Origin of the sequence: Thiorhodospira sibirica ATCC 700588 (genome assembly GCF_000227725.2) — a bacterium.
In the GTDB taxonomy this organism is placed as follows: domain Bacteria; phylum Pseudomonadota; class Gammaproteobacteria; order Ectothiorhodospirales; family Ectothiorhodospiraceae; genus Thiorhodospira; species Thiorhodospira sibirica.
Map to the genome: position 1 here is coordinate 1,098,555 of NZ_MU255056.1, position 87,769 is coordinate 1,186,323.

The 87,769-nt window shown below is 56.5% G+C and carries 80 protein-coding genes, 1 tRNA gene and 5 pseudogenes (1 of these 86 running past the window's edge); 76 read left to right on the forward strand and 10 right to left on the reverse strand.

Features of this window, described 5'->3' with window-relative positions:
- Both THISIDRAFT_RS05245 and THISIDRAFT_RS05250 read left to right on the forward strand, forming a co-directional pair.
- Positions 1-126, forward strand: the end of a protein-coding gene (locus tag THISIDRAFT_RS05245) for a tRNA (cytidine(34)-2'-O)-methyltransferase (protein WP_040851319.1). 351 nt of this gene lie to the left of the window's left edge; 126 of the gene's 477 nt are visible here — the last part of the coding sequence; the start codon falls outside the window, past its left edge; the stop codon is at positions 124-126.
- A 30-nt stretch (positions 127-156) separates the two neighbouring features.
- Positions 157-1,098 carry a prenyltransferase gene (locus tag THISIDRAFT_RS05250; protein ID WP_006786162.1) on the forward strand — a complete coding sequence of 314 codons (942 nt, stop codon included), beginning with the start codon at positions 157-159 and terminating at the stop codon, positions 1,096-1,098.
- Positions 1,099-1,147: 49 nt separating this feature from the next.
- Here THISIDRAFT_RS05250 and THISIDRAFT_RS05255 read toward each other — a convergent pair whose 3' ends face one another.
- Both THISIDRAFT_RS05255 and THISIDRAFT_RS05260 read right to left on the reverse strand, forming a co-directional pair.
- Positions 1,148-1,309: a hypothetical protein gene (locus THISIDRAFT_RS05255; RefSeq protein ID WP_006786161.1), complete on the reverse strand. Its 162-nt coding sequence runs from the start codon at positions 1,307-1,309 to the stop codon at positions 1,148-1,150.
- A 108-nt stretch (positions 1,310-1,417) separates the two neighbouring features.
- The gene (locus THISIDRAFT_RS05260) at positions 1,418-2,875 is read right to left on the reverse strand and encodes an NAD(P)/FAD-dependent oxidoreductase (RefSeq protein ID WP_040851314.1); all 1,458 of its coding nucleotides are present in this window, start codon (positions 2,873-2,875) and stop codon (positions 1,418-1,420) included.
- A 244-nt stretch (positions 2,876-3,119) separates the two neighbouring features.
- On the opposite strand from THISIDRAFT_RS05260, the gene THISIDRAFT_RS05265 reads away from it, so the two are divergent.
- The 38 genes and pseudogenes from THISIDRAFT_RS05265 (at position 3,120) to THISIDRAFT_RS15300 (ending at position 33,923) form a co-directional block, all read left to right on the forward strand.
- Positions 3,120-3,746, forward strand: coding sequence for a YiaD family glycine zipper/OmpA-like lipoprotein (locus THISIDRAFT_RS05265; RefSeq protein ID WP_050984824.1), 627 nt, complete (start codon positions 3,120-3,122; stop codon positions 3,744-3,746).
- Between the two features lie 215 nt (positions 3,747-3,961).
- Positions 3,962-4,459: a flagellar basal body-associated FliL family protein gene (locus THISIDRAFT_RS05270; protein WP_006786158.1), complete on the forward strand. Its 498-nt coding sequence runs from the start codon at positions 3,962-3,964 to the stop codon at positions 4,457-4,459.
- Positions 4,460-4,466: 7 nt separating this feature from the next.
- Positions 4,467-5,447, forward strand: coding sequence for a flagellar motor switch protein FliM (fliM, locus tag THISIDRAFT_RS05275; RefSeq protein ID WP_006786157.1), 981 nt, complete (start codon positions 4,467-4,469; stop codon positions 5,445-5,447).
- Between the two features lie 11 nt (positions 5,448-5,458).
- Positions 5,459-5,923 carry a flagellar motor switch protein FliN gene (fliN, locus tag THISIDRAFT_RS05280; RefSeq protein ID WP_006786156.1) on the forward strand — a complete coding sequence of 155 codons (465 nt, stop codon included), beginning with the start codon at positions 5,459-5,461 and terminating at the stop codon, positions 5,921-5,923.
- Between the two features lie 19 nt (positions 5,924-5,942).
- Positions 5,943-6,368 carry a flagellar biosynthetic protein FliO gene (gene fliO / locus THISIDRAFT_RS05285; RefSeq protein ID WP_006786155.1) on the forward strand — a complete coding sequence of 142 codons (426 nt, stop codon included), beginning with the start codon at positions 5,943-5,945 and terminating at the stop codon, positions 6,366-6,368.
- Positions 6,365-7,120 (forward strand): flagellar type III secretion system pore protein FliP, encoded by a 756-nt coding sequence (fliP, locus tag THISIDRAFT_RS05290; RefSeq protein ID WP_006786154.1) that lies wholly within the window; start codon positions 6,365-6,367, stop codon positions 7,118-7,120. Before fliO ends, fliP begins: the two co-directional genes overlap by 4 nt.
- On the forward strand, positions 7,121-7,390 hold the full coding sequence (gene fliQ, locus THISIDRAFT_RS05295; RefSeq protein WP_006786153.1) for a flagellar biosynthesis protein FliQ: 270 nt from the start codon (positions 7,121-7,123) through the stop codon (positions 7,388-7,390).
- 64 nt (positions 7,391-7,454) lie between these two features.
- Positions 7,455-8,225, forward strand: coding sequence for a flagellar biosynthetic protein FliR (gene fliR / locus THISIDRAFT_RS05300; RefSeq protein ID WP_006786152.1), 771 nt, complete (start codon positions 7,455-7,457; stop codon positions 8,223-8,225).
- A 5-nt stretch (positions 8,226-8,230) separates the two neighbouring features.
- Positions 8,231-9,376 carry a flagellar biosynthesis protein FlhB gene (gene flhB / locus THISIDRAFT_RS05305; protein ID WP_006786151.1) on the forward strand — a complete coding sequence of 382 codons (1,146 nt, stop codon included), beginning with the start codon at positions 8,231-8,233 and terminating at the stop codon, positions 9,374-9,376.
- 13 nt (positions 9,377-9,389) lie between these two features.
- On the forward strand, positions 9,390-11,492 hold the full coding sequence (gene flhA, locus THISIDRAFT_RS05310; RefSeq protein WP_006786150.1) for a flagellar biosynthesis protein FlhA: 2,103 nt from the start codon (positions 9,390-9,392) through the stop codon (positions 11,490-11,492).
- A 45-nt stretch (positions 11,493-11,537) separates the two neighbouring features.
- Positions 11,538-12,956 (forward strand): flagellar biosynthesis GTPase FlhF, encoded by a 1,419-nt coding sequence (gene flhF / locus THISIDRAFT_RS05315; RefSeq protein ID WP_006786149.1) that lies wholly within the window; start codon positions 11,538-11,540, stop codon positions 12,954-12,956.
- A gap of 19 nt (positions 12,957-12,975) precedes the next feature.
- Complete coding sequence (locus THISIDRAFT_RS05320) at positions 12,976-13,830, forward strand: MinD/ParA family protein (RefSeq protein ID WP_006786148.1); 855 nt, start codon at positions 12,976-12,978, stop codon at positions 13,828-13,830.
- Between the two features lies 1 nt (position 13,831).
- On the forward strand, positions 13,832-14,557 hold the full coding sequence (locus tag THISIDRAFT_RS05325; RefSeq protein ID WP_006786147.1) for an RNA polymerase sigma factor FliA: 726 nt from the start codon (positions 13,832-13,834) through the stop codon (positions 14,555-14,557).
- Between the two features lie 357 nt (positions 14,558-14,914).
- Complete coding sequence (cheY, locus tag THISIDRAFT_RS05330) at positions 14,915-15,295, forward strand: chemotaxis response regulator CheY (RefSeq protein ID WP_006786146.1); 381 nt, start codon at positions 14,915-14,917, stop codon at positions 15,293-15,295.
- A gap of 188 nt (positions 15,296-15,483) precedes the next feature.
- Entirely contained in the window at positions 15,484-16,266 is a 783-nt protein-coding gene (locus tag THISIDRAFT_RS05335; protein WP_006786145.1) for a protein phosphatase CheZ, read from the forward strand.
- Between the two features lie 344 nt (positions 16,267-16,610).
- Positions 16,611-18,665, forward strand: a complete 2,055-nt coding sequence (locus tag THISIDRAFT_RS05340) for a chemotaxis protein CheA (protein ID WP_006786144.1) — start codon at positions 16,611-16,613, stop codon at positions 18,663-18,665.
- A 119-nt stretch (positions 18,666-18,784) separates the two neighbouring features.
- Positions 18,785-19,900 carry a protein-glutamate methylesterase/protein-glutamine glutaminase gene (locus THISIDRAFT_RS05345; protein ID WP_006786143.1) on the forward strand — a complete coding sequence of 372 codons (1,116 nt, stop codon included), beginning with the start codon at positions 18,785-18,787 and terminating at the stop codon, positions 19,898-19,900.
- Between the two features lie 2 nt (positions 19,901-19,902).
- A complete protein-coding gene (locus THISIDRAFT_RS05350) occupies positions 19,903-20,643 on the forward strand; it encodes a flagellar motor protein (protein ID WP_006786142.1) in 741 nt (246 codons plus the stop codon).
- Positions 20,644-20,781: 138 nt separating this feature from the next.
- On the forward strand, positions 20,782-21,681 hold the full coding sequence (gene motD, locus THISIDRAFT_RS05355; protein ID WP_006786141.1) for a flagellar motor protein MotD: 900 nt from the start codon (positions 20,782-20,784) through the stop codon (positions 21,679-21,681).
- A complete protein-coding gene (locus THISIDRAFT_RS05360) occupies positions 21,681-22,478 on the forward strand; it encodes a ParA family protein (RefSeq protein ID WP_006786140.1) in 798 nt (265 codons plus the stop codon). The genes motD and THISIDRAFT_RS05360 overlap by 1 nt, the downstream gene beginning before the upstream one ends.
- Positions 22,475-23,191 (forward strand): chemotaxis protein CheW, encoded by a 717-nt coding sequence (locus THISIDRAFT_RS05365; RefSeq protein ID WP_006786139.1) that lies wholly within the window; start codon positions 22,475-22,477, stop codon positions 23,189-23,191. The genes THISIDRAFT_RS05360 and THISIDRAFT_RS05365 overlap by 4 nt, the downstream gene beginning before the upstream one ends.
- Before the next feature lie 150 nt (positions 23,192-23,341).
- Positions 23,342-23,821 (forward strand): chemotaxis protein CheW, encoded by a 480-nt coding sequence (locus THISIDRAFT_RS05370; protein WP_006786137.1) that lies wholly within the window; start codon positions 23,342-23,344, stop codon positions 23,819-23,821.
- 12 nt (positions 23,822-23,833) lie between these two features.
- Positions 23,834-24,085 carry a hypothetical protein gene (locus THISIDRAFT_RS05375; protein ID WP_006786136.1) on the forward strand — a complete coding sequence of 84 codons (252 nt, stop codon included), beginning with the start codon at positions 23,834-23,836 and terminating at the stop codon, positions 24,083-24,085.
- On the forward strand, positions 24,082-24,516 hold the full coding sequence (locus tag THISIDRAFT_RS05380) for a DUF2802 domain-containing protein (RefSeq protein ID WP_246585328.1): 435 nt from the start codon (positions 24,082-24,084) through the stop codon (positions 24,514-24,516). Before THISIDRAFT_RS05375 ends, THISIDRAFT_RS05380 begins: the two co-directional genes overlap by 4 nt.
- A gap of 86 nt (positions 24,517-24,602) precedes the next feature.
- Positions 24,603-25,310, forward strand: a pseudogene (locus THISIDRAFT_RS05385) (IS1 family transposase).
- Positions 25,307-25,732, forward strand: a complete 426-nt coding sequence (locus THISIDRAFT_RS14680) for a transposase (RefSeq protein ID WP_006786133.1) — start codon at positions 25,307-25,309, stop codon at positions 25,730-25,732. The pseudogene THISIDRAFT_RS05385 and the gene THISIDRAFT_RS14680 overlap by 4 nt, the downstream one beginning before the upstream one ends.
- Positions 25,733-25,875: 143 nt before the next feature.
- Positions 25,876-25,926 (forward strand): annotated as a pseudogene (locus tag THISIDRAFT_RS14685) (hypothetical protein); the annotation flags it as partial.
- A 193-nt stretch (positions 25,927-26,119) separates the two neighbouring features.
- Positions 26,120-26,170: pseudogene (locus THISIDRAFT_RS14690) on the forward strand (helix-turn-helix domain-containing protein); the annotation flags it as partial.
- Between the two features lie 10 nt (positions 26,171-26,180).
- Entirely contained in the window at positions 26,181-26,510 is a 330-nt protein-coding gene (locus tag THISIDRAFT_RS14695; protein WP_246585329.1) for a transposase, read from the forward strand.
- Between the two features lie 193 nt (positions 26,511-26,703).
- Positions 26,704-26,916 (forward strand): zinc ribbon domain-containing protein, encoded by a 213-nt coding sequence (locus tag THISIDRAFT_RS14700; RefSeq protein WP_006786131.1) that lies wholly within the window; start codon positions 26,704-26,706, stop codon positions 26,914-26,916.
- A 233-nt stretch (positions 26,917-27,149) separates the two neighbouring features.
- Positions 27,150-27,707 (forward strand): SPOR domain-containing protein, encoded by a 558-nt coding sequence (locus THISIDRAFT_RS05400; RefSeq protein ID WP_006786130.1) that lies wholly within the window; start codon positions 27,150-27,152, stop codon positions 27,705-27,707.
- A gap of 103 nt (positions 27,708-27,810) precedes the next feature.
- A complete protein-coding gene (locus tag THISIDRAFT_RS05405) occupies positions 27,811-28,341 on the forward strand; it encodes a CvpA family protein (protein ID WP_006786129.1) in 531 nt (176 codons plus the stop codon).
- Between the two features lie 10 nt (positions 28,342-28,351).
- A complete protein-coding gene (gene purF / locus THISIDRAFT_RS05410; protein WP_006786128.1) occupies positions 28,352-29,860 on the forward strand; it encodes an amidophosphoribosyltransferase in 1,509 nt (502 codons plus the stop codon).
- A gap of 180 nt (positions 29,861-30,040) precedes the next feature.
- Positions 30,041-30,586: a L,D-transpeptidase gene (locus THISIDRAFT_RS05415; protein ID WP_139063939.1), complete on the forward strand. Its 546-nt coding sequence runs from the start codon at positions 30,041-30,043 to the stop codon at positions 30,584-30,586.
- Between the two features lie 76 nt (positions 30,587-30,662).
- Positions 30,663-31,553, forward strand: a complete 891-nt coding sequence (cysM, locus tag THISIDRAFT_RS05420) for a cysteine synthase CysM (protein WP_006786126.1) — start codon at positions 30,663-30,665, stop codon at positions 31,551-31,553.
- A complete protein-coding gene (locus THISIDRAFT_RS05425; protein WP_006786125.1) occupies positions 31,550-32,323 on the forward strand; it encodes a 3'-5' exonuclease in 774 nt (257 codons plus the stop codon). Before cysM ends, THISIDRAFT_RS05425 begins: the two co-directional genes overlap by 4 nt.
- Positions 32,310-33,638 carry a 23S rRNA (uracil(1939)-C(5))-methyltransferase RlmD gene (gene rlmD, locus THISIDRAFT_RS05430; protein ID WP_006786124.1) on the forward strand — a complete coding sequence of 443 codons (1,329 nt, stop codon included), beginning with the start codon at positions 32,310-32,312 and terminating at the stop codon, positions 33,636-33,638. The genes THISIDRAFT_RS05425 and rlmD overlap by 14 nt, the downstream gene beginning before the upstream one ends.
- Positions 33,639-33,731: 93 nt before the next feature.
- On the forward strand, positions 33,732-33,923 hold the full coding sequence (locus THISIDRAFT_RS15300) for a DUF2442 domain-containing protein (RefSeq protein ID WP_006786123.1): 192 nt from the start codon (positions 33,732-33,734) through the stop codon (positions 33,921-33,923).
- A 92-nt stretch (positions 33,924-34,015) separates the two neighbouring features.
- On the opposite strand, the pseudogene THISIDRAFT_RS05435 reads toward THISIDRAFT_RS15300, so the two are convergent.
- Positions 34,016-34,874: pseudogene (locus THISIDRAFT_RS05435) on the reverse strand (glycosyltransferase family 2 protein).
- Between the two features lie 82 nt (positions 34,875-34,956).
- Here THISIDRAFT_RS05435 and THISIDRAFT_RS05440 point away from each other — a divergent pair.
- The 4 genes from THISIDRAFT_RS05440 (at position 34,957) to THISIDRAFT_RS05455 (ending at position 37,765) form a co-directional block, all read left to right on the forward strand.
- Entirely contained in the window at positions 34,957-35,187 is a 231-nt protein-coding gene (locus THISIDRAFT_RS05440; RefSeq protein WP_139063936.1) for a hypothetical protein, read from the forward strand.
- A gap of 176 nt (positions 35,188-35,363) precedes the next feature.
- Positions 35,364-35,852: a pilin gene (locus THISIDRAFT_RS05445; protein WP_040851308.1), complete on the forward strand. Its 489-nt coding sequence runs from the start codon at positions 35,364-35,366 to the stop codon at positions 35,850-35,852.
- A 248-nt stretch (positions 35,853-36,100) separates the two neighbouring features.
- Positions 36,101-36,286, forward strand: coding sequence for a hypothetical protein (locus tag THISIDRAFT_RS05450; RefSeq protein ID WP_006786119.1), 186 nt, complete (start codon positions 36,101-36,103; stop codon positions 36,284-36,286).
- Between the two features lie 396 nt (positions 36,287-36,682).
- Entirely contained in the window at positions 36,683-37,765 is a 1,083-nt protein-coding gene (locus THISIDRAFT_RS05455; RefSeq protein ID WP_006786118.1) for a tetratricopeptide repeat protein, read from the forward strand.
- 13 nt (positions 37,766-37,778) lie between these two features.
- Here THISIDRAFT_RS05455 and THISIDRAFT_RS05460 read toward each other — a convergent pair.
- Positions 37,779-38,040: pseudogene (locus THISIDRAFT_RS05460) on the reverse strand (transposase); the annotation flags it as partial.
- An 82-nt stretch (positions 38,041-38,122) separates the two neighbouring features.
- Between THISIDRAFT_RS05460 and THISIDRAFT_RS05465 the strand changes: the two are divergent.
- Complete coding sequence (locus tag THISIDRAFT_RS05465) at positions 38,123-38,509, forward strand: hypothetical protein (RefSeq protein ID WP_006786116.1); 387 nt, start codon at positions 38,123-38,125, stop codon at positions 38,507-38,509.
- A 149-nt stretch (positions 38,510-38,658) separates the two neighbouring features.
- Here the strand turns inward: THISIDRAFT_RS05465 and THISIDRAFT_RS05470 are convergent, their stop codons facing one another.
- Entirely contained in the window at positions 38,659-39,219 is a 561-nt protein-coding gene (locus THISIDRAFT_RS05470; protein ID WP_006786115.1) for a hypothetical protein, read from the reverse strand.
- 476 nt (positions 39,220-39,695) lie between these two features.
- Between THISIDRAFT_RS05470 and THISIDRAFT_RS14705 the strand changes: the two genes are divergently transcribed.
- The 15 genes from THISIDRAFT_RS14705 (at position 39,696) to THISIDRAFT_RS05540 (ending at position 57,102) form a co-directional block, all read left to right on the forward strand.
- Positions 39,696-40,532 carry a BRO-N domain-containing protein gene (locus THISIDRAFT_RS14705; protein ID WP_006786114.1) on the forward strand — a complete coding sequence of 279 codons (837 nt, stop codon included), beginning with the start codon at positions 39,696-39,698 and terminating at the stop codon, positions 40,530-40,532.
- Between the two features lie 147 nt (positions 40,533-40,679).
- A complete protein-coding gene (locus tag THISIDRAFT_RS05480) occupies positions 40,680-42,425 on the forward strand; it encodes a chorismate-binding protein (protein ID WP_006786884.1) in 1,746 nt (581 codons plus the stop codon).
- A gap of 78 nt (positions 42,426-42,503) precedes the next feature.
- Positions 42,504-46,280, forward strand: coding sequence for a response regulator (locus tag THISIDRAFT_RS05485; protein WP_006786885.1), 3,777 nt, complete (start codon positions 42,504-42,506; stop codon positions 46,278-46,280).
- A gap of 167 nt (positions 46,281-46,447) precedes the next feature.
- Entirely contained in the window at positions 46,448-47,566 is a 1,119-nt protein-coding gene (locus THISIDRAFT_RS05490; RefSeq protein WP_006786886.1) for a 4Fe-4S dicluster domain-containing protein, read from the forward strand.
- Entirely contained in the window at positions 47,559-48,392 is an 834-nt protein-coding gene (locus THISIDRAFT_RS05495; RefSeq protein ID WP_006786887.1) for an FAD/NAD(P)-binding protein, read from the forward strand. The genes THISIDRAFT_RS05490 and THISIDRAFT_RS05495 overlap by 8 nt, the downstream gene beginning before the upstream one ends.
- Before the next feature lie 57 nt (positions 48,393-48,449).
- Positions 48,450-49,283 (forward strand): NADH-quinone oxidoreductase subunit B family protein, encoded by an 834-nt coding sequence (locus THISIDRAFT_RS05500; RefSeq protein ID WP_006786888.1) that lies wholly within the window; start codon positions 48,450-48,452, stop codon positions 49,281-49,283.
- On the forward strand, positions 49,280-50,575 hold the full coding sequence (locus THISIDRAFT_RS05505) for a Ni/Fe hydrogenase subunit alpha (RefSeq protein WP_006786889.1): 1,296 nt from the start codon (positions 49,280-49,282) through the stop codon (positions 50,573-50,575). The genes THISIDRAFT_RS05500 and THISIDRAFT_RS05505 overlap by 4 nt, the downstream gene beginning before the upstream one ends.
- 142 nt (positions 50,576-50,717) lie before the next feature.
- A complete protein-coding gene (locus THISIDRAFT_RS05510) occupies positions 50,718-51,713 on the forward strand; it encodes a permease (RefSeq protein WP_006786890.1) in 996 nt (331 codons plus the stop codon).
- 25 nt (positions 51,714-51,738) lie between these two features.
- The gene (locus THISIDRAFT_RS05515; protein ID WP_006786891.1) at positions 51,739-51,975 is read left to right on the forward strand and encodes a thioredoxin family protein; all 237 of its coding nucleotides are present in this window, start codon (positions 51,739-51,741) and stop codon (positions 51,973-51,975) included.
- A gap of 230 nt (positions 51,976-52,205) precedes the next feature.
- Entirely contained in the window at positions 52,206-52,595 is a 390-nt protein-coding gene (locus tag THISIDRAFT_RS15160) for an RNA-guided endonuclease InsQ/TnpB family protein (RefSeq protein WP_336245397.1), read from the forward strand.
- Between the two features lie 31 nt (positions 52,596-52,626).
- On the forward strand, positions 52,627-53,001 hold the full coding sequence (locus tag THISIDRAFT_RS15165) for an RNA-guided endonuclease TnpB family protein (protein ID WP_336245398.1): 375 nt from the start codon (positions 52,627-52,629) through the stop codon (positions 52,999-53,001).
- A 204-nt stretch (positions 53,002-53,205) separates the two neighbouring features.
- On the forward strand, positions 53,206-54,741 hold the full coding sequence (gpmI, locus tag THISIDRAFT_RS05525) for a 2,3-bisphosphoglycerate-independent phosphoglycerate mutase (protein ID WP_006786894.1): 1,536 nt from the start codon (positions 53,206-53,208) through the stop codon (positions 54,739-54,741).
- 23 nt (positions 54,742-54,764) lie between these two features.
- On the forward strand, positions 54,765-55,292 hold the full coding sequence (locus tag THISIDRAFT_RS05530) for a DUF192 domain-containing protein (RefSeq protein WP_006786895.1): 528 nt from the start codon (positions 54,765-54,767) through the stop codon (positions 55,290-55,292).
- A complete protein-coding gene (locus THISIDRAFT_RS05535) occupies positions 55,289-56,623 on the forward strand; it encodes a sigma-54-dependent transcriptional regulator (RefSeq protein WP_139063982.1) in 1,335 nt (444 codons plus the stop codon). The genes THISIDRAFT_RS05530 and THISIDRAFT_RS05535 overlap by 4 nt, the downstream gene beginning before the upstream one ends.
- 212 nt (positions 56,624-56,835) lie before the next feature.
- Positions 56,836-57,102 (forward strand): DUF6489 family protein, encoded by a 267-nt coding sequence (locus tag THISIDRAFT_RS05540; RefSeq protein ID WP_006786897.1) that lies wholly within the window; start codon positions 56,836-56,838, stop codon positions 57,100-57,102.
- 110 nt (positions 57,103-57,212) lie between these two features.
- Here the strand turns inward: THISIDRAFT_RS05540 and htpG are convergent, their stop codons facing one another.
- The 3 genes from htpG to THISIDRAFT_RS05555 all read right to left on the reverse strand — a co-directional run bounded on the left by htpG (position 57,213) and on the right by THISIDRAFT_RS05555 (position 62,454).
- Positions 57,213-59,108, reverse strand: coding sequence for a molecular chaperone HtpG (gene htpG / locus THISIDRAFT_RS05545; protein WP_006786898.1), 1,896 nt, complete (start codon positions 59,106-59,108; stop codon positions 57,213-57,215).
- 256 nt (positions 59,109-59,364) lie between these two features.
- Entirely contained in the window at positions 59,365-59,958 is a 594-nt protein-coding gene (locus tag THISIDRAFT_RS05550; RefSeq protein ID WP_006786900.1) for a hypothetical protein, read from the reverse strand.
- 87 nt (positions 59,959-60,045) lie between these two features.
- Positions 60,046-62,454: a penicillin-binding protein 1A gene (locus tag THISIDRAFT_RS05555; protein ID WP_040851810.1), complete on the reverse strand. Its 2,409-nt coding sequence runs from the start codon at positions 62,452-62,454 to the stop codon at positions 60,046-60,048.
- A 354-nt stretch (positions 62,455-62,808) separates the two neighbouring features.
- On the opposite strand from THISIDRAFT_RS05555, the gene THISIDRAFT_RS05560 reads away from it, so the two are divergent.
- The 11 genes from THISIDRAFT_RS05560 (at position 62,809) to ftsX (ending at position 78,565) form a co-directional block, all read left to right on the forward strand.
- Positions 62,809-63,870 (forward strand): pilus assembly protein PilM, encoded by a 1,062-nt coding sequence (locus THISIDRAFT_RS05560; RefSeq protein WP_006786902.1) that lies wholly within the window; start codon positions 62,809-62,811, stop codon positions 63,868-63,870.
- Positions 63,870-64,415 (forward strand): PilN domain-containing protein, encoded by a 546-nt coding sequence (locus tag THISIDRAFT_RS05565; protein ID WP_006786903.1) that lies wholly within the window; start codon positions 63,870-63,872, stop codon positions 64,413-64,415. The genes THISIDRAFT_RS05560 and THISIDRAFT_RS05565 overlap by 1 nt, the downstream gene beginning before the upstream one ends.
- Before the next feature lie 13 nt (positions 64,416-64,428).
- Entirely contained in the window at positions 64,429-65,016 is a 588-nt protein-coding gene (locus tag THISIDRAFT_RS05570; protein ID WP_006786904.1) for a type IV pilus inner membrane component PilO, read from the forward strand.
- Positions 65,017-65,098: 82 nt separating this feature from the next.
- Entirely contained in the window at positions 65,099-65,626 is a 528-nt protein-coding gene (locus THISIDRAFT_RS05575; protein WP_006786905.1) for a pilus assembly protein PilP, read from the forward strand.
- 13 nt (positions 65,627-65,639) lie between these two features.
- A complete protein-coding gene (locus THISIDRAFT_RS05580) occupies positions 65,640-66,347 on the forward strand; it encodes an AMIN domain-containing protein (protein ID WP_006786906.1) in 708 nt (235 codons plus the stop codon).
- Complete coding sequence (locus tag THISIDRAFT_RS05585; RefSeq protein ID WP_006786907.1) at positions 66,338-68,116, forward strand: type IV pilus secretin PilQ; 1,779 nt, start codon at positions 66,338-66,340, stop codon at positions 68,114-68,116. The genes THISIDRAFT_RS05580 and THISIDRAFT_RS05585 overlap by 10 nt, the downstream gene beginning before the upstream one ends.
- Before the next feature lie 78 nt (positions 68,117-68,194).
- Positions 68,195-75,409: an Ig-like domain-containing protein gene (locus THISIDRAFT_RS05590; RefSeq protein WP_006786908.1), complete on the forward strand. Its 7,215-nt coding sequence runs from the start codon at positions 68,195-68,197 to the stop codon at positions 75,407-75,409.
- 188 nt (positions 75,410-75,597) lie between these two features.
- A complete protein-coding gene (locus THISIDRAFT_RS05595) occupies positions 75,598-76,578 on the forward strand; it encodes a DUF2887 domain-containing protein (protein WP_006786909.1) in 981 nt (326 codons plus the stop codon).
- Positions 76,579-76,953: 375 nt separating this feature from the next.
- The gene (locus THISIDRAFT_RS05600) at positions 76,954-77,358 is read left to right on the forward strand and encodes a BRO-N domain-containing protein (protein ID WP_006786910.1); all 405 of its coding nucleotides are present in this window, start codon (positions 76,954-76,956) and stop codon (positions 77,356-77,358) included.
- Between the two features lie 53 nt (positions 77,359-77,411).
- Positions 77,412-77,498, forward strand: a tRNA-Leu gene (locus THISIDRAFT_RS05605).
- An 89-nt stretch (positions 77,499-77,587) separates the two neighbouring features.
- Positions 77,588-78,565 (forward strand): permease-like cell division protein FtsX, encoded by a 978-nt coding sequence (gene ftsX / locus THISIDRAFT_RS05610; RefSeq protein ID WP_006786911.1) that lies wholly within the window; start codon positions 77,588-77,590, stop codon positions 78,563-78,565.
- Between the two features lie 38 nt (positions 78,566-78,603).
- Here ftsX and aceK read toward each other — a convergent pair whose 3' ends face one another.
- Positions 78,604-80,409, reverse strand: coding sequence for a bifunctional isocitrate dehydrogenase kinase/phosphatase (aceK, locus tag THISIDRAFT_RS05615; protein WP_006786912.1), 1,806 nt, complete (start codon positions 80,407-80,409; stop codon positions 78,604-78,606).
- Between the two features lie 236 nt (positions 80,410-80,645).
- On the opposite strand from aceK, the gene aceA reads away from it, so the two are divergent.
- The 4 genes from aceA to rpsT all read left to right on the forward strand — a co-directional run bounded on the left by aceA (position 80,646) and on the right by rpsT (position 85,499).
- Positions 80,646-81,956, forward strand: coding sequence for an isocitrate lyase (aceA, locus tag THISIDRAFT_RS05620; RefSeq protein WP_006786913.1), 1,311 nt, complete (start codon positions 80,646-80,648; stop codon positions 81,954-81,956).
- 89 nt (positions 81,957-82,045) lie between these two features.
- Complete coding sequence (locus THISIDRAFT_RS05625) at positions 82,046-82,357, forward strand: YciI family protein (RefSeq protein ID WP_006786914.1); 312 nt, start codon at positions 82,046-82,048, stop codon at positions 82,355-82,357.
- A gap of 105 nt (positions 82,358-82,462) precedes the next feature.
- The gene (gene acnB, locus THISIDRAFT_RS05630) at positions 82,463-85,069 is read left to right on the forward strand and encodes a bifunctional aconitate hydratase 2/2-methylisocitrate dehydratase (RefSeq protein WP_006786915.1); all 2,607 of its coding nucleotides are present in this window, start codon (positions 82,463-82,465) and stop codon (positions 85,067-85,069) included.
- A 166-nt stretch (positions 85,070-85,235) separates the two neighbouring features.
- Complete coding sequence (gene rpsT, locus THISIDRAFT_RS05635; RefSeq protein ID WP_006786916.1) at positions 85,236-85,499, forward strand: 30S ribosomal protein S20; 264 nt, start codon at positions 85,236-85,238, stop codon at positions 85,497-85,499.
- A gap of 338 nt (positions 85,500-85,837) precedes the next feature.
- Here the strand turns inward: rpsT and blaOXA are convergent, their stop codons facing one another.
- Positions 85,838-86,629: a class D beta-lactamase gene (blaOXA, locus tag THISIDRAFT_RS05640; RefSeq protein ID WP_006786917.1), complete on the reverse strand. Its 792-nt coding sequence runs from the start codon at positions 86,627-86,629 to the stop codon at positions 85,838-85,840.
- A gap of 601 nt (positions 86,630-87,230) precedes the next feature.
- Between blaOXA and THISIDRAFT_RS05645 the strand changes: the two genes are divergently transcribed.
- Positions 87,231-87,769: transposase (locus THISIDRAFT_RS05645; protein WP_221913961.1), on the forward strand; the 539-nt coding region annotated here is incomplete at its 3' end.

Consider the following 87,769-nt stretch of genomic DNA (forward strand, 5'->3'; position numbering starts at 1 on the left):
CAGCGTCTGTGCATCCCGATGCAGGCGCAAAGCCGTAGCCTCAATCTGTCCAATGCCGTGGCGGTGGTGACCTATGAAGCCTGGCGTCAATGCCAGTTTCACGGGGCCGCGCCAGTGGTATCCTAAACCTTCTTGATCCTTGAATCGCAAAAATCCATGTCCATACATCCTGAAACTCCGGCGCCGACGCCGACGCTATCCCCTGATCCCAAATATCGCCTAGGCACCGTGCTGCGGCCTTTTTCTTACAGCGTGGCGCTGGCTGCCTGCGGTCTGGGCGTGTTGTATGCCTTGCAGCAAGGCGCTGGTTCTGTGACCTTGGGTCTGTTGATCGTCTGTGCCGGGGTATTGCTCCAGGCGGGCGTGAATCTGATCAATAATCATGCCGATTTGCCGCTGTTGCAGGGCTTGCCCGCACCAGCAGATGCCCTGGAAAAACAGCGCCGCGAGCGCAATATCGCCGCCATTCGCTGGCATTTTCACCTCGGCATTGGCTGTTTTATGCTGGCGTGGTTGATCGCAGGCTTTTTGATATGGCGTGAGGGGTGGCTTTTGCTGCTGATCTGTGTGGTCGGCTTTCTGGGCGGGTATTTTTATACCGCTGAACCCATTCACTACAAGCGCCGGGGCCTGGGCGTGCTGCTGTCATTTGTGTTTATGGGAGTATTGATGATCGGCGGCTCGGCGCTGGCGATGGGCGCGCCCTGGACCTTGACCCTGCTGTGGCTATCCTTGCCATTTAGCCTGCTGACCGCCTTGCTGTTACTGGCCAATGAATTGCGTGATGTGGAGGATGATCGGCAACACCAGCTACGCACCCTCACGGTGCGTATCGGCGAAACCCATGCCAAGCGGCTGTATATCGCCATCCTCGTGGCCGTGTATCTGAGCACTGTGGGGTTGTGGTGGGCCGGCCTGCTGGTCTGGCCCTGGCTGCTGGCCTTGTCGTTGCCCCTGGTCACCAGCCCGTTGGTGATTTTGCGGCGGGATCTTCAGGCCCGCCAAGCTTTGCCCCCAGCCACCGGTCAGCTATTTATCGTCTTTGCCTTTTTGTTTTTACTCAGCTACAGCGGCGGCTTTTTCATGAGCGCGACTTAAAGCTGCAATATGGAGCGGTATCTTCAAAGAGGCCGCTCCATGGTCTGGCTCAGTGTTTGCGCACCATGCGCAGCATTTTGGCGTTAAGCACCAAAAAGCGAAACAGCTGCCACAGCGGATTGACGCGCAGATGCTTGGTCAGGCGTGTGGGCACAGGGGGATAATAGCTCTGGCTAAAGGGTTTTCTGAGCTGGGGTGTGGGTTCGTTCATCGGCATCTCCGTTAAAAGCCCGACCTTGAAGCGGGCGGGCAGATTGATTTGATTAGCGAACGCAAGATGCGTCCGCCACCCAAGGATAACAGGCCAGCAGGCGGTGCCTTACTCAGGAATCAGTTTCCACAAGGGATAAGCCTTGGCCTTGTAGATGAAGGCAAAGTGCAGCAGATATTTCAGCCAATGCCCGGCCAGGCCAATCTCGCCGCTGGTATAGGCAAGGCTGCGGCCTGAATCGGGATAGGTTTTGAAATCCGGGATGATCGGATAAATGGTCATAGAGGCGGCTGTGCCGTTAATCAGCGAGGCACCTGCCGAGGCAATGCAGGCCGCGCCCATTTTGGCCATGGAGGCGGTGCGGGTGGGCTGGTCAGCCTTGCCATTGATCATATCGACGATGTTGAAGGCGATTTCGCGCGCCATCACGCCACTGGGCATCCCGGTACGCGGCGGGGCGGGAAAGATGGGGGTACCCGAGGGGCTTTTCATCGGGCGGGAAATGGCATGGGGCGGTGCAAAGGCAATGCCGATGGCAAAGATGTTTTTATAGTGAGGGCTTTGGTAGGTCGAGGGCCAGTCCTCTGGCGTCCATTCCTCATAGGGCTTGCCGGAATAATCAGCATCGACTTTCATAAAGCCATTGGGGGCAAACAGCTGCTCGGTGATCTCTTCGCCGCTGCGCGTGAAGGCTTTCAGTCCAACCCCGGCAAAAGGCGGTAGCAGCATCGCAAAATCAAAGTTTTGCGTTTTATGCTCGCCTTCCAGGGTTTCGTAATGCACCGCATTGGCTTCGACTTTGTTGACGTGAGCACGGGTGATCCAAGAGATGCCGCGCTCGGTATACAAAGATTCCGTAAAGACCCGGCTGTGGGTAATATAGCCACCCCGGCGCACATGCATCCCGCCCATGCCAAAATCGCCCAGCTCTTCTTCGTTGGAAATCCAGATAATATCGGCCTTATCCCGCACCTTCTGGCGACGCAGTTCAAATTCCACATTGAAGATGTATTCAAAGGCCGCGCCCTGACAGGTACACAGCCCATGGCCTGTGCCAATCAGCAAGGTCTGGCGCTCACCGCGCTTCATGCGCTCAATGCTTTCCTGCAAACGGGCAGCGGCATCGACGGCATGACCATAGGTACAGACAGACAGGCTGTTGTGTTCCGGGCCTAAGCCTTCGGTGGCCGCAAAATTAAGCTTCGGGCCGGTAGCATTGATCAGATAATCGTAGCTGACGGTATCCTTGATGCCTTTTTTGGTTTCGCTGGTGTATTCAATCACCACATGCGGCTCAGGATTGTCCGCACTGCCCTCCGGGTGGATTTCCAGGGCCTTGGCCTGAACAAAATTTACCCCGGTTTTCTGATACACCGGGGCGAGTTCAAAGGTCACCTGCTCAGGCTTCATCCAGCCAATACCCACCCAGATATTGGAGGGAATCCAGTTCCATTTGGCATTGGGTGAGACCACGATGACCTCATGCTCTTTAGCCAGTTTGGTGCGGGCATGCATGGCAGCAGTATGTCCTGCGATGCCGGCGCCGAGGATGAGAAGTTTTGCCATATTTTGATACCATTGCAAGAGAAAGGCGCTGATTCAGCGGTTTGTGTTATGGTTGAGCGTGCAGATTGACATCCGGTATCGAACCTGTGAAGCGCGTCACCAGCCTGCGCGCTGTCGCCTGACAACCTGACAGGCGTGCGACAGCATCATTCCCGGTTTTTATATCATTAAATAATATCTATAGCAAAATAATTGGAGAAGCACATTGAAATTTTTAACATTCGCCGTCGTTATTGCATTTTGCATGGTGGTTCTGGGCTTAAGCGGCTGTACCACCACCGATCCTTATACCGGTGAGCAGCGCCCAACCAAAACCACGCAAGGGGCCTTGATTGGGGCTGCGGGGGGTGCGGTTTTAGGCAATATTACCGGGCGCCGCGATCGCACCAAGCGGGCCATGATTGGCGCCGGGGTGGGGGCTTTGGCCGGGGCTGCGGTCGGCAATTATATGGATCGCCAGGAAGCTGAGCTGCGCCGGGGACTGCAGGGCACCGGGGTCGAAGTGGATCGCCAGGGAGATCACCTGGTGCTCAACATGCCCAGCAGCATCACCTTCGATGTTAACCGCGATGAAATCCGCCCGGAATTTTACCGGGCCCTGAATTCCGTCGCCGATGTCCTCAGACGCTATGAACAAACCGCCGTTGAGATTGCCGGACACACCGACAGCACCGGCACTGTCGATCATAACGTGCGCCTGTCACAGCGGCGGGCAGACAGCGTGGCGCGTTATCTGGAGGCCCAGGGAATCTCGCGCGTTCGCATGGACACCATTGGCCTCGGCCCACACCGCCCGATTGCCGATAACAGCACAACCCAAGGGCGCGCGATGAATCGGCGGGTAGAAATGACCTTGATTCCCTTGACCTGATCATCTTTGCTTTTGCATACGTGTTTGCTGCAATGGCCGTCAATGTTTTGACGGCCATTGTTTTTGGTGCGCGCGGTATCATGGCATGTGCAACGTGGCGCCCGGCAGTTTCTGCACTACATCATAAGCCATCGCTAAACAGATGATTCGCTTCTTGGTGCATCATGGTATGACCTTTGCTTTAATTTACCGAAAAACAGGAGATGGGTGATTTGATGAATACGCTGACACATAAGACAAGGCCGCACGGGAGCCGCCGACACCGCCAAGGTGGCGCACTCAAGCTCGTGCTGATTGTGCTGGTCGCAGTATTGGTTTCTGGGGGTTTGAGCGGGGGTGTCGCCTGGTATTTCCTGGCGGGGAGTGCGCCTAAGGGGCCTGATCCTTCGTTGCCGCCGCCGACCTTTTATATGGAGCTTGCGCCCTTGACGCAAAATTTCCAGGGACCGGGGCGGATCCGCTTTATTCAGATAGGGCTTGTATTGATGGCACGGGATCAGGCAGACCTTGAGCTGGCGCAAAAACACATGCCGGCGGTTTTAAATAATCTGAATCTGTTGATCGGCAACAAAACCTACGAAGAACTCAATACCCCGGAGGGCAAAGACGTGTTGCGCGAGGAGCTGTTGACCGAAATCGGACGGCTGTTGCGTGAGCGCGCCGGACGCAGCGCCATTGAGGGGATCTATTTCAATTCCTTTGTGATGCAGTAAACACATCATGGCTAATGCAGACCTACTTTCCCAAGACGAAATTGACGCCCTGTTACACGGCGTTGATGGCGGTGATATAGAGACCGAAGACGAGCTGCGTTCGCATGACGGGGTAGCGCGTTCTTTTGATTTTGGCAGCCAGGATCGGATTGTGCGTGGGCGCATGCCCACCCTGGAGATGATTAACGAGCGCTTTGCCCGTTATTCACGCATCAGCTTGTTTAACCTGTTGCGCCGTGCCGTTGAGGTTTCTGTCGGCGGCGTGAAGATTTTAAAATTCAACGAATATGTCCATTCCTTATTCGTGCCGACCAGTCTGAATCTGGTAAAAGTCAAACCCCTGCGCGGCACGGGTCTGTTTGTGCTGGATCCCAAGCTGGTGTTTATTCTGGTGGATAACTTTTTTGGCGGCGACGGGCGCTATCACGCCAAGATTGAGGGACGTGAATTTACCCCCACCGAGCTTCGGGTGGTACAGGTCTTGCTCAATCAAGCCTTCCATGATTTGAAGGAATCCTGGGCGCCGGTGCTGACGCTAGATTTTGAATACATCAATTCTGAGGTCAACCCCCAATTTGCCAATATTGTCAGCCCTACCGAAGTGGTGGTGGTGTCAACCTTTCGCATGGAGCTTGATGGCGGTGGCGGCGACATGCACGTCACCATGCCCTATTCCATGATTGAGCCGATTCGCGAGCAGCTGGATGCCGGGATTCAAAGTGACCGCTTTGATGTGGATGATCGCTGGATCAAGGCATTGCGCGAGGAGGTGAAAGCGGCAGAGGTCGGCGTTTCCTGCGTGTTGACCGATGTCACCATGAGCCTGGAAAAACTGATTGATCTTAGGCCCGGCGATATCATTCCTGTGGATATTCCCGAGGTGGTGACCTTGAAAGCAGAGGACATCCCGATTGTGCGCGGGACATTTGGCATATCCAACGGTTTTAACGCGGTTAAGGTGACCGAGCGTATCAAACGTACTGATTAGGAGTCTGGACTGTGAGTGATGAAGATAAAACGGCTGAGGTAGCCGATGATGATTGGGCGGCCGCCCTGGCAGAGCAAGAGACGAGCGAGGAGCTAGCCCCTGAGCCTGCCACATCCAAAGGCAAAGAAAAGGCGTCAAAGGACGGGGATCATGTCCAGATGGCGCAGTTTGAGTCCATCTCTGCCGAGCCGACGGAGGGCAGTGGCGGGGGCGAAGATATCAATCTGGATGTGATCCTGGATATCCCCGTCACCATTGCGATGGAAATCGGGCGGACCAAATTGCCGATCCGTAATCTTTTGCAGCTTAATCAGGGGTCGGTGGTAGAGTTGGATCGACTCGCCGGGGAACCGCTGGATGTGCTGGTTAACGGGACTTTGATTGCGCACGGTGAGGTGGTGGTGGTTAACGAAAAGTTCGGTATCCGCCTGACCGATGTGATCAGCCCGGCGGAACGTGTGAAGAAATTGAAGTAAGTCCGCAAAGGTGCTCTTGATGCGTCTTTTAATGATTCTCTGTGTCCTGTTGTCGGCCACGGCGCAGGCCACTGAACCGACGGTGCGCACCATTGCACCACCGGAACTCACGGGTGCGTATCTGCTGCAAATCCTGTTCAGTCTGCTGGTAGTTATCGGCGGCATCATTGCCCTGACCTGGTTGATGCGGCGTTTACAGCATCGCTCAGGGAGCGCCGGGCCTTCGCTGCGTGCCTTGGCGAGTCTGAATGTGGGCACCCGCGAGCGCGTGGTCTTGATTGAGATCGGTACGAAACAAATTCTGGTCGGAGTAGCGCCGGGCCGGGTGCAAACCTTACATGTTCTGGATGAATCCATTGATGTTTCAGGCAAAGAAACACACGGCGCGGACACACCATTCGCGCACCGCTTGAAAACAGCATTGAACACACGGAGCAAACCATGAAGTGCAAGGGTTTTCTTTGGCTGGCCGTGATGCTGTTGGCGCTGATTCCGCTGTCGGCAGCGCAGGCCCAGGCAACCTTTCCGATCCTGACGGTGACCCCCGGTGCGGGAGGCAGCGAGGAATATTCAGTCACCCTGCAAGTCCTGATCTTGATGACCATGCTCAGCCTGATTCCGGCGGCATTGATCATGATGACCTCCTTTACCCGCATCATCATTGTGCTGGGGATTTTGCGTCAAGGACTTGGCACCGCCCAAACCCCAAATAATCAAATCCTTGTGGGGCTGGCGTTTTTTCTGACCCTGTTCATCATGCTACCCATTTTTGAACGCATCAATGAAGAAGCAGTGCAGCCCTATATGCAGGAGGAAATCACCTTGCAGGAGGGCTTGAGTCGCGCCAGTGTACCGATGCATCGTTTCATGATTGAGCAGACCCGGGAAACCGATCTGGCGATGTTTGCCCGCATTGGGGGGTATGAAACCTTTGAGAGCCCTGACGATGTGCCTTTCTCGTTGCTGGTGCCGGCGTTTATCACCAGCGAACTCAAAACCGCCTTCCAGATTGGTTTTCTGATTCTGATTCCCTTTCTGATCATTGACCTTGTGGTAGCCAGTGTATTGATGTCGATGGGGATGATGATGTTACCGCCGGTGATGATTGCGCTGCCTTTTAAATTGATGCTGTTTGTGATGATTGATGGCTGGCCATTGTTGATGGGCACCCTGGCCTCAAGCTTTGTGGTGGTGTAAATGACCCCCGAACTGGTGGTGGAGATTTCACGTTCGGCCCTGTGGCTGGTGATTTTGCTGGTGATGCCGCCGTTGCTCACCGCCTTGGTGATCGGGGTGATTATTGCGATGTTACAGGCGGCGACCTCGGTACAGGAAATGACCCTGACCTTTATTCCCAAGCTGCTGGGGATGTTTTTCGCGCTGATGCTGGCAGGGCATTGGATGCTGGGGCTGTTGATTGAATACACCCAGGAGCTGATTGAGAGCATCCCCTTTGTCATTGGTTAACGGGCCTTGTCACCCCGACAAGGCCCGCTTTGCAGGCGGTTTCTGCATTTCCTGGCGTTAAATCATGGAAATTACGGTTGATGTCTTGTTTGGCTGGATCGGCGCGGCTTTGTGGCCGTTTTTGCGCATCAGCGGCATGTTCATTGCCGCGCCTTTATTCGGTGCCGGCAATGTCTCGGTGCGCTTGCGGGTGGTGTTTGCCTTTTGGATTGCGCTGATTGTCGCGCCCCTGTTACCGCCGCCGCCCCCGGTTGACCCCATCAGCCTGTTGGGTCTGGTCATGGCGGCGCGTGAGATTGTCATTGGTCTGGCGATTGGTACCTTGATTCAACTGGTATTTTCTGCGCTTACCATGGCCGGCACCAGCATTGCGCTGTCGATGGGCCTGGGCTTTGCCTCCATGGTCGATCCGCTGGATGGGGTGCAGGTGCCGGTGGTCAGCCAAATCTTTGTCATTTTATCCACCCTGATTTTTTTGGCACTCAATGGCCATTTGATGCTCATTGAGCTGACCGTGGAAAGCTTCACCACCTTGCCGGTGGGCGGCGGTCTGGGGGCGGATGAGCTGTGGGCAGTGGTGAACTGGGGCGGGCGCATGTTCTCGGGCGCCTTGCTGGTGGCCTTGCCGGCGATGATTTCCTTGTTGCTGATTAACCTGGCCCTGGGGATTGTCAACCGCGCCGCCCAGCAGTTCAACGTGCTATCCGTCGGTTTTCCCATCCTCAAGCTGGCGGGCTTTACCATCCTGATTGTCGGTCTGCCGCTGATTGCGGTGCAATTTACCAATCTCTTAGCCGAGGCTTTTACGCTCATCGGCTTCATTTTGCGAGGCTAAGTATCATGGCCGAAGACAATGACAGTTCCCAAGAGAAAAGCGAACAACCCACCCCCAAGCGCCAGGCCGATGCGAAACGCAAAGGTCAGGTGCCGCGCTCGCGTGAACTCAATACGGTCTTGATTTTATTGGTCGGAGCCACCGTGTTATTGGTCTTTGGCGGCTTCATGGCGATGAAGATGGGGGCCTTGGCGACGCGCTTTTTCACCTTTGAGCGCGATCTGGCCTTTGATTCACAGCTGCTGCTGGGGGCCTTGACCGGCGCGATGGGCAGCGCCTTATTGGCGTTGATGCCATTATTTTTTGCAGTGGCGGTGGCGGCGATTTTCGGTCAGGCGGTCACTGGCGGGATTGCCTTTAGCGGTGAGGCGATTGGCCTCAAGCTCGATAAACTGGACCCCATCAAAGGCTTGAAGCGCATTTTTTCCGTGAAGGGCTTGATGGAGCTGTTCAAGGCCCTGGCCAAATTTGCCTTGGTGATTACGGCGGCGATTTTTTTGTTATGGGGCTTATCCGACCGCCTGCTGGGATTGGGCACACAATCGGTGGAAACCGCCCTGGCCCATGTCGGCTGGATTGTGGCCTGGACCTTTTTGATGCTCAGTGCGGCGTTGTTGCTGGTGGCGGCCATTGATGTGCCCTTTCAATTATGGACCCATCAAAAGCAGCTGCGCATGACCAAGCAGCAGGTCAGGGATGAGATGAAAGACACCGAGGGCAAGCCCGAGGTTAAAAGCAAAATCCGCCAGCTGCAATATCAGATGGCTCAGCAGCGCATGATGGGTGCGGTGCCTACCGCCGATGTGGTGGTCACTAATCCGACGCATTTCGCGGTCGCGCTTAAATATGACCAAAAAAAGATGCGCGCCCCCAAGGTGGTGGCGCGTGGGGTTGATCTGGTGGCCTTGCAAATCCGCGAAATTGCTAAGGAAAACAAGGTGCCGTTGTTTGCGGCGCCACCTTTGGCACGAGCTTTGTATTTCAGTACGCAATTGGAGCAAGAAATCCCGGCAGGGCTATATATCGCCGTGGCACGCGTGCTGGCTTACATTTATCAAGTCAAAAATGTGGCGCGTCGTGGGCAGAATGCGGCGGAAAAACCCACCGATCTACCGATCCCGGATGAATTCTTGCGTCCTTCCGTTCAATAACGAGGACTAATTCATGGGTGCGTTAACCAACGCCTTTAATGCCATCGGCCGCTCCGGGCTTGGAACTCCGCTGCTGCTGATGGCCATGCTGAGCATGATGATCATCCCGATGCCACCGATCGGGCTTGACCTGCTGTTTACCTTCAATATTGCGCTGTCGCTGGTGGTGATCCTGGTTGCGATTTACACCCCAAGACCTTTGGATTTTGCGGTTTTTCCGACCATTTTGCTGGTGGCGACCTTGCTGCGCCTGGCGCTGAATGTGGCCTCCACCCGTGTGATTTTGCTGGAAGGACACACAGGAACTGATGCGGCGGGCAATGTGATCAATGCCTTCGGTGATTTTGTGGTCGGCGGTAACTATGCCGTGGGTCTGGTGGTCTTTGCGATTTTGGTCATCATCAACTTTGTGGTGGTGACCAAAGGCGCAGGCCGTGTCTCGGAGGTCAGCGCCCGTTTTACCCTGGATGCCATGCCGGGCAAGCAGATGGCGATTGACGCAGATCTCAATGCCGGTCTTTTGACGCAGGAGCAGGCCCGCGAACGGCGCGAAGAAATTGCCCGCGAAGCCGATTTTTATGGCTCGATGGACGGTGCGAGTAAATTTGTGCGCGGCGATGCCATTGCCGGCATTCTAATCCTGTTTATCAATATCATTGGCGGGCTGATTATCGGCACCATGCAACACAGCATGAGCCTGGGCGATGCGGCCACCAATTATGTGCTGCTGACCATCGGCGATGGTCTGGTGGCGCAGATTCCTTCCTTGTTGTTGTCCTCCGCCACTGCCATCATCGTCACCCGGGTTTCTGCGCGCCAGGATATGGGCGAGCAGGTGTTCAAGCAGATGTTCAGCTCGCCACGCGCACTCTATGTGGCAGCCGGGCTGATTGGTACGCTGGGCCTGGTGCCGGGAATGCCGAATGCTGTGTTTGTCGGTCTGGCCTTATTGATGGCCAGCAGCGCCTATCTGATCAACCAGCAGAAGGCTGCCGAGGTGAAGGCCAGCGTGGATCGTATTGAAACCGAGGCGGCGACCCGACCGCCCGAGGCCAAGGAGCTGGGCTGGGATGATGTGCCGCCGGTGGATCTGATCGGGCTGGAGGTGGGCTATCGCCTGATTCCGCTGGTGGATCGCTCGCAGGGTGGCCAATTGATGGGACGCATCAAAGGGGTCAGACGCAAGCTCTCGCAGGAGCTGGGCTTTTTGATCCAGCCGGTGCATATTCGCGATAACCTTGACCTGGCGCCAAATGCCTACCGTATTTCTTTAATGGGGGTGACGCTGGGTGAAGGGGAGGTATTCCCGGAGCGGGAGATGGCGATCAATCCGGGGCGGGTGTTTGGCCCGCTGGAAGGTACGGCCACCAAAGACCCCACCTTTGGGCTGGAAGCGGTGTGGATTGAGGCCAGTCGCCGCGAAGAGGCGCAAGGTCTGGGTTATACCGTGGTGGATGCCAGCACCGTGGTGGCTACCCATTTATCGCAGTTGCTCAAAGAACACAGTCATGAGCTGCTGGGGCATGAAGAGGTCCAGCATCTGCTGGATACCTTGGCCAAGCAATCGCCCAAGCTGGTGGAAAATCTCTTTCCCAAGCTGCTCTCGCTGGGGGTTATTCTCAAGGTTATGCAAAATCTGCTGGCTGAGCAGGTCTCGATTCGCGATATTCGCACCATCGCCGAGACGCTGGCCGAGCATGGGGCGGGGAGTCAAGATCCTGGCGTTTTGACGGCGGCGGTGCGGGTGGCGTTGTCGCGTTCTATCGTGCAAAACATCATGGGAACCGCGCCAGAGCTGCCTTTGATTGCCATTGACCCGACCTTGGAACAAATCTTGCAAAAATCAGCGCAAGGGGCCGCCGGAGGGGGTCTGGGTATTGAGCCAGGATTGGCTGACCGGTTGCAAAAATCCATCGCAGAGGCCGCACAACGCCAGGAAATGGCCGGCGAGCCGGTGGTGTTGGTGGTTTCACCGGAATTGCGGCCGTGGTTGTCTCGCTGGTTACGCAGTGCCGTGCGCGGTTTGACCGTATTGGCCTACACCGAGATCCCAGACAACAAACGAATTCGTGTAGTGGCTACAGTTGGGCGTCAGGACGCCAGATCTGAAGGCTGATACTGACATCTTAAATTTAATGTCTCGACCGCTGAGAATGCTCTTATGAAAATTAAACGCTATTTTGCTTCTGATATGCGCCAAGCCATCCGCCAGGTTCGTGAATCCCAAGGCCCTGATGCGGTGATTTTATCAAGCCGCAAAGTGGATGGCGGCATCGAGATCATCGCCACCGTGGATTATGATGAGGATCTGGTGGCGGAGATGGCCAGCCAGCGAGCACCCGCCGATGCCCTGCCCAAATCTCGCGCCAGTGTCACCGAGTCAAGTCCGCCAGCGCGGGGACGTGCGCTGACCGATAAGGTGGCCAAAGGGGAAGGCGCACTGGCCCAATTTGAGGCCAAGGCACAGGCTAGCGCCGCGTTAGGGCTTGGGCAGCGGGTGCCCACCGATGCCGAGATTGACGAGGCCTACGAAGATGGTCAGGACATTAACTCGGAGTGGTTTGTGCCGGTGATTTCGCCACCCAAAGCCGCCAAGCCTCGGCCCGAGCGAGTGATCGAATGGACTCAGGATCCAACCTTGATCTCCATGCGCCAAGAGATTGAAACCTTGCGCGGGATGCTGCAGGATCAACTATCCTCACTGGCCTGGCAGGATTTATCACGGCGCGAACCGTGGCGGGTGCATGTCATCAAAAAATTGCGGGAAATGGGGATCGGTGAGGCGCTGTCTGCTGAAATCGGCGAGGCGCTGTCACAACCGCTTGACAATGATCCCCAGCAGCCCTGGGATGAGGCCCTGAGCTTGTTGATCGAGCGCCTGCCTGAATTGAATCAGGACATTTTAGAGCATGAGGGTGTGATTGCCTTGGTAGGCCCCAGCGGGGTCGGCAAAACCACCACCATTGCCAAGCTGGCCGCCCGCGTGGCCTTGCGTCATGGCCGTGAAGCGGTGTCGCTGGTAACCACCGATGCCTATCGCATCGGCGCCTATCGTCAGCTGCAAACCTTTGGCCAGATTCTGGGTGTGCCGGTGCATCTGGCGCAAACCAAACGACAATTGCATGACATCCTGGATGGCATGGACAACAAACGGCTGGTGTTGATTGATACCGCCGGCATCGGCCCGCGTGATGCCCGCTTGGCGGAAGAGTTTTCCACCTTTTCCTCAATCCCAGGGATTCGTTCCCTGTTGGTGTTGGCAGCGAATATGCAGCGTGAATCCCTTGAGGAAACCATGCACGCATACGGTACAATAAAGCTTAGCGGCTGTGTGTTGACCAAACTGGATGAAACCAGCCAGTTAGGCGGTGCGCTTTCGGCGCTCGCACAATTGCGCCTGCCTCTGGCCTATGTCAGTGAAGGGCAGCAAGTGCCGGAAAATTTGGATTTGGCCAATGTGCCACAACTTGTGAACCGCGCAGCGGCGATGCTGCCTGAGCAAAAACAGACGCGGGCCGTCAAGCCCACTGCGCGGGTTCAGATACCTATGGCGAATCACTACTATGTCGCAACTCAATGAAAAGCTATCGGCTGCGCCCATGACGCATGACCTCCATCCTGTCCGTGTGATAGCGGTTTCAAGCGGCAAAGGTGGCGTGGGCAAAACCAACGTCTCGGTTAATCTGGCGGTGGGTTTGTCGCAACTGGGTCGGCGTGTGATGTTGCTCGATGCAGATTTAAGCCTGGCCAATGTGGATGTGTTGCTCGGCCTGCAGCCCAAAGAAAACCTCGCCCATGTGCTTAATGGCCAGCGGGGGCTGGAAGATATTCTGGTCAAGGGGCCCAGTGGTTTGCTGATTGTGCCCTCGGCCTCCGGGGTGGCGCGCATGGCCGATCTTAATGCTGCCGAGCATACCGGCATCATCCGCGCCTTTAGCGAGCTGCGTCATCCGCTTGACACCCTGATTGTCGATACCGCTGCCGGCTTGCACAACAGCGTGATCAGCTTTTGCCGGGCGGCGCAAGACATCTTGGTCGTGGTCTGTGATGAGCCTGCCTCCATCACCGATGCCTATGCCTTGATCAAGGTCTTGTATAAAGATTACGGCATTGTCCGTTTTCGGGTATTGGCGAACCGGACGCACGGCGCCGGCGAAGGGCGTGCCTTGTTTCGCAAACTCACCGCCGTGTGTGATCGCTTCCTTGATGATGTAATATTGGACTATTTTGGTGCGGTACCTGACGATGAATATCTGCGCAAAGCCGTACAACGCCGTCAGGCCGTCACCGAGGCCTTTCCCAGCAGCCCCTCGGCACGGGCTTTTAAAGATTTGGCGCGCAAGGTCAGTGAATGGCCAACTCCATCCGGCGGGGGCGGGGGGATTGAGTTTTTTGTGGAGCGCCTGGTCGGCACAAGCATGAGTGACGGGGGGCGTTTATCCTTTACGGGCTAGCATGTACGCACTACAAGAGCACGATCATCACTGGTTGGTAGAGCAGCACGCCCCTCTGGTCAAGCGGATTGCTTATTATCTGCTGGCCCGCCTTCCTGCCACCGTGCAAGTCGATGATCTGATCCAGTCCGGGATTGTGGGCCTGCTGGATGCCGCACGCCATTACGATCCATCACAGGGTGCCAGCTTTGAAACCTATGCCGGCATCCGCATCCGTGGCGCGATGCTTGACGAGGTGCGCCGTCTGGATTGGACGCCCAAATCGGTCTATCGCAATGCCCGCCGCATCAACGAGGTGGTGCGTGAGATTGAAAACCGCGAAGGACGGGCGGCACGCGCCCAGGAAATCGCCGATGCCCTCGGTGTCAGCCTGGATGAATACTTCACCATGAGCAGTGAGGTCACCACCGGACGCATTTTCAATTTCAGCGATCTGTTTGAACCTGAGAGCGGCGATGGTGAGGACAACTTTGTCGGCAATGAGCTTGATCCCCTAAACGCCAAAACCCGTGCCGATTTCAAAGCCAGCCTGGCGCGTACCATTGCAGGACTGCCCGAGCGTGAGCAATTAGTGCTTTCGTTGTATTATGAAGAAGAACTGAATTTGCGCGAAATCGGCGAGGTGCTGGGGATCAGCGAATCCCGAGTCTGTCAGATTCACTCCCAGGCCCTGCTTCGAGTACGGGCACGCATGTCTGACTGGGTGGCGGACGGTGAGCGCGTTTAGGCGCCATTGATAAACCGGATACCCGCAAAAACGCAGGGCTTTTATCCCTTGATCGTGCGCCAGCCATCTTTTGGCCTTGCAAAATCAGGCCGTCTTCCCGATATTAGCCAGGTGCGTGGCAAATACCTATGCACGGCGACTCAAGGCTTCAGGGCCTAAAGGTCTGGCGGAGTGATTGGCACGCCAGTGGAGCGTTTCCTGACGGTTTGCATTTGAGGTGTGTGGCCCAAAAAAGCCAAACGATTACCCTTAAAGTCGTGTGTGCGGTTATAATTCCCCACCCCATTCATAAAACCCATTTATTTTTAGAACACATTTAAAAGATCGTTTGACCGGGAGATAACTGTGGATAAGGCAATGAAAATTCTCATCGTGGATGATTTTTCCACGATGCGGCGTATTATCAAAAACCTGTTGCGAGACCTTGGCTATAACAACACCTCCGAGGCTGACGATGGCAGCTCGGCGTTGCCCATGTTGCAAAATGGAAATTTTGAGTTTTTGATCACGGACTGGAACATGCCCAACATGCCCGGCATTGAACTGCTCAAAGCCGTGCGCGCCGATGCCCGTCTTAAAGATCTTCCGGTGCTGATGGTGACGGCTGAGGCCAAGCGTGAACAGATCGTTGAGGCGGCGCAAGCCGGGGTCAATGGCTACATCATCAAACCCTTTACGGCAGAAACCCTGAAAGAGAAGATCGAAAAGATCTTTGAACGCTTGCAAACAGCGGACTAGTTCCTTTTCTACCGGGCCGCGAATTTACACTGAATGGGCCATTTGCACAGGGCATACACCGTATGGGTGTATGCCCTGTATGGCTAAAAGAACAGCCCTCTGCAAATTTGCGGATCATTCGCCAATGCTTAGCGAAGGAGAGGCGCTCCCGTCGATATTCAAGGACGTTGCGCCGATACACATATATAATGAATGAAGAGAGCAGCACGAGTCTTGAGTCTGAAATTCAACGGCGTCAGCTTGAGCAAGCCCGCGAACTGGTCAAGCTTATGGAATCCGGCGATGACCTTCAGGCGGGCAAACTGATTGAAGAATTAGGGCGTATGCATGAAAGCCTGCTATTTCAGCAAATTGGCAAGTTGACCCGCGACCTGCACGAGGCGCTCAACGGCTTTCGCATGGACTCCCGTCTCTCTGAAATCACCGAGGAAGAAATCCCTGACGCCAAGGAACGCCTGAATTATGTCGTCGTGATGACCGAGCAGGCCGCCAATCGTACCCTGACGGCCGTGGAAACCGTATTGCCGCTGATCGAATCGCTGACCCAGCAGGCCAGCGAACTTGGCAGTGATTGGCAGCGTTTTCGTCAGCGTGAGCTCTCCGCCGATGACTTTCGCGAACTCAGCCGCAAGCTTGATCTGTTCTTTGAGCAGATGAACCAAAACAGTGAACTGATGCGTCGCAATCTATCCGATGTGTTGATGGCGCAGGATTTTCAGGACCTCACCGGGCAGGTGATTCGCCGGGTGATCAATCTGGTGCAGGATGTGGAGGAAAATCTGGTGGGCTTAGTGCGCATCTCCGGCCAGCGCCTCTCCAATCCCGATGCCAAATTCAAACAAGAGCAAAAAGACACCGCAACCTTAACCACCGGCACTGGCCCGACAGTCCCTGGCACCTCGGATGCCAAGCAAGAGGTGATGACGGCGCAAGATGATGTGGATGATCTGCTCTCAAGCCTTGGTTTTTAAAGGCCATCTGTGGACGAATAATCAACCGGTCAACGCCAAACTAAAAACAGGTTCACTTTTTGCAAGATAATTCCTGTGCGCGGCAGGTTCCATGATAAGCGCCAAGGAACGTCACTAAACGTCAAATCGCTGCGATGAACGGCGTCGATCTTTTGACCAGGGCCGCGTGCAAAGACAAGCTAAACACCCAGCCGTTACGTTGCAGGCCATGAGTGTATCGGGTTGTATTGGCCTTTTGGGTTTGTTGATCCAGCTTCAAGCCTGTATCCCGGTACCGGCATAACGCTGGTTTTAATCGCTGCAACAGGCGGACTGCCACGCTTAACTTTTTAGGAACAGGTCGAATGAGTCTGGATACCGATGACGAAATTTTGCAAGACTTCATGGTCGAGGCCGGTGAGCTGCTTGACCGTCTCAATGAGCAATTGGTGCAATTGGAACGGTCTCCGGATGATAAGGATCTGTTAAATGCCGTATTTCGCAGCTTTCACACCATCAAAGGTGGTGCCGGTTTTTTAAAAATCAACAGCCTTGTGGACATCTGTCACCGGGCTGAAGATGTCTTTAATGTGTTGCGCCAGGGGCAGCGCCGCGTCGACGGCGAGCTGATGGATTCCGTGCTGCAGGTTCTGGACGTGCTTAACGGGATGTTCGATCAGCTGCGTGCCGGGATCGAACCCGACTCCGCCGACCAGACCTTGCTGACCACCCTGGAAAGCTTTACTCATCCCGATACCGGCAAAAGCGAAGCACCACCGCCCCCCCCGCCGGTCGCGCAAAGCGCCGCCCCAATCAGTACGCCGCCGCGTTCGGGGGATATCACCGATGATGAATTTGACGCCTTGCTGGATGCCTTGCAAGGTGGTCAGGGCAATGGCGCGCCCAGTGCATCCGCCACCCCGGCCCCGGATGGTGATATCAACGACGAAGAATTTGAGCTGTTGCTGGATCAGGCCAGCAGCCAACCTCCGGCGGCACCGCCGTCAGCTTCCTCGCCGCCACCACCACCACCCGCGCCCGCCGCAAAATCCTCAGCCGTCGAGCCTGAGCATATCTCTGAGGATGAATTTGATAATCTCCTGGATCAGCTCCACGGTAAAGGCGGCCCCAAAGATGCTGGTGCAGGCGCGTCTCCTGGTGTCGCGGCACCGAAACCTGCCGCCCCGGCGGCAAGTGAACCCAAGGCCGCTGCCGCTCCGGCAGCAGCTCGTGCCGCCCCTGCGCCCCAAGGTGAAACCTCGGTGCGTGTGGACACCAAGCGCCTTGACGACATCATGAATCTGGTCGGTGAACTGGTTCTGGTACGCAACCGCCTGGCCACCTTGCGCTCCAAAATGGGAGATGAGCAGGTCTCCAAGGCCGTCACCAATCTGGATGTGGTCACCGCTGATCTGCAAACTGCCGTCATGAAAACGCGGATGCAGCCGATCAAGAAGGTCTTTGGGCGCTTCCCGCGCGTGGTGCGCGATCTGGCCAGAAGTCTCAACAAGGAAGTCAATCTGGTGTTGCGCGGCGAAGAAACCGATCTGGATAAAAATCTGGTGGAGGCCTTGGCCGATCCGCTGGTGCATCTGGTACGCAATGCGGTCGACCACGGGGTAGAGCCGCCGGATGAGCGCGAGCGCAAAGGCAAGCCCAGGGTTGGCGATGTGATTTTGGCCGCTGAGCAGGAAGGCGATCATATCCTGCTGACGATTACCGACGATGGCAAGGGTATGGATGCCGACGTATTGCGCAGAAAAGCGGTCGAGAAGGGCTTGATGGATGAAGAAGCTGCCTCCCGCATGAGCGATCACGATGCCTTCAATCTGATCTTTATGGCCGGTTTTTCCACCAAGACCGAGATCTCCGATGTCTCCGGACGTGGGGTCGGCATGGATGTGGTCAAAACCCGCATAGCCCAGCTCAACGGCACGGTGGAAGTCACATCAAAGCTGGGCGAAGGCAGCAAGATCTCGATCAAAGTCCCGCTGACCCTGGCGATTCTGCCCACGCTGATGGTGATGCTCGGCGAGCAGCGTTTTGCCCTGCCGCTGGCCAATGTCAGCGAAATCTTTGATCTGGATCTGACCCGCACCAATCGGGTGGATGATCAGGAAGTGGTTATGGTGCGCAATCAGGCCCTGCCCCTTTATTATCTACGCCGCTGGCTGATCCGCAAACCAAGCCCCACGCAAAACGATAATATGGGACATGTGGTGGTGGTCTTTGTGGGTAATCGCCGGGTCGGCTTTGTGGTGGATCAGCTCATTGGACAAGAAGAAGTGGTGATCAAGCCCCTGGGCTCCACCCTGCACGGCTTGCCCGGTTTTGCAGGGGCGACGATTACCGGTGATGGCGGCATTGCCTTGATTCTGGATATCCCCAGCCTGCTGAGAGCTTATACACGCGGGTTTTAGCGCCTTGCTGAAGCAACCGCCGCTAAACCGCGTATCGGCATCTTGGCGCACGGGACGCTCGTTTTTTTGAAAATAACTATTGCGTGTTATGCGCGCTTAACGCTTGCGGAGTATAAACAATGGCAGTACGTGTCCTTGTGGTCGATGATTCCGGTTTTTTTCGCCGGCGTATCGTTGAGCTTTTGAATCTCGACCCGGGCATTGAAGTCATCGGCACAGCGGCTGACGGCAAAGAGGCGGTTGAGCAGGCGATCAAACTCAAGCCTGATGTCATCACCATGGACATCGAAATGCCGGTGATGGATGGCATTACGGCGGTAAAGCGCATCATGGCGGTGCAACCGACCCATATTCTGATGTTTTCCTCGCTGACCTTTGATGGGGCCAAGGCCACCCTGGATGCCCTGGACGCCGGGGCGGTGGATTTTTTGCCCAAACGCTTTGAAGACATCAGCCGCGATCAGGATGAAGCCAAAAGTATGCTGCTGCGCCGGGTCAAGGCCATTGGTCTGGGCCGCAAACGCCCGTTAAGCAAGCCTGCACCGGGCACCCGGGCGCCTGCAGCATCGCCTGTCGCGCCTGCACCCGTGCCGTCCGCAGGAAAAACACCCAGCGCACCCCTTAGCCCAGTGTCGCCGGCAAGCACTGAACGGGGGCCGTTAAAACTGCGCGATTTTAAAGCGGTATTGATCGGCACCTCAACCGGTGGGCCGGTTGCCTTGCAAAACGTCTTGACGCAATTGCCGGAAAACTTTCCCCTGCCGTTGTTGCTGATACAGCACATGCCGGCTACCTTTACACCCGCCTTTGCCGAGCGCCTCAACCAGTTGTGCGCTATCCGCGTCAAAGAGGCGGAAGACGGGGATATCATGCAGCCCGGCCTGGCCTTGCTGGCACCGGGGGGTAAGCAGATGATCGTTGACAAAAAAGGCACGCTGCTCCGGGTGCGGGTACAAGAGAGTCCACCGGAACAAAATTACCGTCCCTGCGTGGACATCACCTTTAAATCAGCTGAGGTCTTAAAGGGGGAAGTTTTGGCAATTATCATGACCGGTATGGGCTCTGATGGTCGCGAGGGAGCCCGCTTGTTAAAATCGCACGGGGCCAAGATATGGGCACAAGACGAGGACAGCTGCGTGGTCTATGGTATGCCGGCGGCTGTGGTGGATGCCGGCCTTGCGGATCGCATCTTACCCCTGGCACACATCGGTAAAACCTTGGCAGGGGGTGTTTGAGCATGGATATTCTAAGTGTAATCGGGCTGGTTTTTGCGCTGGTGGCGATTCTTGGCGGCAGTATCGCCAAGGGCAGTGGTCTGGCGGCGTTGTGGAATCTGGCGGCATTCTTGATTGTGGTCATCGGCACCTTTGCCGCCGGCTTCATTCAGACCCGCCCAAAATTTTTCGCCCATGCCTTGAAGATCTTTCCCTGGGTGTTGGTTGCGCCAAAGATTGACGCCGTGGAAACCATTGAAAAGATTACCAGCTGGAGTCAAATTGCCCGCAAAGAAGGGCTTTTGGGGCTGGAGTCGCTGACCGAACAAGAGCCTGATCTGTTTGCCCGCAAGGGCCTGCAATTGTTGGTCGATGGCACAGAGCCGGAGGCGATTCGCAATATTCTTGAAGTGGAAATGGAAAGCAAGGAGCACTTCGACATCCAGGGTGCCAAAGTCTTTGAGGCGATGGGAATCTATGCGCCCACCTTAGGGATTATCGGCGCGGTGATGGGGCTGATGGCAGTGATGCAAAACCTGGCAGACCCCAGTCAGCTCGGGGCAGGTATTGCAGCGGCCTTTGTGGCCACCATTTACGGGATTGCCTCGGCCAATTTGTTCTTTTTGCCGGTAGGGAATAAGCTAAAGACCATTATTCACGCCCGCACCGAACATCGGCAAATGATTATCGAGGGGATTATCTCCATTGCCGAAGGTGCCAACCCTCGTAATATTGAAACCAAGTTACAGGGCTATCTGCACTGACTCAGCCGCAGTACGGCAAGGCAAGCACTGCCTACTACAAGGATGCAAGAACTTCGACGGCTTTTGTGGTACGCCAGCGGGGTCCTTGTACGGCAGGTTGCGTGACATTGACAGATGGCTTTCTGCAGGTGGATTTTTATGGCTAAGAAAAAAAAATGCGAAGACCATCAGAATCATGAGGCATGGGCCATCCCCTATGCAGACCTCATGACCCTGTTGTTGGCGTTTTTTGTGGTGATGTATGCCATCTCGGTTGTCAACGAAGGCAAATACCGGGTTTTGTCCGATTCACTGGTTACGGCGTTTCGGGCGCCGACGCAAAGTGAGCCGGTACCGATTGGCGAACTGGGGCGGCGCGTGCCCATGTCTACCGACGAACCGGCGATGGTGATTGCCCCTCTGGATGATCAAATCCCCTCGCGGCGTCTGGAAGACATCCTCGGCGATATGGACATCGAAGGCCTTTCGGAAGCGGTGGCCCTGATGTCCGAGATGTCGGATGAAATCGAAGAGGCGATGGCGCCGCTGATTGATGCCGATCTGATCAATATTCACCGCGACCGTTTATGGATTGAGGTGGAAATCAACACCAGTATCCTGTTTGCCAGCGGCAGTGCGACGCTCTCGCCAGAGGCCATCCCTGTGCTGCAAAAATTAGCCGAAATCCTGGCGCGCTTTCCCAACCGCATCCACGTAGAGGGACATACCGATAATGTGCCGATCAGCACCGTGGTGTATCCCTCCAACTGGGAGCTGTCCTCCGGTCGGGCCGCCAGCGTGGTGCATCTGTTTGGGCGCAACGGACTTGATCCAGAACAGATGGCGGCGATTGGCTATGGCGAATTTCGCCCGGTGGCCGATAATGCCACGCCCGAGGGGCGGCGCAAAAACCGCCGGGTCGCGGTGATTATCATGGCGGGTAAACGCCAGCCGACGGATACCGGCCGCCCGGAATTGCTGCGTGAAGATGTTGAAATGATGTTGCGCCGCCCCGCCTCACCGGAAGGGGACGCACAGGGAACAGTAGGGCTGCCTTGATGCGAATATGGGCCATAGCGAACCAAAAAGGTGGTGTTGGCAAAACCACCACGGCGATTACCCTGGGAGCCTTGCTGTCGCTGGAGGGCGAGGATACCCTGCTGGTGGATCTGGATCCGCATGGCTCGCTGACCTCCTATTTTGGTTTTGATCCGGAAAGCGGCGCCGATGGGGTCTATACCCTGTTTCGCCAGATGGCCGCAGGTCAGCGCCCTTCCGCCAAGGAGCTGATCCGCCCGACCTCCTTTGCCCATCTACAGGTGCTCACCGCATCCACGGCGATGGCGACCCTGGATCGTCAGCTCGGCACCCGCGAGGGCATGGGTCTGGTCTTGAAGCGCACACTGCAAAGCCTGTCGGCGGAATATCGCAATGTCATGGTGGACTGTCCGCCGATGCTGGGGGTGTTGATGGTCAATGCACTGGCCGCCTGCAATCGCCTGCTGATTCCGGTACAAACCGAGTTTCTGGCGCTTAAAGGACTGGATCGCATGCTGCACACCCTGAAAATGATCCAGCGCTCGCGCCAGATCCCCATTGATCATCTCATTGTCCCGACCCTGTTTGACCGGCACACCGAGGCCTCTGCACAAAGCCTGCAACGCCTGCACGAACATTATCACGAGAATCTCTGGGATGGCGTCATTCCGGTGGATGCCAAATTCCGCGAAGCCAGCATGGCCGGTTTACCCCTGCCGATGATGTCGGATACCGCACGCGGCATCCAGGCTTATCGGGCTTTGCTGGAATTTTTATTAGACAGTACCAGGAAAACACCGCAAGAGGCGCTTTCGTGAAAGGGCCAAAACCGCAAACGCTGCCAGCGCAAAAACCCGCTACCTCATCGCTGGTACTGGATGAACAGCAGGCGCTGGCCAGTTATCTGGACAGCCTGCTGCAGGAAATCCCGGACTTCGATGCACCGGAGACTGCCTTGGCAAGCCCGGAGCCCGACGTCGCCCTCGCCACCCAGACCGCAGGCGGGGCGGGTAACGATAAAATCGCCCATGAAGGTGAACGTCCCGCCTGGGCACAGGCGCCGTTTCAGTGCTTGCTGTTCAAGGTCGCCGGCCTCAGTCTGGCCGTGCCGTTGGTCAAACTCAATGGCATCATCCCCATGCCCAAGGAAGTGACCCCCATGCCAGGCCATGCAGCCTGGTTTTTGGGCTTGATCCAGCACTATGAACGCAAGGTCAAACTGGTCGATGTAGGCCCCATTGTGCTCCCCGATGGCTATGAGCGCTCACCGACTGAGCCAACGCATGTGATCCTGATTGATAATTACATCTGGGGCATGGCCTGCGAAGGCATCACCGAAACCATCACCCTGCGCCCCGAAGATGTCCGCTGGCGCAGCACACGCGGCGCCCGCGCCTGGCTTGCCGGGACGGTGATCAAACACATGTGTGCCATTTTAGACATCGACTCCCTGGCGGCAAGCCTGCACAAGGGGGACTGGCAAATCGAACAGAATGCCGTAAAATCGCGCCGAGCTAAAGCCCGCTCTTAAGGTCTGGGTGGCCTGTTTTAACAACGCCATCCGGCCCAGCGCATCGCTTTGCCCGCCGGGTTTTTCCTGAGGCAACGGATAAAACACCGGTTTCACGCGCTGAGATGATCGCGCATACATACAGACATTGATACGCACGAGGAGATATTTATGGCCAAAGAGGTTCAGGCAACCAACCGGGGGCCCGTGGCGCGTTATGTCAGTTTTCGCTTAGAAGACGAGACCTACGCCATTAATGTCATGGGAGTGCAAGAAGTCTTGCGCGTGGCAGAAATTGCCCCGGTACCCGGTGCCCCGGATTATGTGCTGGGGATCATCAACCTGCGCGGTAACGTCGTCACCGTCATCGACGCCCGCCGCCGTATGGGCTTGTCGGACAAAGAACCCGATGATGCCTCGCGCATCGTCATTATTGAGGCCAACCATCAAGAGATTGGCATCCTCGTTGATAGTGTTGCCGAAGTGATTGAGCTGGCCGCTTCCGAGATCGAACCGGCACCTAATGTCGGCAATGACGAAAGTTCACGCTATATTCACGGCGTGGCCAGTCGCGATGGGGAACTGACCATTGTGGTGGATCTCAATCGACTTTTGACCGATGAGGAATGGTCGGAAGTCGCTACCGTCTGAAAGGATACGCTGATGCCCGTCGATCTGGACCCCATAGCACCGGTAAATCCCATCAAACCGGGTAGCCGGGTACGCGAAGAAGGTGATCCCTCGCGGCGCTTTCCCGACCAGCTGCCCGAGCTGCAGCGCCGCGAAGAACAGCAAAAGGACTCAAAAAACGCACCAGAGCGCGACCAAACTGACCGCGCAGACGAAGAGCAGTCAGAGCCTGCACAAAAAAAACCCAAAGATCCGGGATCATCACTGATTGATGAGTATGTATGATGGGCATTGAAATCTTCCTCATCATCGGCGTACTGACCCTGATACTCCTGGTCATCGTCAGCCTGGCCTTCGTCCTGATCAAGCGCCTGGAACAACGCCTGGATGGTATGAAAAAACGGCTCAGCGAACAGGAAACCTCCGTATTATCCCTGCGCGGTGCGGTCAGCGCATTATACGATGACGCCCAGCAGGTCACCCGGCGCCAAAACCGCATCGAACAACAGCTACGCCAAATTGGCGACCAGCAAGAACAGCTGCTACTGCGAGACCCGGATACCGGCCCCTACCGCCAGGCCATGCACCTGGCCAAAAAAGGCGCCAGCGTCGAAGATCTGGTCACCACCTGCGGCCTCAATCGCGGCGAAGCAGAACTGCTGCTCTCGTTATACCGCACCAAAACCACCCCCCCAAACGACGCCGCTGAAGAATAAAGTCATTCAAATGCTGGTAGTCCTGTAAATGGTAGTGCTGGATATGGTAAAATGTAGAGGTGATGGGTTCTAAAGCGTAAAAAACCATGCAGTGTCCTTCGTGTCATTCAGAGAAGGTGATTAAAAATGGCCGTATCCATAACCAAACGCCGAAATTCGCGTGCAAGGCGTGTGGTCGGCAATTTATCGAGAATCCCCAGCATCGACTCAGTGAGGATAAAAAAGCGCTGATTGATAAACGCTTATTGGAAAGCATTCGACGTGCCGGTATCGCTCGGGTCGTTGGGATTTGACAGCGTTGGCTACAACAGCGATGTGAACCAAAGTTATCAAGAGATACCGCGACAGGTACAGGTAAAAAACCAAAGGGAAGCGTGTGATCTCATGTGACGCGCTGTGGTCTTTTGTGGGAAACCAGCATCATAAACCCTGGGGTTGGTAAGCGATCGATCAGGATACGGGCGAAAGGGTCGGCGTGTGTGTCGAGGATCGAAGTCGGCCAGGGGCCAAAGGGCTTTGGGAGTCCTTGCTCGCGGTTATCGTCAATGTAGTGTGTGTTACACCGATTTTTGGGAGGCCTATCTGGGGTATTGCCCACACAACGCCATCGTGCCGTGGGCAAGGAATCCGGCAAAACCTCTAAAATTAAACGCTTCAATGCGATATTAAGGCAACGCGTGTCTCGTTTAGTTAGAAAAGCCCTCTCGTTTTCAAAGAACCTCGAAAACCACATTGGAGCTATCTGGTATTTCGTTCACCATTATAACCAAACCTTGCCTGTCACCGCTGAATGACCATTCACTATTTCTGCAGGACTACCAAATTGCAGACCCGAATCAAACTGCGGCAACGCTTACGCTTTACCGGGAAGACCAAGCAAGCTACGATAAGCCAGTGTGCCGGAAAGTTTTATGCGTCTATCCTGGTCGAGACTGAGGACTACAACCCGCATGCGCCTGAGCAGGCGTCGGTTGGTGTTGATTTCGGTGCTCGTGCGTTGGCGACCCTAAGCAACGGCGAAGTCAACCCCGCCAATCAGAAACTCAAGAAAAATGTGAAGGCTTTAACGCGTCGGCAACGGAAGTTATCGCGCAAGGTGAAAGGTAGCCACCGGCAAGCGAAAGCCCAGCTCAAGGTAGCCAAGCTGCAGGCCCGCATCAGCTACCAACGCCAAGCGGTTCTAGGTGTAAGCTCCATGAGCTGTCGGATACGCTGACGCGCACCTATCAGGTCATCACGATTTGAAAACCTGAATGTCACAGAAATGGTCAAAAATCGTCGGCGCGCGCGGTATCAGATGCCGGCTTTGGTGAGTTGAGACGGCAGATTGAATACAAGACCGCGTTTCGCGGTGTGACCGTGGTCGTCGCGGATCGGTTCTTCCCGTCCTCGAAGAATTGCCACACCTGCGGGAAAATCCATGACATGCCGCTGAACGCGCGGCAAATAATCTGCGACTGCAGTCATATCATCAGTTTGCGCGGGAAACCCCGGCCGCAAGGCCAAGGAGGGATAGCGCGGCGTGCGAAGCAAGCCTCCTGCTCCCGCGCTCCTTTCTATGTTGAGGTTTTACACAGTGCGCTATCGCGTGTAATGTATGGATATGGACATCAAACGCGCCTACCGCTTCCGGTTCTATCCAACGCCCGCGCAGGAACAAACCCTTGCCCGGACGTTCGGTTGTGTGCGTTTTCGCTTACAACCACATGCTGCGGCTGCGTACGGATGCGTGGTTCAAGGACCAAAAGCGCGTCGGCTATCACGAGACCTCCGCACGACTGACCGAGTTGAAGAAGACGCCAGAACATGCGTGGCTCAACGAAGTCAGCAGCGTCCCGGTACAGCAGGCGTTACGCCATTTGCAAACGGCGTTCGCCAACTTTTTTGCCAAGCGTGCCGGGTATCCCGCGTTCAAGCGCAAGGACGGCTCGCAGTCAGCGGAATACACGACGAGCGCCTTCAAAGACGTGGCGGCACCTTCCAGGTGCCGCTGAAAACCAAGCGAACGCAAGATGCGTCCGCCACGTGCGCTCAACCCGGTTGATCAACGAAAAGCAAGTGATCGCCGTCGAGACGCTGGCCGTGAGCCACCTGCAGAAGAACCGCTGTCTGGCGAAGTCCATCAGTGATGCAGGCTAGTCGGAGTTTGTCCGGCAGTTAACGTACAAGGCGCAATGGTGTGGGCGAATGCTGGTGGGTATCGACCGCTGGTATCCGTCGAGCAAACGCTGTTCTGAGTGTGGACACACCGTAGCGAAAATGCCGCTGTCTGTCCGAGATTGGGTCTGCCCGGAATGCGGCAGTCTCCACGACCGCGATGTGAATGCAGCGCGCAATGTGTTAACCGCCGGGCTGGCGGGGTTAGTCTGTGGAGAGAACGTAAGTCCCGTGTTGCTGTAAAGCGGCATCGGCTGATCTCGTTGAAACAGAAAGTCCTGATCGTGAGGTTAGGAATCCCCGTCCTTCCTGCCTGCCGCGACGCACGCGGCGCAGGCAGGTAGGGCGGGGAGGATGTCAAGAGCGGTTTTTATGCAGCACATCGTGGGGCTGTGCCAGCAGGCGATGATAGGCTCTAAGGTCACGCCTTGCTGTCACGCCCTTGTTGACTTTTAATCGACCCTTTTATAGGCATCGTGGAAACGGATCTGAAAAAACGCTTGATCGGTGCAGCCATCTTGATCGCCTTGGCGGTTATTTTTGTGCCGATGGTGCTCGACGGTGCGGGGTATGAAGCGCGGCTCACTGAGGCGCCGCGCATACCGCCGCCTCCGGTATTGCCGCGTCCGGCGCTTCCCCCACCGGATTTGCAGATGATACCGCCCCCCGAAGAACCCGCTGTTCGCATCAATCAAAGAGAATCCCTACCTCCTTCGCTGGCGGGCATCCCGCCAGCATCCACCCCCGCCCCGGCCCCTGCGCCGGTGGCGCCACAGACTGATCTAAACCCCCGCCCGTTGAGCGGGTGGGCGGTACAAGTCCACAGTTTCGGTCAGGAAGGCACGGCCTTGAGTGAAAAACAGCGCTTGCAGGCCCTGGGGCTTGCGGTGTTTGTCGAGCCCTTTGCCCGTGATGGACGGCAGTTTTTTCGGGTCAAGGTGGGCCCCTTTACCGAACGCAGTGAGGCGCATACCCTCCAACAACGGCTGCGCAATGAACACAATCTGGATGGTATTTTAGTCAGCTATCCCTGAAAATAGTGTGTATCGCGTTTGGCATGGCGGCGGGAATGGTTTTAGCCTGCCTCGTGTCGTGCTGCCTCTAGCCTCTTTTTAACCTACCCTGGTCGCTTACGCTATGATTTGGATCGATATTATTATTTTAGCCATCATCATGATCTCTACCCTGATCGGCATGTTTCGGGGCTTTGTCAGTGAGGCCTTGTCTCTGGCCACCTGGATTTTGGCGGTGTGGATCGGGATTGCCTATGCCGCGACGCTGTCGCACAGCATTTTGCCGGAGGCGATTACCGAGCCGAATCTGCGCGTGGGGATTGCCTTTGCGATTTTATTTGTCAGCACGCTGATTATCGGCGGGGTGATCAATCTGCTGGCCTCGATGCTGGTGAAAAAAACCGGCCTAAGCGGGACCAATATGAGCATCGGACTGGTATTTGGTCTGGGGCGCGGGGTGTTGATCATTGCGGCAGCAATCTTGCTGGCGGGTCTGACCACCTTGCCGGAGCAGGCCTTTTGGCAAGAGAGTATCATTTTACCAAAGATGGAGCCGGTGGCTTTGTGGCTGCGTGATTTGTTGCCCCAGGACTTAGCGAGCCATTTTCGCCTTGAGGGGATTTCCTCCCAAGGTATGCGTTCTCCCAACCCGTGAGTAACTGACTATGTGCGGAATCGTTGGCATTGTTGGCCATAGCCCTGTGAATCAGGCCCTGTATGACGCCTTGCTGGTATTGCAGCATCGTGGCCAGGATGCCGCCGGTATCGTCACCTGCGATGCGGAGGGGCGTTTGCATCTGTGCAAGGATAATGGCTTGGTGCGCGATGTGTTCAGCGCCCGGCATATGCATAATCTGCTGGGTACCATGGGGATTGGCCATGTACGCTACCCCACCGCCGGCAGTGCCTCCTCTGCCGAGGCGCAACCCTTTTATGTGAATTCCCCGTTTGGGATTACCCTGGGCCATAACGGCAATCTGACCAATGCCGCCGAACTCAAGCGCGAGCTATTTTTGCAGGATCGCCGTCATATCAATACCGATTCGGACTCCGAGATCCTGCTCAATATTCTCGCTCAGGAGCTGTTGGGACAGCAGGGGCTGGAACTGGGGCCCGCCTCGGTATTTCGGGCGGTAGAGGGGGTGCATCGACGCTGCCGGGGAGCCTATGCGGTGGTGGCGATGTTTGCCGGGCAGGGGATGCTGGCCTTTCGTGATCCCATCGGCATTCGTCCGGTGGTATTCGGGCAGCGTATGAGCGCGCAGGGGATGGAATATATGGTGGCCTCGGAGAGCGTGGCACTCAATACCCTGGGCTTTGAGCTGGTGCGCGATCTGGAACCCGGCGAGGCGATTTATATTGAGGCGGATGGCACCCTGCATACCCAAATCTGTGCGCACAGTCCACAATTTGCACCGTGCATCTTTGAATATGTGTATTTCGCCCGTCCCGATTCAGTGATTGATAATGTCTTTGTGCATCGGGCGCGGATGCGCATGGGCAAGCGCCTGGGGCAAAAAATTCGCCGCTGCTGGCCTGAGCATGATATTGATGTGATCATCCCCATCCCGGATACCGGGCGCACGGTGGCGCTGGAAATGGCGCATGAGCTGGGGATCAAATACCGCGAGGGCTTTATCAAAAACCGCTATATCGGGCGCACCTTCATCATGCCCGGCCAAACCCAGCGGCGTAAGTCAGTCCGCCAAAAACTCAACAGCATTCACCTGGAATTCAAGGGCAAAAACGTGCTGCTGGTGGATGATTCCATTGTACGCGGCACCACCTCACGCGAAATCGTCTCCATGGCGCGTGAATCCGGTGCGCGCAAGGTGTATTTTGCCTCCGCCGCGCCGCCGGTGCGCTATCCCAATATTTATGGCATTGACATGCCCGCCGCCGATGAGCTGATTGCGCACAACCGCGATGAGGCACAAGTCTGTACGGCGCTGGGTGCAGATCGCCTGATTTATCAGGATCTGGAGGATTTGATCGAGTCGGTGCGCAAGGGCAATCCACGCCTGAAAACGCTGGACTGCTCGGTCTTCACCGGCGAGTATGTCAGCGAAGTGCAGGGGGAGTATTTTCACATGCTGCGCCAGAAACGTAACGATCAGGCCAAGCAGGATCAGCTGCGCCCCTCGGCGACGCTGGATCTGCACAACCATGCCTGAGTTATCTCCTGTCTTCGCGTGAAAGGTTTGAGTCTTGCGGTCATCGTGTGCCTGACGATGCTGTTTCCCATCACATGCGCGCTGGCGCAATCGCAACGCTGGGGCATCTGGCCAGACCTGTTTTTTGATGAATATCTTTCGGATGAACACATGGTAATTGACGACACTGAAAGGGCACAGATGCAAGCCTGGCGTGAGCAGCTTAAAGCCGTGCTGGCGCAGCATTTTCCCCAGGAGCCGCTATCGCCTTTGGTGGTGGTGCGCATTGAGGAGCAGCGCCTGTATCTGTTTCCGACGGCAGAGGATGAAGAACTGCGTATCTTTCCCATTTCCACCTCGCGCCACGGCATCGGCAGTGAGGAAGGCAGCTACAAGACGCCGCAGGGGGTACATCGTATCCGCCAGAAAATCGGTGCCGGGCAGCCCAAAGGGGCGATTTTTCGCGCCCGCATCCCCACCGGTGAGATTGCCAGACTGGTTACAGAACCCGAACGCACCCCCCGCGATAACATCACCAGCCGCATTCTTTGGCTGGAGGGTCTGGAAGAGGGGGTTAATCGCGGTCCGGGGATTGACTCCTTTGCCCGCTATATCTACATCCACGGCACCGATGAAGAAGGCTTGATCGGAACGCCGGCCTCGGATGGCTGTGTGCGCATGAGAAATCAAGACGTAATCTGGCTGTATGAGCAACTGCCACAGGGCACACTGGTGATCATTCAGTGAGCGCCGCCAAAATTGCCATCGCCAGGCGACCCGCGATACCTGGACCGCCTAGAGAGCTTACACCTAGAGGTTTTTTATGTCATTTCCTAGCATTGAACAGTGTGTCGGCAATACCCCGCTGGTACAGTTGCAACGCCTGACCGATCCGCAGCGCAATACCTTGCTGGTTAAATTGGAAGGCAATAATCCCGCCGGTTCGGTCAAGGATCGGGCCGCGCTGTCGATGATTCAGGGCGCGGAGGCGCGGGGCGAGATTGCGCCGGGAGACACCCTGATTGAGGCGACCAGCGGCAATACCGGCATCGCCTTGGCCATGGCCGCCGCCATCAAAGGCTATCATCTGATGCTGATCATGCCGGAGAATATGAGCCTTGAGCGGCGCGCCACCATGAAAGCCTTTGGCGCAGAGATTGTGCCGGTGACGGCGGCACAGGGCATGGAAGGGGCGCGTGATCTGGCCCAGCAACTCCAGGCAAAAGGCCGGGGCAAGGTACTGGATCAATTTGCCAATGCCGATAACCCACGGGCGCATTTCACCGGCACCGGTCCGGAAATCTGGCGCGATACCCACGGGCAGGTGAGCCACTTTGTCAGCGCGATGGGCACCACCGGAACCATCATGGGCACCTCGCAATACCTCAAACAACAAAATCCGGCCATTCAGATCATCGGCGTACAACCGCAGGAAGGCGCCAGCATTCCGGGGATTCGCCGCTGGCCCGAGGCCTATTTACCCAGAATTTTTGACCCCAGCGCTGTTGATCAGCTGCTGGAAGTGTCCCAACCCTTGGCCGAGCTGACCATGCAGCGCCTGGCGCAGGAAGAAGGCATCTTTTGCGGCGTCTCTTCTGGCGGTGCGGTGGCCTGTGCCCTGCAGCTTTGCGAGCACCTCGAAGGCGCGGTGATCGTCACCATTGTCTGTGATCGCGGTGATCGCTACATCTCTACGGGTGTGTTCCCGGCATGAATCCGGTCATGATTTTTGACATCGAAACCGTGCCAGATACCCAGGCCGGACGCACCCTGCATGAAGGGCTGGCGGATATGGATGACCAAGCCGTTGCCGCCGCGCTGGGACATCTGCGCCGCCAGCAAAACGGGACGGATTTTCTCCCTTTGCATCTGCATCGGGTGGTCGCCATCTCGGTGGTTCTGGCAACCCACGATACTCTCAAGGTCTGGTCTTTGGGGGATCTGGATGCAGATGAGGCGGAGTTACTCAGTCGCTTTTTTGCCGGCATCGAGCGCTATCACCCCACCCTGGTGAGCTGGAACGGCAGCGGCTTTGATTTACCCGTGCTGCATTATCGCGGCCTCCTGCACGGGATCAGCGCGCCGGATTATTGGGAAATCGGCGACCAGGCGCGGGAATTTCGCTATAACAACTACCTTGGGCGTTATCACTGGCGACATATCGACCTGATGGACGTACTCGCCGGGTATCAACCCCGCGCCAATGCCCCGCTGACGCAGATCGCCACCATGCTGGGCTTTCCCGGCAAGATGGGCATGAGCGGCGATAAGGTCTGGGAAGCCTGGCAACGCGGTGACCTGGAAGGCATCCGCAACTACTGCGAAACCGACGTACTCAATACCTATCTGGTGTATCTGCGCTTTGAGCGTTTCCGTGGCCGCTTGGATGCGACCGCTCTGCAGGCGGAACAACAGCGCCTGCGCGAGATGCTCAGCCAGTCTCCCAAACCACATCTGCAAGCCTTTCTCCATGCCTGGCCATAAATTTTCTTCCGCTGCCCCGCAGACTTTCACCGTCGAACGCCTCAGCGCAGAAGGGTGTGGTGTGGCACGAATCGAAGGCAAGGCGGTGTTCATCGAAGGCGCCCTGCCCGGTGAACAGGTCAGCGCCCGCTATGTCCGCGGTCAACGGCGTTATGATGAGGCGCAACTGATCGAGGTGCTCAGTCCAAGCCCCGCACGGGTTACACCGCCCTGTCCGCATTTTAGCCATTGCGGCGGCTGTGCCTTGCAGCACCTCGCCCCCGATGCACAAATTCAGGCCAAAGCGCAGATCATGCGCGAACAGCTCGCGCATATCGGTGGGCTTGCTCCGGCGCAGCATCTGCCCCCGATCACCACTGCGCACACCCTGGGCTATCGACGCAAGGCCCGTTTAAGCGTGAAATATGTAGCCCCCAAAGGCGGCGTGCTGGTGGGTTTTAGGGAACGGCGGGGCCATTATCTGGCCGATTTGCAACACTGCCCGATATTGCATCCCCGCGTGGGCGAACGCCTCAACGTGCTCAAAGACCGCCTCACCACGCTGAAAAAACGCGACCGCATCCCGCAAATTGAACTCGCCGTCGGTGATGATGACCGCCCGGCGCTGATTTTTCGTACCCTGGATGTGCTGGGGGAAGCAGACCGGGAAACCTTGATCGCCCTGGGCAAAGACTGCGCGATGGACATCTGGCTACAACCCAAAGGCCCTGACAGCGCCGCTCCCTTATGGCCCACCGAGGACGCAGGTTTGTACTATGCCCATCCGGAATTTGCCGTCACTGTGCGCTTCACGCCGCTGGACTTTATCCAGGTCAACGCCGCCGTCAATCGCCTGATGGTGGCCCAAGCCATCGCCTTGCTAGCGCTTGAGCCACACCATAAGGTGCTGGATTTATATTGCGGCCTGGGTAACTTCACCCTGCCGCTGGCCAGACACAGCGCCGAGGTGGTCGGCGTAGAAGGGGAGGCCAGCATGGTCGAACGCGCCCGCGCCAATGCGCAGGCCAATGGGATTCATAATGTGCGTTACTACACCGCCGATCTCAGCCAGGCACAGGCAGATGCCCCGTGGTCTGGCGAACGTTTTGACCGGGTATTGCTGGACCCGCCGCGAGCCGGGGCAGCAGCCATCTTAGCAAACATCGCCGCCACCCAGGCCGAACGCATCGTCTATGTCTCCTGCAACCCCGCCACCCTCGCCCGCGACGCCGCCCAACTGGTTACCCAACACGGCTATCACCTGGAAGCCGCCGGGGCCATCGACATGTTCCCCCACACCGCCCACGCCGAATCCATCGCCGTGTTTAGCCGCTAAATACGCCGCAGGGAGCGCGCAGCTAAAGCTCCGCATTGTCGTTGTATTCTTCCTTTAAGCCGAAAGAATTAAGAGCTTACACCTAGACATGGTATGGTTGGTTTGGCCGGTAAGGCAGTGCATTTTGATGAGCGGTATTTACAGGTTGATCTAGAGGACGGTCGGCGTATTTCCACACCGTTACATTGGTATCCGCCGTTGGAGCAGACGTCTGTGAAGACACTGCGTGATTATCATTTGAATATTGCGGCGATGTTGGAATTTCCGCTAAGCCGCGTTGCGTAGAGGTTGCCGCCGGGAGTGCGGGGGAATTCGGCAGGCGGCATCGTTTCTTCCGGTATATTCAGCGTGGACACGCCAGCGTTTTAAACATCCGCTCAACGGCTGTCTTTATACATCAATTGAGTAATCTGCTCGGAAACCAAGCCAATCAAAAAAACCGTCACCGCAGCGCTCAGCAAAAAGATGGTAGCCAAGGATAGCCGACCAAAGCTGAGATAGGTGTAGGCATAATACCCGATAGCCAGCAAGCCATGCGCCAGCGCAACGGGCAAAAACAGCTTAAGCGGTGAGTATAAGGTGCCGATTTTAAAAATAATCAGCAGGAAACGCACCCCCGTCTTTGAACAGGTGGATATGGCTTTTGCCGATGCGCCTGGCCGCTTTAATGGGGATATACGTCACCGGGTAGCCCGCCCGGAAAAAGGCCATCGTAATCGTGGTGGGATAGGAAAAGCCATTCGGCAACAGATACAAAAACTCGCGGAACTTATCGGCACGCACCGCCCGCAAGCCGGAGGTCAAATCCTGAATTCTTTGCCCGGTCATGTAGCTGGCCAGGCGATTATAAAAGCCATTGGCAATGCGGCGCCCGAAACTGGCTTGTGAAGCCCGGTCCCGCGCCCCGACCACCATATCATAACCCGCGTTGAGCGTATCCAGCAGACGGGGAATATCCGCCGGATCATGCTGCCCATCGGCATCCATAAACACAATCACCTCGCCAGACGCCGCGCGCGCCCCGGTCTTAATCGCGGCCCCGTTACCCATGCTGTACGGATGCGAAACCACCTGCGCCCCCGCCGCCTGGGCTTGGGTTGCGGTATCATCGCTCGAGCCATCGTTCACGACAATCACCTGGGCATCAGGCCGCGTCTGCAAAATACGGCGCACCACCTCGGCAATACATAATCCTTCATTCTTGGCAGGCAAAACAACGCTGATGGGTATAGGCATAATCGACGCATCGGTGACATAAGGATTCCCTAACTGTACTACAACGCGTAACGGCGCGCATTAACGTGGCGGCATCTTCCAGATGCCGCATAAAAACCAGCGAACGCAAGATGCGTCCGCCACACCGTGGCGGCATCATCTTGATGCCGCAAAAAGAAAGCGACGGCTGGAAGCCGCCGCCACGGGTGGCGGCATCATCTTGATGCCGCAAAAGAAAGCGACGGCTGGAAGCCGCCGCCACGGTGGCATGGCTAAACAATGCCGACTAAATAAGTCGGCATTGGGCAAGCGTGACAACGCACGAAGCAAGTAGGACGCATTTTGTGAGGGATAGGTAAACGGTGCTTGATAATCAAACGCTTGGGATTAAATACCCACATTGGCGCGGTGTATGCATGGACATTTGCACCCCTGGGATTGCGCAGCATCAGCTGCGCTTTAGACGTCTGGTTTCCAGGCTTTTTTCAATCGTTTATGGAGTGTCCAATAATGAAAAGACAGTTACAACAAGGCTTTACTTTGATCGAACTGATGATCGTTATTGCGATCATTGGTATTTTGGCGGCGATTGCTTTGCCAGCTTATCAGGATTATACAATTAGGGCAAAGATGTCCGAAGTTGTTCTAGCGGCAAGTTCATGCCGTACAACGATCTCTGAGCTTTCTCAAACTGGACTTGCTGCGGCTCCTGCCGCAAATGGTTTCGGTTGCGGTGAGGATGACACTGGTCCCGTCTCTCAGTACGTTCAAACGATTCAAACTACTGCAGACGGAGTCATCCAAGTTGTGCCTCGTAATATTGACGGCGCTGTTGATGGTGAAGTTGTTGAGCTGCGTCCGTATACCAATGCAGATGCAACAGTTGCTGCAGTTGGCGCTGATTTTGTGCGCGGTACGGCCCAGCCTATTCGTGCATGGCTTTGCGGACCAACGGGTGCTCTCGAAGCCAAATATTTACCGGGTACTTGCCGCGACTAATTAGCAGCTAAATGGGAATGGAATTGTGGGGACAGTATACTTAATTCCCCTGACTGATCCTGCCTCGGAGTTCCGGGGAGTTCCGGGGACATATACTTAATTCCCCTGACTGATCCTGCCTGACCACAGGCACCCACCATCCAGCCCCCGAGGTTAGCGCCTCGGGGGCTTTTTTCTGTGGTAGGCAACCACCACCCAGCCCCGCCATCGCCTCCCCAAACCCCCGGCAGATCGACTAGACTTGCCGCATGGCCACCGACACCCCCGATCCATCCAACCCGGAGACATCCACCAACGCCTCCCCGCGCCAATGGCACCGGGTCTTCGGCCTGGCGCTGGTCGATCTGTTCGCCGATGCCCCATGGGTGGTGGAACTGGAGCTGGAACTGGCCCTGAAAAGCCAACTGCTCGATGTCGCCATCATCGAAACTTAACAACCACCGGCTGAAAGCCGGTGGGTTAAAGTAACGGACTGAAAGTCCGGATACGCGTCGACTAAACGACGCGTCCTAGCTGACACCGTGCCAAATCAAGGGACATCTGAAAACCACCGACGCCCAACAATGTTTTTTCAACACGGTACCTTCTCTGCTCAATGTCCTGTAACCCAGCGATGATCTGAAGCCCTGGCATTTTTAGCTGGTTTCGCTTCAACATGCGTCTATTTCTAATCACAGAAGGACTGTTTTGGAACCCTACTCTTTCACCACAGGCTTATACGCACTTTATCTGCGGGCCAGAAGGCTTGAGATGAAATCTGCCCGCCTGAAAGGCGGGGGTTTAAACCTTAAGTATGGAAATTAAAGGAATCTTTCTCGGTCACCCCCCACATGGATCGTCTCCCGGCTCCCAATGGTTGGCTTGATCCGCCTTTCACCCTCGCTGCTTTTGTCATTTGGGGTGGTTTGGTTGCTTGCATGTTTTGGCTGCGTAAAAAAATGCCAGTCCTGGCATTCGGGCTCATGTTTTTTCTCGCTGGGCATTTGCTCGAATCAACTTTCCTTAATTTAGAGCTGTATTTTGCTCATCGAAACTATGTACCGGCATTCGGACTGTACTTCGCGCTGGTTTATAGCCTCACTCAAATCCCCAAACAATATATTAAACTTGCGTGGGTTGGCTTTACAGGTTATTTGGTACTGTTTGCATTCGTATTGTATCAAGTCACATCGGGATGGAGTAACCTTTATACCGCATCACATTTTTGGTTTGAAAAAAACCCCTATTCTGAACGTGCCACGCAGTTATTAGCCAACCAACTCATTGCAAACGGGGATTTTATCGGGGCGCGGCGTATCTTTGATAAAGCCGCCGAGCGCAGTCCATCGGTTGCCATGTTGCAGATTCAACGCACGCAATTTTGCAGGGAGCAAGAAGCTGAGTTTCCTGACTTACTCAAGGAAACAGAGGAAAAGCTCAGAGTCGCTGCTTACCATCAATTCGCCGCCATCGAGCTTTTCAAAATTAGCCATCAATACAACCCCGAAACATCTGCAAATTCAACATGCCCACCGCGCGACTATGATGCATTCGCTCGTTTGGTGCAAGCATTGCTGGATAACCCGCTTTATGCCGAAAATGACTTCACCCATGGCTACCTGATCGCGACGCTTGGCTTGATTGCCGTTCACCGTGACGACGATCTTGAGCGCGGCGCCGACTTATTTGAACAGGCATTCGCGATTTATCCCGCCCAGGATTTCGCGACCTATGGGGCTTTCATGATGGGGAACCTGGGTCAATTTGAAAGAGCCTATGCGTTTCTTGACAGCGCGCGCGAACTCGCGCCAAAGCAGCCATTTAAACGCATCGAGCGTTTGCGGCATTATGATGAGGTGCAAACGGTTATTGAAGCGGCGCAAGCAATGAGCGAGCAATCAGAAACACCCGTTGACACATTGCAGATGCCATAAGGTAACCTGATTATTAATATAGCTCAGCCCGTTTAAGGAGGTGATGCGGCATGGGGGTTTGCGCACCGCCGCCTTACCCAGCTGAGGAAACATCGCAGCAAGATCGAAGCGGCGATTGAAGCGATAGCAGAACTCGCCGAGGTAGCGCGGCAGATGCTTGCCGCTGATGTGATGATAGGAACCCCGCAGGCTGTTTTTTTGACGTTGCCCAGCACGGTGTTGAGCCACTGAAACTCAGGAATCTCCAGGCTGTGGTGGCCGCCACCGGTGACGATGGGTAGTGCTCGAATTCGGCACTGACGAGCGCACGGCGATGGAGGGAACCTTGTTCGGTGAGCCGCACCCGCGCTTGCCCCCGTGGTGCTCGCCGCACAGATTGCCGAGGATCCGTGGATTGCCTGGTTGCAGGCGCAGCAGGTGTTGGCACAGGTGGTCTATGATGACCCGGCAAGCCCGCAGCGCCCGGAGATTGAGGATACCTCAGATCGCAACTGGACACCGGAGATGCAACGCGCCTGGCCGCCTTTCATCATGGGTGTGAGTGAATTGTGGTTAGGCCTGATTGCTGAGTATCAGCAAGACCCTGAACTGCCCAAGGATGCCCTGGCACGCTATCAGGCCTTGAGTGATACGCTGGATCAGCTCTGGCGGCATCAAGGCGGCCATGCCTTGATCCATCACTTAAGCGCTATATTTGCTTATCGTGAGGTCGACATCATCCGCCGCGAAACCTTCCGCTTCTAACCCGCAAATTCAAGGAAGGGTGGCGCGTAGCCCCTGGGACCGCGTAGCACCAGCTACGCATCGAGGCCGCAGGCCTCGCGGGGGTTTATTAAAGCGTATTAAATGCGGAGCTTAAGCTCCACGCCCCCAGGGACGGCAAGCACGATGTTTTATTGAGGCGGCAAAAAAGTTTCGATGATATCACCCTTGCGTTGCAACACGGTCACGCCTTGAGAGAGCGCCTGTTGTTTTAACTCATCATAGATCGAGAAGCTCGCTAGCACGAGATGATGTCGATAATCTTTGTACATGGGAAACAGCGTTTTAAAGTTTGTATACTTGCTGGTTAAGAGCTTTTTTAAATCGGCTTCATGGGCTTTATATTTGACTTCGATAATAGCGACATCTTCGCCATTGACCATCACAATATCGAACTCATCTTCCACTTTATCTGCGCTGCGCGTTAAGTTTTTATCAATAAAATCATAACGAATCCCGCCCAGCTCTTGAGTGTCTTTGAGTGAGTTAAAAAAGAACTCTTCGGTGATTTCGCCCAGGTTGCGACCAAAGGCGCCGATCATTTCGCCGATTTTTTGAAGCTTACGATCAGTTTCGGCCATTTGGGCATCAGTCTTGGCAAACTGAGCATCGGTTTTAGCCATTTGGGCATCGGTTTTAGCCTGAGCAACCGCGAGACTGGCAACCAGTGCTTTGAGTTCATCATCAGTCATAGGGATGTCTCCTTTTTTATGTGCAGTGCGATCAGTTAAATGTGCTGATGATACCTCAAAAAACTCACCCGTAAGGAAGCCTCTGCCGGGAGCGCGTAGCACTCTGGGATCGCGCAGCACCCGCTGCGCATTTGATACGCTTTAAACCCCACGAGGCCTGCGGCCTCGGTGCGCAGCGGGTGCTGCGCGGTCCCAGGGGGCTTGTGTTTGCGTGGTAGGCGGGGTAGAGTAGCCACGCGGTGGCCGTTACGGCTGCTGCGCGGGATTGGCATCCCATGAAGAAGCGGAAAAGCCGCTTTGATGCGGTTTTTTTGTGTCTGTTATCTTTACTGCGCGCTTCTCGCTCCATGCGGGTGGCTGTATGTGGGCGTCTTCGACGCGCCAGACTTCTTCCTGGTATGCCAACCCATACAGTCGCCTGCGCCCCTTTAAGGGGGCACAGGAATTTATACACTTGTATGGAGTTGGCTAATCTAATGAACACCGTTAACCCTTCTGTGATTCCCTTTCAGTTTGATCATCTCGACATCCGCGTTTTGCTGCTGGACGGTCAGCCGTGGTTTATTGCCAAGGATGTGGCCGTTGCGCTGGGGTATCGAGACACCATTAACGCAATAAAAACACACTGCAAATATGCTAAGTCATTGAATGATATAGGGGTGGCGATTCGCCACCCCTATACAGATCAAGCACTTAGGCTTGATCCGCAAACCAAACTCATCCCCGAACCTGACGTTTACCGTTTAATTCTGCGCTCAAAATTGCCCAGCGCAGCGCGCTTTGAGGCGTGGGTGATGGAGGAGGTCTTACCGACCATCCGGCGCACCGGCGGCTATTCTGGTATACCTGACACACCTGCCGACCGCTGCCACGCGCCCGACATCGAAACCCACCTGACCCAGGCGGTGGATCACCTCAGCGGCGCTTTACACAACCTCACCGAAGCCCTGCAACAGGCCCAAGGCCGCAAGCGCGAGCATCTAAGCCACTTGGTACACCGCCTTAACCCCACGAACCTTCAACCCTCCACCGCATCACCTCCGTCCTCCCCGCCCCCCAGTTGCTACACCCCCGAACCGGAAAACGCCCTGAGCGAATCCATGCAAGAAAAACTCGCCGCCTGGCTACACGGCCGCAGCCGGTGTACCTTGTATGAGGTGTGCCTGGAAGTGTTTGGTATACCCCCCGAAGACCTCAACCGCGCCGGACAAACGCGTTTGGGCTGTATGCTCAAGGCATTGGGCTGGGTGTCACAGCGTGAAACCGTGGCGCCAAATCAGCGGGTGAAGGTGTATAGGCCGGTGGAGGGGTAGGGGCGGGGTGGTTTTTTGACCCCCTCCCCCCCTTACGGGGGTACTCCCCCTTGGCAGGGGGGGAGTTTTTAGCCGTGTAAGCCGGGGCTTCTCGCGCCAAGATAGTGAATGGTTATACTATGGGCTTGTTCTGCAGGGGTGTTTACTTTGATTTCACAAGCGCGTCATTTGGCGATTTTGCGTGACCCGGAGCAGCAGCAATGGCTGGTGTTTCGCAATCCCTGCCGGGTGATGGTGGCCACCCGGTTAGATGAGGTGGTGCCGATGCTGGCACTTATCGAGGCTGAGGTAGCCGCCCACCATTGGTATGCGGCGGGATTTTTGGCCTATGAAGCGGCCCCGGCCTTTGATGCGGCCTTGTCAGTGCGTGCTGATGGGGCGTTTCCCTTGCTGTGGTTTGCACTGTTTGCGCAGTGTGAGCGCTTTAGCCATTTGCCACCGGCCATGACGCCCATGCCTGTGCTGTCCTGGGAGCCTTCGGTGGGTGCCACAGACTATGCTGCTGCCATTGAGCGCATCAAAGCACATCTGCGCGCCGGTGATAGTTATCAAGTCAATTACAGCTTTCGTTTGCAAAGCCCCTTTGCGGGCGATGCCTGGAGCTTTTTCCAGTCCTATGGCGGCGCAGTGCCGCCGCCCTATGCCGCCTATCTGCACAGCGATGACTGGGCTTTATGCTGTTTTTCCCCGGAGTTGTTTTTTCGTCTGGATGGGGAAATCGTGATATCGCGTCCGATGAAGGGCACGCGCCCACGCGGCCTGAGTTTGGCACAGGATCAGCAGTGCGCGGCGCAGCTCTCTGCGGCCTCCAAAGACCGGGCAGAAAATCTGATGATTACGGATATGGTGCGCAATGATCTGGGGCGCATTGCCAAAACCGGCACGGTGCGCACCGAGGCCCTGTTTGCGCTGGAAAAACACGCCACGGTCTGGCAGATGACCAGCACGGTCAAGGCGCACACTGACGCCAGCATTGCCCAGATCATCGCGCATCTGTTTCCAGCCGCCTCGATTACGGGCGCACCAAAGGCGGCGAGTATGCAGATCATCGCGCACACAGAAACCGCGCCCCGGCGTATCTATACCGGCAGCATTGGCTGGTTTGGCCCAGGGCGTCAGGCCTGTTTTAATGTGGCGATTCGTACCGTCTTGCTGGATAAAGTGCGCCACCGCGCCGAGTATGGCACCGGGGGTGGGATTGTGTGGGATTCCAGGGCGGAGGAGGAATTTGCGGAGTGCTTTGCCAAGGCGCGGGTATTGCGCCAAGCCATGCCCACCTTTGAGCTGCTTGAAACTCTGTTATGGACGCCGCAGCAGGGCTATTTTCTGCTGGATGAACATTTGAACCGCTTGTGTGAGTCGGCCCGTTATTTTGATTTTGGCGCAGATATTGCGATGATTCAGGCCAAGCTGGTGCGCCTGGCTGAGCGCTTTGGCCAGCAGCCGCGCCGGGTGCGCTTACTGCTCAAACGCAATGGCGATATGACCGTGACCGCCACCCATGCGCCGTCGCCATTTCGCACCCCGCCAGCCATCCGCCTGGCCGCTCAGGCGGTGCATTCGCAGGATGTGTTTTTGTATCACAAAACCACGCACCGTCAGGCTTATGCGCAAGCCTTGGCCTCTCGGCCCGGTGATGAGGATGTATTATTATTCAACGAGCGGGATGAAGTGACCGAATCGACACGCGCCAATATTGCGCTACGCATGGGGCAGCGGCTGTATACGCCTCCGCAGCACTGTGGCTTGCTGGCGGGGACACTGCGGGCCTATCTGCTCAAGCGTGGCCTGCTGTGCGAACGGGTCTTGACGCGGCAGCAGGTGCAGCAGGCGGAGGCGATATATCTGCTCAATTCACTGCGCGGGCTGTATGCGGTGCGCCTGCTGCGATAAGCCATGCAAGGCTGCGGGAATGCCGATTCAACGCCGCCTTATGCCGTGATTTCAACTTTGCGATATAGGATTTTCGTGATGCATAGCAGTGGAAACAGGCCCAACACTCACAAGGTCAGCCGGATCTGGATCATCATGATGGTGATCACGGTATTGATTTCCGGGGTGCTCTCCAGCATTTGGGCCATGCAAAAAGCGGATCGAAAAATCCGCGAGGATTTGTTACTCACTACGCAGTTAATCGCCCAAAGCATTCCACCGGATCACCTGCTCAACCTCCGGGCGCGGGTGGCGCAGCAAGACAGCCCCAGCTATCAGCGTCTTAAAACCCAGCTGGCGGCGATTAAAAGCACTTACCCGGATTATGCCGCCATTTATCTGATGGGCTTGGCATCGCCACCGCACACAACAGACGACCCCGCAGTTTTTTTCTTCATCAGCAGTGATGCACCCGCAGACAAGGCCAAAGCCTTGAGCGGAACCGCTTATGTTGAGGCCCCGGAAGGCTTGCGCTATGCCTTTAAGCAGCGCACCGCCATCCTTGAAGGGCCATATCGTGACCGCTGGGGGCAATGGATCTCCGCTTTTGTGCCACTGCCCGGCGGCGCTATGAGCTTATCTGAGACGCCGCCGGAAGCCTATGCAGTCCTTGGCATGGATCTTAACATCACCCTGTGGCGTGGGGAGATTATTGCAGCGGGCCTGCCTTCGCTGCTGGTTATGCTGATCTTGCTGGGCATTTTGCTGCTCGGCGTGTGGGCTTTTGCCCGTTATGCCAAAGACCCGCAGACCTCGCCGTATAAGCTGCGTCTGCTGGCGGTCAGTCTGGCGGTGCTTGCCGGATTATCCGTGACCCTGTTTATCGCCAGCAATGCCCATCAGGATGAAGCCCAGGCCCGCAGCGCTTCATTTAAAACCTTGGCAATCACCAAAACCGCCGGTTTTTTGGAGGATATGCGCGGCATCCTGGATACCGAGCTTGAGGGCCTGGCGCGCTTTTATGAGACCCAGACAGAGATCACAGCAGCCCAGTTTAATTATTACAGCGCCTATCTTTTGCAAAATCCGGCGATTGATGCCTGGGCCTGGGTGCCGGCCATTACCGATGCCCAGCGCAGCGCCTTTGAGCAACAGATACAGGCTCAAGGCATCGCAGACTTTGTTATCTGGGAACAAAACGCGCACGGCATTCGCCAAGGCGTCAGCCAGCGCGCACAGTATTTCCCGATCCATTACATCACCGCCCACCATGACACCCAGCGCCTGCTCGGCTATGACATGGGCTCTGAGGGACTGCGCCGCGAGGCTCTGGAATATGCTGCACACACCGGGCTGGCGACCAGTTCCAAACCGCTGACGCTGATCAAGAACTTCCCGCATGAGCAGGGGGTGTTGATCTATCGCCCGGTCTTTCATCAGACCGACCCCAAGGCCCTGCGCGGCTTTGTCGTGGCGATGCTGTCTTTACCCAGTCTCCTGGCCAGCTCAAGCCCCGATGAAACGGTGATGTTGAGTCTGTCTTTGCAGGGCCATACGGCACCCGCTACACCGTTGGCGCTTTCCTGGGAAAGTGAGTGTCAGCCGACCCTGTCCTTGCAGCGACCCATCCTGGCACTGGGCAATGCCTTTGTGCTGAATGCCTATGCCGGCCCGGCCTTTATGGCCCTGTATCCGGTGCGTGCGGTCTGGCTGACCGGCATCATGGGACTTTGTTTAACCCTGGCGCTGGCAGCGGTGGTCAGCGCGGTATTTTTGCGCCGCGAAATTCTCGAACAAAAGGTCTCGGAGCGCACCGCTTCCCTGCGCCAAAGTGAGGCCCGCTTTAACCATCTGGCCCAACAAAGCCGCACCATCATCTGGGAAACCGATGCCCAAGGGCGCTATGTCTACCTCAGTGATGTGGTGTATGAGGTATTGGGCTACCCGCCCGGTGAGCTGATCGGTATAAAACCCTTTGAAGAACTGCACGCCCAGGCGTTCGATTCACAGACCGGCGAAGATCTGCATACCCTCTGGCAGCAGGGGCGCCCCTTCCAAAACCTTGAGCTGCTGACTAAAACCCGCAACGGCCAGCCCCTCTGGTTATCCAGTAACGGCATTCCCTTGTTTGATGAAGATGGCCAGTTACGCGGCTACCAGGGTGCTGACACCGACATCACCCCCCGCAAAGAAACCGAGCAGGAAATCTTTGAAGTCAACGAGGCCCTAAAAAAACAAATGTGTCTGGCGACCCAGATGGCCTTTCAGGCCGAGGCCGCCAATGCCACCAAAACCGAATTTCTCGCCAATATCAGCCATGAACTGCGTACCCCGATGAATGGCGTCATTGGTATGAATGGCCTGTTGCTGGAAACCGAGCTTACCGAGGAACAAAGGGAATATGCCGCCATCGTGCGCAATAGCGGTGAGCTGATGATGAGCATGATCAACGACATTCTCGATGTCTCCAAAATCGAGGCCGGTAAGCTTGATCTGGAGATTTTGGCCTTTGATCTGGAAGGAATGCTGGGCGATCTGGTGGATATTATGGCGCTGCGCGCCTATGACAAGGGCCTGGAGCTGTTTTATACCCTTGAACCTGGCCTGCCCCGGCATATGCGCGGTGATCCGGGGCGGTTGCGGCAAATTCTTAGCAACCTCATCTGCAACGCCATCAAATTCACCCCCAAAGGCGAAATTGCCATTCGTGTCGCCTGCGTTCAGCAACAAAGCGATATGGCCGTGCTGCGCTTTGCCGTGCGTGATACCGGCATTGGGATTCCGCCAGACAAGTTGGGGCAGCTGTTTGAAAAATTCACCCAGGTAGACAGCTCCACCACCCGGCGCTATGGCGGCATGGGGCTGGGCCTGGCCATTGCCAAACAACTCACCGAAATGATGCACGGCGAGATCGGTGTTGTCAGCGAAGCGGGCCAAGGCTCGGAATTCTGGTTCACTGTCCGCCTGGAAAAACAGCCCGAAGATCTCCAAAAATCCCCACGGGAACGCGCCGAACTCAAAGGCGCCCGCGTCCTGGTTCTTGACGCCAGTCAGGGACATGGCGATATGCTCGGACAACAACTGCAGTCCTGGGGGATGCGTATCACCCACGTCATCGACCAGCAAGGCGCATTCGAGCGACTGCGCGAGGCTGCCGCTGACGATCCCTTCCACATCATGCTGGTGAACACCCAGATGTCGCGTGACGAAGGTGAGGCGATCAGCAGCGCGCTACGCCAGGAACCGCGCCTGCAGGCCACCCGCCTGATCCTGCTCACCCCGCTGGGGATACGCGGTGATGCGCGCTATTATGAAACATTGGGCTTTGCTGCCTACCTTACCAAGCCGGTCAAGCCCCATGAACTGCAAGGCGCCTTATCCCTGGTGCTTGCTAAACCCACCACGGCCGACGCCAGCAGCACCCTCAATGCCGCACAGATCATCACCCGTCACACCGTGCGCGAGGCGATCAAGCGCTTTGCTGACTGCAAGGCCCGCATCCTGCTCGTGGAAGATAATCTGATTAACCAGCGCATGATGATGCAAATGCTCAAAAAACTCGGCCTGCGTGCTGATGCCGTCGCCCATGGCGCAGAAGCGCTCAACGCCCTGGAAATGACCCATTATGATCTGGTGATCATGGACGTAAAAATGCCCATCATGGACGGTCTGGAAGCCACCCGCCAGATTCGCGCCCACGCCACCCCCATGCGCTCCAGCCAGGACATCCCGATCATTGCCATTACTGCCCACGCCATGCATCTGGATCGGGAAAAATGCCTGCAAGCGGGCATGAACGACTACCTCGCCAAACCCATCACCCTGCACTCACTGATCGAGGTTCTGGATCGCTATCTCAGCCCTGCAACGGCCTGAATCATGGCGGTATCTTCCAGATGGCGCGTGTTTACATGCCTTCGCCCTGGCTGGACAGCGCCGCCTTGGCGTATCGAACCCAGGTTCCTCGGACATCGCGGCAAAATGTGTCATAAGCTTGCTTTGGATCAACGTATTCACGATGTTGAGGGCATAGAATCGGGAGTATGGATACTCAATATGCCTTTTTGCCGCGCAATGCATTGGATCAATTGCTCGATGCCTTACGCAAAGCCGGTTTTGACCGGTTAGTCGGCCCGATTGCTCGCGATGGGGCTATTGTCTATGACACATTAACCTCGGCGGCGCAGTTGCCGCATGGCTATCGCGATGAACAGGCGCCGGGGCGTTATCGTCTGCATCAGGCCGATAGCGGGCGATGCTTTAGCTGGGCCAACGGGACGCAGACGCTCAAGCCCTTGACCTTTGCGCCCCAAGAAGTGCTGTGGCACTGCGAGCGTGATGCCGAGGGCTGTCTGCGCTTTAAAAATCCCACGGTCAACCATTCTCCCACCGCCGTCATTGGGGTGCGCGCCTGTGATCTGGTGGCCTTGCGCTTGCAGGAGCGGCATTTCCTCGGGGGGCGTTTTCATGACCCTCATTACGGAGCGCGCCGCGAGAGTCTGTTTTTGCTGGCGGTGCATTGCACCCATCCGGCCAAAACCTGCTTTTGTGCCTCCACCGGGGATGGCCCCAAGGCCGCGATTGGCTTTGATATCGCCCTGTCAGAACTCGATGAGGGTTTTATTCTGGAAGCCGGGAGTTTGCGCGGTGGCGAGCTCATCCGCACGCTGGCACTGGATGACGCCACCGAGCGCCAGCGCGAGCTGGCCAAGACCGAGATTGAAACCGCTGCCTTGCAGCAAAGCCGCAGCCTGCCTTCGCAGAATTTGCGTGAAGCGCTGTATGCCCGCCTGGAGGATCGGCACTGGGACAAAATCGGGATGCGCTGTCTGTCCTGTGGCAACTGCACGGCAGTGTGTCCAACGTGTTTTTGCCATGCCGAACACAGCGTACCGACCCTGGATGGTACGCAGACCACGCACCAGCGCCAGTGGGATTCGTGCTTTACTGCGGTACACAGTTATATGGGGCATTTTCTGGTGCGTGAAGAGACCCGCTTGCGCTATCGCCAATGGTTAAGCCACAAACTGGCAAGCTGGCATGATCAGTATGGGCGTTCGGGCTGTGTGGGCTGTGGGCGCTGCATTACCTGGTGCCCCTCGGGCATTGATTTAACCGCTGAGGTGGCGGCCCTGACACGGCAGGAAACAAGCCATGTATAACCCGGATTTGCCGCTGGAAGTGCGGGTCGTAGACAAGATCCGCGAAACCCCGTCGATTTTTACCCTGCATCTGGAATTTACCGACCCCGATATTGATCTGGAATATCGCTGTCAGCCGGGGCAGTACAATATGCTCTATCTGTATGGCGTGGGCGAGGTACCCATCTCCATTGTCTCTGACCCGGAACATCGCGGCCCGCTGGAACATACCATCCGCTCGGTTGGGCGCGTAACGCGGGGCTTAGACCGGCTGCGCGTCGGTGAGCGCATTGGCCTGCGTGGCCCCTATGGGCGCGGCTGGCCGATTCGTGAGGCCGAGGGGCGGGATGTGGTGATTGTCACCGGGGGCCTGGGCTGTGCGCCGGTGGTGTCGATGATCCGCTATGTCTTGCGACGCCGGGAACGCTTCGGGCGTCTGGTGATCATGCAGGGCGTCAAGCATACCGATGAGCTGATCTGGCGCAAACAATACGAGCAATGGCAGCGCCTGCCCAATACGCAGGTATTGCTATCCTCGGATATCAGCGGCCCTAACTGGCCGTTTAGCGTAGGCAAGGTCACGGTGCTGTTTAATCAGGCCCGGCTGAACACGCGCAAAAGCATTGTCATGCTGTGCGGCCCGGAAATGATGATGAAGGCGAGCATCGAGCGCCTGCTGGCCCTGGATATGCCGCCGGAGGCCATCTGGCTGAGTATTGAACGCAATATGCAGTGTGGCATCAATCACTGCGGTCATTGCCAGGTCGGCCCGCATTTTGTCTGTCAGGATGGCCCGGTGTTTCATTATCCGGAGCTGGCGCCCTGGCTGGGTGTGACCGGGTTTTAATAGCCCCTCTCCGCCGTTTTCCTGGCATCTGCCAATCACAGCAAAGGAGTCTCCGATATGTCTGCATGGAGTCCCGAACATCCCGACGCGCTGGATCAGCTAAACCAGCGCCCACAGCCGCGCCCCAAGGTGGCGGTGCATAAATTCAGTTCCTGCGATGGCTGTCAACTGGCCTTTATCAATGCCGGTGAGGCGCTGATCACGCTCTCGCAACTGGTGGATATCGTCCATTTTGCCGAGGCCGGACCGCTGGATGCCGAGGCGGAGGTGGATATCGCCTTTGTCGAGGGCAGCATCTCCACCCCGCACGAAAAAGAGCGCATTGAACAGGTTCGCCGTCAGTCGCGCTTTCTGGTCAGCATTGGTGCCTGTGCCACCTCCGGGGGCTTGCAGGCACTGCGCAATTTCAACAGCCACAGCGCCGAACAATGGACGCAGGCGGTCTATGCCCAGCCTGCATACATTGACAGCCTGGAAACCGCCACGCCAGTGGCCGAGCATGTCAAGGTGGATCTGGAGTTGTGGGGCTGTCCGGTGAATGCGCGGCAGGTCTTTGCCGCGATTCGTGCCCTGCTGTTTGGGGTCATGCCCTTGATCGACAAAGACAAATTGTGCGTAGAATGCAAGCGCCGTGGCAATGTCTGTGTGCTGGTCGCCAAGGGCGAGCCGTGCATGGGGCCGGTGACGCATCTGGGCTGTGGCGCGTTGTGTCCGGCCTTCGGGCGGGATTGCTACGCCTGCTTTGGCCCGGCGGAAAATCCCAATACACACGCCCTGGCGCGTCGTTTTGTGGGGCTGGGCCTGCTGCCTGAAGAGATTGCCCACCGCTTTCATTTTATCAACAGTCATACCCCGGCATTTCGTAGCGCTGGTCTGGAGTGGGCGGAATGACCGAGCTGCGTGATATCCGTATTGAAGTGCCGGTGCTGGCACGGGTTGAGGGCGAAGGCGCGCTGGAGCTGGAAGCGCGCAACGGCAAGATCGAGCATCTGCGGCTGCGCATCTTTGAACCCCCGCGCTATTTTGAAAAATTCCTTGAAGGGCGCTCCTATCAGGCGGTGCTGGATATAGTTGCGCGGATCTGCGGCATCTGTCCGGTGGCCTATCAGATGAGCGCGGTACAGGCGATTGAGCAGGCTTTCGGGGTCACGCCTTCCGCCTGGGTCACAGACCAGCGCCGCCTGATGTATTGCGGTGAATGGCTGCAAAGTCATGCCCTGCATATTCACCTGCTGGCGCTGCCGGATTTTCTCGGCTTTGACAACGGCATCGCAATGGCCGCCAAATACCCCGAAGAGGTCAAGCGCGGTCTGCGCCTGCAACGCCTGGGCAACGATATTATCGCCCTGTTTGGCGGGCGCTCGGTGCATCCCATCGGGGTGCGTCCGGGGGGCTTTCACCATAACCTCAATCCTGAACAGCTCGCCCGCTGTCTGGAAGGCTTGCGAACAGCCCTGCCCGATGCCCGTGCGCTGGTGGGCTGGACTGCTGGCCTATCGCTGCCCGACGATCAACAGGATTTCACCAACGTGGCCCTGCGCCATGCCAGCGAATATGCCATGTACAGCGGTCGGGTGATCTCCGACCAAGGGCACGATCTGGCGGTGGATGAATACGAGCGCCATTTCCGCGAATTGCATGAGGCTCACTCCACCGCGCTGTATTCGCTGCTGGATGGTCGGCCCTACCTGGTCGGTCCGCTGGCGCGGCTTAATCTCAACCATGACCAGCTATCCCCAGCCGCCCAGCAGGCCCTGGCCGAAACGGGCTGGCAACTCCCCAGTCGCAACATGTTTCACTCCATCATCGCCCGGGCGGTGGAAACCTACGAAGTGGTACTGGAGGCGATTCGCCTGCTGGAAAACCATCAACCCACCGACACCCCCTATGTGGTCTGCGAACCGCGTGCCGGGGAAGGCTTTGGCGCCACCGAGGCCCCGCGTGGCCTGCTATGGCATCACTACCGCTTCAGTGAAGACGGCAAGGTCTTGCACGCCCGCATCGTCCCGCCGACGGCGCAAAATCAGGCCCGCATGGAAGAAGACCTGCGCCAGTCGCTGGAAGCCTTCGGGCTGCATCATGAAGATGACGCCATCCGCCTGCGCGGAGAAACGGTCATCCGCAATTATGACCCCTGCATTTCTTGCGCAACCCACTTCCTCACCCTCAAAATGCGCCGTTAAGACGCAGCGCATCGCCTCTCTGCCATGCGCCGCACATCAACGCGGCGCATTTCTACGCGGCACCGACAAGGTGTTGTCGTGCTGTCGGCTTTCCTGTTTACTTCGTAATGCCTATTTTTTGCATAAAAGGCAATAAAACTAAATGCTTGAAATATTCAATTATCTGGCGGACCGTCTGGTTTATGAGCTGATCGGTTTGGCCCCTGAAACCGCGCTAGGCAGTGCCGCGAGTTTTTTTGTCGCCAGTGTCAGCAAAATCTTTGTCCTGCTGGTGGTGCTGATTTATGTGCTGGCATGGCTGCGCGCCTCGCTGAATCTGGAGCGGGTGCGCGGCTACATCGCCGGCAAGCACCGGCTGACGGGGTATTTTTTGGGCGCCGGCTTTGGCGCTGTCACGCCATTTTGCTCCTGCTCCAGTGTGCCGGTATTTATTGGCTTTACCTCGGCACGCATCCCTATTGGGGTCACCATGTCCTTTTTGCTCACCTCACCGATGATCAATGAGGTGGCGGTGGTATTGCTATGGGGCTTGCTCGGCTGGCAAATGACCCTGTTGTATATCGTCGTGGGCTTGAGTATTGGGATTTTAGGCGGTGCGCTCCTCGATGCCTTGCGCGCCGAGCGGTATTTACAACCCTTTTTGGCCAAGGCCTATGCCGAGGGTGCGATGACCGATGCCCGCACCGAGAGCAAACGCCTGAGCCTGCGTGACCGTCACGACTTTGCCCGCGACGAGACCCTGGGGATTTTGCGTCGCGTGTGGATCTGGGTGTTTATCGGTGTTGGCCTGGGCGCGGTATTGTATGGCTATGTGCCGGATGATTGGGTAGAGCGTCACCTGATGGACGGAGCCTGGTGGCAGGTGCCGCTGGCCGTGCTGCTGGGGATTCCGCTGTATACTAACGTCACCGGGATTGTTCCGGTGATGGAAAGCCTGCTGCTCAAAGGCGTGCCGATCGGCACCACGCTGGCGTTTTGCATGAGTACCGTGGCCGCCAGTTTCCCGGAATTTATGCTGCTCAAACAGGTGATGCAATGGCGTTTACTGGCGCTGATTTTTGTGCTGCTCCTGCTGGCCTTTACCTTGGTCGGCTGGCTGCTCAACGCCTTGGCACCACTATTGTTTGTGGGTTTGTAGTTACAGCGTTTTTTTGGAGATCGTCATGAAACAAATTAAAGTGTTAGGCAGCGGCTGTGCGCGCTGCGCAGATACCGCCAAGCTGATTGAAGCCACCGCCGAACGTTTGGGTGTGGCCGTGCAAGTGGTCAAGGAAACCAATCCACAGGCTTTGGTGACCTATCGGGTCATGTCCACGCCTGCGGTCGTCATTGATGAAACCCTGGTACACAGCGGTTCAATGCCCAAGACCGAACACATCGAAGGCTGGCTGCAAAGCTAGAGACGCTGCACACGGACCGTAAGCGAACGCTGATAGTCATTGCCTTGCAGGCCATGACTGGCAAATATGTTTGATTGCCGGGTCAATAGCTTATTTCATCAGTTTGCGCGGGAAACCCCGGCCGCAAGGCCAAGGAGGGATAGCGCGGCTTGCGAAGCAAGCCTCCCGCTCCCGCGCTCCTTTCTATGTTGAGGTTTTACACAGTGCGCTATCGCGTGTAATGTATGGATATGGACATCAAACGCGCCTACCGCTTCCGGTTCTATCCAACGCCCGCGCAGGAACAAACCCTTGCCCGGACGTTCGGTTGTGTGCGTTTTGCTTACAACCACATGCTGCGGCTGCGTACGGATGCGTGGTTCAAGGACCAAAAGCGCGTCGGCTATCACGAGACCTCCGCACGACTGACCGAGTTGAAGAAGACGCCAGAACATGCATGGCTCAACGAAGTCAGCAGCGTCCCGGTACAGCAGGCGTTACGCCATTTGCAAACGGCGTTCGCCAACTTTTTTGCCAAGCGTGCCGGGTATCCCGCGTTCAAGCGCAAGGACGGCTTGCAGTCAGCGGAATACACGACGAGCGCCTTCAAAGACGTGGCGGCACCTTCCAGGTGCCGCTGAAAACCAAGCGAACGCAAGATGCGTCCGCCACGTGCGCTCAACCCGGTTGATCAACGAAAAGCAAGTGATCGCCGTCGAGACGCTGGCCGTGAGCCACCTGCAGAAGAACCGCTGTCTGGCGAAGTCCATCAGTGATGCAGGCTGGTCGGAGTTTGTCCGGCAGTTAACGTACAAGGCGCAATGGTGTGGGCGAATGCTGGTGGGTATCGACCGCTGGTATCCGTCGAGCAAACGCTGCTCGGAGTGTGGACACACCGTAGCGAAAATGCCGCTGTCTGTCCGAGATTGGGTCTGCCCGGAATGTGGTAGTATCCACGACCGCGATGTGAATGCAGCGCGCAATGTGTTAACCGCCGGGCTGGCGGGGGTAGTCTGCACAGAGAACGTAAGTCCCGTGTTGCTGTAAAGCGGCATCGGCTGGTCTCGTTGAAACAGAAAGTCCTGATCGTGAGGTTAGGAATCCCCGTCCTTTAGGGCGGGGTGGATGTCAACGCGTATAATCCGACTTAATCTAGGTGTAATCTCTGCTCGGGGACGGACGATGTGTATGTATGCACGCCAAAGCCCCGACCTGTCTGTTTAATCTCTCATCCTCGGAGTCTGCATCTTTATGCCTTTTGCCGCCCGCCCACCGCGTACCCCCACCATACTGATCATTATGGATGGCTTTGGGGTTAATCCCGCCAAGCACAATAATGCCATCTATGCCGCCAACACCCCGCGTCTGGATACTTATTTTGCCCATCATGTGCATACCCTGCTCGATTGCGCTGGTCATGCCGTGGGTCTGCCCGAAGGGCAGATGGGCAATTCCGAGGTCGGTCATCTGACCCTGGGCTGTGGCAGCATCGTGCGTCAGGATCTGGTGCGCATTGATGACGCCATTGAAAACGGCGAATTCGCGCAAAATGCGGCGCTGGTGCAGGCCATTGAGGCGGCCAAGGCCAAGCAGCGCCCGCTGCATTTGATCGGCCTGGTCTCGGAAGGGGGCGTACACAGTCACACCCGCCATCTCAAGGCACTGCTGGCGCTGTGCGGGGCGCATCAGGTCACGCCCATGCTGCATGTGATCACTGACGGGCGGGATACTGCGCCCAAATCTGCCGGCACTTCCTTGCAGGGAATTGCCAAGGATCTGGCGGCGGTGGGTGGACAGGTGGCCACCTTGAGTGGCCGGTACTATGCCATGGATCGGGATCAGCGCTGGGAGCGTACCGAAAAAGCCTTTAATGCGCTGGTGGATGGCGAAGGTGCGGTCTTTGAGGATGTCTTGGTCGCCCTGGACCATGCCTATAATGCTGGTGAAACGGATGAATTCATCACCCCGCGCATTCTCTGCCCTGAAGGCCGGATGCAGAACGATGATGAGGTGATTTTCTTTAATTTTCGCAATGACCGGCCGCGCCAGTTGACCCAGGCACTGACCCAGGCCGCCTTTACAGGCTTTGCACGCGGGGCTTTTCAGGGTTTGCGCGTGACGACGCTGACCCAATATGACCCGAACTATGGCCTGCCGGTCGCCTTTATGCCGGATCGTCCGGGTGTCACCCTGGCCGAAATCATCAGTCAGGCCGGGGTGGCGCAGTTTCATTGTGCCGAGACGGAAAAATATGCTCACGTCACCTTCTTCTTCAACGGCGGCAAGGAAGACCCCTTCGCCGGCGAGGCGCGGGTAATGGTGCCCTCTCCCAAGGTAGCCACCTATGACCTCCAGCCAGAGATGAGCGCCGTTGAGGTTGCCGATGCGGTGGTGGAGGCCATCCAGGCAGAGCAATACGGCTTTATCATCGTCAACTTTGCCAACGGCGATATGGTCGGCCATACGGCGGTGCGAGAAGCGGTCATCAAAGCGGTGGAGGCGCTGGATGAGGCGGTCGGGCGCGTGCTGGATGCGGCCCAGGCCAAAGGCTATGCGGTCATTCTCACCGCCGATCATGGCAACTGCGAGGAATTGATCGACCCGCTCACCGGCGAGCCACACACCCAGCACAGCATGTATCCGGTGCCCTGCCTGATCATCGACCAAAGCCCGTGGCGCCTGCGTACCGGCGCGGGACTGAGCGCCATTGCCCCGACGGTGTTGCAACTGATGGGGATTGCGCAGCCAGAAAGCATGCAAGGCCGCAGCCTGTTGCTTGATCCATAAACACCCGCGCAGGGATAACGATCATGCGTTGGCACTGCGTTGAGCGACGGCACTATCTCGCTGTGTGGCTGTTGCTGGGCTATCTGGGGACGGCGGCCTTATATCTACATCTGGCCAGGGCCAGCGAATCGCCCAGCCCCTTGCACGGCATCACCTTACAGATCGGCGAACATCGCCTGTTTGCCGAACTCGCCGATACGCCACAGACCCGCGCCCAGGGCCTGATGTGGCGCACAAAATTACCCCCGGATCACGGCATGTTATTTGTCTGGCCAGAACCGATGGCGGTGTCGATGTGGATGAAAAACACTGTATTACCTTTGTCGGTGGCCTTTATTGATGCCCACGGACAGATCATCAATATCGCAGACATGGAACCGCTCACCACCACCTCCCATCATGCCAGCGCCCCGGCACAATATGCGCTGGAAATGATGCAGGGCTGGTTTGCCGAGCGGGGCATTGGCCCCGGCGATGCGGTGTATCCCCTCACGACCTTCACCGATTCTGATGATCCCTTGCGCCATCCTGCGGAGATGTCATGGCCTTGAATCATATCCTCATCGTTGAAGACGAAGCGGTGATCCGGCGGGCCTTGCGCCGCCTGCTGGAACGCGAAGGCTATCGCATCACCGAGGCCGACAGTCTGGCGCAGGCGCGCAGCCTGACACCGCAAGCGCAGTTTGCCTTGCTCATCTGCGATCTGCGTCTGCCCGATGGTGAAGGTGTATCATTGATTGCGGATTATCCAAACACCCCGGTCTTGATCATGACCAGCTACGCCAGCGTGCGCTCAGCGGTGGAAGCGATGAAACAGGGCGCGGCCGACTATATCGCCAAGCCCTTTGATCATGAAGAAATGCTGCTGTTGGTCGCACGGCTGCTCAAGCAACATGACCTGGAACAGGAAAACGCCCGCCTGCGCTCCGATCTGGGGCAAGCCTATCCCGTGGAAGGCATTATTCACCGCTCACCGGCGATGCGCGGCATCTGCGAAACCTTGAGCAAAGTCGCCCCCACCGATGCCACCGTCCTGATTCGCGGCGAATCCGGCACCGGTAAAGAACTGGTTGCCCGCGCCATTCACACCAAAAGCCACCGCGCCAAGGCACCGATCATCGCCGTCAACTGCGCCGCGATCCCGGAAAACCTGCTGGAATCTGAACTCTTCGGCCATGAAAAAGGCGCCTTCACCGGAGCCTTGCAAACCCGCGAAGGACTGATCGAAGCGGCGGAAGGCGGCACCCTGTTTCTCGATGAAATCGGCGAACTCACCCCGGCGGCGCAATCGCGCCTGCTGCGCGTCTTGCAGGATGGCGAGATTCGCCGCGTCGGCGCCACCCGCAACCGGCGCGTAGATGTGCGCCTGCTCGCCGCCACCCATCGTGACCTGGAGAGCATGGTCAAAGAGCGCAGCTTTCGCGAAGACCTGTATTACCGGCTTAAAGTCATGGAGATTCATATCCCCCCCTTGCGCGAACGTGGCGAGGATATCCCCCTGCTGGCGGAATTTTTACTGAGCAAGGCCTGCCAGCGCCTGAAACGTCCGTCCGTCCGCTTCAGCCAGGCTGCACTCAACGCCATGCAACGCCACCGGTGGCCGGGCAATGTGCGAGAACTGGAAAACTGCATCGAACGGGCAGTAATTTTATGCGACAGCGCCGAGATTCAATGCGAACATCTCGGCATCGCCGCCGCCGAAAAACCCAGCAGCGTCGCCACCGACCTCAGCCTGGATGACTATTTCAAACGCTTTGTCATGGAAAATCAGACGCAGATGACCGAAACCGAACTGGCCAAACGCTTAGGCATCAGCCGCAAAGCCTTATGGGAACGCCGCATCCGCATGGACCTCCCCCGCCCCGGCAGCGCCCGGTCATAAACGCCCCGCTGGGAGCGCGAAGGACGGTTTTGCGTTATGATGGCTAAGGCCGTCCTGACCGTTCCTCGCCAAAGGCAGGGGCGGAATATGCGCCGCACTTGTTTAACCCACACACGACAAACGGAGGACGCGAACAGGGCTGCGTGATCATGCAAGGCACGATGCGGCTGCCCTCTCCGGCATCAATGTCGGGGTTTTTCGCGGAGATGCAGATGAAAGTAACCGTTGATATTGAAGCCAAGCCTGAAGAATTGCGAGTATTTATGGGCTTTCCTGATGTGCGCCCCTTGCAAGATGAGCTGATGGCGCGGATGCGTGATCAGTATCTGGAAATGCAGGACCCTGAATCCATGGCCTTGTTAATGCAGAAGATGGTGATGGGCGGGATGCAAACCGCCACGACGATGGAGAAATTTTTCTGGGAGGCGTTTCGGCAGCAATCCGAAATGATGACCGGAAGCAAGAATAAGGATAAATAAAGTAAACAGCATCAGCCCCGACGCGCCGAGTAAGGCTCGGTTCACCGGGGCTGATGCGTTTACTGGAGCGCGCAGCTTCAGCTGCGCATCAAACATCCCTGTTTAGCCGTTTAGAAAATCAGCTGATTCAGGCGGCGTACAAACTGGGCGGGGTCTTCCAGTTGTCCGCCTTCGGCTAAAACCGCCTGTTCAAACAAGACCAGCCCCCACTCCTTGAAGCGCTCGCTGTCTGACTCAGCGCGCAGGCGCTCGACAAAACGGTGGCGCGGGTTGACTTCCAAAATGGGCTTATTACCGCCGATCTGGTGACCAGCCTGTTTCAGCAACTGCTGCATATACAAGGCCATATCCTGCTCAGAGAGCACGATGCAGGCGGGTGAATCCACCAGTCGATGCGACACGCGCACATCTTCGACGCGCTCGCCCAACACTTCTTTCAATCGCACCAGCACGTCCTTGGCCTCTTCCTCGGCGGCCTTGGCGGCTTGTTTTTCGTCTTCGCTTTCCAGATCACCCAGATCCAGCGCGCCCTTGGCCACCGATTGCAGGGACTTGCCCTCAAAGTCGTGCAGATGCGAAACCAGCCATTCATCCACCCGATCCGACAGTAATAAAACCTCCAGGCCATGCTTGCGGAAGGTTTCCAGATGCGGGCTGTGGCGGGCGGCGGCATGGGACTCGGCGGTGATGTAATAAATCGCCTTCTGGCCTTCTTTCATGCGGGCAATATAGTCCGCCAGCGAGACCGTTTGCTGTTCGCTATCGCTGTGGGTGCTGGCAAAGCGCAATAATTTGGCAATGGCCTCGCGATTGCTGTAATCCTCCGCCGGACCTTCCTTGAGTACCCGTCCAAAGGCATCCCAGAAACCCTGATATTTTTCGGGGTTTTGTTCGGCCATATCCTGCAGATGGGCCAGCACCTTTTTCACCGATCCGCCGCGAATGCTGTCGATCAGGCGGTTATTTTGCAAAATCTCGCGGGAAATGTTCAGCGGCAGATCGTTGGAATCCACCACTCCGCGCACAAAGCGCAAATACGCGGGCATCAGGTGTTCGGCCTCGTCCATGATGAACACCCGCTGCACATAGAGCTTGATGCCCTTGCGGGTATCGCGGTCCCACAAATCAAAGGGCGCCCGGGCGGGGATATAAAACAGGGTGGTGTATTCCTGTTTGCCTTCTACCCGGTTATGCAACCAGCTCAAAGGGTCTTCAAAATCATGCGCGACGTGCTTGTAAAATTCGCGGTATTCCTCATCGCTAATTTCGCTTTTGGCGCGTGTCCATAAAGCCGAGGCACGATTAACCGTTTCCCATTCTGGGGCATTGCTCTGCTCATCAGCCTCATCGCCGTGGCGCTGCGCGGGCATCATGATCGGCAGCGGGATATGGTCAGAATAGCGGGTGATGATATGGCGCAAACGCCAGGCATCTAAAAATTCGTCTTCGCCCTCTTTAAGATGAAGGACAATCTCGGTGCCCCGTGCGGCGCGCTCGATGGTCTCTACGCTGAAATCCCCTGAGCCATCGGATTCCCAGCGTACCCCGTGCTCTGCGCCCATGCCTGCGCGGCGCGTGCTCAGGGTGACTTTTTGGGCGACGATGAAGGAGGAATAAAAGCCCACGCCAAACTGACCGATCATGTGGGCATCTTGTTTTTGATCCCCGCTGAGGCGGGATAAAAATTCGCGGGTGCCTGATTTGGCAATGGTGCCGATATTTTGTATCACCTCTTCACGGCTCATGCCGATGCCGTTATCGCAGATGGTGATGGTGCGAGCGGTGGGATCAAAACTGACCTCAATGTGCATCTGCGACTGGCCTTCCAGCAGGGCATCATCGGCCAGTGATTCAAAGCGTAGCTTGTCGCAGGCGTCGGCGGCATTGGAAATCAGCTCGCGCAAAAAGATCTCTTTGTTGGAGTACAGCGCATGAATCATCAGGTGCAGCAATTGGCTGACCTCGGTCTGGAAACGCAGGGTTTCCTTATGGGCATCTACACTCATCAAAACACTCCAAAGTTAGGCTTGGCGGATTCGTTAAGCTCCCTTGATAAGGGCAGAGGCGCAGGATTTCAAGCCCAGAGCGCAGATGATATCGCGACGTGGGATAGTTTCCTGGTGTCACTTGGATAGCTTACACCTAGGCAAACGCAAGATGCGTCCGCCATGTGGCGGCATCATCTTGATGCCGCTCCAAAAAAATGCGACGGGTACCGACGTGCATCGCAGCAGGCAGGGAAGCCGCCGCCACACGGCAGTTTTACGCCTGCAGCAAAGCCTCCAGCGCCTTGATATCGGCGCCTTTCATCGGGCGGCCATCCACCGGGCTGGGAGGGGGTTGGCGCATGGCTTTAAGCGGTAGCACAATGGCTTCAATGTCTACGCCATTGCCGCCAAAACACAGGCTGGGGTAAGACACATAACCCTGGGCGTGACGGATGCGGCGTTCATCGCTATGCCAGTGAATGCCGCGATCATGCAGATAGAAAATCACCTCTTCTACGCTGTCACTAAACAGATGCAAAGTCACCTCATCACGACCATTGACAATGCCGCTGAGCACCGGCCCCACCAGGCGCGGGGCAAAGGGTTTGAGCAGATACATGGCCTGGAGCGCATTTTCACGCAGATGGCGCAGGTGTTGTTGGGTGTGTTCATCCTCAAACAGGCTCTGGCGTTCCAGTACCGCCGCCTCAATTTCCGTATTGCGTGGCAGATTGCGGGTTTGTTCCGCGCCCAGACGTTCGGCGGCCTTGCGCTTGGCCAGACGGTAGTCCTTAACCCCTTCATCAAGAATGATGCGTGCCGCCTCCTCGGTAATCAATTGGCGGACTCGAAGATCATTGACAGACATTATCGTGCATCACTTTATTGTCGTTTTTATAGGCGGGTGTAGCATGGGCTTGCCTCAAGGCAGACACGCCGGGTACGCGCTCCGTGCTTAAAAAATGGACTCCGGGGGTAATTGCCAGCGGGCAGCGGGGGTGCCGCCATCATAGGTCGGTTGCTGGGCAATCTTGAGCAATTGCTCGGAGGTCAGCGCCTCGACCAGACCGCCAGGGCTATCCCCGCTCAGACGCCGCCCGGTGGCGGGATCAATGCGCACCGTCACCAACCCTTCAGGAAGCGGCGGTTCAATGTCAGGATATTGCGTCAAAGCCTGTTCCATGAAGTTGATCCAGATCGGCAAGGCCGCTGAAGCACCGGTTTCCCGTCCGCCCAGCGAGCTTGAACGGTCAAAACCCACCCAGGCGGTGGCTGCCAATTGCGGATGATAACCGCTAAACCAGGCATCGCGTAAATCATTGGTGGTTCCCGTTTTGCCGGCCAAATCGGTGCGGCGCAGGGCCTTGGCGCGTTGTCCGGTGCCGGAGCGGATGACTTCTTGCAAAATGGAGTTCATCTGATAGGCATGGGCCGGATCCATGACGCGTTGGGCCTCAATGCCCTGAGGGTCGCGATAGCTACCCGGAATATGGGTACATGGCTGGGGACAGGCGCGCCGTTGCGGTGCGGCAAATACCACGCGACCGTGCGCGTCATAGACGGTCTCAATCACCCAGGGGCTAATTTTAAAGCCGCCATTGGCAAACACCGCATACGCCGCCGTCAATTCCAGCGGCGTAACCGTACCGCTACCCAAGGCCATCGACAGGCGGCGCGGCTGGGTGCGCAGATTCAAGCCAAAGCGGTCAAGGTATTCATGCGCGTAAGCAACGCCCACCGTGTCCAGCAAGCGAATCGCCACCAGATTGCGCGATTGCGCCATGGCCTCACGCAGCCGGGTTGGCCCATAAAAGCGGCCACTGTAATTTTCCGGACGCCAAAAACCGCCCGGAAGGGAGGGATCACGAATCACAATCGGGGCATCGTTGATCACGCTGGCGGGTGAATAGCCTTGGGCAAAGGCTGCCGCAAAAATAAAGGGTTTAAAGGCCGAACCGGCCTGACGTTCTGCCTGAACCGCCCGATTGAAATGGCTCTGAAAAAAATCATAGCCACCCACCAAGGCGAGCACCGCCCCATCCGCTGGATTCAACGCCACCAGGGCACCACCCACCTCGGGAACCTGCGAAAGTTTCCAGTTTGTCGCCGCATCATCGACCGCCATGACGCGAACAATCTGCCCCGGTGCAAGCACCTCATCAACCCGCCGGATGGCCGGGCCGCGTCGCGATTCACTGATATAACGCCGTGCCCAGGAAACCGCCGCTAAATCCAATGCAATATAGCGCCCACCGCCCAGATACACGCGCGCTTTTTGCGCGTCTGCACTCATGACCAGGGCCGGCAACAGCCAGCCGCCCACCCGGGCAAAATTTGCCAGTTCGCGATCCCAGGCGGCCTCATCGGCATGGCGGGACAAATCCAGGCTGGCCTCGGGGCCACGATAACCGTGCCGGGTGTCGTATTCCATCAAGCCCAGCCGCAGCGCATCATTGGCCGCAGCCTGCAGGTGCGCATCCACACTGGTGATGACCCGATAGCCCTCAGTATAGGCCCGCTCGCCAAAACGGCTGATCATTTCCAGGCGCGCCATTTCGCCCACATAGGCAGCACTGAGCTCAATGGTCGGGGTGTGCATACGGGCCGTCACGGGGGCAGAGAGCGCCGTTTTGAATTCATCTTCGCTGATATATCCCAGATGAAACATACGCCCCAGGACATAGTTGCGTCGGGCAATGGCGCGGGCGGGATTGTTGATCGGGTTGGCGGCAGAGGGGGCTGTGGGCAGTCCGGCAATCATGGCCACCTGCGCCAGATTGAGCTGATCCAGCGTCGTTCCGTAATACACATGGGCGGCGGCAACCACGCCATAGGCCCGCTGCCCCAGATAAATCTTGTTCAGGTACAGCTCAAAGATCTCATCTTTGCTCAGCTCACGCTCAATCTTGAGCGCCAGAAAAATCTCCGTGAGTTTGCGGGTATAGGTTTTGTCACGGTGCAGGAAGAAGTTGCGGGCAATCTGCATGGTGATCGTGCTGCCGCCCTGGGTGCGCTCGCCGGTAGTTGCAAGATTCAAGGCAGCGCGTAAAATGCCCTGGTAATCCACGCCGGGGTGTTCGTAAAAGCGGTCATCTTCGGCCGCCAGAAAGGCCAGTTGCACTAACGTGGGCACGGCACTTAAGACGATGGGCTGGCGCCGCTGTTCGCCATATTCAGAGATTAACAGGCCATCGCGGCTAAAGACACGCAGCGGGACCTGCAGCTGTACATCGCGCAGGGTTTCAACGTCTGGCATGTCCTTTGCTAGATAAATATAAACCCCTAAGGCACCGAACAGGCCAAAGGTCAGCAAGGCGAGGAGCGTTCCCATGCCCCAACGTAGAAATCCAAGAACAAATCTCATGATAAGCGCGCTTGATGGAGAGGTTTTTAAGGGTGCTTCATCAAAAAATGATCACTGCGTCTCAAAAAAACAATGAAGAAAGGATCGCATTTTTATAAAATTACACTAGCAATAGTGGGCAGTTAGGTCTACTATTTAAACAGGATTAGCAGGTTGCCAAAGGCTTGCATTTACTGCTCCATATAGGCTAATAAAGGGAGGTTAGAGCCAACCCATATCTGCTGTAGCATGAGCCATGGATACCTTGATGGCGTGGATGTCGGTCTGCTAAGGCAGTGTCAGGAGCCTCCGTTTGCCTGTGGAGAGGGAAAGGGGCAAACCCCGACCACATTATAACCTCATTTAGAGTGTGCCATGATCGGATTGCGTCGAAAAAGCCAGTCGTTGCTCGGGATCGACATCACCTCCACTTCCGTCAAAATGGTGGAGCTCAGCCGTATGGGAAAAACATACCGAGTGGAAAGCTATGCCGTGGATCCCTTGCCCAACAACGCAGTGTTGGAAAAAAACATCCAGGAAGTGGATGCCGTCGGTGATGCCATCAAGCGGGCCTACCGGCGCTCAGGCAGCAAAACCCGTCTGTGTGCCATGGCCGTGCCCTCATCTGCCGTTATCACCAAAGTCTTGAGCATGCCCGCCTCGCTCAAACACGATGAAATGGAAGCACAGATCCAAATGGAAGCCGATCAATACATCCCCTACTCGCTGGAAGAAGTCAATCTGGATTTTGAAGTCATCGGCCCCTCCCCCAAGAACCCTGAAACCGTCGAAGTGTTGCTGTCTGCCTCGCGCAGTGAAAATGTCGAGATGCGCGTGGCCGCCGCAGAGCAGGCCGGCCTGACACCCCAGGTCATGGATGTAGAAGCCTATGCCATTGAACATGTGCTGCCACTGCTGATGTTACAAAATCCCAAGCTAGACCCCAATGCCACCATTGCCATTGCCGACATTGGTGCGACCATGACCTCCATCACCGTGTTTAAAAATCAGCGGCTCATCTACACCCGAGAACAGACTTTTGGCGGGCGCCAGTTGACAGAAGAAATCATGCGTCACTACGGCATGAGTTATGACGAAGCCGGACGTGCCAAAAAGGAAGGCGGGCTGCCCGAAAATTACCTGATTGACGTGCTGGAGCCGTTCAAGGAAATGATGGTGCAGCAAGTGAATCGTTTTTTACAATTTTTCTTTGCCTCCGGCACCGAAGAAACCCTCGATCAAATTATCCTCGCGGGGGGCTGTGCCGCCATTCCGGGGGTTGATGACTTGTTGGAGGCACAAGCGGGTACACCGACACAAATTGCCAACCCCTTTGCCCAGATGGGACTCAACGCTCGCGTTGATCCACAGCGTATCGGCAATGATGCGCCATCCCTGATTATCGCCTCAGGCCTGGCCTTAAGGAGCTTTGACTGATGTCGCGGATCAACTTACTGCCCTGGCGTGAACAAAAACGCCAGGAACAACAGCGCGAATTTTCGATCATCGCCGGTTTTGCCGCCGTATTGGCCTGTATCGGCGTCTTTTATGCCTACACGCATGTCAACGGCCTGATTGAATATCAGCAAAACCGCAACACCTTTTTGCAAAATGAGATCCGCCTTATGGATCGGCAGATCGCCGAAATTAAAGAACTGCAAGCCACGCGTGACGCCCTGGTCGCACGCATCAACATCATCCAGCAATTACAAAGCAGTCGTCCGGTGGTGGTGCATCTGTTCGATGAGCTGGTGACCACCTTGCCCAACGGAATGCATCTCACCTCCGTGGTGCAGCGCGGTAACTCGCTAGAAATCAATGGTCGCGCCGAGTCCAATGCGCGTATCTCGGCGTTTATGCGCAACCTTGAAGACTCTCCCTGGTTTAATGAGCCGGTGTTACAGGTCATCGAGGTGCAGGTGCAAAATAACCAGCGCCTGAGCCATTTCCGTCTCACTGTACAGCAAAAAAACCCGAGTTAGGCAGGGGGCCATCATGAATATGCAAATGGATCTCGACTTAAACAATATTGATCTCAAAAATATTGGCTCGGCACCGGCACCGATCAAGGCCATTGCCATCGTGTTAATCATGGCGCTGATCGGCGGAGGCGGATACTATTTTATCATCAAAGACCAGCTACTGCAGCTTGACAGGGTCGAGCAGCAGGAACGCACCCTGCGCCAAAGTTTTGAAGCCAAACAGCGCCAGGCCGCCAATCTGGAAGCCTATAAAGACCAAATTGAAGAAATGCGCCGCATGTTGGGAACCATGCTGCGTCAGCTGCCTAACCGCACGGAAATCCCCCGCCTGCTGGTAGATATTTCCCAAACGGGGTTAGCGGCAGGTTTGGAGATTGAGCTGTTTAGGCCAGAGCGCCCTGTGCCAAGGGGGTTTTACGAAGAAAACCCCATTCAGCTACGCATGAAAGGCAATTATGAGCAGATTGCCAACTTTACCAGCGGCGTTGCCGAGCTCCCGCGTATCGTTACCTTGCATAATGTGAATCTGCAATCCGAGCAGGACGGGCGAATGTTGGTCATTCAGGCAACTGCCCGCACTTACCGTTACCTGGAAAACTGATCATGGTCGGCCTGCATCTCGCTACAATCTGCGTAGTCGGCAAACTGCAAATACTGGACTCACCCTTCAGGAGAGCAAACGCATGCGTCATCTAAGCACGCTCTTGGCCGTCCTGTTGATTCTGGGATTGAGCGGCTGCGCCGGCGATATGTCCGATCTGGAGCGCTATGCTCGCGAGGTTAAGGCCCGTCCGGGGGGGCGCATTGAGCCTGTTCCAGAACTCAAGCCCTATCAAAGCTTTGTGTATCCAGGGCATGAACGCAACCCCTTTGACGCCGGGATTTTTGCTACCCGCGTGATCGAAGATGATCCTACGGCCCCTGCGGTTGCCGGTATCCGGCCTGACCAATACCGCACGCGTGAATTTTTGGAAAGTTTCCCCTTGGATACCTTGCGGATGGTAGGTACACTGACGCGCGATGAAGACTTTTATGTTCTCATCCGTACCCCAGATCGTAGCATTCAGCGCGTGAGTCTGGGCAACTACATGGGGCAAAATCACGGCAGAATTACGGGAATCAGCCAAACTGGCGTTGAACTGATGGAAATAGTGCCAGATGGTCACGGTGGGTACATGGAGCGCGAGACAACGATCGCGCTATCAGAATAGAGGCAAGATAACAATGAAACCGGCAAATCCTATTTATTACACAGCAACCGCCAGACCCTTTCGCGTCACCGTGCCCGACGCTGATCATGACGCCTTGCGATTTTGGACGCGCTGGGTATTTATCAGTGTCTTGATGCTGATGATGGGCAGCGCCGGTCATGTTTATGCCCAGACGCCCCAGGAAGCACCGCGTAACGCGCTTACCCAGCTGCGTCATGTGAGTTTGCCTGGCGACCGTTTGCAAGTGGTACTGGATTTTGAGCAGGCCCTGATCGCTGAACCCGGCTCGTTCAGCATCGAAAACCCGGCCCGCCTGGCCTTCGATTTTGTAGCTACCCGCAACAGCCTCAGCACCCGCACGCATCCCGTCAACGTGGGTCTTGTGCAATCGGTGAATGCCGTTGAAGCCGATGGGCGCACCCGCGTGGTACTCCATCTAACCCACATGATGCGCTATGAAACCCGCATAGACAATCAGCAATTTACCATCTTACTAACGCCCAGAGAGTCAACCGCCAGCCGCGACCGGCCTATTCAGCCGCTGATTGCGGACCAGGTAGTGACTGAAGAAGAACCCATTCCAATGCCTGAGGCAGTCCCAGTTCCGCCACCGCCGACCGTAGTTGCACCCGGTTATGCACCCCCCCCCTACCTTCACTGGCCGACGAAGCTCAGCGTTCCCCCTTGTGGCAGGTGCGCGAAGTACGTCCCATGGAGGTAACGCCGCCGTCAAGCGTTGTGGCAACCGCACCCTCCCCCGTCACCACACCCGCGCCACCCGGCAGACCTGCGGTATCCGCAACAGATACGCGGCGCATTGAAAATGTAGATTTTCGCCGGGGTGAAGGAGGTGAGGGCCGCGTTATCATTGATTTGAGTGACCCCGCAATCTTGGTGGATATGCGCGAGCGGGCCAATGAGGTTGAATTGATGTTCCCCCGCACCGCGTTACCGCAACGTCTTGAACGCCGCCTGGATACCACGGATTTTGCTACACCAGTCAACACCATTGATACCCGACGTGAGGCTGACCGGGTGCGCATGACCATCGCCCTGACCGGTGCCTATGACCTGCTATCCTGGCAGGCGGATGGTCGCTATACCCTGGAAGCGCGGCCCTTAAGCGATCAGGAACGCGCCGACATCGAACGCGAACGCTTTGCCTACACCGGTGAACGCCTGTCCTTGAATTTTCAGGATATTGAAGTGCGTTCAGTGTTGCAGTTACTGGCGGATTTTACCGATCTGAACATCGTCGTCAGCGATACCGTCAGCGGCAATATTACCTTAAGATTGCGCAATGTCCCTTGGGATCAGGCCCTGGAGCTGATTCTGGTCACCAAAGGACTGGATCAGCGCCAAAGCGGTAGCGTGATCTATGTGGCCCCGGCGCAGGAAATCGCCGAGCGGGAGCGCCAACAACTGGAAGCCCAGCGCCAGGTGCGCGAGTTGGAACCGCTGCGCACTGAATTTATCCGCCTGGATTACGTGAAAGCGGGTGAGATTGCGCAAATTATTCGCTCAGAAAGCACCCGCACCGTGCAATCTGATGTGGCAGGCGTAGATCGCAACGTCAGAGGATTTTTATCCAATCGCGGCCACCTGGAAGTCCACGACGCCACGAATACCCTGTTGATTCGTGATACGGCGACCCAGATCGCTGAGATTCGTACACTCATCGCCGCCCTGGACATTCCGGTGCAACAGGTTTTGATTGAAAGCCGTATTGTTATTGCGGCAGAGACCTTTATGCGTGATTTAGGCACCCGCTTTGGGGTCACCGGCGGGCGTCGTGAAGGCGATACCACCTATGCTACGAGTGGATCCATTCCGGCCAGCAGTAGTATTGTCGGTGGTGGTCGCGTTGATCCTACGGGAATTGGATTGAATGATCGTTTAAATGTTTCTTTACCGAGAACATTGGCTTCAACGGGACAAGGGCAGATTGCGTTTTCCATTTTGCGCCCAGATGTTTTGCTGGATCTGGAAATTTCAGCGGCCCAGCACGAAGGACGTTCAGAGTCATTAGCCAGCCCCAGGCTTATTACTTCTAACGGCAAGACGGCCAGTATCACTCAGGGAACACAAATTCCTTATCGGCAAGACACTGATGAAGGTGGGCGTGGCCAGACTGAGTTTAAAGATGCAACCCTGGAAACGGAGGTCACCCCACAAATTACCCCCAATGGCAACCTGATTTTAGAAATAATGGTGAAGAAGGATGAGCCTGACTGGGTTAATGCGGTTGAGGGACAGCCAGCCATCGCAACACGAAGAATCAATACACAAGTGTTTTTACGCAATGGCGAAACCGTCGTGCTCGGCGGTATTTATGAAACATCGAGTTCATCAGGTCAGACCAAAGTCCCATTGCTCGGCGATATTCCGGTCGTTGGTGCCATGTTTCGTAACAATAGCCGTAGCAGTGAAAAAAGAGAGCTCCTTATTTTTGTGACGCCTAAAATTGTAGATCAAAGCACGATCAACTAGCGTTCACGTCTGCTTGCTAAAACAGAACCGGATTTTTAATGCCGCACCCTGATATTTTGGATTATCGGAGTCATCCTTATGTATAAGTTTTTCACCTCGCTGTTTATCATGATATTTGCCTTGACGCTGGCAGGGTGCGGCGGTGGAGAAGGCGGTGGCTCCGGCCTGTTTGGCGGGGAGTCGATTCAGGTCAAGATTCAGGTCGCCAATGCCACGATCCCGGCAAACCTGAACAATGAAGAGCCTAATCTGTTCCGCCCCACCACCACCGAGGTCAATGTCTTGGTGCAGGATAAAGCCACCGGGCGCGGAATGCAGGGCATGGTCGTCAACCTCAACGTCAATGACGTGCGTCACGGCTATCTGACCACCCTGGAAGAAAGTGGTGGGGAATTTACCACCCCCATGGGTCAAACCACCGCGACCACTTCTGGTGGCGGCTTTGCCAAATTCTTCTTCACCAGTTACAGCGAAGCAGGCACGGCAACCCTGACGGCATCCGTTACTGATCCCAATGGTGGAGCCACCGTCAACGCCAGAACCACGATTGAAATTGTCGGCGAAGTGCGCGAAGTACAAAACCTCACCTTCACCGGCCCCTACATTGAGGCCCTGCTCACCGGCGCCACCCGCTTTGGCAGTGCCACCTTACAAAACGGCACCTACAGCCGCGTCATCAGCGTCACCGCCACCGATCACCAGGGCAACCCGGTCAATCCCAACACGCCGATTTTCTTCTCACTGATCGACGCCCCGATTATTGACTACCCGCAAAGCGGCTGGGGACGCTTTGCCATCACTGGCACCAATGCCAATCCCGCAGAAAACGGCTTTGACTTACACGCCCCCGGCGGCAACTTTCTGAATCGGGGAGCGCGCTTAAATGACCGCGTCGTGCTTGATCCCCATATCAACGCGCCCAACTTCTTCCATCAAGGCATTCGTACCATCACCAGCATGCTTGCCAGTCAACCGGATCGGCTCTACATTGATCCGCGTGGCCACACCTTCCGCCCTGGCAGAGACACGGGGCCTGATGTGCCGTATATCATCGGTCGTGCCCAACACGGCACCATTCTCTCGCCCACCTATACCGACGTCACCGGCACAGCCAGCACCCTGCTGACCTACCCTGTCAGCCGCCTGGGGCAAACCGCTATTCTGGTCGCGCATACGGCTGACTACAGCGTCAGCACCGTCCTCAATACGGGCCGGGCGATGTACCTGCCCAATCTGCAAGATCCGGGCTTTTTGACCACCTCGCACGATTTTCTCCACGCCAACAGCACCACCTCCATGCAGCTATGCCTGCGTGATGCCAATAACGTGCCCGCTCCCGGCGCCACAGTACGCTACAGTGTAGGCCCCAAAGGCCCTGCCAACATCCGCGTGAATGGCAATGAAAATGTGCAGGGCAATCTGACCCTGGGAACCAGTGGCTGTCTTGACGTTGTGGTTGCTGTATCTGGTCAACAACCCGGCAGCGACAGCATCCCGATCACTTTCAATGTCATTGACGGCTTTATCGGCCATGCCCCGCCGCCGTTAGTCGTTGGCATCAACGCCCCCGGCGCCGGGCAACTGTTTGGTACGGCGACCTGCACCAGCCTCGAAGCCCCGGCACAATGTGAAATTGATTTCCTGGTACTGGATGACTTTGGCACCCCAATGTCAGGCGCTCTGATCAACCACACCTACGAAGGTGCTGGCAGTGCCACCGTAACCTACAATCCGCCGCACGGTGCCTTCGGGATGACCAACGAAGAAGGACGTAATCAGGTCACCATTGCCATGGATGCCCCAGGTGAATACGATTTTGTATTCCGCACCTTCGGCGGTACCACCTTTGATTTAAGTCTAGGCGTCTCTGCACCACCAGAGGAGCCTGAGCCGATTGTCGATACCGTCAACATCAGCATGAGCGCGGTGACCAGTGCCGTTCCGGCGAATCTAAACAATGATCCGCCCAATCTCAGCCGTCCCACCACCACAGAAATCAATGTGCAGGTTGTTGACCGTGCCACCGGCCAAGCTCGCCAAGGGATTCCGGTAGAAATCACCGTGAATAACGTGCGTCATGGCGGGCTGTCCACCTTGACGGGAGAAACGCTCAGCACCCCCACCGCCCAGTTAAGCGGCCAGACCGCCGGCGGCGGCATTGCCAAGTTCTTCTTCACCAGCACCAGTGAACCCGGCGAGGCCGTGATCACCACCACCATTACTGACCCCGAAACCGGGCGCTCACTCAATGCCCAAACCACCATCACCGTGACCGGCGAAAGCCGCGAGGTGTTCAACCTGACCCTGACCGGCCCCTATGTCGAGGCCCTGCTGACCGGTCGTACCCGCTTTGGTAATGCCGAACTGCAAAGCGGCAACTACAGCCGCGTGATCAGCGTCACCGCCACCGATCGCCAAGGCAATCCGGTCAATCCCAACACGCCGATTTACTTCTCCATCATGGACGGCCCGATTGACGGCTATCCGCAAACGGGCCCAGGGCGTTTTCGCATAAGCGGGAATAATGCCAACCCGGTAGAAGGCGGCCATGAACTCAACGCCACAGGTGCAAACCTGACGGGCGCTGATCGGGCGCGTGTCGGGGATCGTCTGGTGCTGCACCCGGGGATCAACAGCGATAACTTCTACCATCAGGGTATTCGTACCATCACCCGCCTGCTCAGTGCCGATCGGCTGAATGTTGACACCCCGTTTCGTCAAGGCAGAGATACCGGCGCGAATGTGCCCTACACCGTCGGGCGGGCGCAGCATGGCACCATCCTCTCGCCGGTATACACTGACGAAACCGGTAGTGCCAGCACCCTGCTGACCTATCCGGTCACCCGCATCGGCCAGACCGCCATCATCGTCGCGCACACCCAGGATCACAGCGTCAGCACGATTCTAAACACCGGCGGGCCGGTTTATCTGGCCAATATGGACGGCGGGGCAGGCACCTTTACCGCCTCTCGCGCCACTGTACCCGCCAACACCACCACCTCGGTTGAGCTGTGCCTGACAGACCAGAACCTGGCCCCCGTACCGAGCGCAGGCATCAGCTACAGCGTCGGCGAGCGTGGCCCGGCCACTGTGCGTGTCAATGGCAACACCAGCGCTCAGGGCAGCTTGCGTCTGGATGGCAGCGGCTGTGCCACTGTTAACATTCAATCCTCCGGCCAACAGCCCGGCGCGGCCGGTATTCCGGTGACCTTCCGCGTCACCGATGGCTTCCTCGGCGAAGTTCCGACACCCATTACACTCACCATTCTGGGATCGGGTGCCGGTCACCTGTTTGCCACCGCCAGTTGTGCAAGCCTGGTTCCCCCAACCACCTGCACCGTCAACTTCGTAGTGCAGGATGATATGGGCGCGATTATTCAAGGCGCACAAATCACCCACACCTACAACGGCCCGGGTGCTATCGTCAACTACAGCCCGGCCAGTGGTGCATTTGGCGTCACGGACAATCAAGGCCGCAACACCGCCACGATTAACATGCAAAACGAAGGCGATCATAGCTTTGTCTTCACCACCCTCGGTGGCTCCAGCTATGACCTCAACATCGGCCTTGCACTCCCTGAGCCGACCGATCCCGGTGACCAAGGCGCACTCAACCGCGCAGCCAGCCTGCAAATCACCGCCGATAAAACCGTGATTCGCCCGGATGGCGTCGATTTTGCCACCATCACCGCCTTGGTGCGTGACAGCGGCAATCGTCCGGTTGCCAACGTGCCCGTCACCTTATCCATCGAAGGGGGCCATGACCTGCGTGTCCAGGCAGCACGCACGGATGAAAACGGCACCATCACCGCCCAGCTGTACTACAGCGCCAGTGCCACACCACCGGCCACTGTCACAGCACGCGTAGATGGCAGAGACATCAGCGCCATCACCCCGCTGAACTTCACCTTTGCCGAACCGCCAGAGCCTGGCGCACCCACACCCACCAGCCTGCAAATTCAGGCCGATAAAGTCAGTATCCGCGCTGATGGCGTTGACTTCGCCACCATTACCGCCTTGGCTAAAGATGCAGCCAATCGGCCGGTAGAAGGCGTGCCGGTGGAATTTTCTGTGGATCCGACACAATACGACCTGCGGGTTTCTGGCACAGTAACCGGCGCAGACGGCACACTGACCGCGCGTTTATATAGCGGCGTTGCCTTACTTGCCGGTCAGGCCTCTGTGACAGCCAGAGTCACTAGCGCACAGAATATTGCCTCCAATGCGCTTCGTTTTACTTTCACCGGCGCCAGCTTGACGGTAGAACCTGAAACTGTCGCCATGACATTGGGAGAATCGCGGACCATCAACATCACGGCACGCAATGGCGCGGGCAATCCAGCGGCGAATCAAACCTTGTGCTTGCACGTCCCACCTTTCGTAACGCTAACGACAACGACTGACGCACAAGCAGGCTGTGCCACCTCACTGATGACCGATGGCAGCGGGCGCATTCGCTTTGACATCCGGGCGGAAAATGTGGAATCAGGAACCCTCAGAGTCACCGATCCGGGCAATGCCTTAACTGTGCAGATCCCCGTAACAGTGACTGCGCAGGGCATTGTATTCACTACGTACAGAGATATTGATAATACGCAAAAGCGGATTGACACCCTTGCCGGTGGCGAACGCGCCATTCAGCATCAAGTCAGAGAGCTCACGGTATCTGTAGAAGATGCACAAGGCAATCCTTACACTGGCCGGGTTCGTTTTACCACCAGCTCCGGGTATTGGAACAACACTCAGGGCGTTAACAACGTCACCGTAAATGTCGTCAACGGCATCGCCAGTGCTTCCTTAATGGGCTTTAGGTCAGGTGTTGTCACCGTCTCGGCGACCAAAGAAGACGACAGCCGCGAGCGGGCAACATTCAGCTTCTTTGCCTATGACGGGGATGATTTGGTCTTTGACCAAACCTATCTCTCCCTGCAAGCCAATCCGGCCACCATGGCCATCAGCAGCGGCAACCAGTCCACCATTACTTCAACCGTGATGCGCTCTGAAACCGGCTCCACCACCGGGGACAACCTCATTCCCGTGCGTCCCGGCACCTTGGTGAGCTTTGAGATTGTTGGCCCATCCTTGGGAACCTATCTCGACAACACCCTGGCTTACACCGACCAAAGCGGTCGGGCCACCACCCGCCTCGTGGTGGGTGATACGCCCTCCTCCGGTGAAGGCGTTCGGGTACGTTCCTGTGTGGTTGGGCTAAGCAACAACGGCACCCCGAAATGTGATGATGTCCGCATCACCATGACCGACAGACCCGGTTCCATCAGTATTGGCATGGCGAATGTTATCAGCGCCATCAACGATGACACCGCCTACGAACTGCCAGTCTCGATTGTAGCCACCGACATCAATGGCGGTGCCTTGGCCAATGTAGAAATCTCCTTAGGCATCTGGCCAACCCATTTTTCCTTGGGGTATCGCGACATCGAGGGCAACGCCATCATCTTGCGGGATGTCAACAATGAAGACCTCAACCGCAACGTCACCCGCGATCTGCAAGACGCATGGTCAAGCAATCGCAGACTATGCGCCCCCGCAGGGCGTGGAGAACCCACAACCCCGATCAACGATGCAGCGGATGCCTTTGCGGCGGGCTGTCGCCTGCTGCCTGAATCGACGGCGGCGGGTTCCGTACCTGCCCGCGTAGTCACCGATGAAAGCGGCTTAGCCACCTTCCGCATCGTCTACCTGAAAGAACGGGCTGACTGGATTATTGCCGAACTGCGGGCCACCACCGTAGTACAAGGCACCGAGGTACAGGCCTTACAGACCATACGCCTGCCGCGTGCCGAAAGTGACGACAACCTGCCAGCATCGCCGTATAACGTCTACTTCCAGATGACGGATGAAACCGTACCCGCCAGCCTGCAGCTCGACGTAGATAAACGCCAGATTCGCGCAGATCGTCGCGATTCAGCACTCATCAGCGCACTGGTCAAAGACGCCAACAACCAGCCCGTTCCAGGGGCAACGGTTGATTTCACCGTAAGCAATACCGGCGCTGACCTGCGGGTGATCAACCGCATCACCGGCGGCGATGGCATGGCCTATGCGCGCTTGTACAGTGGCGACTTGGAATTTGGAGATACAGTCAACTTAACCGCCACTGTAGAGGGTGCTCAGGGTGGCCAAAACCTGACGAGCTCAGAAACCTTCCAGATCATTGAAGCGCCTAAAGAGGAGATTCAGATGCGGCAAATTCGCTGGAATGAAGATGATAAAGTATTTGATATCGAGGTCTTTGTCAGTGATGCCAATCGCACCGCAGTTCCCAACGTACCAGTGACCATCAGTGCAAATCCCGCAAGTGCTGATCTGCGGGTGGATAACAAGCTGACTAATGCAGCAGGTCTTGTCACGGCACAGCTGTATATGCATAACTTAACTTCGGTTACCTTGACTGCTGTGTTAGATGATAGACAGGATATAAGTCGTATCTTGGAGTGTGTTGTTACTACAGGCACAGATGTTACTACAGGCACATGTACGCAAAGCGCAGCAACATCCAGCTCGATGGTGCTTTCAAGTCCACCGATGGCTAATAGTCCAGTATTGAACCTGAATGCTTCAAAGGCATATAGCCATTTTGAATGGGCGAATACCCAGCCCACGCTTGACGGCAGTCAAGCACGGACCACCGAGGGGCAGAGCGTATATATCGCACAACTCACGCTTACCACCGACAAGCAGGAGATTCAGGTTGACGGGACTGATTTTGCCGCCATCACGGTGACGGCGCATAATCAAAATGCCCTGCCAGTTGCGGGCCTGCCGATTGTGCTTGAAATCAGCCCGCCGGTGTATGCGCTACGCCTGGATAGCCTGGAAACCGGGCCAGATGGCGCAAGCTATGCCAGACTCTCCAGCGGCCTGGATCTGGTCGGCGGCGATGCCCACCTCACCGCCCGTATTGACGGCAGCGAGGTATGGTCTAACACCCTAAGCGTCAGCTTCGTCGGCGCCAGCCTCAGTGCTGATCCGCAAACACTGCATCTTGATGCCCGTCATCCGCAGACGATCCGCGTCAGCGCAGCCTATGCTGACGGACGGCCTGCGGCCAACCAATGGCTCTGCCTTGGCCTGCCGAAGGTGTTGAGCATCGTAAGCAGCGCCAGCACACTCACCGAGCTGCCCGAGTGTACACACGCCCTGATCACCGATGCTGACGGCACCATCCGCTTCACCGTCAGCGGCAGCAGCGACCTCACCCCAGACACCGTACTGGAGGTCTACAACCGTAGCCAAACCCTGAACCTCGACATTCCTGCCCAGCACGAATAATGGCAGCAGTAAAACTCCCCTCCTTTTTAAGGAGGGGTGCCCCGTAGGGGCGGGGTGGTTCTGACTCCCCCTTGGCAGGGGGAGAGTTTTTTGTGGCGGCATCTTCCAGATGCCGCTTTTTTTGTGCACTGGTGAGCGACACCTCAGCATGGCATGATAGCGTTTTCCAGCCCAGTGAAAGACACGCCATGCACACCGACAAACCGATGTATCTGCTGTTAAGCGCAGATCCCGAGTTCTTGCGCTTGCTGACCGACGGGATAAACATCACAGGCCCGTACCACCTCGAAGCCCTGGACGTCAAAGCCTTGGAGCGGCGCATCGACGGCGTGATACTCCCCGAGGACGACCAACAACCGATCTGGGCCATAGAAATACAAGCCCAGCGGGATCCACTGATCTACCATCGGCTCCTCATCGACATGGGACTGCTCGGCGAACGCCACCCCAAACGCGACATCCGGGGCCTTTTACTGTTTCTCAGCCCTGCACAAGACCCCAAAACCCGCCCCTGGCAGCCATGCCTGGAACAGGCCAGCGCACACTGCCCCGTGCGCCGGGTCTATCTGCTTGATGTCCTCAACCGCCTGAAACACACCGCCCCGGAACACCCACTGCTCGCCACCTTCCTGCCCTACCTGCTCGAAGACCGCGAACACCTGCGGGAACAGGCACCACAGGCCTACCGTCAAATCCAACAGGCCGCCCTGAGCGCGCGTGCCCGCCGTCACTGCCTGGACGTCTTCCAATCCTGGCTCATGGCACGCTTTGACCAACTCACCCTAGAGGAGATCCTCATCATGCTTGGAGAACTCACCCCCTTAGAACAAACCCGCGCCTATCGCGACATCGTCGAGAAAAACCAACCCATCTGGCTTGACCAGGGGCGTAGGGAAGGCCGCCAGGAAGGGCGTCAGGAAGGGCGTCAGGAAGGGCGTCAGGAAGGGCGTCAGGAAGGGCGTCAGGAAGGCCTGCGGGAAGGGCTGCGGGAAGGCGAAGCCCAGCTGCTGCTACGCCAACTGCAGCGCCGCTTTGGCGCGTTAAGCGAAGCCCAGCAAAGACAGATAAAAGCCCTTCAGGTAGAACAGCTTGAAGCGCTCGGCGAGGCACTGCTGGAATTTAAAACCCGTGCCGAGGTAGATGCCTGGCTGAACGCACATCCAGCCTAATCGCCCTGGGAGCGCCTGCCGGGAGCGCGGAGCACTGGCTCCGCCCTGGGATCGCGCAGCACCAGCTGCGCATTTGATACGCTTTAAACCCCACGAGGCCTGCGGCCTCGGTGCGCAGCTGGTGCTGCGCGGTCCCAGGGGGCTTGTGTTTGCGTGGTGGGCGGGATTAGCCTCCCATGAAGAAGCGGAAAAGCCGCTTTGATGCGGTTTTTTTGTGTCTGTTATCTTTACTGCGCGCTTCTCGCTCCATGCGGGTGGCTGTATGTGGGCGTCTTCGACGCGCCAGACTTCTTCCTGGTAGGCTAACCCATACAGTCGCCTGCGCCCCTTCCGGGCACAGGTTCTCAAGTGAACGTGTATGGAGTTAGCCAATCAATGAACACCGTTAACCCTTCTGTGATTCCCTTTCAGTTCGATCATCTCGACATCCGTGTTTTGCTGCTGGAAGGTCAACCGTGGTTTATTGCCAAGGATGTGGCCGTTGCGCTGGGGTATACCGATGCCAAACAAGCAATAAGAAATCACTGTAAATATGCTAAGTCATTGAATGCTATAGGGGTGTCTATTCAACACCCCTATACAGATCAAGCACTTAGGCTTGATCCGCAAACCAAACTCATCCCCGAACCTGACGTTTACCGTTTAATTCTGCGCTCGAAATTGCCCAGCGCAGCGCGCTTTGAGGCGTGGGTGATGGAAGAGGTCTTGCCGACCATCCGGCGTACCGGCGGCTATTCTGGTATACCTGACACACCTGCCGACCGCCGCCACACGCTGTAAATTTTTGCTTGCCAAGCGGCAAAAAATCATTAAAATGATGACCCTTCCCTTATGCCGGGATGGCGGAACTGGTAGACGCGCCGGACTCAAAATCCGGTTCTGGTAACAGAGTGCGAGTTCGACTCTCGCTCCCGGCACCATCATTAAAACGGTATGCAGCCTGCTACCGTCTGCATATACAAACTTCAGCCTATGCTTTGGCTGCGAGCTAACCACCTGCCTTGCTGCAATGACACCACCCCAGACAGCCAAGTCCGCCGCTAAAAACCTCAGTCCGGTGGCACTTTCACGCCTGCAAGCCTATGGCGTGAATCATGTACGCGCCTTTGTCTTTAGTCTCAAGCGGCTGTATAAAAGCCCGCTGGCCTCATTATTAAATATTCTGGTCATTGGTTTTGCGCTGGCGCTGCCGGGGATGTTGTTCATTTTGCTGGATAACGCCCGCGCCGTGACAGAGCGCTGGGATCATGCGGCGAGTTTGAGTCTGTTTGTGGCGCATAGCGTCAGTGACCATGAGCTCAAAACCCTGGCAGATACTTTGGTGCAGCGTCATGATATTGTCCAGGCGCAGGCTCTGACGCGCAGCGAAACTTTGGCGGAATTTCGTGCTTTGTCGGGCTTTACTCAGGCTCTGGATGCTCTGGAGGAAAATCCACTGCCGGGAGTGATTGTGTTGACGCCCCATGTCGATCACCAAGGCCCGACGGCGTTACAGGCGCTGGCTGAGGAGCTGGCCGTGCATGAGGGCATTGCGCGGGTGGTGGTGGATATGCTGTGGCTGGAACGTCTGCACGCGATCATGCAGCTGGCGCAATGGGGGGTTGATATCCTCACGGTGCTGTTGATCATCACGGTGTGGCTGGTGATTGGCAATAGCATCCGCTTGGAGATTCATAACCGGCGTAAGGAAATTACGCTATCCAAGCTCATCGGCGCCAGTGATGCCTTTGTGCGCCGTCCGTTTCTTTATGGCGGTCTGTGGCTGGGGAGCCTGGGGGCGTTGATGGCCTTGGGCATTATCGCCGGTGTGCTGTTTTTATTACACATTCCGCTTAGCCAGCTGGCGGCTTTATATGCGCATTCCTGGCACCTGCAAGGCCCCCAGTGGCACGACATCGCCTGGCTGTTTAGTGCCGGTAGCCTGCTGGGCTTTTCTGGGGCCTGGATCACGGTGGCGCATTATCTGCACGAAATTGAGCCCGCGTAACGCCCGCAACCGCACTGCGGGCGTTCTCCGTGGCGTGATTAAGACTGCATGTCCACCAGTTCGCGTTGCGGGCGGGTGCGCGAAGGGCTGCTATACATCGACACCGGGCAGCTGTCCGGTTCGTCTGGACGCGAAAAACGCAGTTCTTGCGCATAGGGGAAGACATCGCCATACACCCCCCGGCGCACCTCCCACTGACGCTGCCGCCAATAGCTGTCATCAAACAGCTCGGGATGCAGGCTGCGCAGCAGGCGCCGCAATTTCGGATCGGTGGTCAGGAAAGTCAAAAACTCCTCCGGGAACACATCATGCGGCCCGACGCTGTACCACGGCTCTGAGCTGAGCTCATCCTCCGGATGCAGCGGCGGCGGAATCTTGCGAAACTCGCATTCGGTTAGATAGCAGATCTCGTCGTAGTCATAAAACACCACTTTTTTGCTGCTGGTCACCCCGAAATTTTTAAACAACAGATCACCGGGGAAGATATTGACCGCCATCAGTTGCTTGATCGCATGGCCCCAGTCATCCAGCACCGCACGGGCTTCTTCCGGGGTGGCGCTTTCCAGATAGACATCCAGCGGAATCAGGCGTTTTTCGGTGTATAGATGCCGGATAAACAGCAAATCTCCCTCGATTTCCAGCTGTGAAGGAATCGCTTCTTGCAGCTCTTGCAGCAGTGCCTCGGAAAACCGCGCCAAGGGAAAGGCGACGTTGATAAATTCCAGGGTATCCGCCATGCGCCCCACCCGGTCATGCATTTTCACCTGCAGATAACGCCGCTTGACCAGTTCGTGCGTGACCTCTTTTTGCGGGGCAAAGCGGTCACGGATCACCTTGAAAACATGCGGATACGAGGGCAGGGTAAACACCGCCATCACCAGCCCACGGGTTCCTGGAGCCACCTCGAAACAGTCGTCGGTATCTTCCAGATGGTGTAAAAAATCGCGGTAAAAATCGTGCTTGGCCTGTTTATGAAAGCCAATCGCCATATACAGCTCAGCCAGCGGTTTATGCGGCATGATGCTTTGCAAAAACATCACCGTGGCTGCCGGTACCGGGGTTTTCACCAGAAAATAGGCCCGCGCAAAGCTAAACACGGTTTCGGCTTCTTCTTCCGTGGTCAGCAGGGTGTCGGCATACAGACCGCCGCGCTCATTATTCGCCAGCGGTATGATGAAGGGATGGCTGTCATCACCCTGCACCACGCGCCCGATCAGATAGGCCGCCTTGTTGCGGAAGAAGGGAAATTCCAGCACATCAATGCGCCAGTGCTTGATCTGGCGCTGCGCAAAGGGGCTGCGATCCATCAAGGCCTGGGCAATGCGTTCGGCGTCGCGGTCAATGTCTTCGTAAGGGACATTGAAATAAAAGGCCGAGAGGATTTCCCAGGCACAGGATTGCAGGCCGCCATCGCGCGGATGAAAGGACATAAACCCCCGGTAGCGCTCAGCCAGCGCTGCGCGATCCACCACCGATTCCACGAAAATATTCTTGTTATTGAAGTATTTGCGCTCAAAGGTGCGGCAAAAGACCGAGTTATAGAAGGTTTCGGCCAGCTCCGGGCGGCTGTGGCGCATCAACAGATCGGTATAGGCGGTTTTGACACTTTCCCACAGCGCCTCATCAAGCGTTTCCATGTCAAAGGATTTTTTCAGCTTGCCGATGGTTTCGCGCACCCGCTTGTCATAAAAACTGATGCGAGTGGCCGCTGCCATGCGCACCGCCTCCCATTCAGCGGCTTCAAAGCGTTCCCGGGCGACGCTGGTGATTTCCTGAAAGAACGAGAAATGGCGCTCAAAGCCGGTGAGGATGGAGCGCGCAATCTGTTGGGCGAGGTCGTGCATGGTGGGTAGTTGACCTGTAAGCTGGGGTTTAGAGGAAGAACCAGACCTTAGTATTAACGGCGGCAATTATCCATAATTACTAATATTGGATTTTTCAATTCATAGTATTGAAATATATTTTTAACCGTTTAGGCCATTGATCCATTATCCTTGACGCACTGCACAAAAAGGAATTTAAAGCTTTTTGGTAACATTTAGCAATAACCCATTTCAATAATCGTTATAAAAGGTTCCTGATGAATAAGAGCAGACAGCAGCAAATCAAAGACTTAGAACGTGATTGGGCAGAAAATCCCCGCTGGAAAGGGGTCAAGCGCGGCTATAATGCCGAGTCTGTTGTGCGCCTGCGTGGTTCTCTGCAACCGGAACACACCTATGCCCGTCGCGGTGCTGAAAAGCTGTGGAACCTGGTCAATGGCAGTGCAAAGAAAGGCTATGTCAACTGTTTGGGCACCCTGACCGGCGGTCAGGCCGTACAGCAGGCCAAAGCCGGTATTGAGGCGATTTATCTGTCAGGCTGGCAGGTTGCTGCGGATGCCAACACCTCCGAAACCATGTACCCCGACCAGTCCCTGTACGCCTATGACTCCGTGCCGACCGTCGTGCGTCGCATCAACAATGCCTTCAAGCGTGCCGATGAGATTCAATGGAGCCGGGGCATTGATCAGGATTCTGCCGAATTCATCGACTACTTCCTGCCCATCGTCGCTGATGCCGAGGCCGGTTTTGGCGGTGTGCTCAATGCTTTTGAGCTGATGAAGAATATGATCAACGCCGGCGCTGCGGGTGTGCATTTTGAAGACCAGCTCGCTGCGGTGAAAAAATGCGGCCACATGGGTGGCAAGGTGCTGGTCCCGACCTCCGAGGCCGTACAGAAGCTGGTCGCTGCCCGTCTGGCGGCTGACGTGATGGGTGTGCCGACGGTGCTGCTGGCGCGTACCGATGCCGAGGCCGCGAACCTGCTGACCACCGACGTGGATGATAACGACCGTCCTTTCGTCACCGGTGAGCGCACTGCAGAAGGCTTTTTCCGCGTCAAGCACGGCCTGGAACAGGCTATCAGCCGTGGTCTGGCCTATGCCCCTTATGCCGATCTGGTATGGTGCGAAACCGGCACCCCGGATATCGGCTTTGCGCGTGAATTTGCCGAGGCACTGAAGGCCCAAAACCCCAACCAGCTGCTGGCCTATAACTGCTCGCCTTCGTTCAACTGGAAGAAAAACCTTGACGACAAGGCCATTGCCGAATTCCAGGACAAGCTTTCCGAGCTGGGCTACAAGTATCAATTCATCACCTTGGCCGGGGTTCACAGCATGTGGTTTAACATGTTCACTTTGGCCTATGACTATGCCCGTGGTGAAGGCATGCGCCACTATGTCGAGAAAATTCAGCAGCCTGAATTTGATTCACGCGACAAAGGCTATACCTTCGTATCGCATCAGCAGGAAGTGGGCGCTGGCTACTTCGATGATGTCACCACCACCATTCAGGGCGGTACCTCTTCCGTCACTGCATTGAGTGGTTCCACGGAAGAAGAGCAGTTCTAAATCTGCTGTAGTACGCCAAACGGCCGCTTTTTGCGGCCGTTTTTGTTTGTGTCCAACCGGTTTTAAGCCTTGCCCAAGGATTTGCAGCCATGCGCTATGTGATTTACGCCCAAGATGTCCCTGATTCCCTTCCTCTGCGCGCAACAGCCCGTCCCGCCCATCTGGCCCGTCTGGAGGCCCTGCAGGCCGAGGGGCGTTTATTTCTGGCCGGTCCGCTGCCTGCCATTGACAGCCTTGATCCAGGCCCGGCGGGGTTTAGCGGCAGTCTGATTGTGGCTGAATTCGCTTCGCTGGAAGCAGCAAAGCAGTGGGCCGAGGCAGACCCTTATGTCGCGGCTGGGGTTTATGCCCAGGTCACGGTGAGTCCCTTCAAACAGGTCTTTCCCGTCAGCGCGCAATAAGCCGTGTCTACACGCCCATCTGTTAAAATGGCCTGCGTACCCTGCTGGGGCCGTTATCTCTGGCAGACGCCTTTGATTTTACCGTTAACAACCTAAGGTTTAACCATGCTTGAAACCTATCGCCAACACGTTGCTCAACGTGCAGCCGAAGGGCTTGTGCCCAATCCCCTGACCTCTGAAATGACCGCGCAACTGGTGGACTTGCTCAAAGCACCGCCCGCCGGTGAAGAGGCGTTTTTGCTGGAGTTATTGACCCATCGGGTTCCCCCCGGTGTGGATGAGGCCGCCTATGTCAAGGCTGGTTTTCTGAGCGCGGTCGCCAAAGGTGAGGTCAGCTCCCCGCTGATTGACAAGGCACACGCGGTCAAACTGCTGGGCACCATGCAAGGCGGCTACAACATCGTCACCTTGGTAGAATTGCTGGATGATGCCGAACTCGGGGCCAAGGCCGCCGACGAACTCGAACACACCCTGCTCATGTTTGATGCCTTCCACGATGTCGCTGCCAAGGCCAAAGCCGGAAACGCACATGCTAAACGGGTGTTGCAGGCGTGGGCAGATGCCACATGGTTTACCAACAAAGCAGACATTCCTGAAAAGATCAGCCTGACCGTCTTTAAAGTCACTGGCGAAACCAACACTGACGATCTCTCGCCTGCCCCGGATGCCTGGTCGCGCCCGGACATTCCGCTACACGCCAAAGCCATGCTGAAAATGGTGCGTGATGGCATCGAACCCGATGAACCCGGCGCCGTCGGCCCGCTCAAGCAGATTGAACGCATCAAGGCTCAAGGCTTTCCGGTGGCGTATGTGGGCGATGTGGTCGGCACCGGCTCCTCGCGCAAATCCGCCACCAACTCGGTGTTGTGGTTTTTCGGCGATGACATCCCCTATGTGCCCAACAAGCGCGCCGGCGGCTTTTGCTTTGGTGGCAAAATTGCGCCGATTTTCTACAACACCATGGAAGACGCCGGCGCACTGCCCATTGAAATGGATGTCTCCCGCCTGGAAATGGGGCAGGTGATTGATCTGTATCCCCATGCCGGAAAGGTCTGCCGTCATGACAGCGACGAAGTGCTGAGCGAATTTACTCTGAAAACGCCGGTATTGCTCGATGAAGTGCGTGCCGGTGGGCGCATCCCGCTGATCATTGGCCGGGGCCTGACGGAAAAAGCGCGTGCCGAATTGGGTCTGGGGCCTTCAGAGATTTTCAAGCGGCCACAGCCCCCGGTGGACAGCAACAAGGGCTACACGCTGGCACAAAAAATGGTCGGGCGCGCCTGCGGCGTAGACGGAATTCGTCCAGGCACCTACTGCGAACCGAAAATGACCACCGTCGGCTCGCAAGACACCACCGGGCCAATGACCCGTGATGAACTCAAAGATCTCGCCTGTCTGGGCTTTTCCGCCGATCTGGTGATGCAATCCTTTTGCCATACGGCAGCCTATCCCAAGCCGGTGGACATCAGCACCCAACACACCCTCCCCGACTTCATCATGAATCGCGGCGGCGTGTCGCTGCGCCCAGGAGATGGCATCATCCACTCCTGGCTCAACCGCATGTTATTGCCTGATACCGTCGGCACCGGCGGCGATTCACACACCCGCTTCCCGATGGGCATCTCCTTCCCCGCTGGTTCCGGTCTGGTCGCCTTTGCCGCTGCCACCGGCGTCATGCCGCTGGATATGCCCGAATCCGTGCTCGTGCGGTTTCAGGGCAAACTCCAACCCGGCGTCACCCTGCGCGATCTGGTTCATGCCATTCCCTATTTTGCCATTCAGCAAGGACTGCTGACGGTTGAAAAGAAAGGCAAGAAAAACATCTTCTCCGGACGCATTCTGGAAATCGAAGGGCTGGAGCATCTCACTGTCGAACAGGCCTTTGAACTCTCCGACGCCTCGGCAGAACGCTCAGCCGGGGGTTGCACCATCACCCTGTCAGAAGAATCCATTGCCGAATATCTGCGCTCCAACATCACCCTGCTGCGCTGGATGATCGCCAATGGCTACGGCGATGCCCGCACCATCGAACGCCGGGCGCAGGCGATGGAAGCCTGGCTGGCTGATCCGCAACTGCTGCGCGCCGACAAAGATGCCGAATACAGCGCCGTCATTGAGATTGATCTTGACCAGATCAAAGAGCCGATCCTGTGCGCCCCCAACGATCCAGACGATGCACGCCTGCTGTCTGAGGTCGCCGGGGCACGCATTGATGAAGTCTTTATCGGCTCGTGCATGACCAACATCGGCCATTTCCGCGCTGCGGGCAAACTGCTGGAGCAACACAAAGGCGCCCTGCCAACGCGCCTGTGGATCTCCCCGCCCACGCGCATGGATCAACACCAGCTTACCGAAGAAGGCTATTACGGAATTTATGGCCGGGCTGGCGCACGCACCGAAATGCCGGGCTGCTCCCTGTGCATGGGCAATCAGGCGCGAGTGGCCGCCAACAGCACCGTGGTTTCCACCTCCACCCGCAACTTCCCCAATCGTCTGGGCGATGGCGCGGATGTCTACTTGGCCTCTGCCGAACTGGCCGCCGTGGCCTCAATTCTGGGGCGTCTGCCAACCCCACAGGAATATCTGCAGTATGCCGATAACCTCAACACCATGGCCGCAGAGATCTACCGCTACCTCAACTTTGACCAGATGGAACAGTACCGCAAAGCCGCTGGCACAGCAGGCAAAGTGATCCCCATTGTTGCGGCATAAAAATCGCCGTGCGTTTTGCATTGATGCAAGCCCCGGCGCTATAATAGCGCGATGGTCTGCATGACCAGATAACGGCGGGTCGGCACAAGGCTAACCCGCCGTTTTGTCGTTATTCTTATTTTTTATCCTTATTTTTCCGTGCTGTTTTGTATCAGGAGATACCCCTTTGGCAAATATCAAATCCGCCCGCAAGCGCGCCCGTCAGGCAGAAGTCAGCCGTCAGCGCAACGTCGCCCTGCGCTCGCGCTTTCGCACCGCCGTAAAAAAAGTCATCAAAGCCCTGCGTGACGGCGACAAACAAGCCGCCCAAAGCGCCTACCAGGCCGCCGTGCCGATCATTGATGGCGCCGTCAACAAAGGCATCATCCACCGCAACAAAGCGGCCCGCCACAAAAGCCGCCTCAATACCCGCATCAAAGCCGCCTCCTAAATCCTGCCAGCACCCGTTTGCTGGGAGCGCGGAGCACCCACTCCGCATAAAAACGTGGCGGCATCATCTTGATGCCGCTGCCTGTAGCGACACCGTCCAGGTGTCGCCACCTCAAATCCGCACTACACGCTCCCCAAACCAACCCCACCCACCTCGAACAACTACAAAACTGGCAACCGCTCATCAAACAAGGCACCATCACCAAATAAACCGAAACAGCCCTACAAGGTGTATCCGTTGAGCACATCCAAGGTATGCTGAACGGCATGACGCCTGAATTACGCCGAGCGGCGAAGCAGCGTTGGCTTGAATGAATTGTACCTGCTGTGTTGTTGTCACTATTGCGGCGTTGGCAGCGCGTCAATGGATTGCAGGATCGCACGAGCTATCTGCTCTCGCTTGGCAAGGTCACCCATTCGATTGGGGGTATCAATATTCAGTGCGAAGAATACCGGCCCGGTCGGCCACTCAACCCACCCGATCCACCAGCCTATTTGCCCCTCCCAACCGGTCTTGGCGCGCAGAATCCATTCTCGCCCAGCTTCGACAATCATGATGTCCTTCACGAGACGTTGATGCTCGATTTTAAAGGGCAGTTCATTCCTGTAGAGGCGCTGCAGGAAGGAAATCTGCTCATACGCGGAGATGGCGAGATTGCCATCTACCCAGTAGGCACCCTCGCGACTGGTCGGATCTGCATTACCATAGTCAAGTTGCTCCAGGTAGCGGCGCGCCGCCTCTTCACCAATTTTCTTCGCGAATTGCTCATAAACCCAAAGTGCAGATACGCGCATGGCAGAACGGAGGTTTTGATCACGGTTGTGGTCGGAGAAGCCCCGTTCAACTCCGTCCCACTCAAACACCTGAAACTCATCACTAACGGCACCGGAATCCAGTGCCAATAAGGTATGCGGAATCTTGAATGTGGAGGCTGGAGAAAAGCGTTTGGCTGCTCGTTCCTGTCCATAGACCCACACAGGATAGTTTTTATTACGTTCATCGACCACCACGATAGTGCCCTTTGCATTAAACTTGTCAAAAAACGTGCCCCAATCAGAACGGTCTTGCGCAGCGCCGCATAACGGAAAGGCAATAGTGAATAAAAGAAACAAAAGCGATTGGATTCGCATGGATTCTCCAAAAATTTAACGCCAAGCTCACCAGCACCGCTATTCTCGGATTCGGCTGGAGCAGCTCAGTTAGGTTTGATTAAACAATTCAGGCTGCTTTTAGTGTAATTTATAAAATTGATTATTTGCGAATCTTGCACCATTTAAAATCTCAAGTTTAGCAGAATTTTTATTGACTCATTTTTCTATTTTATGGTAACTCCTCAGGCTGCGGCGTAAACGTCACGCGCAATCTCTCAAACGGATTCTGCCGATTGAACGTGCTGATTTCCCTGACCGCATCACCCGCTAACGGAGTTCAAAGTACCCTGCAGCTTCAACGCGGGTTACCCAACGCATCGCCACGGCCGTTTCACCCGGTCGGGCGCATGATGTCCGTTGAAACACGCGGGTCTCTCTCGTTGCCGGAGGTTCGGGCCTTCACCGTGTCTCACCCATTACGGTGAGCATTTGGCGACGAGGCCGTCTGCTGTTTTTTGTCTCATCACGCCAAGCGTTACTGAATGGGCGCTGTCCGGATCAGGGTAGGGTCTGGTAGTGATTTCCAAGGCTTTTGCATTGGCTTATAGTGGACCCCGAAATCTGGACAACAGCTTAAGCGATGACAAAGCCTCCAGCATGGGGTAGCGAAGAGATGAGCGAGAAGAGGAAGCGGAACACATACAACGCCGAGTTCAAGGCCAAGGTCGGGCGTGAGGCGATCCATGGGGTCAAGACCGTCAACGAGATGGGTCAAGCCTACGGGGTTCACCCGGTGCAGGTCAGCAAGTGGAAGAAGGCAATCGTTGAGCAGGCAGGGACGCGCTTTGAGGGCAAGCGTGGTCCGAAACCGGCAGCGGAGCAGGACTCGCCGGATCGGCTCTACAGCGAGATGGGCCGCCTGAAGATGGAGCTGGACAGGGACTGGCTCAAAAAAAACAGGGATCACCCTGCCATGAGCCGCCAGGGCTGGATTGAGGCGGAGGGTGCGCGCTCCATCGTGCGGCAGTGTGAGCGGGCGGAGGTAGCTCGAGCGACCGTATACGCGCATCGCCATCCATCACAGGAGAACGCGACGGCGCTGCTGCTGTGCCGTCTGCTCGACGAAATCTATACGCGGCGACCGCTCTACGGGGAGCCGCCGGATAGTAGCCGAGCGGC

Bases quoted from the DNA above. Each gene is read 5' to 3' on its own strand.
- THISIDRAFT_RS05250 (WP_006786162.1), top strand. From the start codon at position 157: ATGTCCATACATCCTGAAACTCCGGCGCCGACGCCGACGCTATCCCCT.
- THISIDRAFT_RS05255 (WP_006786161.1), bottom strand. From the start codon at position 1,309: ATGAACGAACCCACACCCCAGCTCAGAAAACCCTTTAGCCAGAGCTAT.
- THISIDRAFT_RS05260 (WP_040851314.1), bottom strand. From the start codon at position 2,875: ATGGCAAAACTTCTCATCCTCGGCGCCGGCATCGCAGGACATACTGCT.
- THISIDRAFT_RS05265 (WP_050984824.1), top strand. From the start codon at position 3,120: ATGGTGGTTCTGGGCTTAAGCGGCTGTACCACCACCGATCCTTATACC.
- THISIDRAFT_RS05270 (WP_006786158.1), top strand. From the start codon at position 3,962: ATGAATACGCTGACACATAAGACAAGGCCGCACGGGAGCCGCCGACAC.
- fliM (WP_006786157.1), top strand. From the start codon at position 4,467: ATGGCTAATGCAGACCTACTTTCCCAAGACGAAATTGACGCCCTGTTA.
- fliO (WP_006786155.1), top strand. From the start codon at position 5,943: ATGCGTCTTTTAATGATTCTCTGTGTCCTGTTGTCGGCCACGGCGCAG.
- fliP (WP_006786154.1), top strand. From the start codon at position 6,365: ATGAAGTGCAAGGGTTTTCTTTGGCTGGCCGTGATGCTGTTGGCGCTG.
- fliQ (WP_006786153.1), top strand. From the start codon at position 7,121: ATGACCCCCGAACTGGTGGTGGAGATTTCACGTTCGGCCCTGTGGCTG.
- fliR (WP_006786152.1), top strand. From the start codon at position 7,455: ATGGAAATTACGGTTGATGTCTTGTTTGGCTGGATCGGCGCGGCTTTG.
- flhB (WP_006786151.1), top strand. From the start codon at position 8,231: ATGGCCGAAGACAATGACAGTTCCCAAGAGAAAAGCGAACAACCCACC.
- flhA (WP_006786150.1), top strand. From the start codon at position 9,390: ATGGGTGCGTTAACCAACGCCTTTAATGCCATCGGCCGCTCCGGGCTT.
- flhF (WP_006786149.1), top strand. From the start codon at position 11,538: ATGAAAATTAAACGCTATTTTGCTTCTGATATGCGCCAAGCCATCCGC.
- THISIDRAFT_RS05320 (WP_006786148.1), top strand. From the start codon at position 12,976: ATGACGCATGACCTCCATCCTGTCCGTGTGATAGCGGTTTCAAGCGGC.
- THISIDRAFT_RS05325 (WP_006786147.1), top strand. From the start codon at position 13,832: ATGTACGCACTACAAGAGCACGATCATCACTGGTTGGTAGAGCAGCAC.
- cheY (WP_006786146.1), top strand. From the start codon at position 14,915: ATGAAAATTCTCATCGTGGATGATTTTTCCACGATGCGGCGTATTATC.
- THISIDRAFT_RS05335 (WP_006786145.1), top strand. From the start codon at position 15,484: ATGAATGAAGAGAGCAGCACGAGTCTTGAGTCTGAAATTCAACGGCGT.
- THISIDRAFT_RS05340 (WP_006786144.1), top strand. From the start codon at position 16,611: ATGAGTCTGGATACCGATGACGAAATTTTGCAAGACTTCATGGTCGAG.
- THISIDRAFT_RS05345 (WP_006786143.1), top strand. From the start codon at position 18,785: ATGGCAGTACGTGTCCTTGTGGTCGATGATTCCGGTTTTTTTCGCCGG.
- THISIDRAFT_RS05350 (WP_006786142.1), top strand. From the start codon at position 19,903: ATGGATATTCTAAGTGTAATCGGGCTGGTTTTTGCGCTGGTGGCGATT.
- motD (WP_006786141.1), top strand. From the start codon at position 20,782: ATGGCTAAGAAAAAAAAATGCGAAGACCATCAGAATCATGAGGCATGG.
- THISIDRAFT_RS05360 (WP_006786140.1), top strand. From the start codon at position 21,681: ATGCGAATATGGGCCATAGCGAACCAAAAAGGTGGTGTTGGCAAAACC.
- THISIDRAFT_RS05370 (WP_006786137.1), top strand. From the start codon at position 23,342: ATGGCCAAAGAGGTTCAGGCAACCAACCGGGGGCCCGTGGCGCGTTAT.
- THISIDRAFT_RS05375 (WP_006786136.1), top strand. From the start codon at position 23,834: ATGCCCGTCGATCTGGACCCCATAGCACCGGTAAATCCCATCAAACCG.
- THISIDRAFT_RS05380 (WP_246585328.1), top strand. From the start codon at position 24,082: ATGATGGGCATTGAAATCTTCCTCATCATCGGCGTACTGACCCTGATA.
- THISIDRAFT_RS14680 (WP_006786133.1), top strand. From the start codon at position 25,307: ATGACCATTCACTATTTCTGCAGGACTACCAAATTGCAGACCCGAATC.
- THISIDRAFT_RS14700 (WP_006786131.1), top strand. From the start codon at position 26,704: ATGCTGGTGGGTATCGACCGCTGGTATCCGTCGAGCAAACGCTGTTCT.
- THISIDRAFT_RS05405 (WP_006786129.1), top strand. From the start codon at position 27,811: ATGATTTGGATCGATATTATTATTTTAGCCATCATCATGATCTCTACC.
- purF (WP_006786128.1), top strand. From the start codon at position 28,352: ATGTGCGGAATCGTTGGCATTGTTGGCCATAGCCCTGTGAATCAGGCC.
- THISIDRAFT_RS05415 (WP_139063939.1), top strand. From the start codon at position 30,041: ATGCAAGCCTGGCGTGAGCAGCTTAAAGCCGTGCTGGCGCAGCATTTT.
- cysM (WP_006786126.1), top strand. From the start codon at position 30,663: ATGTCATTTCCTAGCATTGAACAGTGTGTCGGCAATACCCCGCTGGTA.
- THISIDRAFT_RS05425 (WP_006786125.1), top strand. From the start codon at position 31,550: ATGAATCCGGTCATGATTTTTGACATCGAAACCGTGCCAGATACCCAG.
- rlmD (WP_006786124.1), top strand. From the start codon at position 32,310: ATGCCTGGCCATAAATTTTCTTCCGCTGCCCCGCAGACTTTCACCGTC.
- THISIDRAFT_RS15300 (WP_006786123.1), top strand. From the start codon at position 33,732: ATGGTTGGTTTGGCCGGTAAGGCAGTGCATTTTGATGAGCGGTATTTA.
- THISIDRAFT_RS05440 (WP_139063936.1), top strand. From the start codon at position 34,957: ATGCCGCATAAAAACCAGCGAACGCAAGATGCGTCCGCCACACCGTGG.
- THISIDRAFT_RS05445 (WP_040851308.1), top strand. From the start codon at position 35,364: ATGAAAAGACAGTTACAACAAGGCTTTACTTTGATCGAACTGATGATC.
- THISIDRAFT_RS05450 (WP_006786119.1), top strand. From the start codon at position 36,101: ATGGCCACCGACACCCCCGATCCATCCAACCCGGAGACATCCACCAAC.
- THISIDRAFT_RS05455 (WP_006786118.1), top strand. From the start codon at position 36,683: ATGGATCGTCTCCCGGCTCCCAATGGTTGGCTTGATCCGCCTTTCACC.
- THISIDRAFT_RS05470 (WP_006786115.1), bottom strand. From the start codon at position 39,219: ATGACTGATGATGAACTCAAAGCACTGGTTGCCAGTCTCGCGGTTGCT.
- THISIDRAFT_RS14705 (WP_006786114.1), top strand. From the start codon at position 39,696: ATGAACACCGTTAACCCTTCTGTGATTCCCTTTCAGTTTGATCATCTC.
- THISIDRAFT_RS05485 (WP_006786885.1), top strand. From the start codon at position 42,504: ATGCATAGCAGTGGAAACAGGCCCAACACTCACAAGGTCAGCCGGATC.
- THISIDRAFT_RS05490 (WP_006786886.1), top strand. From the start codon at position 46,448: ATGGATACTCAATATGCCTTTTTGCCGCGCAATGCATTGGATCAATTG.
- THISIDRAFT_RS05495 (WP_006786887.1), top strand. From the start codon at position 47,559: ATGTATAACCCGGATTTGCCGCTGGAAGTGCGGGTCGTAGACAAGATC.
- THISIDRAFT_RS05500 (WP_006786888.1), top strand. From the start codon at position 48,450: ATGTCTGCATGGAGTCCCGAACATCCCGACGCGCTGGATCAGCTAAAC.
- THISIDRAFT_RS05505 (WP_006786889.1), top strand. From the start codon at position 49,280: ATGACCGAGCTGCGTGATATCCGTATTGAAGTGCCGGTGCTGGCACGG.
- THISIDRAFT_RS05510 (WP_006786890.1), top strand. From the start codon at position 50,718: ATGCTTGAAATATTCAATTATCTGGCGGACCGTCTGGTTTATGAGCTG.
- THISIDRAFT_RS05515 (WP_006786891.1), top strand. From the start codon at position 51,739: ATGAAACAAATTAAAGTGTTAGGCAGCGGCTGTGCGCGCTGCGCAGAT.
- THISIDRAFT_RS15160 (WP_336245397.1), top strand. From the start codon at position 52,206: ATGGACATCAAACGCGCCTACCGCTTCCGGTTCTATCCAACGCCCGCG.
- gpmI (WP_006786894.1), top strand. From the start codon at position 53,206: ATGCCTTTTGCCGCCCGCCCACCGCGTACCCCCACCATACTGATCATT.
- THISIDRAFT_RS05530 (WP_006786895.1), top strand. From the start codon at position 54,765: ATGCGTTGGCACTGCGTTGAGCGACGGCACTATCTCGCTGTGTGGCTG.
- THISIDRAFT_RS05540 (WP_006786897.1), top strand. From the start codon at position 56,836: ATGAAAGTAACCGTTGATATTGAAGCCAAGCCTGAAGAATTGCGAGTA.
- htpG (WP_006786898.1), bottom strand. From the start codon at position 59,108: ATGAGTGTAGATGCCCATAAGGAAACCCTGCGTTTCCAGACCGAGGTC.
- THISIDRAFT_RS05550 (WP_006786900.1), bottom strand. From the start codon at position 59,958: ATGTCTGTCAATGATCTTCGAGTCCGCCAATTGATTACCGAGGAGGCG.
- THISIDRAFT_RS05555 (WP_040851810.1), bottom strand. From the start codon at position 62,454: ATGAGATTTGTTCTTGGATTTCTACGTTGGGGCATGGGAACGCTCCTC.
- THISIDRAFT_RS05560 (WP_006786902.1), top strand. From the start codon at position 62,809: ATGATCGGATTGCGTCGAAAAAGCCAGTCGTTGCTCGGGATCGACATC.
- THISIDRAFT_RS05565 (WP_006786903.1), top strand. From the start codon at position 63,870: ATGTCGCGGATCAACTTACTGCCCTGGCGTGAACAAAAACGCCAGGAA.
- THISIDRAFT_RS05570 (WP_006786904.1), top strand. From the start codon at position 64,429: ATGAATATGCAAATGGATCTCGACTTAAACAATATTGATCTCAAAAAT.
- THISIDRAFT_RS05575 (WP_006786905.1), top strand. From the start codon at position 65,099: ATGCGTCATCTAAGCACGCTCTTGGCCGTCCTGTTGATTCTGGGATTG.
- THISIDRAFT_RS05580 (WP_006786906.1), top strand. From the start codon at position 65,640: ATGAAACCGGCAAATCCTATTTATTACACAGCAACCGCCAGACCCTTT.
- THISIDRAFT_RS05585 (WP_006786907.1), top strand. From the start codon at position 66,338: ATGGAGGTAACGCCGCCGTCAAGCGTTGTGGCAACCGCACCCTCCCCC.
- THISIDRAFT_RS05590 (WP_006786908.1), top strand. From the start codon at position 68,195: ATGTATAAGTTTTTCACCTCGCTGTTTATCATGATATTTGCCTTGACG.
- THISIDRAFT_RS05595 (WP_006786909.1), top strand. From the start codon at position 75,598: ATGCACACCGACAAACCGATGTATCTGCTGTTAAGCGCAGATCCCGAG.
- THISIDRAFT_RS05600 (WP_006786910.1), top strand. From the start codon at position 76,954: ATGAACACCGTTAACCCTTCTGTGATTCCCTTTCAGTTCGATCATCTC.
- ftsX (WP_006786911.1), top strand. From the start codon at position 77,588: ATGACACCACCCCAGACAGCCAAGTCCGCCGCTAAAAACCTCAGTCCG.
- aceK (WP_006786912.1), bottom strand. From the start codon at position 80,409: ATGCACGACCTCGCCCAACAGATTGCGCGCTCCATCCTCACCGGCTTT.
- aceA (WP_006786913.1), top strand. From the start codon at position 80,646: ATGAATAAGAGCAGACAGCAGCAAATCAAAGACTTAGAACGTGATTGG.
- THISIDRAFT_RS05625 (WP_006786914.1), top strand. From the start codon at position 82,046: ATGCGCTATGTGATTTACGCCCAAGATGTCCCTGATTCCCTTCCTCTG.
- acnB (WP_006786915.1), top strand. From the start codon at position 82,463: ATGCTTGAAACCTATCGCCAACACGTTGCTCAACGTGCAGCCGAAGGG.
- blaOXA (WP_006786917.1), bottom strand. From the start codon at position 86,629: ATGCGAATCCAATCGCTTTTGTTTCTTTTATTCACTATTGCCTTTCCG.